This window comes from Stenotrophomonas hibiscicola ATCC 19867 (assembly GCF_000382065.1).
Classification (GTDB): Bacteria; Pseudomonadota; Gammaproteobacteria; order Xanthomonadales; family Xanthomonadaceae; genus Stenotrophomonas; species Stenotrophomonas hibiscicola.
In genome coordinates this window covers 1-115,343 of record NZ_KB907498.1, presented here as the reverse complement: position 1 = coordinate 115,343, position 115,343 = coordinate 1, and the positions used below count along the sequence as shown (strand labels likewise).

96 protein-coding genes and 4 pseudogenes (1 of these 100 running past the window's edge) are annotated in these 115,343 nt (G+C 66.4%); 40 read left to right on the top strand and 60 right to left on the bottom strand.

Features of this window, described 5'->3' with window-relative positions:
* A protein-coding gene (locus G370_RS0100505) for a hypothetical protein (protein ID WP_019658834.1) crosses the window boundary here: on the bottom strand, window positions 1-147 show its 5' end (the start). The gene continues 1,851 nt to the left of window position 1, outside the view; 147 of the gene's 1,998 nt are visible here — the first part of the coding sequence; it begins with the start codon at window positions 145-147; its stop codon lies beyond the left edge, outside the window.
* Window positions 148-232: 85 nt separating this feature from the next.
* Entirely contained in the window at window positions 233-715 is a 483-nt protein-coding gene (locus G370_RS0100500) for an Lrp/AsnC family transcriptional regulator (protein WP_004153377.1), read from the bottom strand.
* Between the two features lie 125 nt (window positions 716-840).
* On the opposite strand from G370_RS0100500, the gene phhA reads away from it, so the two are divergent.
* Complete coding sequence (gene phhA, locus G370_RS0100495; RefSeq protein ID WP_019658833.1) at window positions 841-1,734, top strand: phenylalanine 4-monooxygenase; 894 nt, start codon at window positions 841-843, stop codon at window positions 1,732-1,734.
* Window positions 1,703-2,095 (top strand): DMP19 family protein, encoded by a 393-nt coding sequence (locus G370_RS0100490; protein WP_019337385.1) that lies wholly within the window; start codon window positions 1,703-1,705, stop codon window positions 2,093-2,095. The genes phhA and G370_RS0100490 overlap by 32 nt, the downstream gene beginning before the upstream one ends.
* Before the next feature lie 55 nt (window positions 2,096-2,150).
* On the opposite strand, the gene G370_RS0100485 is transcribed toward G370_RS0100490, so the two are convergent.
* From G370_RS0100485 to G370_RS0100445, 9 genes are all read right to left on the bottom strand, one after another.
* Window positions 2,151-3,251: a GDSL-type esterase/lipase family protein gene (locus tag G370_RS0100485; protein ID WP_019658832.1), complete on the bottom strand. Its 1,101-nt coding sequence runs from the start codon at window positions 3,249-3,251 to the stop codon at window positions 2,151-2,153.
* Between the two features lie 101 nt (window positions 3,252-3,352).
* Window positions 3,353-4,108 (bottom strand): 2-dehydro-3-deoxy-D-gluconate 5-dehydrogenase KduD, encoded by a 756-nt coding sequence (gene kduD / locus G370_RS0100480; protein ID WP_005421125.1) that lies wholly within the window; start codon window positions 4,106-4,108, stop codon window positions 3,353-3,355.
* Window positions 4,109-4,179: 71 nt separating this feature from the next.
* A complete protein-coding gene (gene kduI / locus G370_RS0100475) occupies window positions 4,180-5,028 on the bottom strand; it encodes a 5-dehydro-4-deoxy-D-glucuronate isomerase (RefSeq protein ID WP_019337387.1) in 849 nt (282 codons plus the stop codon).
* 197 nt (window positions 5,029-5,225) lie between these two features.
* Window positions 5,226-6,284, bottom strand: coding sequence for a LacI family DNA-binding transcriptional regulator (locus G370_RS0100470; protein WP_019337388.1), 1,059 nt, complete (start codon window positions 6,282-6,284; stop codon window positions 5,226-5,228).
* Window positions 6,285-6,323: 39 nt separating this feature from the next.
* Window positions 6,324-7,913, bottom strand: a complete 1,590-nt coding sequence (locus G370_RS0100465; protein ID WP_019337389.1) for a family 43 glycosylhydrolase — start codon at window positions 7,911-7,913, stop codon at window positions 6,324-6,326.
* Window positions 7,914-7,930: 17 nt separating this feature from the next.
* Window positions 7,931-9,214, bottom strand: coding sequence for a TRAP transporter large permease (locus G370_RS0100460; protein WP_005421133.1), 1,284 nt, complete (start codon window positions 9,212-9,214; stop codon window positions 7,931-7,933).
* 3 nt (window positions 9,215-9,217) lie between these two features.
* Entirely contained in the window at window positions 9,218-9,748 is a 531-nt protein-coding gene (locus G370_RS0100455; RefSeq protein WP_019658831.1) for a TRAP transporter small permease, read from the bottom strand.
* 10 nt (window positions 9,749-9,758) lie between these two features.
* Complete coding sequence (locus tag G370_RS0100450) at window positions 9,759-10,760, bottom strand: TRAP transporter substrate-binding protein (protein WP_019658830.1); 1,002 nt, start codon at window positions 10,758-10,760, stop codon at window positions 9,759-9,761.
* Between the two features lie 40 nt (window positions 10,761-10,800).
* Window positions 10,801-11,628: a 2-keto-4-pentenoate hydratase gene (locus G370_RS0100445; RefSeq protein WP_019658829.1), complete on the bottom strand. Its 828-nt coding sequence runs from the start codon at window positions 11,626-11,628 to the stop codon at window positions 10,801-10,803.
* Window positions 11,629-11,802: 174 nt separating this feature from the next.
* Between G370_RS0100445 and G370_RS0100440 the strand changes: the two genes are divergently transcribed.
* From G370_RS0100440 to G370_RS0100430, 3 genes are read left to right on the top strand one after another with little or no spacing between them, the layout of a single operon-like run.
* On the top strand, window positions 11,803-12,777 hold the full coding sequence (locus tag G370_RS0100440; protein WP_019658828.1) for an alpha/beta hydrolase: 975 nt from the start codon (window positions 11,803-11,805) through the stop codon (window positions 12,775-12,777).
* Window positions 12,774-14,396: a carboxylesterase/lipase family protein gene (locus tag G370_RS0100435; RefSeq protein ID WP_019658827.1), complete on the top strand. Its 1,623-nt coding sequence runs from the start codon at window positions 12,774-12,776 to the stop codon at window positions 14,394-14,396. The genes G370_RS0100440 and G370_RS0100435 overlap by 4 nt, the downstream gene beginning before the upstream one ends.
* Before the next feature lie 51 nt (window positions 14,397-14,447).
* A complete protein-coding gene (locus tag G370_RS0100430) occupies window positions 14,448-15,035 on the top strand; it encodes a cysteine dioxygenase family protein (RefSeq protein ID WP_019658826.1) in 588 nt (195 codons plus the stop codon).
* A 34-nt stretch (window positions 15,036-15,069) separates the two neighbouring features.
* On the opposite strand, the gene G370_RS0100425 is transcribed toward G370_RS0100430, so the two are convergent.
* The gene (locus G370_RS0100425; protein ID WP_019658825.1) at window positions 15,070-18,873 is read right to left on the bottom strand and encodes a LamG-like jellyroll fold domain-containing protein; all 3,804 of its coding nucleotides are present in this window, start codon (window positions 18,871-18,873) and stop codon (window positions 15,070-15,072) included.
* 138 nt (window positions 18,874-19,011) lie between these two features.
* On the bottom strand, window positions 19,012-21,762 hold the full coding sequence (locus G370_RS0100420) for a TonB-dependent receptor (protein WP_026346898.1): 2,751 nt from the start codon (window positions 21,760-21,762) through the stop codon (window positions 19,012-19,014).
* 285 nt (window positions 21,763-22,047) lie between these two features.
* Between G370_RS0100420 and G370_RS0100415 the strand changes: the two genes are divergently transcribed.
* From G370_RS0100415 to G370_RS0100400, 4 genes are all read left to right on the top strand, one after another.
* Window positions 22,048-23,067 (top strand): sugar kinase, encoded by a 1,020-nt coding sequence (locus G370_RS0100415; protein WP_026346897.1) that lies wholly within the window; start codon window positions 22,048-22,050, stop codon window positions 23,065-23,067.
* The gene (gene eda / locus G370_RS0100410) at window positions 23,054-23,692 is read left to right on the top strand and encodes a bifunctional 4-hydroxy-2-oxoglutarate aldolase/2-dehydro-3-deoxy-phosphogluconate aldolase (RefSeq protein WP_019658823.1); all 639 of its coding nucleotides are present in this window, start codon (window positions 23,054-23,056) and stop codon (window positions 23,690-23,692) included. Before G370_RS0100415 ends, eda begins: the two co-directional genes overlap by 14 nt.
* A gap of 96 nt (window positions 23,693-23,788) precedes the next feature.
* A complete protein-coding gene (gene adhP / locus G370_RS0100405; RefSeq protein ID WP_019658822.1) occupies window positions 23,789-24,817 on the top strand; it encodes an alcohol dehydrogenase AdhP in 1,029 nt (342 codons plus the stop codon).
* 103 nt (window positions 24,818-24,920) lie between these two features.
* Window positions 24,921-25,313 carry a hypothetical protein gene (locus tag G370_RS0100400; protein WP_026346896.1) on the top strand — a complete coding sequence of 131 codons (393 nt, stop codon included), beginning with the start codon at window positions 24,921-24,923 and terminating at the stop codon, window positions 25,311-25,313.
* 75 nt (window positions 25,314-25,388) lie between these two features.
* Here the strand turns inward: G370_RS0100400 and ligD are convergent.
* From ligD to G370_RS0100385, 3 genes and pseudogenes are all read right to left on the bottom strand, one after another.
* Window positions 25,389-26,336: pseudogene (gene ligD / locus G370_RS0100395) on the bottom strand (non-homologous end-joining DNA ligase); the annotation flags it as partial.
* A gap of 109 nt (window positions 26,337-26,445) precedes the next feature.
* A complete protein-coding gene (gene ku, locus G370_RS0100390; RefSeq protein WP_019658819.1) occupies window positions 26,446-27,366 on the bottom strand; it encodes a non-homologous end joining protein Ku in 921 nt (306 codons plus the stop codon).
* A 163-nt stretch (window positions 27,367-27,529) separates the two neighbouring features.
* Window positions 27,530-27,928 (bottom strand): hypothetical protein, encoded by a 399-nt coding sequence (locus tag G370_RS0100385; RefSeq protein WP_019658818.1) that lies wholly within the window; start codon window positions 27,926-27,928, stop codon window positions 27,530-27,532.
* A gap of 147 nt (window positions 27,929-28,075) precedes the next feature.
* Here G370_RS0100385 and G370_RS0100380 point away from each other — a divergent pair, with 147 nt between their 5' ends.
* Entirely contained in the window at window positions 28,076-28,414 is a 339-nt protein-coding gene (locus G370_RS0100380; RefSeq protein ID WP_005411772.1) for a hypothetical protein, read from the top strand.
* A gap of 80 nt (window positions 28,415-28,494) precedes the next feature.
* Here the strand turns inward: G370_RS0100380 and G370_RS0100375 are convergent, their stop codons facing one another.
* Window positions 28,495-30,585: a TonB-dependent receptor family protein gene (locus tag G370_RS0100375; protein WP_019658817.1), complete on the bottom strand. Its 2,091-nt coding sequence runs from the start codon at window positions 30,583-30,585 to the stop codon at window positions 28,495-28,497.
* A 172-nt stretch (window positions 30,586-30,757) separates the two neighbouring features.
* Between G370_RS0100375 and G370_RS0100370 the strand changes: the two genes are divergently transcribed.
* The 3 genes from G370_RS0100370 to G370_RS0100355 all read left to right on the top strand — a co-directional run bounded on the left by G370_RS0100370 (window position 30,758) and on the right by G370_RS0100355 (window position 34,055).
* On the top strand, window positions 30,758-31,960 hold the full coding sequence (locus G370_RS0100370) for an amino acid aminotransferase (protein ID WP_019658816.1): 1,203 nt from the start codon (window positions 30,758-30,760) through the stop codon (window positions 31,958-31,960).
* Window positions 31,961-32,219: 259 nt separating this feature from the next.
* The gene (locus tag G370_RS0100360; protein ID WP_014035428.1) at window positions 32,220-33,236 is read left to right on the top strand and encodes a class 1 fructose-bisphosphatase; all 1,017 of its coding nucleotides are present in this window, start codon (window positions 32,220-32,222) and stop codon (window positions 33,234-33,236) included.
* Between the two features lie 108 nt (window positions 33,237-33,344).
* Complete coding sequence (locus G370_RS0100355; protein WP_019658815.1) at window positions 33,345-34,055, top strand: 2OG-Fe(II) oxygenase; 711 nt, start codon at window positions 33,345-33,347, stop codon at window positions 34,053-34,055.
* A gap of 62 nt (window positions 34,056-34,117) precedes the next feature.
* On the opposite strand, the gene G370_RS0100350 is transcribed toward G370_RS0100355, so the two are convergent.
* The 4 genes and pseudogenes from G370_RS0100350 to G370_RS1000000121125 form a co-directional block, all read right to left on the bottom strand.
* Complete coding sequence (locus G370_RS0100350; protein WP_227844176.1) at window positions 34,118-34,588, bottom strand: hypothetical protein; 471 nt, start codon at window positions 34,586-34,588, stop codon at window positions 34,118-34,120.
* The gene (locus G370_RS0100345) at window positions 34,585-34,875 is read right to left on the bottom strand and encodes a hypothetical protein (RefSeq protein ID WP_019658813.1); all 291 of its coding nucleotides are present in this window, start codon (window positions 34,873-34,875) and stop codon (window positions 34,585-34,587) included. Before G370_RS0100345 ends, G370_RS0100350 begins: the two co-directional genes overlap by 4 nt.
* Window positions 34,876-35,016: 141 nt before the next feature.
* Window positions 35,017-35,871, bottom strand: a pseudogene (locus G370_RS01000000120565) (PA0069 family radical SAM protein); the annotation flags it as partial.
* Between the two features lie 339 nt (window positions 35,872-36,210).
* Window positions 36,211-36,990: pseudogene (locus tag G370_RS1000000121125) on the bottom strand (IS5 family transposase).
* 202 nt (window positions 36,991-37,192) lie between these two features.
* Between G370_RS1000000121125 and G370_RS1000000121500 the strand changes: the two are divergent.
* Complete coding sequence (locus G370_RS1000000121500) at window positions 37,193-37,579, top strand: hypothetical protein (protein WP_154081295.1); 387 nt, start codon at window positions 37,193-37,195, stop codon at window positions 37,577-37,579.
* Between the two features lie 128 nt (window positions 37,580-37,707).
* On the opposite strand, the gene G370_RS01000000120555 is transcribed toward G370_RS1000000121500, so the two are convergent.
* The 18 genes and pseudogenes from G370_RS01000000120555 to dnaA all read right to left on the bottom strand — a co-directional run bounded on the left by G370_RS01000000120555 (window position 37,708) and on the right by dnaA (window position 57,915).
* On the bottom strand, window positions 37,708-38,079 hold the full coding sequence (locus tag G370_RS01000000120555; protein ID WP_019658810.1) for a hypothetical protein: 372 nt from the start codon (window positions 38,077-38,079) through the stop codon (window positions 37,708-37,710).
* A 49-nt stretch (window positions 38,080-38,128) separates the two neighbouring features.
* Window positions 38,129-39,019, bottom strand: a complete 891-nt coding sequence (locus G370_RS01000000120550; protein ID WP_019658809.1) for a hypothetical protein — start codon at window positions 39,017-39,019, stop codon at window positions 38,129-38,131.
* A 1,441-nt stretch (window positions 39,020-40,460) separates the two neighbouring features.
* A complete protein-coding gene (locus G370_RS0100315; protein WP_019658807.1) occupies window positions 40,461-41,552 on the bottom strand; it encodes a PA0069 family radical SAM protein in 1,092 nt (363 codons plus the stop codon).
* Window positions 41,553-41,867: 315 nt separating this feature from the next.
* A pseudogene (locus G370_RS1000000121120) lies at window positions 41,868-42,109 on the bottom strand (radical SAM protein); the annotation flags it as partial.
* Window positions 42,110-42,253: 144 nt separating this feature from the next.
* A complete protein-coding gene (locus tag G370_RS0100305; RefSeq protein ID WP_019658805.1) occupies window positions 42,254-42,997 on the bottom strand; it encodes a pyridoxine 5'-phosphate synthase in 744 nt (247 codons plus the stop codon).
* A gap of 9 nt (window positions 42,998-43,006) precedes the next feature.
* Window positions 43,007-43,276, bottom strand: coding sequence for a hypothetical protein (locus tag G370_RS0100300; RefSeq protein ID WP_019658804.1), 270 nt, complete (start codon window positions 43,274-43,276; stop codon window positions 43,007-43,009).
* A 40-nt stretch (window positions 43,277-43,316) separates the two neighbouring features.
* Window positions 43,317-44,777, bottom strand: a complete 1,461-nt coding sequence (cls, locus tag G370_RS0100295) for a cardiolipin synthase (protein WP_026346894.1) — start codon at window positions 44,775-44,777, stop codon at window positions 43,317-43,319.
* A gap of 101 nt (window positions 44,778-44,878) precedes the next feature.
* Window positions 44,879-45,292, bottom strand: a complete 414-nt coding sequence (locus G370_RS0100290; protein WP_005411740.1) for an ExbD/TolR family protein — start codon at window positions 45,290-45,292, stop codon at window positions 44,879-44,881.
* A 3-nt stretch (window positions 45,293-45,295) separates the two neighbouring features.
* Window positions 45,296-45,721, bottom strand: a complete 426-nt coding sequence (locus G370_RS0100285) for an ExbD/TolR family protein (RefSeq protein WP_005411739.1) — start codon at window positions 45,719-45,721, stop codon at window positions 45,296-45,298.
* Between the two features lie 62 nt (window positions 45,722-45,783).
* Window positions 45,784-46,545, bottom strand: a complete 762-nt coding sequence (gene exbB, locus G370_RS0100280) for a TonB-system energizer ExbB (RefSeq protein ID WP_004132614.1) — start codon at window positions 46,543-46,545, stop codon at window positions 45,784-45,786.
* A 93-nt stretch (window positions 46,546-46,638) separates the two neighbouring features.
* Window positions 46,639-47,307 carry an energy transducer TonB gene (locus tag G370_RS0100275; protein ID WP_010487418.1) on the bottom strand — a complete coding sequence of 223 codons (669 nt, stop codon included), beginning with the start codon at window positions 47,305-47,307 and terminating at the stop codon, window positions 46,639-46,641.
* A gap of 143 nt (window positions 47,308-47,450) precedes the next feature.
* Window positions 47,451-48,638, bottom strand: coding sequence for a tetratricopeptide repeat protein (locus G370_RS0100270; RefSeq protein ID WP_019658802.1), 1,188 nt, complete (start codon window positions 48,636-48,638; stop codon window positions 47,451-47,453).
* A gap of 132 nt (window positions 48,639-48,770) precedes the next feature.
* Window positions 48,771-49,577: a M48 family metallopeptidase gene (locus tag G370_RS0100265; protein WP_019658801.1), complete on the bottom strand. Its 807-nt coding sequence runs from the start codon at window positions 49,575-49,577 to the stop codon at window positions 48,771-48,773.
* A 71-nt stretch (window positions 49,578-49,648) separates the two neighbouring features.
* Entirely contained in the window at window positions 49,649-50,494 is an 846-nt protein-coding gene (locus G370_RS0100260; protein ID WP_019658800.1) for a CPBP family intramembrane glutamic endopeptidase, read from the bottom strand.
* Window positions 50,495-50,561: 67 nt separating this feature from the next.
* On the bottom strand, window positions 50,562-53,021 hold the full coding sequence (gene gyrB / locus G370_RS0100255; RefSeq protein WP_019658799.1) for a DNA topoisomerase (ATP-hydrolyzing) subunit B: 2,460 nt from the start codon (window positions 53,019-53,021) through the stop codon (window positions 50,562-50,564).
* A 112-nt stretch (window positions 53,022-53,133) separates the two neighbouring features.
* Window positions 53,134-54,228, bottom strand: a complete 1,095-nt coding sequence (recF, locus tag G370_RS0100250; RefSeq protein WP_019658798.1) for a DNA replication/repair protein RecF — start codon at window positions 54,226-54,228, stop codon at window positions 53,134-53,136.
* A 979-nt stretch (window positions 54,229-55,207) separates the two neighbouring features.
* A complete protein-coding gene (gene dnaN / locus G370_RS0100245; protein WP_005411731.1) occupies window positions 55,208-56,308 on the bottom strand; it encodes a DNA polymerase III subunit beta in 1,101 nt (366 codons plus the stop codon).
* A gap of 275 nt (window positions 56,309-56,583) precedes the next feature.
* Window positions 56,584-57,915, bottom strand: a complete 1,332-nt coding sequence (dnaA, locus tag G370_RS0100240) for a chromosomal replication initiator protein DnaA (RefSeq protein ID WP_019658797.1) — start codon at window positions 57,913-57,915, stop codon at window positions 56,584-56,586.
* A 255-nt stretch (window positions 57,916-58,170) separates the two neighbouring features.
* Between dnaA and rpmH the strand changes: the two genes are divergently transcribed.
* The 6 genes from rpmH (at window position 58,171) to G370_RS0100210 (ending at window position 65,911) form a co-directional block, all read left to right on the top strand.
* Window positions 58,171-58,311 carry a 50S ribosomal protein L34 gene (rpmH, locus tag G370_RS0100235; RefSeq protein ID WP_005411729.1) on the top strand — a complete coding sequence of 47 codons (141 nt, stop codon included), beginning with the start codon at window positions 58,171-58,173 and terminating at the stop codon, window positions 58,309-58,311.
* A gap of 5 nt (window positions 58,312-58,316) precedes the next feature.
* Window positions 58,317-58,811, top strand: coding sequence for a ribonuclease P protein component (gene rnpA, locus G370_RS01000000120545; RefSeq protein WP_019658796.1), 495 nt, complete (start codon window positions 58,317-58,319; stop codon window positions 58,809-58,811).
* Window positions 58,811-60,526: a membrane protein insertase YidC gene (gene yidC / locus G370_RS0100225; RefSeq protein WP_019658795.1), complete on the top strand. Its 1,716-nt coding sequence runs from the start codon at window positions 58,811-58,813 to the stop codon at window positions 60,524-60,526. The genes rnpA and yidC overlap by 1 nt, the downstream gene beginning before the upstream one ends.
* A 115-nt stretch (window positions 60,527-60,641) precedes the next feature.
* The gene (locus tag G370_RS0100220) at window positions 60,642-63,314 is read left to right on the top strand and encodes a polysaccharide deacetylase family protein (protein WP_019658794.1); all 2,673 of its coding nucleotides are present in this window, start codon (window positions 60,642-60,644) and stop codon (window positions 63,312-63,314) included.
* Window positions 63,315-63,317: 3 nt separating this feature from the next.
* A complete protein-coding gene (gene mnmE, locus G370_RS0100215) occupies window positions 63,318-64,667 on the top strand; it encodes a tRNA uridine-5-carboxymethylaminomethyl(34) synthesis GTPase MnmE (RefSeq protein WP_019658793.1) in 1,350 nt (449 codons plus the stop codon).
* A gap of 137 nt (window positions 64,668-64,804) precedes the next feature.
* Complete coding sequence (locus G370_RS0100210; protein WP_019658792.1) at window positions 64,805-65,911, top strand: glycerophosphodiester phosphodiesterase; 1,107 nt, start codon at window positions 64,805-64,807, stop codon at window positions 65,909-65,911.
* A gap of 87 nt (window positions 65,912-65,998) precedes the next feature.
* Here G370_RS0100210 and G370_RS0100205 read toward each other — a convergent pair whose 3' ends face one another.
* On the bottom strand, window positions 65,999-66,769 hold the full coding sequence (locus G370_RS0100205; protein WP_019658791.1) for a rhomboid family intramembrane serine protease: 771 nt from the start codon (window positions 66,767-66,769) through the stop codon (window positions 65,999-66,001).
* A 93-nt stretch (window positions 66,770-66,862) separates the two neighbouring features.
* The gene (locus G370_RS0100200; RefSeq protein ID WP_019658790.1) at window positions 66,863-67,825 is read right to left on the bottom strand and encodes a TerC family protein; all 963 of its coding nucleotides are present in this window, start codon (window positions 67,823-67,825) and stop codon (window positions 66,863-66,865) included.
* Window positions 67,826-68,118: 293 nt separating this feature from the next.
* On the opposite strand from G370_RS0100200, the gene G370_RS0100195 reads away from it, so the two are divergent.
* Together G370_RS0100195 and G370_RS0100190 are read left to right on the top strand one after the other, a co-directional pair.
* Entirely contained in the window at window positions 68,119-69,288 is a 1,170-nt protein-coding gene (locus G370_RS0100195; protein ID WP_019658789.1) for a class I SAM-dependent rRNA methyltransferase, read from the top strand.
* A gap of 135 nt (window positions 69,289-69,423) precedes the next feature.
* Complete coding sequence (locus G370_RS0100190) at window positions 69,424-70,665, top strand: dipeptidase (protein WP_019658788.1); 1,242 nt, start codon at window positions 69,424-69,426, stop codon at window positions 70,663-70,665.
* Window positions 70,666-70,714: 49 nt separating this feature from the next.
* Here the strand turns inward: G370_RS0100190 and G370_RS0100185 are convergent, their stop codons facing one another.
* From G370_RS0100185 to G370_RS0100170, 3 genes are all read right to left on the bottom strand, one after another.
* Window positions 70,715-72,142, bottom strand: coding sequence for an amino acid permease (locus G370_RS0100185; RefSeq protein ID WP_019658787.1), 1,428 nt, complete (start codon window positions 72,140-72,142; stop codon window positions 70,715-70,717).
* Window positions 72,143-72,346: 204 nt separating this feature from the next.
* Window positions 72,347-72,976, bottom strand: a complete 630-nt coding sequence (gene leuE / locus G370_RS0100175) for a leucine efflux protein LeuE (protein ID WP_019658785.1) — start codon at window positions 72,974-72,976, stop codon at window positions 72,347-72,349.
* Between the two features lie 14 nt (window positions 72,977-72,990).
* Window positions 72,991-73,962, bottom strand: a complete 972-nt coding sequence (locus G370_RS0100170; protein WP_019658784.1) for a LysR family transcriptional regulator — start codon at window positions 73,960-73,962, stop codon at window positions 72,991-72,993.
* 91 nt (window positions 73,963-74,053) lie between these two features.
* Between G370_RS0100170 and G370_RS0100165 the strand changes: the two genes are divergently transcribed.
* On the top strand, window positions 74,054-75,061 hold the full coding sequence (locus G370_RS0100165) for a zinc-binding alcohol dehydrogenase family protein (RefSeq protein ID WP_019658783.1): 1,008 nt from the start codon (window positions 74,054-74,056) through the stop codon (window positions 75,059-75,061).
* A 153-nt stretch (window positions 75,062-75,214) separates the two neighbouring features.
* On the opposite strand, the gene G370_RS0100160 is transcribed toward G370_RS0100165, so the two are convergent.
* The gene (locus G370_RS0100160) at window positions 75,215-75,820 is read right to left on the bottom strand and encodes a glutathione S-transferase family protein (protein WP_019658782.1); all 606 of its coding nucleotides are present in this window, start codon (window positions 75,818-75,820) and stop codon (window positions 75,215-75,217) included.
* Window positions 75,821-75,865: 45 nt separating this feature from the next.
* Here G370_RS0100160 and G370_RS0100155 point away from each other — a divergent pair, with 45 nt between their 5' ends.
* The 3 genes from G370_RS0100155 (at window position 75,866) to G370_RS0100145 (ending at window position 78,560) form a co-directional block, all read left to right on the top strand.
* Window positions 75,866-77,422, top strand: coding sequence for a DNA recombination protein RmuC (locus G370_RS0100155; RefSeq protein WP_019658781.1), 1,557 nt, complete (start codon window positions 75,866-75,868; stop codon window positions 77,420-77,422).
* Window positions 77,423-77,493: 71 nt separating this feature from the next.
* Window positions 77,494-77,889, top strand: coding sequence for a hypothetical protein (locus tag G370_RS0100150; protein WP_019658780.1), 396 nt, complete (start codon window positions 77,494-77,496; stop codon window positions 77,887-77,889).
* Window positions 77,890-78,014: 125 nt separating this feature from the next.
* Window positions 78,015-78,560: a glutathione peroxidase gene (locus G370_RS0100145; RefSeq protein WP_010487473.1), complete on the top strand. Its 546-nt coding sequence runs from the start codon at window positions 78,015-78,017 to the stop codon at window positions 78,558-78,560.
* Between the two features lie 85 nt (window positions 78,561-78,645).
* Here G370_RS0100145 and G370_RS0100140 read toward each other — a convergent pair whose 3' ends face one another.
* Genes G370_RS0100140 through G370_RS0100115 form a run of 6 tightly spaced genes read right to left on the bottom strand, consistent with a single transcriptional unit; the run spans window position 78,646 to window position 82,742 of the window.
* Entirely contained in the window at window positions 78,646-79,659 is a 1,014-nt protein-coding gene (locus G370_RS0100140; RefSeq protein WP_019658778.1) for an MlaA family lipoprotein, read from the bottom strand.
* A gap of 1 nt (window position 79,660) precedes the next feature.
* Window positions 79,661-79,972: an STAS domain-containing protein gene (locus G370_RS0100135; RefSeq protein WP_019658777.1), complete on the bottom strand. Its 312-nt coding sequence runs from the start codon at window positions 79,970-79,972 to the stop codon at window positions 79,661-79,663.
* Window positions 79,962-80,624 (bottom strand): MlaC/ttg2D family ABC transporter substrate-binding protein, encoded by a 663-nt coding sequence (locus tag G370_RS0100130; protein ID WP_019658776.1) that lies wholly within the window; start codon window positions 80,622-80,624, stop codon window positions 79,962-79,964. Before G370_RS0100130 ends, G370_RS0100135 begins: the two co-directional genes overlap by 11 nt.
* Complete coding sequence (mlaD, locus tag G370_RS0100125) at window positions 80,621-81,145, bottom strand: outer membrane lipid asymmetry maintenance protein MlaD (protein WP_019658775.1); 525 nt, start codon at window positions 81,143-81,145, stop codon at window positions 80,621-80,623. The genes G370_RS0100130 and mlaD overlap by 4 nt, the downstream gene beginning before the upstream one ends.
* Window positions 81,146-81,204: 59 nt before the next feature.
* Window positions 81,205-81,954 carry an MlaE family lipid ABC transporter permease subunit gene (locus tag G370_RS0100120; RefSeq protein ID WP_005414955.1) on the bottom strand — a complete coding sequence of 250 codons (750 nt, stop codon included), beginning with the start codon at window positions 81,952-81,954 and terminating at the stop codon, window positions 81,205-81,207.
* The gene (locus tag G370_RS0100115; protein WP_010487485.1) at window positions 81,954-82,742 is read right to left on the bottom strand and encodes an ABC transporter ATP-binding protein; all 789 of its coding nucleotides are present in this window, start codon (window positions 82,740-82,742) and stop codon (window positions 81,954-81,956) included. Before G370_RS0100115 ends, G370_RS0100120 begins: the two co-directional genes overlap by 1 nt.
* Before the next feature lie 189 nt (window positions 82,743-82,931).
* Here G370_RS0100115 and recC point away from each other — a divergent pair, with 189 nt between their 5' ends.
* The 4 genes from recC to G370_RS0100095 all read left to right on the top strand — a co-directional run bounded on the left by recC (window position 82,932) and on the right by G370_RS0100095 (window position 92,492).
* Complete coding sequence (recC, locus tag G370_RS0100110) at window positions 82,932-86,279, top strand: exodeoxyribonuclease V subunit gamma (protein ID WP_019658774.1); 3,348 nt, start codon at window positions 82,932-82,934, stop codon at window positions 86,277-86,279.
* Window positions 86,276-89,956, top strand: a complete 3,681-nt coding sequence (gene recB, locus G370_RS0100105; RefSeq protein WP_019658773.1) for an exodeoxyribonuclease V subunit beta — start codon at window positions 86,276-86,278, stop codon at window positions 89,954-89,956. Before recC ends, recB begins: the two co-directional genes overlap by 4 nt.
* Window positions 89,953-91,833 (top strand): exodeoxyribonuclease V subunit alpha, encoded by a 1,881-nt coding sequence (gene recD, locus G370_RS0100100; protein WP_019658772.1) that lies wholly within the window; start codon window positions 89,953-89,955, stop codon window positions 91,831-91,833. The genes recB and recD overlap by 4 nt, the downstream gene beginning before the upstream one ends.
* 131 nt (window positions 91,834-91,964) lie before the next feature.
* On the top strand, window positions 91,965-92,492 hold the full coding sequence (locus tag G370_RS0100095; protein WP_019658771.1) for a hypothetical protein: 528 nt from the start codon (window positions 91,965-91,967) through the stop codon (window positions 92,490-92,492).
* 280 nt (window positions 92,493-92,772) lie between these two features.
* Here G370_RS0100095 and G370_RS0100090 read toward each other — a convergent pair whose 3' ends face one another.
* From G370_RS0100090 to G370_RS0100065, 6 genes are all read right to left on the bottom strand, one after another.
* A complete protein-coding gene (locus G370_RS0100090; protein ID WP_019658770.1) occupies window positions 92,773-93,171 on the bottom strand; it encodes a hypothetical protein in 399 nt (132 codons plus the stop codon).
* Window positions 93,172-93,265: 94 nt separating this feature from the next.
* Complete coding sequence (locus tag G370_RS0100085; RefSeq protein WP_019658769.1) at window positions 93,266-95,305, bottom strand: FUSC family protein; 2,040 nt, start codon at window positions 95,303-95,305, stop codon at window positions 93,266-93,268.
* 3 nt (window positions 95,306-95,308) lie between these two features.
* Window positions 95,309-96,769: an efflux transporter outer membrane subunit gene (locus G370_RS0100080; RefSeq protein ID WP_019658768.1), complete on the bottom strand. Its 1,461-nt coding sequence runs from the start codon at window positions 96,767-96,769 to the stop codon at window positions 95,309-95,311.
* Window positions 96,766-97,683: an efflux RND transporter periplasmic adaptor subunit gene (locus G370_RS0100075; RefSeq protein WP_026346892.1), complete on the bottom strand. Its 918-nt coding sequence runs from the start codon at window positions 97,681-97,683 to the stop codon at window positions 96,766-96,768. The genes G370_RS0100080 and G370_RS0100075 overlap by 4 nt, the downstream gene beginning before the upstream one ends.
* The gene (locus G370_RS0100070; protein ID WP_010487502.1) at window positions 97,680-97,889 is read right to left on the bottom strand and encodes a DUF1656 domain-containing protein; all 210 of its coding nucleotides are present in this window, start codon (window positions 97,887-97,889) and stop codon (window positions 97,680-97,682) included. The genes G370_RS0100075 and G370_RS0100070 overlap by 4 nt, the downstream gene beginning before the upstream one ends.
* Before the next feature lie 108 nt (window positions 97,890-97,997).
* Entirely contained in the window at window positions 97,998-98,453 is a 456-nt protein-coding gene (locus G370_RS0100065; protein WP_012481667.1) for a MarR family winged helix-turn-helix transcriptional regulator, read from the bottom strand.
* Window positions 98,454-99,141: 688 nt separating this feature from the next.
* Between G370_RS0100065 and folE the strand changes: the two genes are divergently transcribed.
* The 4 genes from folE (at window position 99,142) to G370_RS0100045 (ending at window position 105,420) form a co-directional block, all read left to right on the top strand.
* A complete protein-coding gene (gene folE / locus G370_RS0100060; RefSeq protein WP_004141296.1) occupies window positions 99,142-99,753 on the top strand; it encodes a GTP cyclohydrolase I FolE in 612 nt (203 codons plus the stop codon).
* A gap of 112 nt (window positions 99,754-99,865) precedes the next feature.
* Complete coding sequence (locus G370_RS0100055; protein WP_019658766.1) at window positions 99,866-101,335, top strand: DUF3375 domain-containing protein; 1,470 nt, start codon at window positions 99,866-99,868, stop codon at window positions 101,333-101,335.
* Window positions 101,322-102,023 (top strand): DUF4194 domain-containing protein, encoded by a 702-nt coding sequence (locus G370_RS0100050; protein ID WP_019658765.1) that lies wholly within the window; start codon window positions 101,322-101,324, stop codon window positions 102,021-102,023. Before G370_RS0100055 ends, G370_RS0100050 begins: the two co-directional genes overlap by 14 nt.
* A 16-nt stretch (window positions 102,024-102,039) precedes the next feature.
* On the top strand, window positions 102,040-105,420 hold the full coding sequence (locus G370_RS0100045) for an ATP-binding protein (protein WP_019658764.1): 3,381 nt from the start codon (window positions 102,040-102,042) through the stop codon (window positions 105,418-105,420).
* 97 nt (window positions 105,421-105,517) lie between these two features.
* On the opposite strand, the gene G370_RS0100040 is transcribed toward G370_RS0100045, so the two are convergent.
* Window positions 105,518-106,297, bottom strand: a complete 780-nt coding sequence (locus G370_RS0100040; protein ID WP_019658763.1) for a sulfite exporter TauE/SafE family protein — start codon at window positions 106,295-106,297, stop codon at window positions 105,518-105,520.
* Between the two features lie 81 nt (window positions 106,298-106,378).
* Between G370_RS0100040 and G370_RS0100035 the strand changes: the two genes are divergently transcribed.
* A complete protein-coding gene (locus G370_RS0100035; RefSeq protein WP_026346891.1) occupies window positions 106,379-106,771 on the top strand; it encodes a YchJ family protein in 393 nt (130 codons plus the stop codon).
* On the opposite strand, the gene G370_RS01000000120540 is transcribed toward G370_RS0100035, so the two are convergent.
* Entirely contained in the window at window positions 106,753-107,823 is a 1,071-nt protein-coding gene (locus G370_RS01000000120540; RefSeq protein ID WP_245541191.1) for a GGDEF domain-containing protein, read from the bottom strand. The two genes, G370_RS0100035 and G370_RS01000000120540, sit on opposite strands and share 19 nt — an antisense overlap.
* A gap of 363 nt (window positions 107,824-108,186) precedes the next feature.
* On the opposite strand from G370_RS01000000120540, the gene egtB reads away from it, so the two are divergent.
* From egtB to G370_RS0100010, 4 genes are all read left to right on the top strand, one after another.
* Entirely contained in the window at window positions 108,187-109,458 is a 1,272-nt protein-coding gene (gene egtB / locus G370_RS0100025; RefSeq protein WP_019658761.1) for an ergothioneine biosynthesis protein EgtB, read from the top strand.
* Complete coding sequence (gene egtD / locus G370_RS0100020; RefSeq protein ID WP_019658760.1) at window positions 109,455-110,429, top strand: L-histidine N(alpha)-methyltransferase; 975 nt, start codon at window positions 109,455-109,457, stop codon at window positions 110,427-110,429. The genes egtB and egtD overlap by 4 nt, the downstream gene beginning before the upstream one ends.
* A 78-nt stretch (window positions 110,430-110,507) precedes the next feature.
* Window positions 110,508-112,694 carry a lytic murein transglycosylase gene (locus G370_RS01000000120535; RefSeq protein ID WP_227852623.1) on the top strand — a complete coding sequence of 729 codons (2,187 nt, stop codon included), beginning with the start codon at window positions 110,508-110,510 and terminating at the stop codon, window positions 112,692-112,694.
* Between the two features lie 26 nt (window positions 112,695-112,720).
* Entirely contained in the window at window positions 112,721-113,494 is a 774-nt protein-coding gene (locus G370_RS0100010) for a DUF2628 domain-containing protein (protein ID WP_019658759.1), read from the top strand.
* Window positions 113,495-113,500: 6 nt separating this feature from the next.
* Here the strand turns inward: G370_RS0100010 and G370_RS0100005 are convergent, their stop codons facing one another.
* Window positions 113,501-114,688 carry a benzoate/H(+) symporter BenE family transporter gene (locus G370_RS0100005; RefSeq protein ID WP_019658758.1) on the bottom strand — a complete coding sequence of 396 codons (1,188 nt, stop codon included), beginning with the start codon at window positions 114,686-114,688 and terminating at the stop codon, window positions 113,501-113,503.
* On the opposite strand from G370_RS0100005, the gene G370_RS1000000121495 reads away from it, so the two are divergent.
* Window positions 114,681-114,935: a hypothetical protein gene (locus tag G370_RS1000000121495; RefSeq protein ID WP_125437961.1), complete on the top strand. Its 255-nt coding sequence runs from the start codon at window positions 114,681-114,683 to the stop codon at window positions 114,933-114,935. The two genes, G370_RS0100005 and G370_RS1000000121495, sit on opposite strands and share 8 nt — an antisense overlap.
* Window positions 114,936-115,343: the final 408 nt, after the last annotated feature.

The window sequence follows — 115,343 nt, the reverse complement described above, 5'->3', positions numbered from 1 at the left end:
GCGCGTCCGGCACAACTGCGCGGCCATCAGCCCGGCCTGCTCCACTGCCGTCTGCGGCGGCGTGCCGTGAGCGATGTAACGTGCCAGCGACTTGCGCTGCAGCGGCAGGAAGATGGTGGTGGGCACCGGGTGCTGGAGTTCGGACATGCGTGGAACCGGAAAGGAGCGCTGCGGCGCGCGCAGGGCGGTGATGCTCGGCTACCCGCCCGGCCGCGTCAAATCGCCGCTGCGCTCATTCCAGCTGCGACAACGGCAATGCCTGGAAACCCTTCACCGTGCGCAGCACGAAGCTGGAATTGGCGTCGGCCACGCCGCCGGCGTTGAGCAGGCGGTCCAGCAGGAAGTGCGAAAAGTGCTCCAGGTCGCGCACGTAGACGTGCAGCAGGTAGTCCATGTCGCCGGTCAGCGCATGGCAGGCCACCACCTCGTCCCAGCCCTGCACGCTGTCCACGAAGTGGCCGATGGCGGCCTGGTCGTGCTTTTCCAACTGCACGCGCACGAAGGCCTGCAGGCCCAGGCGCAGCTGCCGCGGCTCCAGCCGCGCGCCGTAGCCGACGATCACGCCCTCGCTTTCCAGCCGCTGCAGGCGGCGCAGGCAGGCCGAGGGCGACAGGTTCACCCGAGTCGCCAGCTCCGCGTTGGTGGCGCGCCCATCCCGCTGGATTTCAGCCAGCAGGCGTATATCCGTGCGATCAAACTGGACTTCTCCGGCCATTGCTGCTCCGCAACATGGTGACTGCGCAAGGATATTGCGCCAACAATGCCAATCGGCGCAACTTTTGCAACCCTGTTGCGCGCGCCCTGCCCTAGCATCGTGGCTATCCCTTCAAGGAGTGCCCCATGGACCTCGCCCAGCCCCGCCGCGTCGAACACCAGCAGACCGACAAGGGCTACGTGCCGGTGTACACCACCGCGCTCGTCGAGCAGCCGTGGGACACCTACAGCGCCGACGACCACGCCACCTGGAGCACGCTGTACCAGCGCCAGCGCGAGCTGCTGGTCGGCCGTGCCTGCCAGGAATTCCTGGACGCGCAGGACGAGATGGGCATGAACGCGCACATGATTCCGCGCTTCGACCAGCTCAACGAAGTGCTGGGCGCGGCCACCGGCTGGACCCTGGTCGGCGTCGAAGGCCTGCTGCCGGAACTGGATTTCTTCGACCACCTGGCCAACCGCCGCTTTCCCGTGACCTGGTGGATCCGTCGCCCGGACCAGATCGACTACATCGCCGAGCCGGACCTGTTCCACGACCTGTTCGGCCACGTGCCGCTGCTGATGAACCCGGTGTTCGCCGACTACATGGAGGCCTATGGCCGTGGCGGCGTCAAAGCCCACGCGATCGGCCCGGACGCGCTGCAGAACCTCACCCGCCTGTACTGGTACACGGTGGAGTTCGGCCTGATCGACACGCCCGACGGCCTGCGCATCTACGGTGCCGGCATCGTGTCGTCCAAGGGCGAGTCGCTGTACTCGCTGGAATCGGCCGCACCCAACCGCATCGGTTTCGACCTGCAGCGGATCATGCGAACGAAGTACCGCATCGACACCTTCCAGAAGACCTACTTCGTCATCGACAGCTTTGAACAGCTGATGCAGGCGACGTCGCCGGACTTCACCCCAATCTACGCGGCACTGGCCGACCAGGCGCACCTGCCTGCCGGTGACGTGCAGGCTGACGATCACGTGTTCCAGGCCGGCACGGGTGAAGGCTGGGCGGACGGCGGCGACGTGTGATGCGCTGTCCGACGAAGACCAGCAGCTGGTGGCGCTGTGGCGCATGGAGGCCGACATCAACAACGGCGGCTTCATGCAGTTCCTGTGCAACTGGGGCGACCCGACCTGCCAGCTGGCGTTACGTGCGCTGCAGGCGATGGGCGCGGCGAAGACCCACGCGATCCTGGCCGGCATGCGCGGGCTGGTCGACCGGCTGGAAGATGACCCGGCGGTCAAGCAACTGACCGACCTGTACGGCGCGATGACCGAACAGGAGCAGGAGGCGCTGCACGCCTTCGACGAAGCCTATTTCGAGCGACCGGAAGACCTGGCCAGGTTGGGGCTGAAGCACTTCGGCCCGGAGCCTGTCGAACGACGATGACCATGCACGCCGGCGCTGTTCTGTAGAGCCGAGCCCATGCTCGGCTACGTTTCAATCAGCGCGGGTACACCAGCAGCACCACCAGATCCTCCTCACCCACCTGCTGCAGCGCATGGTGGCTGCCCTTGCGGGTCAGCAGCGCGTGCCCGGCGTGCACGTCGTACTGCCTGCCATCCAGCACATAACTGCCCTGCCCACTGACGATGTAATAGATCTCGTCCTTGTGCTGCGGATGCAGGCCGATGCCCGCGCCTCTGTGCAGCACACGCTTGCGCAGCACGAACGGCAGCCCTTCGGCATCGGCGAAGAACGGATACGCCGTGGTCGGGCCGGCACCGCCGTGCGGGCCTGCTTGCGTGCGCACAACACTGTCTTCGTGCACCACCTGCGAGGGCAGGGCTGGGTCGCTACCCTGCCCTTCCGCCACCACGTCGCAGTCGATATCCCGCACCAGCGCCGGCTGCAGCGCGGGTAGCAGCGGCACCGCCTCGCGCAATACCAGGCAGGCCACCGCATGTGCGCCGGCCACGCTGAAATGGGTGCCGTCGGCCTTGTTCTGTTCGGGCACGAACAGGAAGTAGGGTCGCGCGCCCTCCTCACCCAGCGCGCGGATCCAGCGCATGCTGCGGTCATTCAGATCAATCAGCGCAATCTGCTCGCGCGCGGCCAACGCCTTCATCGACTGCGTGTAGCGGCCATGCGTATCCAGCAGTGAACCGAAGTCGTACAGCAGCCGCGCCACCGGCGTGACCAGCACCGGCGTGGCGCCCTTTGCGCGGGCCACCTGTACGTAACGCATCAGCAGGCGTGGGTAGTCGCTGTCCGGATCGGTGTAGCGCGTGCGGTCTTCGAACTTCGCATCGTTGTGGCCGAACTGGATCAGCAGCACGTCGCCTTGGCGCAGCTCGGCGGCGATGGCCTCCAGGCGCCCTTCCTCGATGAAACTGCGCGTGCTGCGCCCGCCCTTGGCGTGGTTGTGCACCTCCAAGCGCGCCGGGTCCAGGTAGCTCTGCAGCGCCTGGCCCCAGCCGGCCTGCGGCGCGCGCTCGGGGCCGTATGCGGCCGCAGTGGAGTCACCGGCAATGAAGACCCGCACGGGCGCCGCCTGCGCGGTGGTGCACGACAGCAGCAACAACAAAGGCAACAGGGTGCGCATGTCCGGTCTCCGGTAGTGCCGGCCGCTGCCCGGCAACCTCATGAACGGCGGAAGCATTGCCAGGACGCCGGCCAGCGGCCGGCACTACCGCGGATCACGCGTCAGCGCGCCAGCCAGCCACCATCGACCGGCAGCACGGCGCCGTTGATGTAATCCGACGCCGACGAGGCCAGGAACACCGCCGCACCGGCCAGGTCATCCGGCGTGCCCCAGCGACCGGCCGGGATGCGCTCCAGGATCGCCTTGTTGCGCGCTTCGTCGGCGCGCAGCTGGGCGGTGTTGTCGGTCGCCATGTAGCCCGGGGCGATGGCATTGATGTTGATGCCCTTGCCCGCCCACTCGTTGGCCAGCAGCCGGGTGATGCCGGCGATGCCGCTCTTGCTGGCGGTGTACGACGGCACGCGGATACCGCCCTGGAAGGACAGCATCGAAGCGATGTTGATGATCTTGCCGTGGCCCTGTTCGATGAAGTGGCGGCCGGCGGCCTGCGAAATGAAGAACGCGGACTTGAGATTGACGTTCATCACGTCGTCCCAGTCCTGCTCGCTGAAGTCCACCGCATCGGCGCGGCGGATCAGGCCGGCGTTGTTGACCAGGATGTCCAACCCGCCCAGGCCTTCGATGGTCTCGCGGACCACGCGCGCCACCGGCTCGATGCTGATCAGGTTGGCTTCGATGGCCAGGCAGCGGCGGCCCAGCGCGGTGATCTTTTCGATGGTATCGGTGGGCGGGGCGATGCCGGCCACGGCGACGTCGGCACCAGCGGCGGCCAGTGCCACGGCGATGCCCTGGCCCAGACCGGTATTGCCACCGGTTACCAGAGCGACCTTGCCTTCCAGGCTGAAGGGATTAGCCATTGCGTATGCGTTCCTTGATAGAGACGAGCGGTGTCGACGGCCGGCACACGGTGCGCGGCGGCCAGGCGGGCTTACTTGAGCTGGCAGATGTCCAGCACGTGCATGTCGGTGTAGTCCAGGTTCTCGCCACCCATCGCCCAGATGAAGGCGTAGTTGCTGGTGCCGGCGCCCATGTGGATCGACCACGGCGGCGACACTACCGCTTCGTTGTTCTGGATCACGATGTGACGCTGCGCGGCCGGCTCGCCCATGAAGTGGTAGACGCGGTCGCTGTCACCCAGGTCGAAGTAGAAGTAGACCTCGCTGCGACGGTCGTGCAGGTGCGGCGGCATGGTGTTCCACACGCTGCCCGGCTTGAGCACGGTCAGGCCCAGCAGCAGCTGCGAGGACTGGCAGGTGGCCGGCACGATGTACTGGTAGATGGTGCGCTCGTTGCTGGTTTCCAGCGCGCCGCGGTCCAGTGCAACGGCGTCCTTGATGGACAGCTGCCTGGTTTCGAAGCGGGCATGGGCCGGGGTCGAGGCCAGATAGAACTGGGCGGGGTTGGCGGCGTCCTGCGAGGCGAACACGACCTCCTTGCTGCCCATGGCCACGTACAGACCGTCCTTCGGACCCAGCGTGTAGCCGGTGCCATCCACGGTGACCGTACCAGTGCCGCTGCCGACGTTGATCACGCCCAGTTCCCGGCGCTCCAGGAACGGGTGGCCTGCGGCCGAAGCGGGTTCGGTCTGGGTCGGCAGCGCAAGCGGTGCGTCCACCGGGGCGGCGCCACCAATCACGAAGCGCTCGTAGTGGGTGTACTTGAGGGTCACCGCACCGGCGTTGAACAGGCCATCGAGCAGGTACAGGTCACGCAGCTGGTCGTTGCTGGCACCGTGGATGGCATCGGGATGGGTGGCGTAATGGGTCTTGCTGTACATGGCGTCTCCAGAGCGGGGGGCGGGCCGACGGGTCGGCCCCGGCGCGGTTCACGGTCGATTCTAGCCAGACAGGAAACCGGTGTCATTTTGCGTCGCACGATGCCGGGATGGCCCGGGCAGGGCGCGGTGGATCGGGTGGATGGGGCAGGGGCGTGTCACGACCAGAGGTCGTGACCTGCAGGATTGATCCTTGGGGATCAATCCTCCGGCGGCTGGCAGGAATCGCGGACGATCAGGTGCGGCCGCACGCTGGCAATGGGCAGCGCGGCCTGGCCTTCGGGCTGGATCAGCATCGCCGCGGCGGTGCGTCCGGTATCGCGCGTGTGCCGGCGCACCGAGGTCAGCGAGGGCCACAGGCGCGAGGCAAGCGGGCTGTCGTCATAGCCGACAATGGACAGCTGGCGCGGAATGTTGATGCCCGCGCGCAGCGCCACCTTGTAGATACCGGCGGCCATTTCATCGTTGCCGGTGAAGATGGCGGTCGGGCGGCGCTTGCCCAGCAGCAGTTTCTCGGCAGCGGCGACACCGGATTCGAAGGTGTAGCCGGCCTCGATGATGCGGTCCTTCGGCAGCTCGATACCGCGTTGCGACAGTGCGTCGATGAAGCCGGCGGTACGTTCATGGGCCGAACGGTAGGCGCTGGGACCGGTCACCAGGGCAATGTCACGGTGGCCGAGCGAGAGCAGGTAGTCGGCGGCTTCGGCCGCACCATCGCGGTCATGGGTAACCACCATCTGCGAGCTTTCGTCCAGCGGCAGCGCTGCCACGCGGGTAAACCGGCAGCCGATCTCATCGAGCATGTCCGCCAGCGCCTGGTCTTCCGAGGCACGCGGCACTAGGATGACGCCGTGCAGCTTCTGCTGCTGCACGAAGCGACGCACGCCTTCGATGTAGCCGGGGCTGCGGCTGTCACAGGGATGCACCACCAGCTCGAAACTGGATCCACGCAATGCATCCAGCGCGCCGTACTGCATGTCCACGATGTACTGCGCGGTGGGGTTGTCGTAGACCATGCCGATCAGGAAGGAGCGGCGGAACGCCAGCCCGCGGGCCAGTGGATCGGGCGTGTAGCCCACTTCACGCATCAACGCTTCCACCTTGTCGCGCGTGTCCTTGCGCACCAGTGGCGAGTTGTTGATGATTCTTGAAACCGTTTTCTTGGATACACCCGACAGTCGCGCGATGTCGTTGATGGTGGCTGCCTTGCCCTTCGCCAATGCCGGCGTAGCGGCATCGTTCTTGTTGCGCACTGACATGTTTTGAACCCGGTAAGTCTGGGGATTCCGGCTCCGCGCTCAGTCCAGCGCGCGGTAGCGGAAGTTGCGGAAGGTTACCGCACCGTCGCCGGCCGCATACAGCGCCGGCTTCAACGCCAGGAACCTGCCCGCGACATTGTGATGGTAACCGGACACTTCCATCTGAACCGGATACTTCTGCCAAGTGTGCCCGTCGGTGCTGGAGTGGAAGGTGACGATGTGGCGGTTGTTGGTCACCCGCAACCACAGCCGGCCGCCGCGGCCCGGGGCCGGTCGGGCAGGGCGCTCCTCGCCGTAGCGATGCATGATGAACGACTCGCCGTTGCTGCCCACGCCCGCGTACAGCCGGTCGCTGTAGAACAGCAGCGCGCCGCCCACGGCACCGGGGGCGATCTCCATCTCCACCTCGAACTGATAGGCCCGGTCGCCGGCGATGGTGGTCAGCGGCGAGGCGTCGCGCGGCGTGCTGCCCTTGCCCTGCAGGACAAGGCCGTTGCCACTGAAACCCAGCCGGCGGTACTCATCCTGCGCCGGGTTGAAGAACGCCCACTGCGGGCCAAGCGTGCTGCCGCGGAAATCATCCGACAGCGCCATGCCATGCGGCGACAGCGCCTGTCCGGCCGGCTTGCGCAGTGGCTGACCAAGGTCTCCGCCCGTGGCCCGGAACCAGCCGTCAGCGGTCCATTCGATCGGTTCGAGCAGGGCCTGCCGACCCAGCGTCCAGAAGCCGTTCTCGTACCCGTGGTACATCATCCACCAGCGTCCATCGGTCCCTTCGATCACCGTCGCGTGGCCGCGTGACCACCAGGGCTCGGCCGCCGACTGCGTGCGCGTGATCGGGTTGTTGGGCGCGTTCTCCCATGGTCCGTGGATCGAACGCGAGCGCGCGGTGATCACCATGTGCCCGGTCGGCGGACCGGCGGTGCCGCCCACTGCCGTGGTCATGTAGTACCAGCCGTCGCGGACGTGGATCTTCGGGCCTTCCTGCGCGTAGGCCTCAACGTCCCAGTCCTGCGGGTAGCGCCAGCCGTCATAGACGTGTTTCGGCGTGCCGACCACGCTCAACCCGTCGTCGGCCAGCTGCACGTAATCACCGCCACTGAGGAACAGGTAGCGCTTGCCGTCTTCACCCACTGCATGGCCGGGATCGATGTAGCCACCCAGGCCGATGTCGATCGGCGCGCTCCACGGGCCCTTGATGTCATCGGCCCAGACCACGAAGTTGCTGCGGCGCTCGCCGGTGCGGGCCGGGAAGTAGATGAAGTAGCGCCCCCGATGCTTGACGATGTCCGGCGCCCAGATCGCCCCCACGTTGCGGGTGACCGCATGTCCCAGCGGCTGCCAGTTCACCAGGTCGCGCGAGTGCCAGATCGGGAGGCCGGGGTAGGCGTCGAACGACGACAGCGTGAGGTAGTAATCGTCCCCGTCCTTGAGCACCGAGGGATCCGGATGGTCACCGGCCAGCACCGGATTGAGGAACGTGCCATCGCCCCGGTCCGCCTGGCGCTGGTGTTCCAGCCCCCGCGCCCACTGCGCCGGGGCGCGCGCGGGCTCCGCCGCGGGTGCAGGCCGTGCCGGCAGCAACAGCACGAGCAGAGTGATGGTGGCGGCGATACACAGTGCACGCATGGCAGTCTCCTTGTGGCTCAGCCGCGCAGCGCGGCGGGCAGCCACAACGACAGTGAGGGGAAGAAGGCCACGACCAGCAGCACGGCGAGCGCGGCGAACCAGAACGGCCAGATCGTGCGCATGCTCTGGCCCACGCTGATCTTGCCGATGGCCGTGCCGATGAACAGCACCGAGCCCACCGGGGGCGTGACCAGACCCAGGCCACCGGTGAGCACCAGCACCAGGCCGAAGTGGATCGGATCGATGCCGTAGGCGCGGGCCACCGGCAGGAAGATCGGCGTGCAGATCAGGATCATCGGTGCCAGGTCCATGAAGGTGCCCAGCAGCAGCAGCATCACCACGATCATCAGCAGCACCATGAACTGGCTGTGCGCGAACGACTGCAGGAACTCGACGGCGGCCGCGGGCACCTGCAGGTAGGCCAGCAGCCAGCCAAACACGGCGGCGGTGGCGATCACGAACAGGATCACGCCCGTGCTGCGCGCAGCGTGGATGACGGTGTCGAAGAACTCGCGCCAGCGCAGTTGCCGGTACAGCACGGTGGTCACCAGCAAGGCGTAGACCACGGCGATGGCTGCGCTTTCCACTGCGGTGAAGATGCCGGCACGGATACCGATGAAGATCAGCGCGACCAGGCCCAGGCCGGGCAGGGCGGAGACGATGCGCAGGGCCACGGCGCGCCAGCCGGGAAAGACCTCCACGCCATAGCCGCGGCGGCGCGCCACCGCATAGCCGGTGACCATCAGCGCCAACGTCATCAGCAGCGCGGGGACAATGCCGGCGGCGAACAGATCGGCGATGGACAGGCCCCCACCGGCAGCGGCCGAGAACAGGATCAGGTTGTGCGACGGCGGCACCAGCAGCGCCACCAGCGCGGCGGTGATGCTGACGTTGACGGCGAAATCGCGGTCGTAGCCGCGCTTGACCATCTGCGGGATCATCGTGCCGCCGACCGCCGAAACGTCGGCGATGGCCGAGCCGGACACGCCGCCGAAGAACAGCGAGGACAGGATCGAGACCTGGCCGAGGCCACCGCGCAAGCGCCCCACCAGCGACGAGGCCAGGGCGATCAGGCGCTCGGAGATGCCGCCGCGCATCATGATCTCGCCCGCGAAGATGAACAACGGAATGGCGATCAGCGAGGCCGAGCCGGTACCGGCCGAGATCTGCTGCACCAGCACGATGCTGGGGATATCCAGGTAGAGCAGGGTGGCCAGCGCGGCAGCGGCCAGCGCGTAGGCCACCGGCACGCCGAGCAGCAGCAGCACGGCAAACACGGAGAACAGGATGGTGATACCCATGGATCAACGATCTCCTTCAGCGTCTTCGGCGCCGGTGGCGCGGGCCTGCAGCGCGTTCCACGCACGGTTCAGCGCGAACAGCAGCATCAGCCCGCCGCCCACCGCCAGTGGCAGGTAGTTGATGCTCTGCGGCAGATCGGCGCCGGCGGTCTTGATGTCCAGGCCGTCGAGCAGCAGATCACCCGACCAGAAGGCGATGAAGCCTCCCAGCACCGCCACCACCAGCTGCACCAGCACGTCCACCGCACGGCGCAGGCCGGGGCCCAGGTAGGCATGCAGCAGGAAGAAGCCGAAGTGGCGGTTGGTGTGCACACCGCAGGCGGCACCCAGGCTCATCGCCGTGGCCAGCAGCAGCAGCGTGACCGGCTCGGTCCAGCTGGGCGAATCGTTGATCACGTAGCGCGCGAACACCTGCCAGCCCTGCACCACCACCAGCCCCAGCAGGGCAGCAACGGCGCCGTAGATGGCGATGTCGGCGATGCGGTCCAGCAGGCGCTGGCCAGGCCCGGTGGCGGGCGTCGTCGTCTCGATCATGGCAGTGTCCTCAGGCGGCGCGGATGCGGTCGACCAGCGCGGCGATCTCCGGCTGCTGTAGGTACTGCTGCAGCAGCGGCTGGGCGGCGGTGCGGAAGGCGGGCATGTCCACCTCGTTGGCTTTCACCCCGTAGGCCAGCACGGCGCGGCGTGCGGCGTCCTCCGACGCATCCCACTGCTCGCGCATCACCTTCACCGACGCGCGCGCGGTCTGCAGCAGCAGCTGGCGGTCGTCAGGCGACAGGCGTTCGAAACTGGCGCGCGACATCAGCAACACATCCGGCGCGTACGAATGGTCGCTCTGCGACCAGTAGTGCGCCGCTTCGAAGTGGCGGCTGGAATGGAAGCTGCGCATGTTGTTCTCGGCGCCGTCGATCATGTGGGTTTCCATCCCGGAGAACGTGTCGCCCAGCGACATCGGCGTCGGGTTGGCGCCGAGCAGGCGCATCAGCTGGATGAAGATGTCCGATGAGGCGACGCGCAGCTTCAGGCCGTGCAGGTCCTTGGGCGAAACGATGGGGTGCTTGGTGTTGTAGAAGCAGCGTGCACCGGAATCGTAGATCGCCAGGCCGACCAGGCCGCGGCCCTGGAAGCCGCGCAGCACGGCTTCGGCCAGGCCGTCATCCAGCGCGGCACGCTGGTGCGCCACCGACGTGAACACGTAGGGCAGGCACAGCGCCTGGGTCAGCGGAAAGGCATTGTTCAGCGCACCGGCATACACGCGGGTGATATCGATGGCACCGAAGCGCGCCATGTCGATCGCCTCGGATTCGCGGCCCAGCTGGCCGGAGTGGTACTGGCGCAGGCGCAGGCGACCGTTGGTTTCGCGCTGCAGCGTTTCGCCGATCCACTTCACCGCGGTGACGGTAGGGTAGTCGGCCACATGCACGTCGGTGGCGGTCAACAGCGCGCCACCGGCCATATCGCCGCCCGGCCCGCGGCCACAGGCGGCGAGCATCGGGGTGGCCAGGGCAGCAGCGCCACCGGCCAGGAAGTTACGTCGTGTGATCATCTGCGCCCTCCCGCGCGTGTTCACCAGGGCAGCCCCGCGGTCATCCCGCGGGCACGGCCCGGCAGGCAATGTCACCGAAGCCGGCAAAGCGCACCAGCGCCGTTTGTCCTGCCTCGATATCGTGGATGCCGGTGGCATTGCCGGTGGCGATCAGGTCGCCCTTGCGCAGCGGCCGGCCACGCAGGGCCGAACGGGACAGCGCAAAGGCATAGGCCGCGCGCAGGCCACCGGGCAGGCGGGTGGCGCCACCGGTGCCGACCACCTCACCTTCGATCAGTGTCTCGGCACGCAGCGAGTTTTCGTCGCGTGCGGACCAGTCGACGATCTCCGGGCCCAGCACCAGGCCGTTGTTGTTGCCAAAGTCGGACACCACCACGCGCGGACCAAGTTCGTTGATGGTGGCCAGCGGGCTGCTGGCCACTTCCACGCCGATATAGAGGCGCGCAGGCAGCGCTTCGGCCTGTTCCGGGGACCAGTCCAGCTGTCCGGCCGGCGCGTCCTCCAACAGCTCCAGCACGTACTCTGCTTCGACTGCGCCGAAGCCCCCGACGAAGACCGGGATGTCGGTTGTTCCACCGGTATCATTCCAGAGCTGACGTTTGAAGATCGGCCCCAGCAGGCGCTCATCGCCGGAGCCGTCGCGGCGCTCGGCAGCGATGTAACCCACCTTCCAGCCGACCACCGTATCGCTCCACAGGCCAATGGCCTGGTCCTGCACGTGGTAGGCAGCCACCAGATCGACGGGGATCTCTCCGGGGAACGCGGGCAGGGCCTTGCCTGCGCGGCGTGCATCGGTGAAGGCGCGGGCGATGGCGGCTGCACCGTCCGGCGCCGGCCTCTGCCCCTGTGTGCCGTGTTCGTTGCTCAAGAACGGTCTCCCTCTGCGTTGTTGCACTGCCCATCGACAGCGTCTGCAGGAGGTGTATATGGTAAACCGGTGTCATCACGCAAGCCGCAGCGCATCACACCCGCTTCCGGGGCGCCTGCGGCACGCTGCCCACCCTTCGCTGGAGCCCGGTCCGCCATGCGTCTGCCCCCTCTTGTGCTGTTCTTGTGCGTTCTGTTGACGCTTGCCCCGGCACGTGCCAGCGACGTCCCGCTGCGCGACGGCCAGCGGCTTGCCGGGGAGGTGGCGGGCGAACGCCTGCCGCTGTGGCCGGACGGCCAGGTACCTGGCCAGAGCGCTCCGGCACGGAAGGCGCGGGTGGTTGAGCGCAGCCCCGATCCGGCCCATCCGGACCGGTTCGTGGACGGGATCGATGCGCCATACATGATCGTGCACGCGCCGCCACGTCCGAACGGGCAGGCGGTGCTGGTCATTCCGGGCGGCGGCTACCAGCGGGTGGTAATCGACAAGGAGGGCAGCGCGCTGGTGCCGGACTGGGTGCAGCGGGCAGGCTTCACCCTGTTCGTGCTTCGCTACCGCCTGCCGCAGCCGGGCAGGGACCGCCAGGCGGCGCTGGCCGATGCCCAGCGTGCGCTGCGGGTCGTGCGCGACCAGGCCGCGCGTCGCGGCCTGGAGGCGGACAATGTGGCGGTCATGGGCTTTTCCGCCGGCGGCCACGTGGCTGCGCGGCTGGCCACCGGCTTCGATGCGCCGGTCTATCCCGCACGCGATGCGATCGATCAGCTGAGCGCGCGCCCGGCACGGGCGGTGCTGGTCTACCCGGTCATCGACATGGGCGCGCATGCGCACAGTGGTTCGCGCGGGCGATTGCTGGGCGAGCGCCCTGACCCCGCATTGGCGACGCAGTACTCGGTGCAGGAGCACGTGCGTGCGGACATGCCGCCGACGATGCTGATCCATGCCAACGACGATCGCGTGGTCAGCGTGCACAACAGCGAGGTGATGGCGCAGGCGCTGGCCAGGGCGGGCGTCGAGCACGAACTGCATGTGTTCGCCCATGGTGGCCACGGCTTCGGCATGCGCCTGCCGCCCGGCTCCACCCTGGCGCAGTGGCCAGCGCTGGCGCAGGCATGGCTGACAGCAGGAAAGGATGCGGAGCGCAGCCGATGACGGGAGCACCCGACGATCTGCAGCGCCGCCGTTTCCTGCGCGACAGCGCGCGCTGGGCGCTGGCCACGGCCACGCTGGTGGCACTGCCGGCAGCGGCGATGCCCGGTGCACGCGACGAACGCCTGCCGATCGTCCGCGTGCGCGGGGGGCGCCTGCGCGGCCAGCATGAACAAGGCGTGCTGGTATTCCGCGGCGTGCGCTACGGCGCCGATACCGGCACCCATCGCTTCCAGCCACCACGCCGGGAAGCGGCATGGAACGGGATCGCCGATGCACTGGACTATGGCGCGGCCGCACCGCAGGGCGGCGCGGAAGGCCCCGGCAGCGAAGACTGCCTGTTCCTCAACGTCTGGACCCCCGCACTGGGGGATGGCGGCCGCCGCCCGGTGCTGGTCTACATACACGGGGGTGGGTTCAACAACGGCTCCGGCAGCGATCCGCTGTACGACGGCAGTGCGCTGTGCCGCCGCGGCGATGTGGTGGTGGTGACCCTCAATCATCGGCTGAACACCTTCGGTTACCTGTACCTGGGCGCACTTGGCGACGCACGCTACGCCGCGTCGGGGAATGTCGGCCAGCTCGACCTGGTACAGGCGCTGCAGTGGGTGCGCGAGCACGCGGCGATCTTCGGCGGTGACGCTGGAAACATCACCGTGTTCGGCCAGTCCGGGGGCGGCGCCAAGATCGCCACGCTGATGGCGATGCCGGCGGCACGCGGCCTGTTCCAGCGCGCGTGGACGATGAGCGGGCAGCAGGTCACCGCGGCCGGCCCGCGTGCCGCCGCGCAGCGCGCTGCCATCGCAATGGAGGCAGTGGGTGCAAAGGACCTGTCTGCCCTGCTGCGGCTCCCGGCCACGGATCTGCTTGCAGCCACCCGTGCCCGCGATCCATCGCGGGTGGAAAGCACGTCGCTGTACTTCGGGCCGGTACTGGACGAAGTCTCCCTTCCGGTGCATCCGTTCTGGCCGCAGGCGCCGCGGCAGTCGGCCAGCATTCCGATGGTCATCGGCAATACGCGCGACGAGACCCGTGCCTTCCTCGGCGACGATCCGGCCAACTTCACCTTGACCTGGGAGACGCTGCCGGCACAGCTGCAACGCCAGCAGTTCGTGGATCTGCTGCCGCAGACGGTGATCGCCGAGTACCGGCGCCTGTACCCGCATTACACGCCTTCGGAGGTGTTCTTCGCGGCCACTACCGCAGGACGTTCCTGGCGCGGCGCAGTGGAGGAGCTGGAAGCGCGTGCGCGCCAGCCCAGCGGGGCCGCGCCCACCTGGGCCTACCAGCTGGACTGGGGCTCACCGGTGGAGCAAGGCCGGCTGCGCGCCTTCCACACGCTGGACATCCCGCTGGTGTTCGACAACGCCGGCCTGCCCGGCGCACGCACCGGTGGCGGCGCGGACGCGCATACGCTGGCGGCGACAATGAGCGACGCACTGATCGCCTTCGCGCGCAACGGCGACCCCAATCATCGCGGAATGCCGCAATGGCCCGCCTACGCGCTGCCCCGGCGGCAGACCATGCTGTTTGATCGCCAGAGCGGCGTGGTGGACGATCCTCGTGCCGGCGAACGTGCGCTGTATGCAAAAGTACCGTTCGTGCAGCGCGGCACGCAGTGATGACACCGCGGTGCAAACATTCTGTTAACCCCTCTCGGCTAGAGTCGGGGCATGGGAACGATGTCCTTGCCACCGTCATTCACCGGCCGGGAGCGGCTGTTCGCTGCGATCGATGCCGCGGTGATGCTGGGCACGCCGGAGGCCATCACCGGTGCGCTGCAGCAGGTGCTGCGCGAGGCCATCGTCGATCCGTCCATCCAGCTGCCCCCCTGCGTGCGGCGCCCGGTCGAAGGGCATTACGCACGCCGTGAACTGCACCGCAGCCCGACCCTGGGCTACAGCGTCATCGCCATGTGCTGGGGCCCGGGCCAGGGCACGCCGCTGCACGACCACGATGCGATGTGGTGCGTGGAAGGCGTCTGGCAGGGCGAACTGATCGTCACTCCCTATGCGCTGATTGAACAGGATGGCGAACGTCATCGCTTTGCCGCCCAGCCCACGCTGTACGGGCACCGCGGTAGTGCCGGCAGCCTGATTCCGCCGCACGAGTACCACACGCTGTGCAACGCCAGCGACGCGGACGTGGCCGTGTCGCTGCATGTCTACGAGGGCGTGATGGAACGCAGCGCGGTGTTCGAGCCGTTGGATGATGGCTGGTACCAGCGCCGGATGAAACGGCTGGAGACCGAGGCGTCCTGACCCACGCCGGATCACGCCCGGCGTAATGCAGGCATCATCGCGGCACGCCGACCACGTTGTTGAGCCGGGTCACTTCCTCGCCACCGTCGGCCAGCGCCACGCGCACGCGCAGGCCGCTGCGGTCACCGGCCGGCAACGGCAGCCAGACCTGCACGGTCTTCGGCTGCAGGTCACTGGGTGCCCCCAGCGCCGGCACGTCCGTGCGGGCGATCTCGCGACCGCGCGCGTCTTCCAGCATTGCTACGGCCACGCCGGTGCCGACATGGCCCAGGCTGTGCACGGTCACCTGCAGCTGGCTGCCGTCGATGCGTACGTCGCCGCGACCCACGCCCAGGTCCGGCCGTGTTTCCACCGGTGTTCCCTCGGACACGCGTTCGAACTCGAACACCTCGGTACGCCCGGGACGGAACTGCAGCGCCACCGAAGCGCTGGTTTCCAGCTGTACGCGGCGTTCGGCGGGCGTGCCGTCGATGTGGCCATCGCCATCGGCATCCACGCCGCTGCGTATCCGCCAGGTCCCGCTGGCCACGTTCCAGCCGGTCATGTCGGCGCCGATGGTGCGCGTGCCCAGGTTGTAGCTGGTAACGGTGAAACGTTCACGCGACGGCGCATGCACCAGCAGGGCGACCTGTTCGGCCGCTCCATCGCGGTCGAAGCGCCAGCTGACGGTGTGGCCGGGCCAACTCTGGTTGCGCTTCAGCGCGATCCCACCCAGGCGTGCGCGCTGGAGGAATTCACTGGGCGCTTCCACGCGGTCGGACCACCAGTGGCCCTCGGTGTTCATGTACGCGCGCTGCACTTTCGCCTGCAGGCCGTCGGCATGCAGGGCGGCGATGTATGACCTGTCGCCGCTGGCCTGCCAGGCCATCAGGCTGGCGAAGCCGGTTTTTCCCGCGTCGGCCTCGGCGCGCAGCAGCGGATACCAGTCCTGTTGCCGGCCCAGTACGTCCACGACGTTCTCGCCCAGGTTGGCCAGTGCGCCCGGGCCGCCACGGGCCACGCGGTAGTCCAGTGCCTGCAGGTACTTCGCATCGCCGCTCCAGCGCCACGCCGCCCAGAAGGTGTGCATCGTGTCGCCACTGCCGGAGCCGTTGTTCAACTCGCCGCCGCGGGTGGCACCGCTGGCCCAGTTGATCTCGTTGGGCAGGGTGAAGCGTCCCTTGTCGTCCTTGCCTGCGTGGGCCAGATAGCCATCGGCCAGGCCGATCACCAGCCCGCGGCCGGTGGGATCGGCGTTGTACTGGCCCAGCAGGAACGCCGGGTGCAGCACCGGGAACGAATACGGCTTCTGCCACTGCCAGTTCGGTTCGCGGTAGACCTTGTTGCCACCGAACCAGTTGCTGGAGAACAGCAGGTGGCCCTGCGGGTTGCGCAGGATGATGCGCTCGTCGAAGGCCTTCACCGTTTCCATCAGGCGTTCCAGCGTCAGCGGATCGCCCCAGTTGAGGTAGAGCATGGCGCTGTTGGTGTTGATGCCTTCCTCATAGGAATGCAGCTCGTCGGTCTCGATGGTACTCAAGCCGTTGCTGAACATGCCGTTGCGGTACACCGCGTCGGACAGCGCGGTCAGCGAGGCGTTCAATCGATCCGGCTGCACGCCCATCAGGGCCAGCCCCGGCCACTGCTGGGTCAGGTCGGAATCGTCCGAAATGCCACCACCGAAGTCACCGTAGGCCACCTGCCGTTCGTCGATCCACCAGTCGACGAACTGCCGCACCTGCGCCAGGTCCTGCACCTGGTTGAATGCCCACGCCGGCACGCCCCTGGGCACGGCAGGCGCCGTGTAGGGCGGGCGGCCCTGGCTGTTGTAGCTGATGTAGTTCCAGTACAGGCGGCCGAGTTCATGGTCCGGGTCCACCCGCAGCAGGTCGCTCAGGTCCGCGTACACGCGCGCGTACAGGCGCTGGCGCTTGGACGTGGTGTGCTCTTCCACCAGGAAGCTCCAGTTGTCGCGGACCTGGTTGAAGCGGTCGGCCACGTGCTCCTTCAGCGCGTCGGCACGCGGCTTGAACACCAGCCGGACCTGCGCACCGTCGAGGGCATCGGCATCGAAGCCTGGTGCGGCCGAGGCGATGCTCAGCCACAGGCTGTCCGGGGTGAGGATGCGATCGCGCAGGTCCAGCCACAGCGTGCGCGCCTGCCGTGGCGGCACCGACACCGATACATCGATCATGTCGCGCGCCGGCCAGATCGGATCCTTGATGCGGATGTTCAGCGGGATCAGTCCATCGTGGGTGGGCGGCAGGTCCAGCGCGGGAAGGTCGATGGCCACGCCGTCCAGGCCGTCGTGCATGTTCTCCCAGCTGTAGGCCCAGCTGCGGATCAGCGGCTGGTTGGCCGGCGCGTCACCCACCCCGGAAGGAATCAGCACGTGCACGATCGGCTGCGGATGTGCGGGCAGGGTGCCGGCATCCCGGCGGCGGGAACCGGCGCCCTTCGGCAGCGCCATCACCGTGCTGCGTTCGGCGGTCGGGAAACGTCCGTCGATGTAGCGGCGCAATGCGTCCAGGTTGGTGTAGTCGGGCAGCGCCCGGCTGTCGATGATGTAGGTCTGCTTCACCGTGCCTTCCGGCTCGGTGCCCTTGCTCACGTGGTAGGCCCAGATTTCCTGGATCGGTGTTTCCTGCTCGACGTTGCTGAAACGCAGCACGCCGCCGCGCTGCGCGGCAATGTCGTCGACGCTGCGCACCACGCCGCGCGGGCGCGTGACCAGCACGTCGGTGGCATGTTCGGCGTCGGGCCCGTGGGAAAGGGTGCCGAAGGCCGCACCACGGATCTCCACCCGGTTCACCGTTTCGGTGGCCGGCAGGGTCAGGTCCAGGTGCTGGCCGCCTTCCACATAGGTGTTCCAGTCCGGAAGCTGGAAGTAGTCATTGCGGCCGGGCAGGCGCGAGCGGTTGTACACGCCCGGCCAGGTGGTTTCGGCGATGCCATCGGTGGCCTTCCACATCCACGCCTTCAGGTCGCGGGTGTCGGCGAATTCGATCTTGCGGATGCGGGTGCCGCCGGCCGCCAACGCTGGGGGTGCAGCCCCTTCCCAGCCGAAGCGGTGGCGCCAGGCGCGCGTGCCATCGCCGATCGCCACGGCGCTGGCTGGCTCGCGCCCGCGCGCCAGCGTTGCCACCGCCGGCGCATCCAGCATGCGGTCGTAGACCCGGATGTGCTGGAAATCGCTCCCACGCAGGAAGTTGTAGCGACTCTGCACCTGGTACGGTGCCATTACCCGCCCGGCAAGGCCGAGCTGGTCCAGCGCGGCATCGTAATTGCCGGTGGCCTGCGCGCGCGCCACTTCGCGGCCATCGATGAACAGGCGCGCGCCGTGGTCCTCATCCCAGGCGAAGGCCAGGTGCAACCACTGGTCGGGACGCGGCAGTGCATCCATGCGGAACGACACGCGTGTGCGTGCCAGGTTGGCATCGGTGACGAAGGCATCGAAGCCGTGCCCGTTCCAGTCGATGCGCAGCCAGGCCATGTCCCAGCTGCTGTGGTCGGCGTAGCCGACGCGGAAGATCACAAACGGCGCTTCACCCACCGCGTAGCGTGAACGCCAGTCGAAGGCCAGCGTGCCGCGCTGGGCCAGGATGTTGCCCGGCGCGTCCCAAGCAAGCACGCCGTCGTCTTCCCATTGGATGGCCTTGCCATGCTCGCCGTCGTCGACCACCGCGACCTTGTCGCGAAAGTTCGCTACGGCCTCACCGTGAGCGGTCACGGCCTGCAGGCCGTGATTGGCATCCACATGGAAGAGCAGGGTGGGGACATCGGCGGCGGCCGTCGCGGGGCCTGCAGCCAGGGCCACTGCCAGCAGCAGGCAGCGGGACACGGTCGTGCGGTGCGGCATGGAGACATTTCCTTTCAACGGGCGACGGCCGGCGGCGGGCCGCCGGACCGTAGCAAGGCCACGCCGCAGCGGCACCTTGCGGCGCAGCAGCGGTCATGGCGAACCGCAGCGCGTATCGGCACGCGCCGCCGGCGTTGCTCAGAACTTGTAGCGCACGCCCAGCAGGAACTGGCGGCCGGTTTCGGTGTACTGGAGTGGCAGGCGGCCGGTGGCGGGCGAGTACACCCATTCATCCGAGGCTTCGTTGGTCAGGTTGATGCCTTCCAGGCTCAGTTCCAGCTGGTCGCTGATCTTGTAGCGGATGGACGCATCAATGACCGTGGTGCCGGTCATGCCGTGGTAGCCGTCCAGGTTGAAGCCGGTTTCCTGACCGGGCACCTGGGTGAGGTAGTCATCGCGGTTGGTGGCGGAGACGCGGCCAGCGAAGGTCTCGCCTTCGTAGAACAGCGTTGCGTTCCATGACGATTTGGACAGGCCCAGCAGATCGTTCTTCATCACCGGCTGGCCAGCCGAGTTGATGTACTGGATCTTCGATTCGACCCAGGTGTAGTTCAGCTGCACGCCCAGGTTCGACCACTTGCCCGGCAGGAAAGTGAAGGGCTGGGTGTAGTTCGCCTCGGCGCCGTACAGCTCACCGCCGGGGGTATTGACTGGCCGGGTGAAGGTGAAGTCGTCGGTGGGCGAGGCGCCGGTACCGGTCAGCAGTTCGGCAGGCAGGCCGCTGTCGGTGTACGGGCGGTTCTCGCGCAGGGTCTGGACCGAGGTCTCGATGTCCTTGTAGAACAGGCCCAGGCCCGCCATCGCGCCTTCGGCGAAGTACCACTCGAAGCCCAGGTCGACATTGGTGGCGCGCGTCGGGTCCAGGTTGGGATTGCCGCTGGAGATGGTGCGCGCACCACCGGCCACGGCCACGGTTGCACCTGGCGTCAGGCTGCCCAGGCCCGGGCGGGTCATGACCTTGGCCGCACCCAGGCGGATCAGGAAATCGGGCGTGACCTCGGCCACCAGGTTGAACGAGGGCAGGGTGTCATCGTAGGTGCGGGTGGCGGTGGTGGAGGTGGTACCACTGGCCAGCGTCGACAGCCCGGTGGAGGTCTGCCTGGTGCGCACGTAGCGCACGCCGAAGTTGCCCGACAGCGGCAGCGAGCCGATTTCGGTGCTGAACTCGCCCATCAGGTAGGCACCACGGTCCTTCTCTTCCACGCTGCGCACGTTGTTGGCGCGCGGCGCGACGGCATAGATGCCGCTGTTGCTGTAGATGTCGAACTGGTCGGCGATTGCTTCCAGGTTCGGCACCACCCAGTTGGACGGATTGCCATTGATGCCCTTCAGGCCGGCCTGGTTGATCATGTCCACGGGCACGATCCTGCTGCCGCTGGCGAAGGTCGGCACGGCCAGTTCGCTGGCACGGCGCAGTTCGGTGGTCTTGAACGTGTAGTCCTTGGCAAGCACGCCGCCCTTCAGGCGGAAGCCGGGGCTGATGTTCCAGTTGAAGTCGATCTGGCCGGTATCGAAGTCGTTGTCCACGTACTGCGGGCGCAGGCGGATTTCCGCCAGTTCCCAACCGTTGGGGTCGGTCGGGTCGATGCCGTAGTTGAGGATCGGGAAGCGGCTGTTGCCACGGTAGTCGTAGCTGTAGCCCTTGACGTCGTACTTGTCCATGATGACGGTGGTCTGCACTGGATTCTCGTGCCTGGAGCGCGAGATGCCCAGCTTGCCGGACACGGTGAAGTCGTCGCCGAAACGGTGCTGGCCGTTCAGGCTGATCTGCTTGAACTCGGTGCTCCACTCGTCGTGGCGGTTCTCGGTACGGATGTCGACGTTGTCGAATTCACCGTACAGCAGCGCGCCGTTGCGGATCTCGCCGTTCCTGACGATGGTGCTCGGCTTGCCGACCAGGCGCGGGGTGCTGCTGCTGCCACGGCTGAAGGAAATCGCTTCGATGTACTGCTCGTCGCGGGTGGCATCGATCTTCGAGTACAGCATGTCCAGCGATACTTCACTGGCATCGCTGGGCTTCCACTGCAGCGAGCCGGTCACGCCCAGGCGCTTCTGCTCGTGTTCCATCTGCACGTAGCGCGGGAAGCGCGGGTGGAATACATCAGCGGCGCGTGCGGCGGCGAACGGCGATGACGCAGCGAAGTTGCCATTGCTCGGGCCGTTGGCCCAGCGGCCGGTGTTGGAGCCTTCCTCCAGTGCCTGGCGCTCGGAGTAGGCCACCGACAGGAGGGCGCCGAAGGTACCATCGGCGAAGGTGTTGGAGACCAGCGCGGCCAGCCGCGGGTCGGCCTTTTCGGCCATCTGGTTGTAGCCGGCCTGGCCGCTTGCGGCGAAGGTGAAGCCGTCGTAGTCGAACGGCCGCGCGGTGCGCAGGTCGACAGTGGCACCCAGCGAGCCTTCCTCGACGTCGGCCGAGGCGGTCTTGCGCACCACCAGCTGCGAGAACAGGTCCGAGGCAAACACGTTGAAGTCGAAACCGCGGCCGCGGTTGGTACCACCGCTCTGGTCACCGGCGCCGACGGTGGTCAGCGCTTCCATCCCATTGATGCGCACGCGGGTGAAATCCGGGCCCAGGCCGCGCACCGAGATGTTGCGGCCTTCGCCGGCTTCGCGTGTGATCACCACGCCCGGAATGCGCTGCAGCGATTCAGCCAGATTGAGGTCGGGAAACTTGCCGATGTCTTCGGCGACGATGGCATCGACCACGCCGGCCTCGCCGCGCTTGATGTCCAGCGCCTTTTCGACACTGGCGCGATAGCCTGTGACGTTCACCGTGTCCAGGTCGGTAGCGGTCTGCTGCTGGGCGGCCGCGCTGGTGGACAGGGCGAGTCCCACCCCCAGGGCCAGCAAGGTAACCGGTGTCTTTTTTCCATGGATCCGAGATTGCATGCCTTTCCCCTCTCCCAAAGGTCTGGTATCGCAGCTGCGCGGCGAAATGACACCGCTAGTCAAAACCGACGTTAGCAGCACCACCGGGATCGGGCATCTTGCACCGCAACAGATTTGCAATGTCTCCAAGACGCTTGCAGGACAAAGGTTTCGACATATAGCCCAAGCGCTCTCAAGGCGTCTTCGGTCTAGAATGACACCGCTAGCCAATCGCCACGCCCCTCGCGTGGTCCACTTACACGCCATGCAGTGTCCCATGCTGGTGGCACGCGTGAAGGAGCTGAGATGGGTCGTATCGTGTGTTTTGGAGAGTTGTTGCTGCGCCTGGGTGCCCCCGGCAACGAACTGCTGCTGCAGTCGCCGCAACTCCAGGTCCATGTGGGAGGGGCCGAAGCCAACGTGGGTGTCTCGCTGTCCCGGCTTGGACATCAGGTGGCCATGGTCAGCACCGTGGCCGGCAATGCGCTGGGGGCGCATGTACTGGGTGAACTGCGGCGGCACGGCGTGGATACGCGCGGTGTGCGCGAGGACGCCGAGGGCCGCATGGGCCTGTACTTCCTCACCACCGGCGCGGTACAGCGCGCGAGCGAAGTGGTCTACGACCGCGCGGATTCGGCGTTCGCGCGCAGCACTGCAGCCGACTACGACTGGCCAGCGCTGCTGCAGGACGCGCAGTGGCTGCACGTCTCCGGGGTCAGCCCGGCGTTGGGCCCGCACGTGGCGGCGGCCACGCTGGCGGCGGCGCGCGCGGCAAGACAGGCCGGTGTCCGCGTCTCCTTCGACGGCAATTTCCGGCCCCGCCTCTGGCAGCGCTGGGGAGGCGATGCGCAGGCGGTATTGCGCGAACTGTTCGCGCAGGCCGACATCGTGTTCGCCGACTACCGCGACATGGAGGTCGTACTGGGCACCCGCTTCACCCAGCCGGACCTGATGGAGCGGATCGACGCGGCCGCTGCCGCCGCGTTCGGTGCCTTTCCGCAACTGCAGTGGATGGCCTGCACGCAGCGGCAGGTGCTGAGCGTGGACCACCATGTGCTGGGCGCTGTGTTGCTGGGTTGCGACGGAACCCGCGCACAGGCCCCACTGCGTCATCTGCAGGGCATCGTCGACCGCATCGGTGGCGGTGATGCCTTCGCGGCCGGCATCCTGCATGGCATCCTGTCCGGCCTTGATGCCGACGCCACCGTGCGGTTCGGCCTGGCCGCCGGGGCGCTGAAGCACTCCATCCCCGGCGATTTCAATCCTGTCAGCGAAGCTGACGTGCTGGCCCTGATGGGCGAGGAGCGATTCGATGTCCGCCGCTGATCCGCGCGTACGCGCGGTCCTGAAACTGGCACCGGTGATTCCGGTGTACACCCCCGAAGACGTGAATGACGCGGTCGAAGTGGCCCAGGCCCTGTTCCGCGGCGGCCTGCCGGTGATCGAAGTGACCCTGCGCACGCCGCAGGCGCTGGACGCGATCACGGCCATGGTCGAGGCCGTACCGGACGCGGTGATCGGTGCCGGCACCGTGCTTACCCCGGCGCAGATGCAGGCGGCGAAGCAGGCCGGAGCGCGTTTCGCGGTGTCCCCCGGCGCCACGCCGGCACTGTACGCGGCCGCGCGCGATGCCGACCTGCCGTACCTGCCCGGTGCGGCCACGGCCTCGGACCTGATCCTGGGCCTGGAGCACGGCCAAGACACGTTCAAGTTCTTTCCCGCCGTGCAGGCCGGCGGTGCCGCGCTGCTGGCGGCCTGGCACGGTCCATTCGCCGACGTGCGCTTCTGCCCGACCGGTGGCATCAGCGCGCAGACCGCGCCGCAGTTCCTGCACCTGCCCAACGTGCTGTGCGTGGGTGGCTCGTGGTTGACCACGCCGGCACTGCTGCAGACCCGCGACTGGGAGGCCATCGAGCGCCTCGCCCGCGAGGCCTCGGTGCTGGCCAGCTGAACCCGGCGCACGGATCTTCAAAGGTTTGATCGTGATCAAAGCGCCGGCCTCGTGCCGGCGTCATTCTGAGGGCAAGCGCACTACGGAGATCCGAACATGAATTCCACCATGAAGGCCGCTGTCGTGCGTGAGTTCGGCAAGCCACTGGTCATCGAGGAAGTCTCGGTACCACGCCCGGGGGCGGGCGAGGTACTGGTCAGGATCGAGGCCTGTGGTGTCTGCCACACCGACCTGCACGCCGCCGAGGGCGACTGGCCGGTCAAACCGAACCCGCCGTTCATCCCCGGTCACGAGGGCGTGGGGCACGTCGTGGCCGTGGGTGGCGGGGTCGGGCACGTCAGGGAAGGCGACAGGGTCGGCATCCCCTGGTTGTACTCGGCGTGTGGCCATTGCGAACACTGCCTGGGGGGCTGGGAAACGCTGTGCGAAACGCAGCGCAACACCGGTTACTCGGTCAACGGCGGCTTCGCCGAGTACGCACTGGCCGATGCCAACTATGTCGGCCTGCTTCCAAAGCACGTGGGCTTCGTGGAGATCGCGCCGGTGCTGTGCGCCGGCGTGACCGTCTACAAGGGCCTGAAGGTCACCGACACCAGGCCCGGTGACTGGGTGGCGATCTCCGGCATCGGTGGCCTGGGCCACATGGCCGTGCAGTACGCCCGCGCAATGGGCCTGAACGTGGCGGCGGTGGACGTGGATGACAACAAGCTGGCGCTGGCGCGGCAGCTCGGCGCGCAGGTCACCGTCAACGCGCGTACCACCGACCCGGCCGCCTTCCTGAAGAAGGAGATCGGTGGCGCACACGGTGCACTGGTCACCGCGGTGTCGCCGAAGGCGTTCGAGCAGGCACTGGGCATGGTCCGCCGCGGCGGCACTGTCTCGCTCAATGGCCTGCCGCCCGGCAACTTCCCGCTGGATATCTTCGGCATGGTGCTCAACGGCATCACCGTGCGCGGCTCGATCGTCGGCACCCGCCTGGACCTGCAGGAATCGCTGCAGTTCGCTGCCGAGGGCAAGGTCGCCGCCACCGTCAGCACCGATCGCCTGGAAAACATCAACGACGTGTTCGCACGCATGCACGCGGGCACCATCGAAGGCCGCGTCGTACTGGACTTCGCCGCCTGACCCTCCGTGCATGGCCGCCGCCGCTCCGTCCCCCTCTCCCACGGACGCGGCGGCCATGCCGATTCATCGCCAGCGGGCACCCGCGCGGCCGTACAATGCGCGCATGCCCGGCGCGCTCAAGATCCTGTTCCTGTCCATCGTTGCCCTGCTCGGCGGTGTACTTTCACTTGCGCTGGTGAGCAGCGTCGCCAGCTGGCTGCCGCCGCTGCTGGGCATGCCGCCGGACAACAACAGCGCGCAGCTGGGCTGGGACCTGGCCTTCAGCGTGCTCGGTGGCATCGCGGGTATCGCCTTTGCCACCTACTACGCGCCCTGCTGGCCGCGTTCGCACGGCTTCTCGATCTGGTCGCTGATCGCGCTGGGCTGCGGCTACGCCATGTGGACCACGGGCGCGGATTTCCCGTTCTGGTTCGTCATTTCGCTGCTGGCGTCGCTGCCGCTGCAATTGCTGGCCGGCTGGTGGTTTGGCCGTCGTCCCTCGCGCGATGCAAGGTGATGCCGCCCCTGTAGAGCCGAGCCCGTGCTCGGCTTTCATGCACATTTACACAGGCAGCCGAGCATAGGCTCGGCTCTACAGGTCCATCCGCGGCAGCGTCTGCTTCAACGCATCGATGCCCTGCCACGGATCCGCTTTCAGCCGCTTCGCGCGCGCCAGCGCCTTGGCCATCGAAAACGCATCGGCCGCACCGACGCGTGCCAGTTCCTCCCAGCGCAGCGGTACCGCCACACCGGCACTTTCACGCGCACGCAGCGACCACGAGCACACGCTGGTGGCGCCCCGCGTATTGCGCAGCCAGTCGATGAAGATGACGCCGCCACGCTTGGCCTTGCTCATGGTCGCCACGTAGTGGTCCGGCGCGCGCTCCGCCATCGCCCGGGCAAATGCCTCGCAGAACACCCTGGCCTGTTCCCAGTCGGCCCTGGGCTTCAGCGGCACCACAACGTGCACGCCCTTGCCACCGGACAACCGCACGAAGCTCTTCAGGCCGGCCTCCTGCAGGCGGTCACGGACGTCACGCGCAGCGGCCTTCACCTGTGCCCAGCTGACGCCTTCTCCAGGGTCAAGATCGAACACCAGCCGATCCGGATGCTCGGGGTCGGCGACGGTTGCACCCCAGGGATGCAACTCCAGGGTGTTCATCTGCACCAGCTGCAGCAGGCCCCGTGCGTCGTCGATGTAAACGTAATCCTCGCGCCCGCTCTTCTGCTGCAGCGGCACCGCATGTACCGCATCGCCCAGGCCGGCACCATGGTGCTTCTGGAAGAAGCAGGCCTTGCCGACGCCGTCCGGGCAGCGCAGTAGTGACAGCGGACGCGCGCTGATTTCCGGCAGGATCCAGCGCGCCATGCGCTGGTAGTAGTCGGCCACGGCGCCCTTGGTCAGCTTCTGCTTTGGAAAAACCACCCGCTCCGGATGAGTAATCTGGACCTCGCCTCCAGCTTCGGTATCTGCGATGTTCATTCCAAGGTCCTCCTTCGGCGTGTCGCTGCGCAGCCGCTTGAAACCAGCCTGGCGCAGGTAGGCCGCCGCGTCGGATCACCCTGCGCGGGCGTGTCGTCAGGCGCCGGCGTCTGCCCTGCGCCGCCGCCAGGTCGGCGCTTTCGCCGGTACTGCTCCAACGACATGCTCAACCTGCCTTGCGGCGTGCAGCGGTCTTCTTTGCAGCCTTCTTCGCAGCCTTCTTGGCTGCCTTCTTTACCGTGGATTTGGTGGCTGCTTTCCGCGTTGCCGTCTTTTTCGCTGGCGTGCGCTTGTTGGCATCCAGGCTCTTCTGCAGCAGCGCCATGAAATCGACCACATTGGTGCTGGCGTCGTCGCGCGGTGCAGGCTCATCGTCGACCCGCGTGGTACCCCCCTTGGACTTGATGCGCTTGTTCAACACCTGCTGCAGGCGCTCGCGAAATTCATCGTGATACTGCGACGGATCCCAGTCGCCGGCCATCGACTCGATCAGCTGTTCGGCCATCGCCGTTTCCTTGCTGGTGATGCGGTAGTCGGACAGCTTGCCGGTGGGCAGCTTGTACTCCTCCGGATCCACCAGTTCCTGTGGATAGCGCAGGATCATCAGCACCAGTGCGTCCTCATGCGGCATCACTGCGCACAGGTACTCGCGTGTGCGCACGACCACCCGCGCGATACCGACCTTGCCGGTGCTGCGCAGGGTCTCGCGCAGCAGCACATAGCCTTTCTCGGCCTTCTTGCCGGGCACCAGCAGATACGGTTTCTCGTAGTAGCGCGGATCGATCTGCGATGCATCCACGAACGATTCCACTTCTACGGCCTCGTGGCTTTCTGGTGCCGCCGAACGGATATCGCCTTCCTCCAGCACGACATAGCTGCCCTTGTCGTACTCGTAGGCCTTGACGATGTCCTTCCAGGGAACTTCCTCGCCCGTATCGGCGTTGACCCTCTCAAAGCGGATCGGCTTGCGATCGCGGGAGTCGAGCATGCGGAACTGCAGATCGACCTTGCGCTCTCCGGACATCAGTGACACCGGCACATTGAGCAGGCCGAACGAGAGCGTGCCAGTCCAGATCGGGCGGGCCATGGGCTTACCTTTGGCGGATCAGGGCATCCAGCTTCGGATGGGCGGTGTAAACCACCCGTGTCGATACCGTGCACGCGGGTTCTACGGAAAACGGTAGTGCCGGGCACTGGCCGGCGGAACTCGCGGCCTGAAGTTTCCCGGGGTTGCCGGCCAGCGGCCGGCATTACTGCAGCAACGGCCTCACCGCCGCCGCCGGGATATGGTCCAGCGCGCGCCAGGCGTCCTCCACGACCGGGCGTGCCTGCGACCAGCCCAGCCGCGACTGCCCGCGCATCTGTTCCCAATGCTCGGCCAGTTCCTCGCAGGTATCGGCAGCATCACCGCGTGGCCAATCCGCGGCATGGGTCGTCAGCGCGAAGGCATATACCGGGCACAGATCGCGCCAGTTGCGGTGGCTTTGGCCACGCCTCTCCTCGTAGTCGCTGATCATGTACTGCAGGTAGTCCTGCGCCACCGCCTGCGGATCTTCCTGGCGGCGCGTGCGGCGCTGGGCAGTGCGCTGGGCGAGTGGATCGAGCAGGGCGTTGAACACGGACGGTGCGGGTCGTTCAAGACGGGGCATGGCCGGCTCCTGCAGCGGGGGCGGGTGGGCAGGAATACGCGCGGTGCCGTTACCGGGGGGTGAGCGAGATGTTCATGACGCCAGGTTCGCAACGGCTTTACCTGCGGGGCGGTGTAGTGGAATCCCCCCAAGGGCAGGTACCAGACCATGAGCCGAGAGACCTCGCGAGACCCGCTGCGGGAGAACCACCCGCCCATTCCCGGCGAGCAGCGCGGCAAGCGCGATGCCGACAACGCCGACTACCGCGGCACCGGCGCGCCGTTCTTCGATGCCGAGCACGACCACCTGCCGGTGAAGCACGAGGCTGAACAGGCGGCCCAGGACCGCAAGGATGGCGGTGACCGCCACCGTGGTGGCCAGGAGAGCCCGCTCAAGCGCCGCGAGCGCAAGCAGCGCGCCAGCGACAACCAGGACGAGGCGCTGGAGGAGACGTTCCCGGCCAGCGACCCGACCTCGCCGTTCGTGCCGGCCAAGGCCCCCGACTGACCGGTAGTGCCGGCCGCTGGCCGGCAACGTCTGGGCTGCCCTACACAAAGCGATGCCGGCCAGCGGCCGGCACTACCAACTCAGCGCCACGACCACTGCAGGCCGACGTTGGCTCGCCGTCCCGGTCCCGGCTCATAGAAGCGCCCGTTGCCGTCATTGACGATCACCGAGCCGATGTAGGCTTGGTCCAGCACGTTCTCCAGCCGGGCGAAGGCGCGCAGCTCACCGCCCGGCAGCGTCCATCGACGGCCGGCTTCCAGGTGCAGCAGGGCGTAGCCCGGCGCGCGCTCGGTGGCCACGTCATTTACCACGGTATCGCTGCTGGCCGAGGCCTCCAGCGCCCACTGCCACTCAGCCGGGCTCCACTGCAGGCGTGCGAAGGCCTGTTGGCGGGGCACGCCGGGCAGGCGGCTGCCTGCGGCGACCAAGGTGTTCGAGGTCAGGTAGGGCGAGCGCACCTGAGCCTGCAGCCAGGTCCATGCCAGCTGCAGTTCCAGCTGTTCGCCCAGCGGCTGCCGGTACTGCAGTTCCATGCCCTGGCGGCGGGTGCGGCCGATGTTGCGATAGGTGCTGCGCCCGCCGATATTGCTGGCAACTGCCAGCTCATCGTTGGTATCTGCGCGGAATACGCTGACATCGAGCTGGGCTCCGCCTTGCGCGTGCCACTTGCTTCCAATCTCCAGATTGCGGCTGCGGGCGGCCGCCAGATCCAGCGCCAATCCCGCCTGGCCGTCGGCGCGATAGCCCAGTTCGTTGAAGGTAGGCGTTTCGAAGCCACGTCCCACCGCCGCGTGCAGCCGCCACTGCGGGCTCGCTTCGAAGCTGATCCCGGCCGCCGGCGTGGTCGCCTGGTAGCGCCGGTGACCACTGTCATCCGGGTTGCGGGCGGTCAAGTAGCGATCGTCCGAGTTGAAACGCACGGTGCTGTGGCGCAGGCCGGCCAGCAACGACCAGCGCGGGCTCCATTGCCACCAGGCCTGGGCGAACTGGTCCACGTTCTGCACGACGTCGATCTGGTCACGACGCAGCCGTCCACGCACGCCCAGGGCGCTGCCGAGGAAGTTCTCATGGCCGGTGCGATGCTGGCGCTGGCGGTCGGCGCTGAGCCCGGCCACCAGGTCCAGCGGCCGGCCGGCAAGGTCACCCTGCCAGCCCCAGCGCGCGTCCAGCCCGCCGTAGCCGCCCTCCAGATCGATCACCCCGCCGGCATGCAGGGGGTTGGCCTGGGCGGTCGGTGGGATCGGCAGGTACTGGCGTACCGCGCGCTGGCCGGCATAGCCCATCAGCTGCCAGCGCTGCGGCCCGGTTTCACGTGTCCAGCGCAGGCCGGCCTGCTGCTGGCGCACCGATTTGCGGGTGTTGTACTGGTGCGCGACTGCCGTGGCCTGGCGCGGATCAGCCGCCACCTGGGCACGGGTCAGGCCCAGCGGGTCCTGCGCATCCGGTGCATCAAGCGCATTGAGCAACAGCTCCAGCCGCCCGCCGCCCAGCTCGCCCCCGATGCGCGCGTTGAGCGATTCACGGCGTGCCTGGCTGTGATCGCGCCAGCCATCGGTGCGGAAGTGATTGGCGGCGATGTTGTAGTCCAGTACTTGGCCGGCCCCCTTCAGCTGTGCACCGACGCTCAGCGTGTTGTCGGCACCGGCGCTGAGCCGCAACCGCCACGGGTCGCCGGCCTGGCCCTGTTCGCTCCAGACCTGCAGCACGCCACCGGAGGAATTGCCGTAGAGCGCGGAAAACGGCCCACGCAGCACCTCGATGCGTTCAGCACCAAGCAGGCTGGCATGTGACAGCTGGCCTTGGCCATCGGGCATGGTTGCAGGGACCCCGTCGATCAACACCCGTACCCCGCGCACCCCGAAGGTCGAACGCGCGCCGAAGCCACGGATCGACAGCTGGGTGTCCTGGGCGAAGTTCTGCCGGTCGCGCGCCAGCAGACCGGGTACCCCAGCCAGCGCTTCGGACAGCTGCGCGCCGGTGCCAGCGCGGCTGGCATCGATCCAGACCGTGTCCTGGCTGGCCGGCAGCGCGAACGGGTCGATGCCCGGCACCCGTGCAGCCTGTACCTGCACCGCCGGCAGGGCGGTGGGCACAGGCGCGGCCATCACCGCCCAGGGCGACAGCAGCAGGGCGGAAAGCGGCAGGCTACGGCGGCGTGCGGCAGTTTTCATGATTCAGGTTGATAGGTCGGGCGGCAACGCACGCCATGGTACGGGGCCGTGGATGACGATGGCGGCGGCCAGCCCCCGGCAGGCTTTGTTACGATGGGCTGTTTCCGGCCGAAACGCCGCAGACCGCGTAGCGCACTTCCTCCCCCTTTCCGTCTACCGAACGAGTACCGCCGTGTCCTTCTTTGCAAACGTGGAACTGGTCCCAGGCGACCCGATCCTGGGCCTGACCGAGGCGTACAACGCCGACAGCCGCCCGACCAAGGTCAACCTGGGTGTGGGCATCTACTACGACGAGAGCGGCCGCATTCCGCTGCTGCGCGCCGTCAAGCAGATCGAGCAGCAGCTCGCCGCTGAAGCCAAACCGCGCGGCTACCTGCCGATCGATGGCCTGCCGGCGTACACGCAGGCCACGCGTGAGCTGGTGTTCGGCAAGGACTCGCCGCTGCTGGCCGCCGGCCGCGTCACCACCGCACAGACCGTTGGTGGCAGCGGTGCGCTGCGCGTCGGCGCCGACGTGCTGAAGAAGCTGCTGCCGCACGCCACCGTTGCGCTGAGCAACCCGAGCTGGGAGAACCACCGCGCCGTGTTCAGCGCGGCCGGCTTCGAGGTGCTGGATTACACCTACTTCGATCCGACCACCCACGGCGTCAACTTCGACGGCCTGCTGGCGGACCTGGGCAAGCTGGAAGCCGGCACCGTGGTGCTGCTGCACGCCTGCTGCCACAACCCCACCGGTGCCGACCTCACGGTCACCCAGTGGAAGCAGGTCGCACAGCTGCTGAAGGACAAGCAGCTGTTCCCCTTCATCGACATGGCCTACCAGGGCTTCGACAAGGGCATCGAGCAGGACGGCGCCGCGGTGCGCATCATCGCCGAAGCCGGCATCGACAGCTTCATCGTCGCCAACTCGTACTCCAAGTCGTTCTCGCTGTATGGCGAGCGCGTGGGTGCGCTGTCGATGGTGGCGCCGACCGCCGCTGACGCCAAGGCCGTGCAGTCGCAGGTCAAGCGCGTGATCCGCACCATCTACTCCAGCCCATCCACCCACGGTGCTGCGCTGGTGGCCGGCGTGCTGACCAACCCGGAACTGCGCGCGATGTGGGGGCAGGAGCTGACCGAGATGCGCGAGCGCATCCATGCCCTGCGCCAAGGCCTGGTCGAGAAGCTGGCCGCTGCAGGTGCCCCGCAGTTCGGCTTCATCAACGAGCAGGCCGGCATGTTCTCCTACTCCGGCTTGAGCCGTGAGCAGGTCGAGCGCCTGCGCGACGAGTTCGGCATCTACGCCGTCGGCACCGGTCGCATCTGCGTGGCCGCGCTGAACCAGAACAACCTGGAATACGTCGCCAAGGCCGTGGCCACCGTCGCCAAGGGCTGAAGCAACGCTCCAGTAGCTTGAGGACAAAGGCGCCGAAAGGCGCCTTTGTTTTTTGCGCCCTGGTCTCTGTAGAGCCGAGCCTACGCTCGGCTTGTGCGGCATGAAGGACGAAGAGCAGCCGAGCGCGGGCTCGGCTCTACAGAAGGAAGGCGCCACGAGCGCAACGCATCTGGAAACGATTACGCCTTCCCGCGCTCACGCACGCCCCCGCCATACGGGCGACAATAGGCGTTTTCCCGCTGCCGAGACCTGCCCGCCCATGTCCCGTACTTCGTTGACCCGCTTCCTGATCCAGGAACAGCACGCCGGCCGCATCAATGCCGACCTGCGCCAGCTGATCGCCGTGGTGGCCCGCGCCTGCACCAGCATCTCCATCGCCGTCAGCAAGGGCGCCCTCGGTGGCGTGCTCGGCGATGCCGGTACCGGCAACGTGCAGGGTGAAGCGCAGAAGAAGCTGGACGTCATCAGCAACGAGATCCTGCTTGAAGCCAACGCCTGGGGTGGCCACCTCGCCGCCTGCGCCTCGGAGGAAATGGACCACAGCCAGCCGGTGCCGGACATCTATCCGCGCGGTGATTTCCTGCTGCTGTTCGACCCCCTCGATGGCAGCTCCAACATCGACGTCAACGTCTCCGTCGGCACCATCTTCTCGGTGCTGCGTTGCCCGACCAATGTCGAACTGCCGGGCGATGACGCCTTCCTGCAGCCGGGCAGCAAGCAGATCGCCGCTGGCTACTGCATCTACGGGCCCAGCACCCAGCTGGTGCTGACCGTCGGCCATGGCACCCACGCCTTCACTCTGGACCGCGAGAAGGGCGAGTTCGTGCTGACCACCGAGAACATGCAGATTCCGGCGGCCACCCAGGAATTCGCCATCAACATGTCCAACCAGCGTCACTGGGAAGCGCCGATGCAGGCCTACGTGGGCGACCTGCTGGCGGGCAAGGAAGGCGCGCGCGGCAAGAACTTCAACATGCGCTGGATCGCCAGCATGGTGGCCGACGTGCATCGCATCCTGACCCGCGGCGGCATCTTCATCTACCCGTGGGACAAGAAGGATCCGTCCAAGGCCGGCAAGCTGCGGCTGATGTACGAAGCCAACCCGATGGGCCTGTTGGTCGAACAGGCCGGCGGCGCCGCCTGGACCGGCCGCGAACGCATCCTCGACATCCAGCCCGACCAGCTGCACCAGCGCGTGCCGGTGTTCCTGGGTTCGCGCGAGGAAGTGGCCGAAGCCGTGCGCTACCACCACGCGCACGACGACGCACAGGGCTGACGGCCTATCGCCTGACAGACGTCATGGCAGTTCGATGACATGACCGCAGGGTGACACCGGGGGCGGCAAACGGCACCATCAAGCCGTTGCCGCCGAAGGAATGCATGCATGCACGAGCAGGGCCCGGTCGATTTCATCGAAGTCATCCACAACGCGGTCCCCAGCGAGGTCTGCGCTGCGATCGTCGAGCGGATGCGCGCCGCACAGGGGCTGCGGCCAGGTGCGGTAGGCAGTGGTGTGTTCCCGGAACTCAAGCACAGCAAGGATCTGCGCATCAGCGGACTTGATGGCTGGCAGGATGTGGACCATCAGCTGCAGCATGCGGTGTTCAATGGCCTGCTGACTTATCTACGCCGTTATCCACAGGCGTTGATTGCGCCGCTGATGTTGCAGGTCCAGGACAGCAACGGCCAACCGCGACGCCTGTCTGCCGAGGACTTCCCCGACATGCCGCCACAACAACTGGCGGATCTTGCGCGCACCTGCCTGCGCCCCGGCGCCATCAACCTGCAGTGGTATGCGGCGGGCGAGGGCGGGTACCCCTACTGGCACTGCGAGCTGTACCCGAAGGATGTGCAGGCCGAGACCCTGCATCGGCACGTGTTGTGGACGCTGTACCTCAACGACGAGTTCGAAGAGGGCGAAACCGAGTTCCTGTTCCAGGAGCGGAAGATCGCACCACGCACCGGTAGCCTGCTGATTGCGCCGACTGCGTTCACCCACACCCATCGTGGCAACCGGCCACAGGGTGGGGACAAGTTCATCGCGACGAGTTGGATCCTGTTCCAGAGCGCGCAGAAGTTGTTTGGGGGAGGGTGAGGGCATCGCGCCCCTCCCGATTGAGGCCGGTATCCAGGCAAGTTCGTTATGCCGTCGGTGGATTACCGGGCCTCAGGAGAGCAGTAGTAGTCGCCGCCCCTGTCCGAGTCCCAGTAGGTTCCTCCATAGAGCTTCACCGTACTGCCCCTTGTCGTCAGCTCTACCGAGCGCGCCAGTCGATCCTCGCAGAAGACCATCAATCTGTAATCGCGCTGCCGTTTGTCTTTCTGCAGTCGCCACCGCTTCTCTGCGGCTTGTTTGATGAAGAAAGCGGCGATCTGCTCTGGATCAGATTCGAGTTCGGCGTCGAAGACGGCCCCCAGGAACGTGACCTTCGGTAAGAACGTAACGTTCGTGGGATGGACCCCTGAAGGGAGTTCAAAGGTATCGGTGGCAGCGCGCAGTTCTGCTTCTGTAGGCTTTCCGGTCCAATCGCCACGTCCGATGGATCCAAACATTGAAAGATAAGTACCGCTTGTCAGGGCCGCAATGACAGTGCACAGGAGCAGATGGCGCAACGGTACCTTTTTCAAGGCCCATTCCCCGACTGTCGTTGTTCGTCGCAACTTGAATCCCGCAAGGCTTCAGTCGTCTTTGCCCCGTGCACCGGATCATGGATGCTCGACGGAGCGAGGGGCTTGCGAGGACGACGGCGATACAGGATCCCTCCCGCTGCCCCACCAAATATGGCAGTGCCGAGGCCGATCAGCTCTTCGCTGCCTAGCGGATCCGCTGACAGCAATTTGGCCACCGTCAGTAGAAGAAAGTTCCATGGGAGCATCCACAGGAACGCGATGCCCAGCCAGTAGATGAACTTCATTTCATGCGCTCAAGGATCCGGAAGCGTCGACTCGACCCGGTAGGCGGAGCTGTTCTGCATCCATGATGCTGAACTCCCCTCTCCCCAGTCCCCGCCTTTGCTGCGGATTGTTACCGTTGCGTGGCGCTGCGGTCCAGAGTTCTAGAACAGACTGCCCTGCGGTGACTCTTTCTTTGGCGGCAACGGCTTCTGGAACCGGCTGCAATCCAGCTTCGGCCAATGGCTGTTCTGCGCATTGAAGCCCAGCCGCTTGCGTGCCAGCTTGAAGCGGTTGCTCAACAATTCCGCATACACACCCTGGCCACGCATGCGGGTACCGAACTGGCTGTCGTAGTCCTTGCCGCCGCGCAGCTGCTGGATGGTGCTCATCACGTGCGCGGCGCGATCGGGATGATGGGTGTCCAACCAATCGCGGAACAGCGGGGCCACTTCCAGTGGCAGGCGCAGCAGCACGTAGCCTGCGGTGCTCGCACCTGCGTCGCGTGCGGCTTCCAGCACGGCTTCCAGCTCGCTGTCGTTGATCCACGGAATCACCGGCGCCACCATCACCCCGACCGGAATGCCGGCTTCATGCAGCCGCTTCATCGCACGCAGCCGTGCGTGCGGTGCCGATGCGCGCGGTTCCAGCTTCGCGGAGAGATGCGGGTCCAGCGAGGTCACCGAGAAATGCACGCTGACCAGGTTCTCCGCCGCCAGCGGTGCGAGCAGATCGATGTCACGCTCGACCAGCGCGTTCTTGGTGATCAACGAGAACGGATGCCTGGTTTCCAGCATCACTTCGATCAGCTGGCGGGTGAGCTTGAACTTGCGTTCGATCGGCTGGTACGCATCGGTGTTGATGCCCAGTGCGATCGGCTGCGGTACGTAGCCCGGCTTCGACAGTTCCTTGCGCAGCAATTGTGGTGCATTGGTCTTGGCGAACAGTTTGGTTTCGAAGTCCAGGCCCGGCGACAGGTTCAGATAGGCATGAGAGGGTCGCGCGAAGCAGTAGGAACACCAACACTATATGTGTTCGAGGAAAAGTGCTCATACGTCACTCTTGAGTATCGAAGTCCTCTAGAGACTAGTCGCTGGAGGCTTTCACTTTGCCTCCTAACCTAGGCCAGTGCGGGGCGGGTTACGGTCCCTGGTGGCGTCCGGGGGCCCTTGCTGGAAGTCCTTCGACTTCTATGCGCTCAACCGAGGCTCGCGGGTGGACGAGGCAGCCGAAAGCGAGCAGACAATGACTGCGTTACATGGAAGCCACCCATCAGCGGAGACTGCAGCCCCTTGAAGGGACGATGTTTCACTCAGGTCCAATTGCTTAGGGATTGTCCTGTCGGCCGTTTAAACCGGCTAACAAATCCCATCAACGAGGCGCAGGTAGCTGATGGTGCCGGCGAGCTTGACCAGTCCCGAATGGGTGTCGACTTGATGCTCGAAACTGATGAGCAGCTTACCGAATCCCGCGAATCACACGTGCGGGCGCTCGTCCACCCAGCGATGACGCCCAAGGCGTTCACTGCTCTGGACACCTCGCCGTGTGATGCGGCCCTCGATGCCAGGCTGGCGTAGCGCCTGGCGGCACTTGTCGTAGTCGTAGCCCTTGTCTGCATGAACTTTGTCGGCCCGCTTCCTCGGTCTGCCTTGCAGACCTGCGACCGGCTGTACTGCGTCGATCAGGTCCTTGAAGAACATCGAATCATGCCGATTGGCACCACTCACCAAGATCGCCAACGGCAGTCCCGTCCATCGGTCAGGATGTGGCGTTTGCTACCGAGCTTGCCCCGGCCGGTCGGGTGGGGCCAGTGTCCAGGCCCCCCGGAGGCTCGAGATGCTCGTGCCGTCAATGCTGGCCCGGCTCCATTCGGTCTTATCGTACTGGCGCAGGCGGTGCAGCGTTGTCTGGTGCAGACGATCTCAAACACCCTATCGTTGCCACTGACGCAAGCGCCGCCAGCAGGTCATGCCGCTGCCAATGCCAAGCTCCTGCGGGACGTCTTCTCATGCGATGCCGGTCATCAGCACGTCACTGCACCGCGGCCTGCCTCCCGTGCGAGAAGGCTTGGACGTTGGGACAGAGGTCCCAGGTCCTGCTAGAGTTTCTGGCTGATCAGGCCCGTTTCGTCCTCCAATTGACAATGTTTCGTCGGGCAAGTCCCTGGTTTTGTTAGTCGCTCTTGGATGGATCGCTCAAAGCCTCCATGAAGTCCGGCGGAACCACTAGGCACTGCCCAATGCTGCAGAAGACGGGTTCCAAGCCGCGGTCGGCCTATGAATCGTGCCATCTGCCGTCTTTTCCAACTAAGCCAGAAGGGTCTCGACTAGCGCTTCTGGCATGAACCTGTGTTCCAAGCTCCCAGTATCCCTCCATGATGCAGAGCGAGAACGGCTCTTGGTCGCCCGTAGCGTACTGATTCAACGCTCTCAGGAAGCTTTTCCTGAGAGGTCGAACTTTGAAAGGGAGTCGGACACCAATGCTGTAAAGAAGTGCCATTCGTTCGATGCGGTGAATATCTGCATCGTTCCCAGGGCGCGCGGCACTGTCACCGACATCGGCCACCATGATCTCTGCAACGAATGGGTTCTCAACGCGTATTCGTGCCTGCAACTGGCCCACTTGACGCTGCAGCCGCATACGGCGCCCCCACCAACAACTGCAGCGCTAGAGATAACCATTCCTGCCGAATCCACCTGCTCCGGAGACATCGACATATCGTATTGATCTGTTCCCCCACGCAACGACACCGGCTACAGGAATCATGCCGTCTATGGCAACATCACGAGTGACTCAAACAACAAGCCCGTCGAATGGCGGGCTCGTTCTTACTCAATCTTGCCTGACCCTTCTGATCACTGTTCCGCCACAAAGATCACGATCTGATCAGGCTCAGAAGGGTCATTAGCGAAAATCCTGACCCTCGTACAAGCCTGTTGAATCCTCAGAGTAATCAACTTCTCGTTCCTGGCATCACATACTGATAGCTCGTGATTCGGCGTGGACAACACACCATCGAAGACCATACCGCCCGTTTCCAGCCCACCCAGATCATCGGTCAATGTGACTGTGGTCTCTCCGTCCGAGGAGGCTAACGTGCCAACTGCAATACAGGAACCGGTAGCCGCTACAAGACCTGCGGTTATCTGATCCGGCAACACTCCGGCTTCATGGTCCATGACAAAGATCAGCGAATTGGGAGGTGACAAAGTTATGGATTCCTTCATTTCTTCCTCAGTTCTTTAGCGGCCTCAAGCCCTTGTTGCCTACTACAGGTCAAGCACTGGCGCGGTAGAAGTACCTATAGTTCAGGGTATAGGTGGCCGTCGCCCCGGCCGGGTGGGTCACGGTGTAGATATAGGGTCCCAGCACATCAGGCATGCGGGGATCGCATTCAGAGCCCTCTGGCGTGGGGCCGAAGATCGGTGGGCGCAAGGTTCCATTGGGTGAATAGGTCCATCGGGAGCCATCCGGCAAAATGACGGCGGCTAGACCCCCATCAAGGCGCGACCCCAGCGCTCCTGGCTCACGATACTGGTATGTCCAAGTCCGGCCATTGGCCGTCGCACTGGTAATTCGCCCTCCAGTATAAGTGATGCTGATACTGCGGCCGTCGCTGCTACTGATAGAAGTCAGCTTGTCGCCCGTGTAGCCGTAGTTCACCCAGTTGCCGAAGCGGTCCTCGGCCCGGGTGGCCATGAAGAACACATGGCTGCGCGACAAATAGCGTGTGGGTGCTAGCGGGTTGTCCTTGTAGTTGCTGAGGGGCATCTCGCGGCTGACGACCCAGTTCAAGGAGTACGTGATTCCCTGCGGGGTGACGACCTGAAAAGCCTCGCCAGGAACGCCGTTCTGAGTCTGCGGTAAACAACGCACGCGTATGTCGCCAACGGTCACCCAAGGATAACTTTTCCCATCGCGTGGCATTGGAATGTTGGCCGAAGCAACCAGCAACTGCGCGTCACTCTCCCCCGGCAGATGCAGGTTGTAGCCGTTCCAGATCAGGTCTTCCGGGTAGGGCGTGCTTTCCCCGATGAAGGGCTTCTTCTGCAGTGAGCAGCGCTGGTAGCGGGTGGCATCATCGTCTGCCCCAACCACCCAGCCACGGGAACTGAAGATGCCTCCCAGGTAGGGAACGTCCAGATCCCAATCATAGAAGCCGGCCAAGTCGCCAGGTCTGGCGTCCTGATGGAGGTAACGCTCACTGATTGTCCGCTTGCGACGGAGCGCTACAGACAGAGCGTTGTTGCCCGGGATGGTGATATCCGTTATCGAAAAGTCGAGTTGCCCGTTGAAAAGGGATACGTTTTTACCAAAGGAACCTTCATCCAGCTGCCCAGTGTGCTGAGCCTTGCCAACCTTGTTCGCATATTGCGACTCAGGTTCGACCCGATCCTGTGCCCCTGCAGTACCACAGACGAGGCATGCGATTGCTGATACTACGCACTATTTTCTGGAAACCATTCCTGTCCCCTGGCAGTAGATGAACGATTCGTTCATGAACCGCTGAGAGTTTGCACCGGATCGCGAGCGTCGTGGCCATAGGGATTCCCCGCATCGTGCTGCAGGAAATCTCCGACACGCGCCCAGTGCATAAGCTATGGGATGGCAAGAAGAACGTAACAGTGGCTAGCGCAGGACTAGCATCAATCATTATCTGTGAGAAGGAGGAGACTGGGGCTTCTTGTCGCTACCTATCAGCATTAAGCCCAATATTCACTCCGAGCGAGTGCCGCCTAGCCTAGATGTCGCGGGGCCGAATGGTGGCGCGTACCCGGAACCGCTATGGTCAGAGTTCGGGGGCAAGAGTCCTGCTGACGCCTTCGTATTGCTTCGAGAGAGGGCGAAGACCGCAACTTCCCTAGGTGGCTGGGTGACCACTGAGTGCTTTTCAGGATTGCCATCCAGCCAAGGGCGAGTGCCATCATCCCAACTTACTTCCTCGCGTCGACTCTGAATCGATCCGAGCGGCCCGAGCGAAGTAACTCGGGAGCTTCGGGAGCACTTTATTGTTGAATTATCATGAACTTCATAGTATGCGTTCCTCAGGGTATGGCTGCGAACGCCCCTGGCTCGATCGCATTGCAGGGGTCCGTGCTTCTCCGATAGGGATACCCTTCAACTTTTTTGCCTGTAGGCAACCATGTCCGAGGTCCTTTGACCTCTACCTACCGTTAGTGGTAGTGGCGCTCATTTGCATGCTTGCCGCAAGCCATACATGTCCGATGCAAGCTGTATCGGCCTTGCTTCTCGGGACCAAGGGGGCCGCCACAGTAGGGGCAGATAGGACCAAGCCCGAGCTCAGCTTGCCTGCAGCGATAGGTTGTCCAAGCCCCGAGAATAACGGCACAAATCACTCCGGCCACTGGGAGCCAGATCATCGCCTGATAGAACCCTCTGGTCATGCTGTTGCCGCTTAGCGAGGACACTATGAGCGCGCAGATCAAGGACAAGAAAGCGGCCAGCAGCGCAGGGAAGTACAAGCGCAGTAGCTTCAGCCAGTTCATAGGTTTGCTCTCCGTCGTCGTGGGAAGGCTAGGCTCAGCCAGTCTCACGGCGTGAGACCGCTTCGTTCCTAGTTTCCTGCAGCAATCGCTCTTTTTCGGCGTTAGAAGAGTTGGCCTTGTGGGGAGTACTCCCTAGGAGGCTGGAACAGTTCTGTGTTTAGAGGCGGCAGCTTTGTGAAGCCAAGCTGTCGGTGTGCCTTCTTAAAACGCTGCGCCAGGAGATCTGCGAAGGGCCCGGTACCACGCATGCGAGTTCCGAAGGTAGAGTCGTATTCCTTCCCACCATGCAGTTGGCGCATCAGGCTCAGCACATGTTCCGCCCGATCCGGATAGTGCAGCTCCAGCCATTCTTTCCAGATTTCCTTGATCTCGTTGGGTAGACGCAGCAACACGTATCCTGCAGCCCGCGCTCCATGGGCATGAGCTGCTTCGAGGATCGCCTCGAGCTCGTTGTCAGTGATGCGGGGAATTACTGGGGCAACCAGTACTCCTACCGGAACGCCGGCTCTATGCAATGCATCCATCGCCCTCAGTCTCGCATGCGGTGCCGCTGCCCTGGGCTCGAGCTTGGCTGACAGCTTTCGATCAAGTGTGGTCACGGAGAAGTAGACCGTGACCAGACGATCCTTCGCCATCGCTGCGAGCAGGTTGATGTCGCGGGTGATCAGCGCACTCTTGGTGACGAAGCTCACAGGGTGGCGCGTCTCGGCCAGGAGCTCAAGGCATTGGCGGGTAATCTGATAACTCCTTTCGATAGGCTGGTAACCATCTGTGTTGATGCCTAGCGCGATTGCTGCACATTTGTAGCTCGGACGGCTTAGCTCACTACGCAATCGCTCTGCGGCGTTCGTCTTGGCAAAGAGCTTCGTCTCAAAGTCCAAACCCGGCGATAGGCTCAGGTAAGCGTGCGAGGGTCTGGCGAAGCAGTAGACGCATCCATGTTCACATCCCCTGTAGGGATTGACCGATGCGCTGAAGCCAACATCAGGTGAAGTGTTCCGGCTGATCACACTCCTCGCCCGCTCTTCAGTTACCTCGGTCCTCAGCGGGGGCATCTCGCGAAGATCTTCATAGACTGATTCCCAGCCATCATCGATTCCGACTGTCGCTGTCGTATCGAACCTGCTCGGTACGCGTGAGGCGGAGCCTCGGCCTTTGATTGGCGCTTGGACCTTGCGGGCGTCTTGTTCCATATCTCCCCCAAGCCCTTCAGTGAGCAATTAGTATTATTGCTAACCACAGGCAGTGCAACTGACGGGGATTCATGTAGCCGTAGGGACTGAGCTGAATTCGACGTCCCACTGCCCCCAGAGTTATCCACACCTTCAATGGTAGGCGCCGTTGCGCCTGGCGGCTCGGTTGGGTTCTTCGAAGTACGGGCACGAACCAGAAGTCGTTTCATTGGCCTTGGCAGAGAGGCGCGGGCTGCATTCCGTGTGCAAAGCGCTCATCAGAACACGCATATGTAATTGTTTTATATAAATAATTGCCGTGAGCACTTACGGCACGTTCGCACCATGCTCGCAACCGCGGTACGGGTTCACCGACTGGCTGAAACCGACATCCGGCGAGGTGTTGCGGGTGATGATGCTGCGTGCGGTTTCGGCGCGCACTTCGTGCGCAGGCGCGGCGTGAGGAATTCCTCGCTCTCGTCCACCGCCCAGCCGTCGTCCACCGCCTCGCTGACGGTGCTTTCAAAGCGCCCGGCAAGGTGGGACGTGGAACCTCGGCCCTTGATCGCGATACCCATTGCGGCAGATTACGCCGCAGCCGTCTCAATGGCTGCGACGGCTGCCTGAAGGGTTCAGGGCAAGTCTGAGCCGAGCGTGGGCTCGGCTCTACAGTGGATACGGATAACTTTTGTAGAGCCGAGCCTACGCTCGGCTGCAATACATCAAAGCAGCGCCAAGTACCCGCGCACGGTTGCATCCAGCCCGTCATACAGCGCCTCGCCGATCAGCGCATGGCCGATCGACACCTCCAGCACGCCCGGCACGTGGGCCAGGAAATCGCGCAGGTTGTCCTGCGACAGGTCGTGGCCGGCGTTGACGCCCAGTCCCACCGCCTGCGCGCGGCGTGCCGCGGTGGCGAACAGCGCCAGCATCGCCTCGGCATGGCCGGCGCCGTGTGCTTCGGCGTAGGGGCCGGTGTAGAGCTCGACGCGGTCGGCACCCACCTCGGCGGCCTGCTCCAACAGTGGATTGCCGGCGTCGACAAACAGGCTGACCCGGCAGCCCATTGCTTTCAGTTCGGCAACCAGCGGGCGCAGGCGCTCGCCGTCACGCTCGAAGTCGAAGCCATGGTCGGAGGTGATCTGTCCATCGCCATCCGGCACCAGCGTCGCCTGCGCCGGGCAGGTCTGCGCGCACAGCGGCAGCAGGCCTGGGTAGCCCTCGCGCGGCGGCGCGAATGGATTGCCTTCGATGTTGAATTCCACGCCACGCGCACGGGTCAACGTGGACAGCGCCAGCACGTCCTCGGCGGTGATATGGCGGCGGTCCGGTCGCGGGTGCACGGTGATGCCATGTGCACCGGCATCCAAGCAGGCCTGGGCGGCACGCACCACGTCCGGTTCGGCACCACCGCGCGAATTGCGCAGGACGGCGATCTTGTTGACGTTGACGCTGAGCTGGGTCATGGAACGGGACTACTTGGAAAGAGGGGATGGATCGTGGTCGATGGGGTCTTCATCACGGCGGGCCTGGGCCTGCTCACGCAGGCGGCGCAGTTCTTCGGCATCGACCAGCGTGGACGGATCGCGCTGCAGATCACCGAAGCGGGCCACGTAGCGGCCACGTACCCAGGCCAGCAGGAAGGCGAGGGCGGCCAGCAGGCACAGGCTCATCAGCCCGGCGCTGGGAGTCTTCAGCGCGAAGGCGAAACAGCCCAGCGCCAGCAGCAGGTACAACCAGTACATAATCGGGCTCCCCGAGTGATCGGCGCAGTGTAGCGCTGCGTCAGAGCAGCGGCGAGGCCAGCCGGGCGAAGGCTTCCGGCAGGCGGTGCAGCCACAGCGAGCGGCCGGCCTGGTCGTGCACCCGCGTGGAACGGTCGAATTCGCCCTGCAGCAGTTCGGCCAGGGCAGCCACCCGGTCACGGTCGCTGATCATCATCGACAGCTCGAAGTTGAGCCGGAAGCTGCGGTGATCGAAGTTGGCGCTGCCGACGATGCAGACATCATCATCGGCGATGAAGGCCTTGGTATGCAGCATGCGTGGGCCGTACTCGTAGATCTTCACCCCTGCGTGCAACAGTTCATCGAAGTAGGAGCGGGCGGCCTGGGTCACGAACCAGGAATCGCTCATCTTCGGTACCAGCAAGCGCACATCCAGGCCGCCGAGTGCAGCCGAGGTCAGCGCCATCCGCGCCGCTTCACCCGGCACGAAATACGGTGTGACCAGCCACACGCGCTCGTGCGCTTCCTGGATCGCCGCCACATGCAGGCGATGGATCGTTTCCCAGCCCGAGTCCGGGCCGGAGACCAGCACCTGGGCGTTGATCGCACCGTCACCGCGCAGCGGCATGTCGGCTGGCCACAGGCGGGCGATGTCCATGCGCGAGGGATCCTGCCCGCTGGCGTAGAGCCAGTCCTCGGCAAATACCAGCTGCAGGCTGCGCACTACATGGCCGCGGATGCGCATGTGCAGGTCGCGGTAGGCATCCGCCCTGCGGCTTTCATCCTCGTCGTCGGTGATGTTGATGCCACCGGTGAACGCCAGCCGGCCGTCGACGATCACCAGCTTGCGATGGGTACGCAGGTTCAACCAGGGGCGCTTGAACGGCTTCAGCAGCTGCCGTGGGTGGAACCAGATCGCTTCACCACCGGCGTCGAGCAGCGGCTGCAGGAAGCGGCGGGGCAGGGCGGAAGAGCCCACGGCGTCGAGCAGCAGGCGAACCTGCACGCCGGCCTGTGCGCGTTCCACCAGCGCGTCACGCAGGGCGGTGCCGGCATGGTCCGGGTTGAAGATGTAGTACTCCAGATGCACGTGGTCGCGTGCCTGTGCGACGGCCTCAAGCAGCGCCGCGTAGGTCGCCGCGCCGTCCACCAGCCATGTCACTTCGGTGGCGCTGCTCGGCGCAAGCCCGGTCGTGGCCTGGGCGATCTTGGCCAGCTCGGTGCAGTCGGCGTCGGGTGGGCAGACGTCGCTGTAGTGCTCCATGCCCGACCGCGCGCGGCCACGGCGCAGACGCTGCCGCTTCACCTTCTGCGGGCCCAGCAGGTAGTAGATGAACAAGCCGAGGTAGGGCAGCAGCGCCAACGACAGGATCCAGCTCAGCGTGGCGACCGGCTCACGCTTCTGCAGCATGATCCAGCCGGTCAGCGCGAGCAGGTACAGCAGGTAGGCCACCGCCAGGATCGAGCCAAGGTGGGCGATGCCGTCGAGCCAGTGGCGCAGGGAGTCGAAGAGGGCGAGCATCCGCCGATCATAGCGGTCCAGGCCGGCAGGCATAAAAAAAACGCCCCTGTCTCCAGGGGCGTCTGCAGTCGCGTCATGACTGTTGTGTTGCGGTGTAGCGATTACTGCTGCACAAAACCGATCTTCTTCATCTGAGCGTTCTTCGCAGCGGCCAGAACCTTGGCCATCACGTCGTACTCGGAATCCGGGCTGGCGTCGATGCGCAGTTCCGGCTGGTTGGTCGGGTCACGCTGGACCTCCTGCTCCATCCGCTGCTGCAGCTCACTGGTATTGATCGGGCTGTTGTTCCACGAGACCTGGTTGCTGGCGTCGATCTTCAGTTCGATCGGCGGCGGCGGTTCGACCAGCTGCGGCGGTGGGTTGAGCACGCGCTGCGGCAGGTCCACGGCGATCGGGTACGTCATGATCGGCGCGGTCACGATGAAGATGATCAGCAGAACCAGCATCACGTCCACGAGGGGCGTGACGTTGATGTCTGCCATGGGGCCCTTGCCACCACCACTACTGAATGCCATGGCTTATTGCCCCTTTTCTTTGGTCGCGACGAAGCCGACGTCAAGCATGCCCTGCTCCTGCGCGACCTTGGTCAGGTCGTTGATGACACGCATCTTGGTGGTGCGGTCACCACGCAGGTTCAGCGGCGGCTGCGGGGTCTGCTGGGCGGCGGTCGCCAAGCGCGACTCGAGAGTCTGCTTGTTGATTTCTTCGTCGTTCCAGTAGATCGAGCCGTCTTCCTTGACTGCCAGGGTGATCGGTCCGGAACGCTTTTCAGCGTCTTCCGGCTTCTGGATCAGGTTGGCTTCCGGCAGATCCACCTTGACCTTGTGGGACATCAGGGGCGCCGTGATGATGAAGATGATCAGCAGCACCAGCATCACGTCCACGAGGGGCGTAACGTTGATGTCGGCCATGGGGCCGCCGCTGTTACCACTACTGAAAGCCATAACGGGCTCCGTCTAGATCTTGGTGACTACTTACGTTCGTCGCTGGGTGACGCGCGCCGCAATCAGCGGACGCGCGAGCCGGTGGCGAAGAAGTCGTGCAGGTCGTGCGCGAAGGTATCGAACTTGCTGATGGTCGCGCTGTTGATCTTGCTGAAGAAGTTGAAGGCGAACACGGCCGGGATCGCGACGAACAGACCGATCGCGGTCATGATCAGCGCTTCACCCACCGGGCCGGCAACGGCGTCGATCGAAGCGGAGCCGGTGGCACCGATCTTGATCAGCGCGCCGTAGATGCCCCACACGGTACCCAGCAGACCGACGAACGGAGCGGTTGCACCGACGGTGGCCAGCAGGGTCATGCCCGACTGCAGCTTGTTGCTTTCGCGGGTCACGGCCTGACGCAGGGCGCGGTCGACGAACTCCGAACGGCTCAGGTTCTCACCCACGCCGCCGGTGGCGCCGCCTTCAGCGCGCTGGTGGTGGGCAGCCGCCTGGGCAGCGTCCAGGGCGATCTTCGAGAACGGCTCGGAAGCCGGCTGTTCTTCCATCGCACGGATGGCGTCCTGCGCGTTCGGGGTGTCCCAGAACAGGCTGACGACGCGATCGGCGGCGCTCTTCAGGCGGGTAGCACGGAAGATGTTGATGACGGTCCAGTACCAGGACATGGCCGACATGACGACCAGGGTCAGCAGCACGACCCAGGAAACCGCGAAATCACCCGGCTTGGTGGTCATTTCGTGGATCAGGTGCTCGAAGCCCATCTGCGACAGGGCGTTGGACGGATTGCCCCCGGCAGCAGCGGCGATGAAAATTTCCTGCAGCATGACGCTTACCTTTGTTGTGTGTGGTGATAAAGGGTGTAGCTAAGCTAAACAATCGAACCGGGAGCGGGGGTGGCCGGCGGCCACCCGGGCGCATCAGTTCAGCGCAAAGTTGACCGGAACGCGAACGCGACCTGCCGTCTTCTTACCGCCTGCTTCAGCGGCGTTGAAGCGCCACTTGCGAGCCGCTTCCATCGCAGCACGGTCCAGGTCGCGGTTACGGCTGGACTTTTCCACCGTGACATTGGTGACGTTGCCGCTGGCATCGACATCAATGATCAGGATCACTTCGCCCTGGATACCCGCGCGGAAGGCTGCCGGCGGGTAGCGCGGCGGATTCATGGCCTTCGACGAGATGTCCACGCTGGCCTCGATCGAGGTCGGCGGTGCCGGCGGTGCCGGCGGCGACGGCGGGGTGACGATGTCGTTCGGGCGCGGCTCCGGCACGTCCACGACCGGCGCCTGCGGCGGCGGCGGGACCGGCGACGGCTTCGGCGGCGACAGATTCTTCACCGGCGGCGGTGGAGTATCCGTCGGCGGCGGCGGCGGCGGCGGCGGGGGCGGCGGCGGCGGTGCGTCGACGATGGTCACCATGACGTTGCGCTCCTTCTCCGCAACGGCCTTGGGAGCCACGGCGGGAATGAGGAGCATCATGAAGGCGGCCAGATGCAGGGCAATTACAAACGCGATGCCGACGATGCGAGGCCAGCTCAGCCCCTTGTCATCGGGTTGTTCGTACCGGTGAACGACTAGTTGTTCCGTCATGCGCCAAGAGCTCAATAGTGGGGCCGGGATGCCGGGGGCGGAATCCCTGATCAGCGGTGCATGACACCGCAGGAACCTCCAAACTTATACCAATCCTGAGCGCCTGCGCATCAACTGTGCAGGCATTCAGGCGTTATTCCTACTTACTTCAGGTTGATGATTTTCTTGGCATCAGCCTGGTTCTTCACACCCTTCGCCAGCGCCTGCTGGGCGGCCTGCTTGGCCTCCGGGATACGACCTTCGGCATGCAGGACGCGTGCCAGGTTCAGGTAGGTCTCACCGTCCTTGGACAGCGGGGCAGCCTTCTGCCACGCATCGATCGCCTGCGGCACCTGGTCGGAGTAGTAGTAGGACTGGGCCAGCGCCAGGTAGACCTGGTAATCCGGCTTCAGGATGCCCTTCTGCAACCCTTCGTTGATGACCGCGATGACGTCCTTTTCCTTGTGTTCGGTGTTGGCATAGATCGAGTACAGCTGCTTGTACTCGCGCTCTTCGGTGAGCTGGCCGCTGCTGCGCAGCTTGTCCATCACCGCGGCGGCCTTTTCCATCTGGTCGGCCTGCATGTACATGCTGGCCAGATTCAGCTGGGCCTTCTTGTCGTTCGGGTTCTTGGCGGCCAGAGCCTCGGCTTCCTTCACCGCTTCGCCGGACTGGCCGGCTTCGGCGAGGGCCGCCATCAGCAGCTGGTTCCAGTTGTCCTTCGGTTCGGTGGCACCGGCGATGGCCTGCTTCAGCACCGGGATCGCTTCCTGGTAGCGCTCCAGCTGGTACAGCGCCTGGCCCTTGGCGATCAGCTCTTCCGGCTTGGTCGACTTGCTCTCGGCGAAGTACTTGTCCAGGGTCGCCAGGCCTTCGGCGGTCTGGTCTTCCTGCAGCTGCAACTGGCCCAGCATCAGCATGGACTGGAAGTGGCCGTTGTTGTCCAGTCCGTTGAACTGCAGGACCTGCTTCAGGTAGGCAATGGCAGCCGGGGTATCGTCGGTCTGGTAGGCAGCCTGCGACGCCAGCTGCGCGGCCAGCGACTTGTCATACTCGTTCGCGGCGCTGTCAGCCAGGATCGCGTCGGCCTGCGCGCGCGTCTCCGGGAACTTTTCCTTGTTGTAGCTGTCAATCATTTTCTGAAGCTTGCTGCCCAGCTTGGCCGATGCCTTGACAGTCGGCTCCTGGCGGGTCGCGTTGGGGTACAGCGCTTCGGCCTTGGCCTGCTTGCCGCCGCGGTTGCCACGCTCGGAGGAACGCGAGGATTGCGCGAAGGCATCAGTGACCACGGCGCCGGTCAGGGCGGTCGCGACGAGGACGGAAAGCACAGCTTTGTGGTTACGGAAAATCATCGTTCACCTCGATCGAACCGCCGGATAGCGGCAAAGTCGGACTGTCAGAAAAATCTGAGCCGCCAAACGTATCAGAAACAGATGGCGTGAGAAATCGTTTTATGTGCTGCAATACAGCATAGAACTGCGCACTCATCCGCACTTTGGCCGCAGCCCGGCGGCCTGCGCCTGCTGGTAGACCGGCGTCAGCCCCGGCGCATCGCGCCGCAGTTCCTGGATGCGGTTGGCCGGATCAGGGTGGGTGGACAGCCACTGCGGGCTGCGGCCACCACTGGCAGCCATCATGTTCTGCCACAAATCGACCGCCTGCGCCGGGTTGAAGCCGGCCTGGGCCATCAGTCGCTGGCCGATTACGTCGGCCTCGCTCTCCTGGGTGCGCGAGCCGGGCAGCAGGAAGGCCGCCTGCGCGCCCATTCCGCCAAGCTGGTTGACCGTGCTGGCGGCACCTTCACCGTACGCCGCACCGGCCAACGCACCGAGCACCGCCAGTCCGGTCTGTGCGCCCATCTGGCGGGTGATGCGCTCTTCGTGGTGACGGGCAATGACATGCCCGATTTCATGGCCGATTACGGCGGCCAGCTGATCCTGATTCTTGGCGACGGTGAAGATGCCGGTGTTCACGCCAACCTTGCCACCGGGCAGGGCAAAGGCGTTGGGCTCCTTGTCGACGAACACGGCCGTCTCCCACCGTACGCCACGGTATTGAGGCGGCAGCTGCGCGACCAGAGCGTTGACCACGCACTGCACATAACCGTTCTGGCGGCCGTCGGTGCTGATCTTTTCCTTCTGCTTGGTTTCGGCGAACGCCTGTGCGCCGAGCTGGTCCAGCTGTGCCTGCGACACACCGCCCACCATCTGCCGGCGGCCGGTAGGGGAGGTCGTGGTCGCGCAGGCGCTGACCAGGGTGGTGATGACAAGGGCCAGCAGCAGTTGTTTCATGGGTCCACCCCCGTGTTCATATGCGCAGTGTGTAGCGTAGCGGCTTAATCTTTCGTCAAGCGGACACGGCGTTACGTTGCCCCGAAAAACACAAGCGCGGCAAGCGCCACGCCGTTGTTCAGGGCGTGCGCGGTGATCGCGGCCCAGAGCGTGCCGGTGCGCTGGTACAACCAGCAGAACGCGGCGCCCATGCCGCCATAGACCAGCCACAGCTGTGCGATTTCGGCCGGGCCGTTTGCACTGGTGCCAGGGATTTCATGGATCAGGGCGAAAGCAAGGCTGCTCAGTACAATACCCAGCCACGGGCGCCCCGCCTTCCACAGGCGTCCAAACAGCACGCGGCGGAACAGCAGTTCCTCGTAGGCCGGTGCCAGTACCACCGCGAACAGCATCAGGAACAAGGGGAAGCGCGCGATCGCGCTCTGCATCAGCGCCAGGTTGGTGGGGACCGGTTCGATGCCGAACTGCTTGGCCAGGAAGGCGATACCGTTGCTGCCCAGCACGATCAGGGTCGCCACCAGCAGGGTCCAGCCCCAGGTGGAGGGGCGGCGCAGTGCCTGGCGCGACGCATGACGTTCGGCGGCGTTGGCCGGCCGTCGCCAGAAGTACAGCAGCAGCGCGGCGCCGCCGGTGGCAAACAGCGCCATGAGAATCTGCGCAAGTGCGCCGGGCTGGCCCAATGACGCCGCCACCGAACTGGCGTCGGGTGCGCCAGCGCCGGCCTGCGCGGTCGCGTAACCGACCACCACGCCACGGTACAGGCCCCACAGCACGCCGCTGACCAGGCTCAGGCCGAACAACGTGACAGCGGCGATGCCCAGGTCGATGAAGAACCCCGCCAACGGCGAAACCGCACGCGGCGCGACAGAAGACGGCGGAACCGGGGGCGGAGCGGAAACCGGGGCGGATGCGGACATCAGGTACCTGCGTTCAAGAGTCGAAAGCCGGCGCGCCTCCCCGCGCGCCGGCCGTGTCCGGATTGTGTCAGATATCCAGGTTTGCGACCTTCAGCGCATTGTCTTCGATGAAGTCGCGACGCGGTTCGACGACATCGCCCATCAGCGTGCTGAAGATCTGGTCGGCAGCGACAGCGTCTTCGATGCGCACCTGCAGCAGTCGGCGGGTCTCCGGATTCACCGTGGTGTCCCACAGCTGCTCCGGATTCATTTCACCCAGGCCCTTGAATCGCTGGATCTGGCGGCCGCGCTTGGCCTCCTCGAGCAGCCAGTTCTGTGCCTTGGCAAAGCTGTCCACTTCGATCGACTTGGCGCCGCGGGAAATGGTGGCGCCTTCGCGGATCAGGCCGTGCAGCAGCTTCGAGGCCTGATGGATCGCGCGCAGTTCGCCGCTTTCAAACGCCGACATCGGCAGCACCTGGACGTGCTGTTCGCCCATGTGGCGACGGGTCACCAGCACAGCGGCCGGGCGCTCGTCGTTGGCTTCCTGCAGTTCCAGCGTAAAACGCGGGCTGCCCAGGCTGCCCTGGTTGAGCCGCTTGGCAAGTGCATCCAGCCCTTCGCCTTCACCCGCACTGCGCAGGCTCTCCAGGTCCATCGGCACGAAATCGACCAGCGCTTCAAGCAGGTTGCGGTCGTAACGATGTGCGTTGCGCTCGATCGAATCCAGCGCGGCCGCGTAGGCCAGAAGCAGCTTCTCCAGCGCAAGGCCTTCGATGCCCGGTTCGCCGGTGGCCGGCACCAGCGTGGCGTTTTCCACCGCGCTGCTGGCCAGGTAGCTGTCCAGCGCCGGGTCGTCCTTCAGGTACAGCTCCTGCTTGCCCTGCTTGATCTTGTACAGCGGCGGCAGGCCGATGTAGACGTAACCGCGCTCGATCAGTTCCGGCATCTGACGGTAGAAGAACGTCAGCAGCAGGGTGCGGATGTGAGCGCCGTCGACGTCGGCGTCGGTCATGATGATGATCTTGTGGTAACGCAGCTTGTCCGGGTTGTACTCGTCGCGGCCGATGCCGGTGCCCAGCGCGGTGATCAGCGTACCGACCTGGTCGGAGGACAGCATGCGGTCGAAACGCGCGCGTTCCACGTTGAGGATCTTGCCGCGCAGCGGCAGCACTGCCTGGTTCTTGCGGTTGCGGCCCTGCTTGGCCGAACCACCTGCCGAGTCACCCTCGACGATGAACAGTTCGGACAGCGCCGGATCCTTTTCCTGGCAGTCGGCCAGCTTGCCCGGCAGGCCGGCGATATCCAGCGCGCCCTTGCGGCGGGTCAGGTCGCGGGCCTTGCGCGCGGCTTCACGCGCGCGCGCGGCGTCGACGATCTTGCCGGCGATCGCCTTGGCTTCGTTGGGGTTTTCCTGCAGGAACTCTTCCAGGCGCGCACCAAAGGCGTTTTCCACCGCCGGACGCACATCGGAACTGACCAGTTTTTCCTTGGTCTGGCTGGAGAAGCTCGGGTCCGGCACCTTCACCGACAGCACCGCGATCATGCCTTCGCGCATGTCGTCGCCGGTCAGGTTGATCTTGGCCTGCTTGGCGATGCCGTTCTGCTCGATGTAGTTGTTGAGCACGCGGGTCAACGCACCGCGGAAACCGGCCAGGTGGGTACCACCGTCCTTCTGCGGAATGTTGTTGGTGAAGCAGTACATCGTCTCCTGGTAGGAGTCGGTCCACTGCAGCGCCACCTCCACGACGATGCCGTTGTGCTCGCCAGTGACCGAGATGACGTTCGGATGCAGCGGGGTCTTCAGCTGGGCCAGATGCTCCACGAAGCTGCGGATGCCGCCTTCGTAGTGGAAATCATCGCGACGGCCATCACCACGCTCGTCGGCAAGGACGATCTTGACGCCGGAGTTCAGGAACGACAGCTCGCGCAGGCGACGGGCCAGGATGTCGTAGTGGAATTCCACGTTGTCGTGGAAGGCGACGGTCGACGGCCAGAAGCGCACCGTGGTGCCGCGCTTGGTGGTGGTTTCCAGCTTGGCCAGCGCGGTCACGGCGGCGCCGTTGCTGAACTCCTGCTGGTAGTGGAAGCCGTTCTGGAACACATCCACCACCAGCTTCTGCGACAGCGCGTTGACCACGCTGACGCCGACGCCGTGCAGGCCGCCGGAAACCTTGTAGCTGTTGTCGTCGAACTTGCCGCCTGCGTGCAGGACCGTCATCACCACTTCGGCAGCGGACACTTCGCGACCAAGCTTGGCGCTCATCTGCTCGTGCTTGCCGGTCGGAATGCCGCGGCCGTTGTCGGACACGGAGACCGAGCCATCGGCGTGGATGGTCACTGCAACGTGGTCGGCGTGGCCGGCCAGCGCCTCGTCGATCGAGTTGTCGACCACCTCGAACACCATGTGGTGCAGACCGGTACCGTCATGCACGTCACCGATGTACATGCCGGGACGCTTGCGGACAGCCTCCAGGCCTTCCAGGGCCGTAATGCTGTTGGCGTCGTAGTTGCCGTTGTTTGCCGGGGTGTTCTGTTCGTCGCTCATTGCGCTTGCCGTAGGCTCCGCAGGTCGGCCACCGCGTGGAGCGGTGTGCCGAGAATGAAAGGATTCCAACCCGAATTATACCAGCCGGGGTTGTGCGGCCCTGGTGTGCCCACTATGGCACAGCCATGATCTGTGCATGTTCCACGTGGAACCGGGCGATGTCGGTCAGCGCCTGCAATGCCGCCGGGGTTTCGGTGGCGGTGATGAAGATCTGTGCCGGGCCATTGAGCAGGCGCTCCAATACCCGCGCCTGGTGAGTGCGATCCAGTTCCGACGCCAGATCATCCAGCGCGATCACCGGCCATTCCCCGCGCTGTTCCGCATAGTCCTCGGCCTGCGCCAGCAGGCATGCCAATGCCGTCAGCTTGGCTTGGCCTCGGGACAGCGCATCGCGACCAGGAATGCTCTGGAAATCCACGCTCCAGTCTGCCCGGTGTGGGCCGACCGAGGTATACCCGGCCTGCCGGTCCCGTTCCCGGGCCAGAAGCAGGGCGTCGGCCAACGGAAGTTCATGCCGCCGCCAGCCAGGGCTCAGGTCCAATCCCTGGATGCCCAGTTGCGGCGCCAGGCTGGCGGCCAAAGCTACAGTGCGCCGCTGTAGACGCTCCAGGTAGTGCTGGCGGCGGCTGGTCAGCGGTTCTCCGGCCTCGGCCAGCTCGTGATCCCAGGTATCGAGCATCCGCGACGGCCCGCCCTGCTTGAGCAGGGCGTTGCGCTGCTTCAGCGCCCGGGAGTAGCGGCGCCACAAGGCCAGAAAATCCGGTTCCACGTGGAACAAGCCCCAATCGAGGAAGCGGCGGCGGGGTTCGCCACCACCACTGACCAGTGCGTGGCTTCCGGGCTCGAACGTCACCACGGCCAGTGCTGCGCAGAGATTGCCCAGCTGCGCGACATCTTCCCCGTCCAATCGGCCCTTCCAGTCCTGGCCACTGTGGCGCAACCCGGCTTTTCGGCGGCGGGGCGGGTGATTGGCACGCTGTTCGTCCCATTCAACGAAGATTTCCAGCGCTTCCTGGCCCTGCCGCACCAGACCGTCGCGCACTCGACCACGGAAGCTGCGCCCATACGCCATCAGATGCAGGGCTTCGAGCACGCTGGTCTTGCCGGCACCGTTGTCACCGGTCAGCAGGTTCAATCCCGGCTGGGGCGACAGGTCCACCGCACTGAAGCGACGCAGTTGATGCAAGGCGAGGCGGCGGATCTGCATGGGGCGCGAAAGACCATCCGCACGAGGCGGTAGAGGGGCAGGGAATCCATCAGCTTACTGCATCGGTCAAGCCGGGCGCGGTGGCAGGCCGGTCGAGCCGAAGGTGCAGCTTCTGCACCATCGATGGACGCGTTCCACGTGGAATGCGGATGACGCGCTCGCACGTTCCGGGCTGCAAAGGCCCGAAATTTCTTCAAATCTGCGCGAGGTTCCAGCGTCCAGGCCCTCGGATTTCGCCGATTTCGCGAGCACTGCAGGGCCACCCGCTGGACACCTCGCGGGTGGCTCCGACGGATGACCCCGCCGATTCCTTCAAATCTGCGATCCGATGCCTTGGAGGGTTCCACAGATTTCAAGAAATTCAGGACGCTCGTTCCACGCTGTCCACAGCAGGGATGTATGACTTATACACAAGGTATGGGCAATCTGTGGATAAAAAAGCCCTTTTGTTAAGCGCTCAAAACTATCCACAGGTTCCCCCCCAGCCCGAGTACCCTCTATACAGGGGGTTTCAGGCTCATAAATCCCTTTAAAAACAAATAGATAATACATTTTTCCACGAAATCTGGCTCTACCATCACCACCACGCTTTAGATTTATACCCAGATTTAGAAGCTAGGATTTCCCCAAATTGCCCCCGAGCCGGTCTGTGGACAGTGCCGTTTGCAGAAGCGGAGGACCTCCTCCAGGAAGAGGATCTGCTGCTTCCAGCAGTGAAGATCAGGACAGCGAAGTGGGATATGCGAAGAACTCGCTGCCAGAACCCCAAAAACATGGACCCCGACGAGCACTGCAAGGCGACCCCCCCAGAGTCCTGGATCCTGAGTTGCTTCGAGCAAGCGAGATCGAGTTGGTCTGGAGCCAAGCAGGGCGCGTCCGGACTTTCTCCGATCTGTTTCGACAATGCTCCACGTGGAACATAAAAAAACGCCCGGGAGGTCCCGGGCGCTTCTGGGTTCCACGTGAAACAGCGTTTCCGTCAGAGACGCAGCGGCATCACCACGTGGCGCGACTTCTCGCTGCTGGATTCACGCACCAGCGCCGAGGAGTTGGAGTCGCGCAGCTGGATGATCACTTCCTCGTCGCGCAGGGCAGAGAGGGCATCCAGCAGGTAGTTCACGTTGAAGCCGATGGCCAGATCACTGACCGTGGTGTCAGCTTCGATCTCTTCCTGGGCTTCTTCCTGTTCCGGATTGTGCGCGCTGATCTTCAGGTTCCCCGGCGAGACTTCCACGCGAATGCCGCGGTACTTCTCGTTGGACAGGATCGCGGCGCGCTGCAGCGAGGCGCGCAGGGCTTCGCGGTCCACCTTCACTTCACGGTCGGCACCGATCGGAATCACGGCTTCATAATCCGGGAAGCGGCCGTCGATCAGCTTCGAGGTGAAGGTGACATCGTCGCGCTTGACGCGGACATGGCTACGGCCAACTTCCAGCTCGATCTCGCGATCGCCGCTTTCCAGCAGGCGCTGCAGCTCGGTCACGCCCTTGCGCGGCACGATGATCTGGCGCTTGGAACCGCTGGGCTTGGCCAGGTCGGTTTCGCAAAGGGCCAGGCGATGACCGTCGGTGGCGACGGTGCGCAGCGCATCGCCGCGCAGGTCGAACAGCAGGCCGTTGAGGTAGTAGCGCACGTCCTGCTGGGCCATCGCGAACGCGGTGCGCTCGATCAGCTCCTTCAGGGTTGCTTCGCCGATGGCCACGCGCTCGGTGGCTTCCACCTCGTCCACCGACGGGAAGTCATTGGACGGCAGGGTGGCCAGGGTGAAGCGGCTGCGACCGGCCTGCACGGTGATCTTGTCACCGGTCTGCGAGACGGTGATCCGGCTGCCGTCGGGCAGGGCGCGGATGATCTCGAACAGTTTGCGGGCGGGAATGGTGGTTTCGCCGTCCTGGGCATCTTCAACCGCGATCCGCGACACCATCTCCACTTCCAGGTCGGTACCGGTCAGCGACAGCTGGCCGTTCTGCACCTGGACCAGGAAATTGGCCAGAACCGGAAGGGTCTGGCGGCGTTCGACCACGTTGACGACCTGTGCCAACGGCTTGAGAAAGGCTTCGCGCTGCAGTGTGAAACGCATGTGGTTCCGTGCCCCTATGCTTTAAAAAATGTGGAATAAATCAAAAGCTTGGTGGTGCTGGTAGAGACAGAATCGCTGGAAAACAACGCTAAGTCTTTGTAAATAAAAGAGTTTCTGGCCTCGAAACCCTCTGTATTACCGACCCCCAGAGGGTGGGGAAAGCTGTGGGTAACTCCAGCGCGATTTCAAACGCCATTTTTATCCACAACGTGTCCCGCGCTTGCTACCGGATTCTGCACCGTTTTGTGCGATGACGCCTCATCGGCATCCGTGCATCATTCGCTCAGCTTCCGGATCAGCTTGTCCCAGTCCTCGCGAAGCTTGCCGTCGGTTTCCATCAGGGTCCGGATCTGGCGGCAGGCATGCAGCACCGTGGTGTGATCGCGACCGGCAAAGGCGTCGCCGATCTCGGGCAGGCTGTGCTCGGTCAGTTCCTTGGTCAGGGCCATGGCGACCTGGCGCGGGCGGGCCAGCGAGCGGGTCCGACGCTTCGACAGCAGATCCTTGATCTGCAGGCCGTAGTAGTCGGCAACGGTTTTCTGGATGTTGGGAATGCTGATCGCCTGCTGCTGGGCGCGCAGCAGGTCGCGCAGGGTTTCCTGGGCGAATTCGGTGGTGATCGCGCGGCCGGTGAAGTTGGCGCGGGCGGTCAGGGTATTGAGCGCACCTTCGAGGTCGCGCACGTTGGAGCGCATCTTCTTGGCGATCAGGAACGCAACATCATCGGGAATCTCGGCGCCACGTTCGCGCGCCTTGGCCAGCACGATCGCGGCGCGGGTCTCGAAGTCCGGCGGTTCGATCGCGACCGACAGACCCCAGGCAAGCCGCGACTTCAGGCGCGCTTCCAGGCCTTCGACCTCGCGCGGATAGCGGTCGCAGGTCAGGATGATCTGCTGCTTGCCATCGAACAACGCGTTGAAGGTGTGGAAGAACTCTTCCTGGGTGCGGTCCTTGCCGGCGAAGAACTGGATGTCATCGATCAGCAGCGCGTCGACCTGCTGGAACTGGCGCTTGAACTGATCCATGGTCTTTTCCTGCAGGGCCCGGATCATCGCGCTGAAGAACTGTTCCGAACGCAGGTACAGCACCTTCGCGCCCGGATTGGCCTGGCGCATGGCGTTGCCGGCGGCGAACATCAGGTGGGTCTTGCCCAGGCCGGTGCCTCCGTACAGCAGCAGCGGGTTGTGCGCGCGGTCGCCCGGCTTCTGCGCTGCCTGGAAGGCGGCGGCCAGGCCCAGCTGGTTGCTGCGGCCTTCGACGAAGTTGGCGAAGGTGTAGTGATTGTCCAGATTGCCGGCAAACGGCACCTGCGGTTCGCTGGACACAGGCGCCGACGACGTGGAAACCGGCGCGTTCTGCGTCTCCACAGGGCGCGGGCGCGAGCCGATTTCAAGAAAAACGTCGCTGAAACCGGCGAAGTGAGCCAGCAGTTCGCGGATCCGGGCCAGGTACAGCTCGCGGACCTGGTCGACGATGAAGGCATTTGGTGCATACAGCACCAGGCTGTCCACGCGCAGATCGGCCTGCAGCGGCTTCAACCAGGTATGAACGTCTTCCGGCGGGAACTCCGCTTCGAGGCGCTCGAGACTACGGGACCAGGCATCCATCAGCAATAATCGTCCGGTGGCCGGTGCATGGACGCGACAAGGCGCCCAGACACAGGCCGGAAAGGGGGGAAATGGATGGCTCAGACTACCACCGAGCGCCCGCCTTCGGAATGCTTGTCCCCTACTTATTCACAAAAACATCCACAGCTATTGCACAGCCCGGTGAATTCGCGTAGTCCCCAGGGGTTGACGTGAGGGGGGGGGCCTCTCTAGAATTTCCGGTTCTTTCCGTCCCATTCATACGAGAGGCCCCCAATGGCCACGAAGCGCACCTACCAGCCCAGCAACCTCAAGCGTAAGCGCGACCACGGCTTCCGTGCCCGTATGAAGACCGCTGACGGCCGCAAGATCCTGTCGCGTCGCCGCGCCAAGGGCCGCAAAGTCCTGAGCGCCTGATTGCCATGCCGCACATCGCGGCAGACGCAATCCCTTCGACAGTGAATACTGCAGACCCGCGCAAGCGATTCCCTCGCTCTGCGCGGGTTCGCACGCGTGCCGAATATTCAACGGTCTTCAACGGCGCCCGCCGTGTGTCCGATCCGCTGATGACCCTGCACTGGCTGCCGGCTGACCGGCCGGCCAGGCTGGGTCTGGCGGTTTCCCGCAAGGTCGATCCGAACGCCGTCGGGCGTAACCGGATCAAGCGCGTCCTGCGCGACATCCTGCGTCAGACACGTACCGACATCCAGCCAGGCGACTTTGTCGTCGTGGCTCGTAGTACTGCGCGTTCCGCCAGCAACGACGAGATCCGCCAGGCCTTCCTGCGCCTGCTGCGTCGCCTGCGTGCATTGCCCACGCCGGGCGTGGACGGCACAATGCCGCCGCCTGATGGCATCGCAACTCCTTCTTTGACCGAGCCGGCATCGCGTCCCGGCCCCGCCGAGCCTGTCCGCTGATGAACCAGACCCGCGTATTCCTCATTTTTGCCTGGCTGATGGTGGCCGTGCTGCTGTGGATGGAGTGGAGCCGTGAAAACGCTGCTCCGACCCCGGCACCAACCACCACGTCGGCCCCGGCCGCCGCACAGAGTGTTCCGGGCGCGAACCCCGGCGCCATCCCCAGCGCCCAGGTGCCGGGCGCCCCCGGCCAGGCCGCCGCACAGGCCCAGGCCAGCGCTACCCCGGCCAGCCAGCGCGTGACGGTCACCACCGACGTGCTGCGCCTGGTGCTCGACGGCGGCCGCGTGCTCGACGCCGAGCTGCTGCAGTTCCCGCAGACCAAGGACGAAGGCAGTCCGCCGGTCCGCCTGCTGACCGAAGACCCCGCCCACCCGTACAGCGCGATCAGTGGCTGGGCCAGCGAAGACAAGAACACCCCGGTTCCCGGCGCCGACGGCTTCAAGCTGGTGGGTGACACCACCGACTTCGTGCTGGCCAAGGGCCAGAACGAGCTGCAGATCCCGTTCGTGTGGACCGCCGACAACGGCGTGACCATCAAGCGCACCCTGACCGTCTCGCGCAACGAGTACGCCGTGCGCTTCAAGGACGAAGTCAGCAACGCCGGCACCGCGCCGTGGAACGGCTACGTCTACCGCACCCTGGACCGCACCCCGACCATTCTGTCGCGGAGCATGACCAACCCGGATTCCTTCAGCTTCAACGGTGCCACCTGGTACGACAATGACAAGAAGTACCAGCGTCGTGCGTTCAAGGACTACCTGGAAGACGGCACGCTGAACCAGAACATCACCGGCGGCTGGCTGGCGATGCTGCAGCACCACTTCTTCACCGCCTGGATCCCGCAGAAGGACCAGACCGCACACTACGTGCTGTCGCAGGTGGCCGGTCGTGACCTGATCGAAGCGCGTGGCCCGGCCTTCACCGTGGCGCCGGGCCAGTCGACCAGCACCGAAGCCCGCCTGTGGGTCGGCCCGAAGCTGGTCAACCTGATCGCCAAGGAAGATGTGCCGGGCCTGGACCGCGTGGTCGACTACAGCCGCTTCTCGATGATGGCGGTGATCGGCCAGGGCCTGTTCTGGGTGTTGAACCAGGTGCACAAGCTGGTCGGCAACTGGGGCTGGGCGATCGTCGGGCTGGTGGTGCTGCTGAAGCTGGTGCTGTACCCGCTGTCGGCAACCCAGTACAAGAGCGGCGCCAAGATGCGCCGCTTCCAGCCGCGCATCGCGCAGCTGAAGGAACGCTATGGCGATGACCGCCAGAAGTTCCAGACCGCGATGATGGAGCTGTACAAGAAGGAAAAGATCAATCCGATGGGCGGCTGCCTGCCGATCCTCATCCAGATGCCGATCTTCTTCGCCCTGTACTGGGTGCTGGTGGAATCGGTCGAACTGCGCCAGGCGCCCTGGTTCGGCTGGATCCAGGACCTGACCGCACGCGACCCGTACTTCATCCTGCCGGTCATCAACGTGGCAGTGATGTGGTTCACCCAGAAGCTGACCCCGGCACCGGGCATGGACCCGATGCAGCAGAAGATGATGCAGTTCATGCCGCTGGTGTTCGGCGTCATGATGGCCTTCATGCCGTCCGGCCTGGTCCTGTACTGGGTGGTCAACGGCGGCCTGGGCCTGCTGCAGCAGTGGTGGATGACCAAGCGCCATGGCGGCGAGCCGGTCCCGGCCACCACCGCTCCGGCCCCGGTCAAGAAGAAGTAATCGGTAGAGCCGGCCGCTGGCCGGCTGACCCCAGCAAAAGCCCGCCGCAAGGCGGGCTTTTCGCATGCGGCGTTAGAATCGCCGGCACACCGTTCCTCCCACCTTCGAGTCCGCCATGCCGCGTGCGTCGTCGTTCCGCCTGTTCCTGCCCTCGCTGTTGTTGACCCTGGTTGTTGCCGGCTGCGGCGACAAGGACGCGAAGGCGCCGGCGACCACCGTCACCCAGGCGAGCGCGCAGGCCGCGGCCGCCGCCGATCCCGCGGCCGCACCGTTGTTGGCGGCCCTGCAGAAACAGCTCGACGGCTACCGCCGGATCATCGTGCTGCTGGCCGACGAGGAACATCAGTCGGCCGCCGACCGCGGTACCTCCACGCGCGTGGGCCAGCAGCTGTTCCACGATGGCCTGGAACAGCGCACGGCGATCGCCGCGCAGTTCGACACCCTGCTGCGCGGCTCCAGCCCGCAGCGCTTCGCCACCCTCGGCACCGTGCTGGACTACATCGAGTCGGCGCCGGAACTGTTCGACGCCGACCGCCTGGCCTTCCGCGAAGTACTGCGTGATCTGCATGAGCGCGTCGGCACCGATTCGTCGCTGCCGGCGGTGAAGCTGCACCAGCGCATCGGTGAGGATCTGGAAGCGCTCGATGAGATCGAGCGCAACTACAACCAGGAACTGACCCGCATCTTCAGCCGCTTCGAGCGCACCCGCGCCATCGAGCTGAAGCGCGAGAAGTGGGAGGACTACATCGCCCACCTGCACAAGGACTACAGCCGCGAAGCGATCCTGCGCGACTACGGCGTGATCGAGCCGTACCCGATGTCGATGAAGGACAGCGACCGCGAGATCTTCGGCCGCGACCTGCCGGCCAAGACCGTGGTGCTGACTTTCGACGACGGTCCGCACAAGGCCTATACCGATGAAGTGGTGGCCATCCTCAAGCGCTATGACGTGCCGGGTGTCTTCTTCGAAGTGGGCCGCAACCTGGGCAAGGTCGAGGCCGACGGCAAGGTCAGCCTCGGCCCGATGGCGAAGATCAGCCGCAACCTGATGGAAGAAGGCTATGCGGTCGGCAACCACAGCCTGACCCACGCCCAACTGTCGCGCACCACCGGTGACGCGCTGCGCCAGCAGGTGCTCGACACCGACACGCTGCTGAAGGATGTCGACAGCAAGCGCGCGCCGCTGTTCCGCTTCCCGTACGGCGCGCGCAACGCCGAAGGCCTGCAGCTGCTCAACGAGGCCGGACTGAAGTCGATCATGTGGAACATCGATTCGATGGACTGGGCCGACCCGGTGCCGGAATCGATCGTGCAGCGCGTGCTGGACCAGGTGAACAAGGAACAGCGCGGCATCATCCTGTTCCACGACATCCACGATCGTGCAGTGAAGGCACTGCCGCAGATCCTCGACCGGCTGATCGCCGATGGCTACCAGTTCGCCGGCTGGAACGGCCGCGACTTCACCGTCGCCCGTGCGCGCAAGGGCGATACCGGTGCCGCGACCGTCACCACCGGCTACGAGAAGTCGTGGGCGATCGTGGTCGGCATCGACAACTACGCCAAGTGGCCGAAGCTGGAATACGCCAGCCACGACGCGCAGGCGGTGGCCGGTACCCTGACCGGGCAGTTCGGCTTCCCGTCCTCGCAGGTGATCGTGCTGAAGAACGAGCAGGCCACCCGCAACAACATCCTGGCCGCCTTCCACGACCGCCTGGCCGATGACCGCACTGGCAGGAACGACCGCGTGTTCGTGTTCTTCGCCGGCCACGGCGCGACCCGCCAGCTCGCCTCAGGGCGCGACCTCGGCTACATCATCCCGGTTGATTCGGACCCGAAGGAATTCGCTACCGATGCCATCGCGATGACCGATATCCAGAACATCGCCGAGAGCATGCAGGCCAAGCACGTGATGTTCGTGATGGATGCCTGCTACAGCGGCCTGGGCCTGACCCGTGGTGGCCCGTCGTCGTCGTCGTTCCTGCGCGAGAATGCCCGCCGCAGCGCGCGGCAGATGCTGACCGCCGGCGGCGCCGACCAGCAGGTGGCCGACGCCGGCCCGAACGGTCACTCGGTGTTTACCTGGGTGCTGCTGCAGGCGCTGGCCGGCAAGGGTGACCTCAACGGCGACGGCCTGATCACCGGTACTGAACTGGCCGCCTACGTGGCGCCGGCCGTCTCGGCCGTTTCGCACCAGACGCCGGCCTTCGGCAGCCTGCCCGGTTCGCAGGGCGGCGAGTTCGTGTTCCAGGTGCCGGACAGCCAGGAATTCCTCAATGCCGATACGCGCCAGCTGACCGCCGATGCAATCGCACTGAACAACAAGGTGGATGCCGCCAGCGAGGCCAAGGGCAGCCAGGCGCCGGTGACGGTGGCTGACCTGCAGGGCGGCAAGGCCAAGCTGGTAGTGCCCTCCGCCGGCCCGGCGTCCGACCGCCAGCGCGCGCAGCAGGCCAACGACCGTGGCCTGCAGCTGTACCGCGAGAAGCAGTACGACGAGGCAGTCGCGCAGTTCACCGAAGCACTGAAGCTGCGTCCGGACTTTGCCCAGGCCGCCAACAACCTCGGTTTCGTCTACTACCGCCAGCAGCGCTATGCCGAAGCGGCGCGCTGGCTGGAGAACACGCTGAAGATCGACCCATCGCGCGCCGTGGCCTATCTCAACCTGGGTGATGCCTACTTCAACGCCGGCGACAAGGCCAAGGCGAAGCAGGCCTACACCACCTACCTGGCGCTGCAGCCGCAGGGCAGCGGTGCCGCGCAGGCACGCACGCAGCTGGAGAAGCTCTGAGCCATGAACGACGCGATCCGCACCGACACCATTGTGGCCATCGCCAGTGCCCCCGGCGCCGGCGGTGTCGGCCTGTTGCGCCTGTCCGGTCCGCGCGCTGCGGCGATTGCCAATGCGCTGGGGGCGCCCGCGCTGCGGCCGCGCCACGCGCACTACGCGCGCCTGCGTGATGCCGACGGCGAGGTCATCGACGATGGCATCGTGCTGTGGTTCCCGGCACCGAACAGCTTCACCGGCGAAGAGGTGGTGGAACTGCAGGGCCATGGCAGCCCGGTGCTGCTGCAGCAGCTGGTCGCGCGCTGCATCGCGCTCGGTGCGCGCCAGGCGCGGCCGGGTGAGTTCAGCGAACGCGCGTTCCTCAACGGCAAGCTCGACCTGGCCCAGGCTGAGGCCATCGCTGACCTGATCGCCGCCGGCGACAACCGTGCCGCACGCGCTGCACGACGCTCGCTGGATGGCGTGTTCTCGCGCCGCATCGAGGCCGTGTTCGAGCAGCTGGTCACGCTGCGCATCCACGTGGAAGCGGCCATCGACTTCGCCGACGAACCGCTGGATACGCTCGGTGGCGCACAGGTGCGGCGCGGGCTGGAACAGGCGCGCAGCGACTTGGCCCTGCTGCGCCGCGATGCCGAACGCGGTCGCCGCCTGCGCGATGGCCTGCACGCGGTGCTGATCGGTCCGCCCAATGCCGGAAAGAGCTCATTGCTCAATGCGCTGGCCGGCAGTGAACGCGCCATCGTCACCGACATCGCCGGCACCACCCGCGACACGCTTCGCGAGACCATCCGCCTGGACGGGCTGGAACTGACCCTGGTCGATACCGCTGGCCTGCGCGACGGCGGCGACGCCATCGAACGCGAAGGCATGCGCCGCGCCCATGTGGAGATCGAGCGAACCGACCTGGCCCTGATCGTCTTGGACGCGCGCGATCCGGCGGCGGGTGAAGCGGCGCTGGGCGAGGCCGTGGCAGCGGTGCCACACAAGGTCTACATCCACAACAAGTCGGACCTGCTGGATGCGCTGCCGATGCTGGACGACCCGGACCGTGTGTTCGTCTCGGCTGCGACCGGTGCCGGCCTGGAGGATCTGCACGCGCGCCTGCGTTTGATCGCTTCGGCCGGGGCAGGGGAGCAGGCGGATGGCGAGTTCTCCGCGCGCGCGCGGCATGTGGATGCAATCGAGCGTGCGCAGGAGCACGCGCAGCGCGCCGATGGCGAGCTGGCGCAGGAGCACCTGGAACTGGCTGCTGAGGAACTACGGCTGGCGCATGACGCGCTGGGCGAGATCACCGGGCAGATGAGTGCCGATGACCTGCTGGGAAGGATCTTCTCCAGTTTCTGCATCGGCAAGTAACTGTAGAGCCGAGCCCATGCTCGGCTGCTCTACCCGTCAGCCGAGCATGGGCTCGGCTCTACAGGTGCGGGCTTCCCCCACCTGTCACATTGCCGCCGCATACTGGCGCCCATCACATACCGCTTGGGGAAGTCGCAGTGAAGTCGTGGGGTTGTGCGTTGCTGTTGTCGCTGGCCGTGGCACCATCGGTGGCCATGAGTGCTGAATCCTCCACCCCGGCCACGCCCAAGGTGTCGGTCTATGGCCATCGCGGGGCGAGCGCGTTGCTGCCCGAGCACACCCTGGCCGCCTATGCGCAGGCGATCGCCGATGGCGCCGACTACATCGAGCCGGACCTGGTGATGACCAGGGACGGAATGATGGTGGCCCGCCACGAGAACGAGATCAGCGGCACCACTGATGTGGCCTCGCATCCGGAGTTCGCCAGCCGCCGCACCAGCAAGGTCATCGACGGGCAGAAGGTCGACGGCTGGTTCACCGAAGACTTCACCCTGGCCGAGCTGAAGACCCTGTACGCGCGCGAGCGCCTGCCGGAACTGCGCAGCACCGCCTATGACGGCCAGTTCCGCATCGCCAGCCTGGACGAGATCCTCGCATTCCTTGTCCAGCAGGCCGGGCGTGCCAACCGTGGCATCGGCCTGGTGCCGGAGATCAAGCACCCGACCTACTTCCAGTCGATCGGCCTGCCGATGGAAGACAAGCTCCTGACCGCGCTGCGTGGCAATGCCTATACCAACGTCGGCCCGGTCACCATCCAGTCGTTCGAGACCGCCAACCTGCGCTACCTGCGCGGCAAGATCCCGCGCGGCAGCAACATCCGCCTGCTGCAACTGCTGTGGAAGGGCGGCACCCAGCCGGCCGACATCGCCAAGGCCGGTGGCACGCTCACCTACGCGCAGATGATGACCCCGGCCGGACTGAAGGACATCGCCAGCTACGCCGACGGCATCGGCCCGGAACTGCGCTCGATCATTCCGCTGGATGCCAAGGGCGCGCTGAGCACTCCGACCACGCTGGTACAGGACGCACATGCAGTGGGGCTGATGGTGATTCCGTACACCTTCCGTCCGGAGAACCACTTCCAGGCCAGCAACCTGCGCAAGGGCGCCGACACCGCGCGCAATCCCGAAGGTTCGATTGCCGAGATGCACGCCTATCTGGCGACCGGCATCGATGCGTTCTTCACCGATGATCCGGCGCTGGGCCGGCAGGCGGTGGATGGCATGGGTGCGGCCGGGAACTGACGCTGCAACGCGTCGCCGGGCATGGCCCGGCGCTACCCCGGACGCCCACACACGGTAGCGCCGGGCCATGCCCGGCGGCCCCTCGCTTCAACCGCGCGGTTCGTCCGGCCGGCGGAAAGGAATCACCACGTAGTCCTGGCCCTCGCGCGGCTGCCACAGCACCGGCACGCGCTGTGGCGACGGCGGCTCCAGCTCGTCGTCGGCCAGCGGTTCTGCCTCGTCTTCTTCGTCTTCCCAGCTGTAGCGCGGGCGCGGCGGCAGCGGGTCGGCGTTGCGGAACAGCAGCGCGGCGATGATGCCGGCGAAGGCGCCGCCCATGTGCGACTGCCAGGACACGCCATCGGCGTGTGGCAGGATGGTCATCAGCATGCCGCCGTAGAACAGCATGCCGATCAGGCCGGTGGCGATGGCCGTGCGGTCGCGGCGCAGCAGGCCCAGGCTGGCCAGCAGGAACATCAGGCCGTGGGTCACGCCGCTGGCGCCCAGGTGCACGCTGCCCGGATTGCCCAGCATCCACGCGCCGATGCCCGAGCCCAGCCACAGCAGGGGCAGGGCGCGTACGGTTGCTTTCGGGTAGACACTTCCAGCCAGCGTGCCCAGGATCAGGAGCGCGATGCTGTTGGCGGCGATATGCTCGACCGAGGCATGCAGCATCGGCCCACCGATCAGGCCAAGCAGGCCCTTGGCTTCCAGCGGTGCGACCGCCCACGGCCGCCAGTCGAAGGTGCCCTGCAGGGCGAACACGGCCACCAGCACCAGCACAGCGGCAAGGCTGAGATTGAACGCCCGCAGGATGCGCGAGCGGTCATCGCGAGGGGCCGGCACGTCGCCGGCGGGCAGGGGCGCGTTGTTGTCCATACCTCAGCAATGGCGGTGACTGGCGCGAAACCAAGGCCACCGCTGCGGGAGAGTGGGTGCGGCCGGCGGGACAATCCCGCCGGCCGGCCATGATCAGGCGTGGCCGGAGCCTTCCTTCGGCGGGTACTTCAGGCTCAGTACCACGGTGGCGGCGATGATGACCGCGACCACGCCCAGCGACACCGGGGTCGGGATCTTGAACAGGTCGATGATCATCATCTTGATGCCGATGAAGCCCAGCACCAGCGCCAGGCCATACGGCAGCAGGTGGAAGCGGTCGGCCATGCCGGCCAGCAGGAAGAACATCGCGCGCAGGCCCAGCACCGCGAACACGTTGGAGGTGAGCACGATGAACGGGTCGGTGGTGATCGCGAAGATCGCCGGGATGCTGTCCACCGCGAAGATCACGTCGGTGACCGCGATCAGGATCAGCACCGCGAACAGCGGGGTGAACCAGCGCACGCCGTCGCGCTTCACGCTCAGCGCGTTGCCGGCGTAGTCGGGCAGCAGGCGCAGGTGCTTGCGCATCCAGCGCAGGGCCGGGTTGGTCTCCAGGTCCGGCTCCTGGCCGGCGGCAAACCACATCTTCCAACCGGTGAAGAGCAGGAAAGCACCGAATACGTAGAGCAGCCAATGGAACTGGCTGATCAGCACGCTGCCGGCGAAGATCATGATCGTACGCAGCACGATCGCACCCAGGATGCCGATGATCAGCACCTTCTGGCGCTGCTCATCCGGCACCGCGAAGTAGCTCATGATCATCAGGAACACGAAGATGTTGTCGACCGCGAGCGCCTTCTCGACCAAGTAGCCGGTCAGGAATTCGAGGCCGACCTTGTTCGCTACCACCTGGCCGGCGGTCTCATTCAGGTAGTACCAGAGGCCGGCATTGAACAGCAGGGCCAGCGCGACCCAGCCGATGGACCACCACAGGGCCTCCTTGAAGGTGACCTTGTGCGGTCCACCATGGCGCATCAACACGAGGTCGACCAGCAGGGCGATGACCACCACCGCTGCGAAGCCGCCCCACAACCACACGTTACCGATCGTCTGCATTGGGAATGTCCGTTGGAAAGATGAATGCCAAGCCGGACGGCGAGGATCTGCAACGGAGGATCGGGAGGGGGATCCAGGGACAGAGCTTCGCCAGTACGGCGAAGGTCTCGCTCGCAGTTCCAGTCGGCTGGAACTGCCGTTGCACCGGAGCCTGCGGGCTCGAAATGACGGCGACAACGTCTGGGAGCTACTCCCCTTCTGCTGCCGATTCTGCGGCCTGGCCGGGCCGCCGTCAAATGCCGCGCCGGGCCCTGGATTTCCGGCCCCCGGTGCCCCCCGGCTACAATGACCGGATGAATACCCCCCTTCCGATTGTCCGCCTCAAGAATGCGTGGCGTTCCAGCCACCCGTGGATCTTCCAGAAACTGGTCGAGAAGCCGACCGTCCGGCCCAAGCCCGGTTCCATCGTCGACGTGGTCGGCATCGATGGCGAGTTCATTGGCCGCGGGTTCTACAACGGGCACTCGCGCATTGCCGTGCGCATCCTTGAGACCGACCAGAACGTGCCGGTCGATGCCGGCTGGTTCTCGCGCAAGATCGCCCAGGCGGTGTCGCTGCGCCGTGAGGTGCTGAAGCTCGACGCGGTCTCCGACGCCTGGCGCGTGGTGCACAGCGAAGGCGACGGCCTGTCCGGCCTGGTGGTGGATCGCTACGGCGACCTGGTGGTGGTCGAGTTCTTCGCCGCCGGCATGTTCCGCCACCGCGAATGGATCTACGACGCCCTGCGCGAGCAGTTCCCGGGCTGCCGTTTCCACAGCTTCGCCGACGAACACGTGCAGAAGCAGGAGAGCTTCGACTTCCACGGCAACACCACCACCGAAGCGGCGGTGATCACCGAGTACGGCATCAAGTTCCGCGCCGACCCGGCCGGTGCACACAAGACCGGCTTCTTCGCCGACCAGCGCGAGAACCGCGAGTGGCTGAGCCAGCAGGTGGAAGGCAAGAGCGTTCTGGACCTGTGCTGCAACACCGGTGGCTTCGCCGTGTACGCAGCAGCGCGTGGCGCCTCGGAAGTGGTCGGCATCGACATTGATGAGGACGTCATCCAGATCGCCAAGGGCAATTCGCGCCTGAACAACGTGCGCCCGAAGTTCATCCAGTCCGATATCTTCCCGTGGCTGCGCGACGCCGCCAACCGCGGGGAGCAGTACGACGTGGTGATCCTGGACCCGGCGAAGATGACCCGCGACCGCGACCAGGTCATCACCGCACTGAAGAAGTACCTGGACATGAACAAGCTGGCGCTTGGCGTGGTGAAGCCGGGCGGCCTGTTCGCCACGTTTTCCTGCACCGGCCTGGTGGCCGAGGACCAGTTCCTCGACATGCTGCGCCGCGCGGCCTATTTCTCCGGCCGCACGATCCAGATCCTGAAGGTCGCCGGCGCCGGCCCGGACCATCCGTTCATGGCCCACGTGCAGGAATCGCGTTACCTCAAGGCCGTGTTCTGCCGCGTGGTGGATTGACCGCGTGACTGCCGATCTCTGTAGAGCCGAGCCCACGCTCGGCTGATCTGTCTGGCAGCCGAGCCCATGCCCGGCGCTACAAAACGGCGGGCCACAGCGCTATGGTCGGGCTCTTCCCAACACCGGTGAGAGCCCATGCCATCGTTGCGCCACCTGTCCTTCGTGCTTGCCGTGGCGCTGTGCGCGCCACTGTCCGCCCACGCCATCGAGTTCAGCACGCAGGAGCTGGCCCGCGCCAAGGCCCTGCAGCAGCGCCTGGTCACCCTCGACAGCCATCTGGATACGCCGGCCAATTTCGGCCGCACCGGCTTCGACATCGAACAGCGCCACGACCGCAACGCACTCTCGCAGGTGGACTACCCGCGCATGGTCGAAGGCGCGCTGGACGGCGGGTTCTGGGCGATCTACACCGACCAGGGCGACCGCAGCCCCGCCGCTCACCTGGCCGAACGTGACCACGGGTTGCAGCGGTTGCTGGAAATACGCGAGATGCTGGCCGCCAACCCCGAGCGGTTCGCGCTGGCACTGACCGCCGATGACGCGGCGCGGATCAAGGCGGCCGGCAAGCGTGTGGTCTACATCAGCATGGAAAACGCCAGCCCGCTGGTGGCCGATCCCAGCCTGCTCTCGTTCTACCACCGCGCCGGCCTGCGCCTGCTCAGCACCGTGCACTTTGCCAACAACGAGTTCGCCGATTCGGCCACCGATCCCAAGGGTGCGGAATGGAAAGGACTTAGCCCGGCCGGCAAGGAGCTGGTGCGGCAGGCGGTGAAGCTGGGCATCGTGATCGACCAGTCACATGCATCGGATGCGGTGTTCGACGATCTGCTGGCAATGATGCCGGTACCATTCGTGCTGTCGCACAGCTCGGCCAAGGCGGTCTACGACCACCCGCGCAATCTTGACGACGCGCGCCTGCGCAAGCTGGCCAAAGCCGGCGGCGTGATCCAGGTGAACGCCTATGGCGGCTACCTGATCGACACCGCGAAGACGCCCGAGCGCAAACAGGCCGAGGAAGCGCTGAGCAAGCAGCTGGGCGGCTGGGAAGGCATGGGCATCGAACAAGGCGTTGCCCTGCTGAAGGCCGAACAGGCACTGGACCACGAGCACCCGGTGCGGCACGCCAGCCTGGACGACTTCTTCGCCCACTTCGACCACATCCTCACGGTGGTCGGCCCTGAGCACGCGGGCATCGGCCTGGACTGGGATGGTGGTGGCGGACTGAGTGACCTGCCCGATGTCAGCCAGCTGCCGAAGATCACCGCGTGGCTGCTGCGCAAGGGCTATACCGAGAAGCAGATCGCCGGCATCTGGGGCGGCAACCTGCTGCGGGTGATGCGCCAGGCGCAGGACTACGCCGCAAAGCAGGGCGGTTGAAACGCCCTGCGGTGGTGCCGGCCAGCGGCCGGCACTACCGGTGATCGGTCTATTTCGCGATCAGCGCATGGCGTCGGCTGTACAGCAGGTACAGCACCAGGCCGGCCACGTTCCACAACAGGAAGTACAGCTGGGTGGTGTGCGGCAGGCTGATGAACAGGTAGATGCAACCCAGCGCGGCCAGCGGGCCAACCACGAAGGCCAGCGGCGTCCGGAACGTGCGCGCGCGGTCCGGCTCGCGCAGCCGCAGCACCACCAGGCAGATGCCTACCGCAGTGAACGCGGCCAGGGTACCGGCGTTGGCCAGTGCGGCAATCTCGTCCAGGCGCGCCACGCCGGCCAGCGCGGAAACCACGACCGCAGTGAACAGCGTGGTTGCCACCGGCGTGCCGGTACGTGCGTTCACCTTGGACAGGCGACGCGGCAGCAGGCCGTCGCGGCTCATCACGAAGAAGATGCGGCTCTGGCCGTACAGGAAGGCCAACAGCACGGTCGGCAGGGCGATGATCGCGATCACGCCGATCACCATCGCCGCGGTCGGATGGCCCAGCTGGCGCATGATCAGGGCCAGCGGCTCGGCGCTGTGGCCGAACACCGCGTAGCTCATCGCACCCACGGCGGCCAGCGCCACCAGCACGTAGACGATGGTGCAGCCGATCATCGAACCGATGATGCCGATCGACAGGTCGCGGCCCGGGTTCTTGGTTTCCTCGGCGGCGGTGGAGATCGCATCGAAGCCGTAGAAGGCGAAGAAGATGATCGCCGCTGCCGCCATCACGCCGTGCTCGACGCCATCGGGGCCCATCGACTTGGCGAAGCCGTACGGCATGAACGGCTGCAGGTTGGCGCTGTCGAACGCGGGCAGGGCCACGGCCACGAAGATGGCCAGCGCGATCAGCTTGAACACCACCAGGATCGCGTTGAGTGTGGCGCTTTCCTTGGTGCCGGCCATCAGCATGCCGGCCACCAGCCAGGTGATGATGATCGCCGGCAGGTTGATCATGCCGCCTTCCACGTGCGGGCCGGCCGCCAGCCAGGCCGGCAGGTGCACGTTCCAGCCGAACTGGGTGTGGACCCATTCGAGGAAGCCGACGAAGTAGCCGGACCAGCCCACCGCCACCGTACTCACCACCAGCGAGTACTCCAGGATCAGGCTCCAGCCCACCACCCAGGCGAACACCTCGCCCAGCGCACTGTAGCTGTAGGTGTAGGCACTGCCGGCGGCCGGCATCATCGTCGACAGCTCGGCGTAGGACAGCGCCGCACAGGCGCAGACCGCACCGGCGATGGCGAAGGAGATCAGCACGGCCGGGCCGGCCAGGTTGGCACCCACGCCGATCAGCGTATAGATGCCGGTACCGACGATGGCGCCGATGCCCAGCGCGATCAGGTGCGGCCAGCTGAGCGTCGGGATCAGGCGCCTGCCGGCTTCGTGGACGGTGACGGAATCTAGGGACTTGCGCCGGAACAGGGACATGCAGGCCTCGGAAGGGGTGACTTAGAACGACAAGTTCCCGAGTGTGACCGAACGCAGCGCAGCATTACCACTGACGGGGGTCATGATTGCCGGCGCGCGCGCTGCACCGCGACCAGACTGCCGGAATCGGCATAAAGCAGGCCGGGGCGCCAGAGGCGGTGCCGGCGAACAGCAGGGCCAGGCCGAGCAGCGGCAGCCGCCCGTTCATCCGTTCAACCCCAGCCGGATGCCGAACCCCACCAGGAACAGGCCGGCCACGCGGCGCAGCGCATCGCTGATCCGCGGGTGCTGGATCAACCGGCGACGGGCCAGGTTGCCCACGCCGATCAGCATCGAGCAGTAGGCGATACTTAGCACCAGGATGATGCCGGCCAGCGCGGCGAAGGTGGCGATGCCCTGCTGTGCCTTCGGATCGATGAACAACGGCAGGAAGGCCATGTAGAACAGGATCGCCTTCGGATTGAGCAGGCTGACCAGGATCGCCTGCTGGAAATAGCGGCCGGGCTGCATGCGGATCGGGCCAGCGTCGCCACCCTCGTGCTTGGGCGTGCGCAGCAGGCTGATGCCCACCCACACCAGGTAGGCCGCACCCAGGTACTGCACGGCGTGGAACACCAGCGGGTTCGCCTTGAGCAGTGCGGCCACGCCGGCCAGCGCCAGCCACATCAGGATCTGGTCGCCGACCAGCAGGCCGGCCAATGCGGTGTAGCCGCCACGCACGCCGCCACGGCCAGTGGCGGTCAGCAGGGTGAAGGTGCCGGGGCCGGGCAGGGCGAGAAACACCAGCACGGCGACCAGAAACGTCCACAGGTCCTGGATGCCCATCCACGGCATGGCGGTGTTCTCTCTTACGCGGGGCCGCCATTGTCGGCCAGCACCACGGCGGAGGACAGGGGGCCGGTGGGGCCAACCGGCATGCCAGACAGCAGCGGTTGCAGGTGCTGGCGCAGCTGCGCGTGCAGCTGCCGCACCGCGGGTGAGAACTGCTTGCGGTGCGGGCACACCAGCTGCAACGGGATGTCGCTGCCAACACCGCCCAGCAGCAGCTGCAGGCGCCCGGCCAGAACGTCCTCGCGAAGGTCCAGCCAGGACTTGTAGGTGATGCCTTCGCCGGCCACGGCCCAGCGCCTTACAACATCGGCGTCGTCGCAGACCAGGGGGCCGCGCACGGCAACCACGGTACGACGCCCATCGACGTCGAAAGACCAGCGATCGTAGGCACGACCGCTGAGCTGGTAGACCAGGCAATCGTGCTCACGCAGATCTTCCAGGCGCGTGGGCGTGCCACGCCGCTGCAGGTAATCGGGCGAGGCGGCCAACACGCGGCGGTTGCCTTCCAGCAGGGGCAGGGCGACGTAGTTGGCGTCGTCGAAGTGGCCGATGCGGATGGCCACGTCGACCGGGTCGCGGAACACATCGGCCACTTCATCGGACAGGCGCAGGTGCAGGCGCAGCCGGGGATGGGCCGCGCGGAACGCGCTCAGCCAGGGCAGCAGCAGGTTGCGGCCCAAGTCCGACGGCGCCGACAGCTGCAGGGTGCCGTGCAGTTCGGCGTCCTCGGCCTGCACGCGCGCCTGGCCCTCGCGCAGGGTGGCCAGCACGTCCTGTGCGTAGGGCAGGTACAGCGCGCCCTCGCCGGTCAGGCGCAGGCTGCGGGTGGTGCGCACGAACAGGCGCAGGTCCAGCTCGCGTTCCAGCCGCGCCACTGCCGCGGCGACCTGCCCCGGCAGCAGGTCGGCCTCGCGGGCCGCTTGCGAAAAGCTGCCCAGCGCAGCAGTGCGGACGAACAGCTGCAGATCGTCGAAGCGGATCATCTTCATCGCCAGAGTGAAAGTGCTGCCCGATTCTGCGCCTTTCTGCGAGACCGCGTGCGGCGCAACCTGTCGCCTCCTCCCCCACTGGACCGCTGCCATGCGCGCCATTGCCTACACCCAAGCCGGCCTGCCGATCGATGATCCCCAGGCCCTGATCGACCTCGAACTGGAGTTGCCGCAGCCCGGCCCGCGCGACCTGCGCGTGGCGGTGCGCGCGGTGGCGGTGAACCCCGTCGACACCAAGGTCCGCCGAGGCGTGGCCACCGACGGCCCGCGCGTGCTGGGCTGGGATGCGGTCGGCATCGTCGATGCGGTGGGCAGCGAGGTGACCCTGTTCCAGCCCGGCGATGCGGTCTACTACGCTGGCGTCATTGATCGCCCGGGCAGCAATGCCCAGTACCAGTTGGTGGACGAACGCAGCGTCGGCCGCAAGCCGGCCAGCCTCGATGACGCCGCTGCCGCCGCACTGCCGCTGACCGCGATCACCGCCTGGGAGCTGCTGTTCGACCGCCTGCGCATTCCCGAGGACGGGGGCGAAGGCCAGACCCTGCTGGTGATCGGCGCTGCCGGTGGTGTCGGCTCGATCCTGGTGCAGTTGGCGCGGAAGCTCACCAGGCTGACCGTGATCGGCACCGCTTCGCGTCCGGATACCCAGGACTGGGTCTACGCGATGGGCGCGCACCACGTGATCGACCACAGCCTGCCGCTGGCCGAGGGCCTGGCACGGCTCGGCATCAGCGAGGTGCAGCACGTGGCCAGCCTGACCCATTCCGACCAGCACTACGCGCAGATCGTGGAGCTGCTGGCGCCGCAAGGGCAGTTCGGCCTGATCGATGACCCGGGCCAGGTGGATGTGATGGCGCTCAAGCGCAAGGCGTTGTCACTGCACTGGGAATCGATGTTCACCCGCCCGCTGTACCGGACGGCGGACATGCAGCGCCAGCACGACCTGTTGAACCGGGTGGCCGAGCTGGTCGACACCGGCGTGCTGCAGACCACCCTGGGCGAGCACTTCGGGCGCATCGACGCGGCCAACCTGCGCCGCGCCCACGCGCTGCTGGAAAGCCACCGCGCCAAGGGCAAGATCGTGCTGGAAGGCTGGTAAGGCTCCTGTAGAGCCGAGCCCACGCTCGGCTGCCGTTCGCGCGTGGGCGTCAGCCGAGCATAGGCTCGGCTCTACGGAGCTTCATCCACACATGGCGTGGATCAGCCGTGTCGACCAGGGTCGGCACCTACCTACAGCTGCGGAAACCACCGCTCACGCCACGCCGTTGTCGACGTGTTCGGCGAAACCGGGCTGCTCTCGCAGGCGCTCGAACCATGCGACGAGGTGGGGCAGCGCGGGCTTGCTGCCCGGCGTGCTGCGCCAGCGTTGGGTCGACAGCCCCAGCACGATATCTGCAAGGGTGAAGGTGCTGCCCGCCACATAGGCATCGGTGGCGGCCAGCTGGGCTTCAAGCACACCCATCAGCCGGTTCCACTGCGCCAGGCTGGCCTCGGCGCGGGCATCGTCCGGATGGTCCGGATGCTGGCGCACGCGCGCCATGAACACGTGGCGCCAGGCACTGTTGAGATCGCTGGCCTGCCAGTCCATCCACTGCTCCACCCGCGCACGGGCCTGCGCCGCACGTGGCAGCAGATCCTCGCGTCCAGCGCGCGCGGCAAGGTAGCGGCAGATGCTGTTGGATTCCCACAGCACGAAGTCGCCATCGCGCAGCACCGGCACCTGCCGGTTGGGGTTCAGCGTGGCCAGCAGATCAGGTGGGGGGACCGGCTCGTGATGCAGGGGCAGATCCAGCCCCGCGCACAGCCACAGTACCTTGCGCACGTTGATGGAAGTGGGCTTTCCGTATAGAGCGGGCATGGTCCTGACGCAGCAGCTGAGACTCGGCCAGCCTACACTTGCCCCATGCAAACCGAATACCTGCTCATTGCCGGCCTTCTATTGGCCGTGCTCATCCTGCAACTGGTCGCCCTGCTGCGCCGTCCGCCGCATGACCGCCTGGAACAGGCCGTGCGCGAGGAGGCCCGCGCCGGGCGCAGCGAACTGCGCGAACAGCTCGATGGCTTCGCCCGCGCGCTGACCGATCTGTCCACCCGCACCGATCAGCGCCTGGACCTGCTGCGCGAAGCGCTGGGCGAAGATGCCCGCAAAGCCCGCGCTGAAGTGGCCGACAGCCAGCAGCGCGGCGCAGCGTTGATGGGGCAGCGGCTGCAGGAACTGCGCGGCCAGCTGGAGACCTTCGGCCAGCAGCAGGAGGCACGCATCCATGCGTTTGGCCAGCAGCTGCAGGAGCTCACTGCGCGCACCGATACCCAGCTCGGGGCACTGCGCCAGACCCTGGTGGACGATGCACGCAAGGGCCGCGAGGAGGGCGCGCAGTCGCAGCAGCGCCTGACCGACAGTCTGGGCCTGCGCCTGCAGGAACTGACCCAGCGCAACGAGCAGCGCATCGCCGAGATGCGTGCCACGCTGGAGGAACAGCTGCGCGCGCTGCAGAACGACAACGCCCAGAAGCTGGAGCAGATGCGCCACACCGTGGACGAGAAGCTGCAGTCGACGCTGGAAACGCGGCTGGGCAACTCCTTCAAGCTGGTCTCCGAGCGCCTGGAACAGGTGCAGCGTGGCCTCGGCGAGATGCAGCAGCTGGCCACCGGCGTGGGCGACCTCAAGCGCGTGCTGACCAACGTCAAGAACCGCGGCAGCTGGGGCGAAGTGCAGCTGGAGAACATCCTCGAGCAGACACTCACCCAGGAGCAGTACGCGCGTGCGGTGAGGGTGCGCCCGGATAGTGGCGAGATGGTCGATATCGCCGTGCGCCTGCCGGGCCGCAGCAGCGACGACACGCCGGTGTGGCTGCCGATCGACTCCAAGTTCCCGCGCGAGGATTACGAGCGCCTGCTGGACGCACAGGAACAGGGCGATGCCGAGGGCGTGCGCCTGCAGGGCATCCAGCTGGAGCGCGCGGTGCGCGTGCAGGCCAAGTCGATCTGCGACAAGTACATCGTGCCACCGCACACCACGGACTTCGCGGTGATGTTCCTGCCCACCGAAGGCCTGTATGCCGAGGTGATCCGGCGCCCGGGCCTGGTCGACCTGCTGCAGCGCGAGCACCGTGTGGTGGTGGCCGGACCGACCACGGTCACCGCGTTGCTCAACAGCCTGCAGATGGGCTTCCGCACCCTGGCCATTGAAAAGCGATCCAGCGAAGTGTGGGGCCTGCTGGGTGCGGTCAAGAGCGAGTTCGGGAAGTTCGCCGGCATCCTGGAAAAGGCTGAGAAGCAGATCACTACCGTTGGCCGCAGCATCGGGGAGGCCAGCCGCAAGACCCGTACCATCGAACGCCGCCTGCGTGGCGTGGAGTCGCTGGCGTCCGAACAGGCGCAGTCGCTGCTCGGCGACCTGGCCGAGGGTGATGCGGTGGCCGAGGAGGAAGGCAGTGACGGCGAGGGCGACGAGGCCTGAGCCACACTGACACGCCGCCTGCATCGCCGATGGGTATGCTGGCGGCCTGTCCGCTTCGACCAGGTACCGCCATGCGCCTGCCCCGCTTCACCAGCCTTGTCCTGACCGCGCTGCTCGCCGCCTGCAGCAGCACGCCAACGACCGTGGACACGACCACGCAGGCCGCCTCCAGCACCCCCGAAGCGGACGAGGCGTACCGCGAAGCGCGCGACGTGGACTGCCAGGCCGCCGGTGGCACCCTGCAGCGGCTCGGCCGGCTGCAGCGCGAGCAGTGCGTGATTCCCTATGCCGACGCCGGCAAGGCCTGCAGCCGCAAGAGCGACTGCAGCGGCCAGTGCCTGGCCACGGGCGACGTGGCCGCCGGCAGTGCCGTCACCGGTACCTGCCAGCGCGACGTGCGCCAGAACTTCGGTTGCCGCCAGCGCATTGATGACGGCAAGGCGCAGGGCACGATCTGCGTGGATTGAATCCTGCGTGTAGAGCCGAGCCCACGCTCGGCTGATGCCACAGCAGCCGAGCGTAGGCTCGGCTCTACAACCGCGCGCACAGCGCTATGCTGGTGGGCCATTTCCCGCTGTTGCCGGAGCCCCACGTGAGCACCCCGATCCAGGACATTTCCCTCACCACCATCGACGGCCAGCCGTCCTCGCTTGCCGACTACCAGGGCAAGGTGCTGCTGCTGGTCAACGTCGCCTCCAAGTGCGGCCTCACTCCGCAGTACGAAGGCCTGCAGGCGCTGTATGCGGAAAAGCACGCGCAGGGCCTGGAAGTGCTGGGCTTCCCAGCCAACAACTTCCTCGGCCAGGAGCCGGGCAGCGAGGCGGAGATCCAGCAGTTCTGCCAGCTCACCTACGACGTCAGTTTCCCGATGTTCTCCAAGATCAGCGTGGCCGGTGATGACACCCACCCGCTGTACCAGCAGCTGACCGCCGCCCAGCCGCAGTCGATCGGCGAAGGCCCGCTGCGTGAGCGCCTGGCGAGCAAGGAGATTCCGATCCACGCAGCACCGGCGGTGCTGTGGAACTTCGAGAAGTTCCTGGTTGGCCGCGACGGCAAGGTCATCGCGCGCTTCGCCCCGGACGTGGCTGCCGATGACGCGCGCCTGCGCGAAGCCATCGAGGCCGCGCTGGCGGCCTGAGGAAAGCGTGCCAACCAGGGTTGGCGCCTACCGGAAAAGAAAAACCCCGCCGAGGCGGGGTTTTTTCATGCACGGGCTGCAGCGATCAGTTGCTCCAGTTCGGCATCGGCATGGCATCGACCGGGATCGGCGAATTGGCATCGTCGTGGCCACGGTCGCGCTTGCTGCGCAGATCGTTCTCGATCTGGTAGTTGCGGCGCTGCATCCACGCATCGCGTACCAGCGAGTACTCGTCCACAGCGGTGTCACGCAGGTTGTCGACCGCCAGCAGCTGCGCGCGGGTATCGACCAGCTGCAGGCCCTGCAGGCCGATGCGGACCTTGTCCTCCTCGATGCGGCGGATCGGCGACAGCGGAATGTCACCGGCCAGGCCGAATACATCGCGTACGGTGCGCGGGCCGAAGAACGGCAGTTCCACGTAGCGCGAACGCCGCCAGCCCCACGCACCCAGGGTCTGGCCGAAGTCTTCATTGCGGCGCGGCACCATCGCCTTGCTGGCCGGATCGAACAGGCCACCGATGCCCAGCGTGCTGTTCATCAGAAAGCGGCCGAGGCTGTCCCAGGCATCGGCACCGCGGCCCTGCAGCAGCTGGTTGGTGATGGTCACCGGTGCCCGCAGGTTGCTGAAGAAGTTGCTGACGCCGGTGCGGGCGAAGCGCGGCACTACGTGGGTGTAGGCCGTGGCCAGCGGACGGGCAATGCCGCGGTCGACCGCGTTGTTGAACTTGTGCACCTTGCGGTTGAACGGTTCCCATGGGTCGTAGGCTGCCGCACTGCCGGTGTTGCCGCTGCCGCCATAGAGGGCATCGAAGTCGTCATCACCACCGGGGGCGGTCGCCGCTGCGGCCCTGGCCGCATCGGTGTCGGCGCCGCGGGCCGGTACGGAGGGTGGCGTGGCCGGTGCAGGGGCGGCAACCACGGCTGCGGCCGGCGCGGCATCAATCGTAGCGGTATCGGCGGTGGGGGCGGAGGCCTCGGCGACGGTGCTGGCCGGGACCACGGTACTGGCTGCCGGTGCATCGCTGCGTGCGGGCTTGCCGGCGCAGGCGGTCAGCGCGGCGGCCAGGACGATCAAGGGGAGAGTGCGTACGACGTTCATGTCAGCTCGCAGCAGAAGTAGCGTTGAAATCCAGATCGGGCGACAGCCGGTAGGCTGCGCTCAGCTCGTTGTAGCCGGCCGGCGCGCCGGAGACGACCAGTGGGTGACCGCTCCTGCGCGCGCGTGCGGCCAGCTCGGCCAGCAGCGCCAGGCCGGCGCTGTCCACGCGGTCCACCTCGCCCAGCTCCAGCCGTGACAGCGTTGCCGGCAGGGCCTGCAGCTGCGGCCACAGCGAGATCACCGCGGCACGGTCGAGCACCCCGCGCAGGCGCAGGGTGTCGCCTTCCAGCAGTGCCAGTGCGTTACTTGCCATTGCCCGCGGGCCCGGCCTGCATGCTGCCGCTGTGCAATTCGCTGGCCACCTGCTTGATGCCCTTCTGGCGCAGCGGGGTATCGAACTGGTTGCGGAAGGTCTGCACGTAGGAAATACCTTCAATGTTGACGTCGAAGATCTTCCACTGGCCGTTCACGTTGCGCATCCAGTACTCGACCGGAGTCGGCTCGTTGCCGGCGCGCACCAGTTCGGTGCTGACACGCACGCCACGATTGCCCGGCAGCGGGCTTTCACCCTTCAGGCGGAAGCTTGGCTTGCCTTGGATGTTGAGCAGGGTCGAGCCGTAGCGCTGCATCAGGCTGTCGGCCATCGCATCGGCAAACAGCTTGATGTCGGCGTCGGAAGCGCCGCGGGCGTGCGGGCCCAGCACCAGACGCGCGGCGTAGTCGCGGTCGAAGGTGCGGGTCAGTTCGCTGTCGATGTAGCTGCGCAGGCTGGCCGGGTTGCTGGTGAACTCGCTCTTTCGCTGCTGCAGCGTGGACAGGATGCGGCTGCTGGCATCGATCACCACCTTGCCGGCCTGGCTCTGCGTTGCGGCAGTGGCAGGTGCAGCGGCCTGGGCCTGGGCCAGGAACGGGGTGGCTGCCAGCAGCGCCGAGGCGAGCAGGGCCGGGATCAGTTTCATTTTCATGGTTGCGGTTCCGTTGCAGGCGCCTGCGCGCCATCGTTGGGCTTCTGAGCAGTGCCGCCACCGGCGCCGCCACTGAACATGTACTTGCCGACCAGCTGGATCAGGTCCACGGCCGGCTGGGTGAAGACGATCTCGTCGCCGGCCTTCAGCACGTCCGGGTCACCGCCCGGCTGCAGACCGACATAGCTCTCGCCGAGCAAACCACTGGTGAAGATGCCGGCCGAGGTGTCCGCCGGCAGGTCCTTGACCTTGCTGTCCATGCGCAGCGTCACGATGGATTCGAACTTCACCGGGTCCAGGTCGATCGAAGCGACCTGGCCGACGGTCACGCCGCCGATCTTCACCGGCGCCTGCTTGCGCAGCTGGCCGACCTGGGAGAAGCGCGCCTTCAGGTCATAGCCCTCACTGCCCCAGCTCCAGCGCTGGTTGGTCGAGGCCACGGCCAGCACCAGCAACGAGGCCAGAGCCAGCAGCAGGAAGGCGCCGACAGAGAATTCAAGTCTGGGACCGCGGATGGCCATGTGGATTACCTGATCGAGTCGTGGTGGCCGCGCGCGCCTGCGCACCGCCGGTGGAGGGGTTAGGTGAACAACATTGCCGACAGCACGAAGTTGAACATCAGCACCAGCAGCGAGGCGTTGACCACCGCACGGGTGGTCGCCACCGACGTGCCTTCAATGGTCGGCTCGGCGTGGAAACCAACATAGGCGGCCACCAGCGCGGCAGTGCCGCCGAAGATCGCCGACTTCAGCATTGCCACGCCGAAGTCGTCCCAGAAGTCCACGCTGTTGCGCAGCGCCGACCAGAACACGCCGTTGTCCAGGCCCAGCACGTGCACGGCTTCGAAGTAGCTGGCGCTGATCGCCAGCGAACAGAAGATGCCGGTCAGCAACGGCACAGTCAGCACCGCCGCCCAGAAGCGCGGCGCCACCGCCTTGGCTACCGGATCGATCGCCATCAGCTCCAGCGCCTTGATCTGGTCGGTGGCACGCATCAGGCCCAGTTCGGCGGCGATCGAACTGCCGGCGCGGCCGATGAACAGCAACGCGGTCAGCACCGGTGCCAGCTCGCGGTACAGCGAAAGGCCGAGCAGGGTCGACAGCGCGTCGGCCGCGCCGAAGGTGGTCAGCGTGCGGTAGCCCTGCAGGGTCAGCACCAGGCCGACGAAGGCACCGCCGACGGCGATGATCGGCAGCGAGCGTGCGCCGATCTTGTAGATCTCGCGGGTCAGCTCGGCCAGGAAATCACGCGTGGGCAGCGAACCGCGCAGCACGGTCAGCGAGAACAGGCCGGCGCGGCCAAGCGAGCGGGTGGCTTGGACGAACGGCATCAGGCAACCCTCGCGCGTGGCGCGGCATCGAACGGAATCGGGCCATCGGGCTGGCCGTGCAGGAACTGCCGCAGCAGCGGGTCCTGGCTGGACTGCAGTGCCTCGGGCGTGCCCTGGAACACGATGCCGCCATTGGCGATCGCGATCACCTGGTCGCAGATCGGCAGGGTCTCGTGCACGTGGTGGCTGACGATGATGCTGGTCAGGCCCAGGCTGTGGTTGAGGCGCTGGATCAGGCTCATGATCACCCCCGAGGCGATCGGGTCCAGCCCGGTCAGCGGCTCGTCGTAGATCATCAGCGGCGGGTCCAGCGCCAGTGCACGGGCCAGCGCCACACGGCGCGCCATGCCACCGGACAACTCGCGCGGCCAGGCATCGGCGGCGGCCAGCAGGCCCACCGCATGCAGCTTCATCTGCACCAGCCGGCGCAGCACGGCGGTCGGCAGGCGGGTGTGCGTACGCAGCGGCAGGGCGACGTTCTCGGCCACGGTGAGGTCGGTCAGCAGGCCGTTGCCCTGCAACAGCACGCCCACGCTCTTGCGCATTTCCAGCAGCGCGCCGCTGTCATGCGGGATCGGCTTGCCGAACAGGGTGACCTCGCCGGCGACCGGGCGCAGTTCGCCGGTCAGTGCCGCCAGCAGGGTCGACTTGCCGCTGCCGGACGGACCGAGCACGGCAGTGATGCTGCCCTTAGGCACCTGCAGCGACACGTCGCGCAGGATCGTGCGCCCGCTCCGGTCGATGCGGACGTTGGATAACTGCACCAGACTGGAGGTGGAAGCCGACATGGGCACCATTAACGTTTTTTAGACATCGAAGGATCGGGCCCGTCGGCTGAACATAAGCAGACTGGACGGTCCAGTATTGTTGCACGGCAAGGCCTCGCGTAGGCCGGGACAATCGGCCGGCGGGCCGGAACAATCCGTACCGCTGGCGGGCCAACCATTGAATACTGCCTGCCGTGCTGCACACTGTGCATGATGAGTGACCCGGGCAGCGATTTCCGCCTCTACCATTCCAATTCCCTGGACGTGCTGGCCGCGCTCCTGGCGCGCAACGTGCGTGCGCCGGTGCAGGGCCAGCCGCTGCTGGCGCCGGAAGTGGTGCTGATCCCGCAGGTGGCGATGCGGCGCTGGCTGCAGGCGACACTGGCCGCGGAATTCGGCGTCGCCGCCAACCTCCAGTTCCTGACCCCCGGCGAGTTCGTGGCGCGGGCGCTGAAGGCCAACGTCAGCGGCGAGCAGGACGATCTGGACGCGGCCGGCCTGCACTGGAAGCTGTATCAGGCACTGCGCGACCCGGCGCTGCTGGCGCAGCCGCCGATGCGCGCGCTGCAGTCCTATCTTGCCGGCGATGACGCATTGAAACCGTGGGCGCTGGCCGGCGAGCTGGCCTCGGTGTTCGAGAAGTACCAGGCCTGGCGCCGCGACTGGCTGCTGCGCTGGGCAGCCGGTGCCGATCCGGCCGACCCGCAGGCGATCCTGTGGCGCACCATCACCCGCGGTCACGACTACCGCGCCCGCCGCATCCAGGAGTACCTGGACCGCTTCGAAGGCGCCGGCCAGCCCCTGCCGCAGGGCCTGCCGCCGCGCATGTCCGCGTTCGCAACGCTCAACATCTCGCCTGACGTGCTGCGGGTGATGGCCACCCAGGCCCGGGTAGGCGAGCTGCACTTCTATATGCCCACCCCGGTGCAGTCGTACTGGGGAGATCTGCAGACGCTGGCCGAGCGCCTGCGCAGTGGCGCACCGGATCCCTTCGGTGAAGCAGCCGGCGAGAACCGGCTGCTAGAAGCGTGGGGTGCGGCCGGGCGCGACTTCATGGCGGTGCTGGGCAGTTACGAGGTGGTGCATCCGGCCGGCGAAATCGCCGCCTATTCCGATCCGGAGGAGGACACCGGGCCAAGCCTGGACGAAGGTGGCCTGTCCGACAGCCTGCTGCATCGCCTGCAGCGTGACCTGTTCCACCGTCGCGCGCTGCCCTCGGGTGAACTGCGCGACGGCCTGCGCAGCGACGACCCCAGCCTGCAGGTACACGCCTGCCACACCCGCCTGCGTGAGTTGCAGGTACTGCACGACCAGCTGCGCAGCCTGCTGCAGGACCCGCGCTTCGACCCGCCGCTGCAGGCACGTGAGATCGCGGTGCTGGCGCCGGACATCGATCCCTATGTGCCGTACCTGGAAGCGGTGTTCGGCGGTCGCGGCGGCGAGGAGGAACACATTCCTTATGCGCTGGCCGACAGCAGCCCGCTGGCGGGCGAGCCGCTGGCCGATGTGTTCGTGCATCTGCTGGGCCTGCCGGTCTCGCGCTTTGGCCTGAACGAAGTGCTGGACCTGTTGGCCAGCGCCCCGCTGGCCGAAGCGGCCGGGCTGGAAGCGGTGGACTTCGACCGCCTGCATGGCTGGCTGCAGCAGGCCGGTGCACGCTGGGGCCTGGATGCGAAACACCGCAACCAGCACAAGGCACCGGCCGACGACGCCTACACCTGGCAGTTCGCGCTGGATCGCCTGGTACTCGGCCATGCCACCGGCAGTGAGGCTGACCTGGCCGGTGTGGCGCCGTGGATCGAACTGGAAGGCGGCGCGCTGGACGCGCTGGACCGGCTGCTGCGCCTGTTGCGCGTGCTGGCGATCTATCAGCGTCGCCTCGGCGAGCTGCTGACCCCGGCGCAGTGGCGGCAGCGCCTGCTGTCGTTGCTGGACGCACTGCTGCCCACCGCGCCCAGCTCGCCCAACAGCCAGCGCGCGCTGGAGCGCCTGCGCAAGCTGCTCAACCAGTTCGCCGACGATGCCGCCAAGGCCGGTTTCGAAGACGGCGTGCCGCCGGAGGTGGTGCGTTCGCACTTCACCGGCGTACTGGGGGAGGCCGATACGCGCGCACCGCTGCTGACCGGTGGCATCAGTTTCGGCCGCATGGTGCCGATGCGGCTGCTGCCGTTCCGGGTGATCTGCGTGCTCGGTCTCAATGATGGCGATTTCCCCCGCCGTGACCCGGCCGCCGGTCTCAACCAGCTCACCGCCGAGCTGGATACGCCGCGCCGCCGTCCGGGCGACCGCTCCACCCGCGAGGATGACCGCTTCCTGTTCCTGCAGCTGTTCGCGGCCGCGCAGGAGGTGTTCTATCTCAGCTATCTCGGCGCCGATCCGCGCGATGGCAGCGTGCGTGAGCCGTCGGTACTGGTCAGCGAACTGATCGATGCCGCCGCCGCATATCACCTCGATCCGACTGCGGCGGTCCGCGACTTCACCGTGCGTCACGCCTTGCAGCCGTTCTCGCCAGCCGCGTTCGGTGATGGCGATCCACGCCGCTTCAGCTATCGCCGCCAGTGGCATCCGGCCGCCGGTCGCCTGACCGGCCAGCGCGGTGGCCTGCAGCCGTGGTTCGATGCACCGTTGCCGCCGCCGCTCGACGATGCGGTGGAAGAGGAGGTCGCGCTCGATACCCTGCGCCGCTTCCTGTGCGACCCGGCCGGGCAGTTCCTCGCACAGTCGCTGGGCCTGCGCCTGGCCGACGATGTCGAGGAGGTCGATGACCTGGAACCGCTGGTGCTTTCGTCGCGCGGGCCGGAAAAGCGCAGCGTGCAGGCGGCGGTGGTACGCGCCACGCTCAGCGGCGATGCCGAGCCGTTGTACCCGCGGTTGCGCGCGCGTGGCTTGCTGCCGTCGGGTCCATTGGGCGAGCGCCAGTTCGAGGTGGAGCAGTTGAAGACACGCCCGTATGCCAGTGCGCTGCTGGGCTGGATGCAGGGCGAACCACTGGAAAGCCGTCGCTACGAAGTGGACATCGATGGCGTGCGCCTGCATGGCCGCGTGGCCGATCGGCATCCCGAAGGGCTGGTGCGCCTGCGTGCCGGCACACTCAATGGCAATGCAGTGATCCGCCACGGCCTGGACTGGCTGCTGGCGAACGCTGCGGGCGATGCGCTGCCGCTTGTGCAGTTCCATGACGGCGGCGATGCCGGTCCCGGTCCGCACGTGCTGCCGGCATTGAGCGTTCCCGCTGCACGTGCTGCGCTGCGTGCGCTGCTGCAGCTGCGCCAGCGTGGCCTGCGCGAGCCGCTGCGCTTTGCCCCGTACACCGGCTGGGTGCTGTACAACGCGCCGGCAGAAAAGCAGCGCAGCGAAGGCTGGAAGCAGTGGCACGGCAGTGACCGCACCTGGGGGGAATCCAGAAGTGACGCGTGGCAGCTGCTGCTGCGCGGTGCCGACCCGTTCGCCACCGATGCCGGCTACGCCGACCTGCTGCGCAACAGCCAGGTGGTCTTCAGCGCGGTGCGCGAAGGTCGCGCTCTCGGCACCGAAGCACGCCAGGAGGGCAACGCATGAACACCGCCATGGCCGAAGACGGCATCGAATCCCTCAGCCGTGATCCCTACCTGGCCCTGCCGCTGGACGGCATCCGCCTCATCGAAGCCAGCGCCGGCACCGGTAAGACCTTCACCCTGGCCACGCTGTTCACCCGCCTGGTGGTGGAGCAGGGCCTGCGCATCGGCCAGATCCTGGCAGTGACTTTCACCGACGCCGCCACCCAGGAACTGCGCAAGCGCATACGCGAGCGCCTGGCGCTGGCCGCACGCCTGGTCGATCTGGAACGGGACGAGGGCGAAGCGCCAGACGTGCGCCTCACCCGCGCGGTGCTGCAGCGTCATCTGCACGAGGGCAGCGAAAGCGCCGGCGCATTGAAACGCCGCCTGCAGGTGGCCGCAGACGAGATCGACCTGGCGTCCATCTTCACCATCCACGGCTTCTGCACCCGCGTGCTGCGCGAGCATGCGCTGGAAAGCGGCCATACCTTCGACCCGCCGGAACTGCTGGCCAGTGACCGCGAGCTGCTGGAGGAACTGGCAGCGGATCTATGGCGCGTGCATGCCAATGACCCGGCCACGCTGGAGCCGCTGACCTGGCTGTGGTCCAACCCGGACGCGCTGGCCGCCGATCTGCGCGCGCTGCTGGCCGCGCCGCCACTGCATCCGTTGCCGCAGCCGGTGGCGTTGCCCGATCCGCATACGGCCCTGCAGGGAGCGGCGGAAGAGCTGTCTGCACGCGTGCGCGAACACGGCGAGCAGTTCTTCATCGACCTCTGCGATGCGGTCGACAACAAGTGGCTCAACGGCGTGTCCTACAAGCTGGGCTGGCTGCATCCGCTGGGCCGGCAGCTGTTGGCCTGGGCCGAGCGCGCCGACCCGCGCGAGCTGCTGATCAGCGAACGCCTGCCGGCGCTGCTGCCGGAGGCGTTGGCCACCAAGACCAACAAGAAATTCGCCGAGCGCACGCCGTCGTCGCCATTGCAGGCACCGTTGGCGCGCTATGTCGTGCTGCTGGCCGAACGCGATGCCTGGTTGCGTGCCACCGCATTGAATTTCCTGCACGCGCTTCGCGCCGACGCCACGCAGCGGCTGCAGGCACTGAAGCGCGTCCGCCGGGTGCAGACCTACGACGATCTGATCGATGGCGTAGCGCTCGCCCTGGAAGGCCCGCAGCGACTGACGCTGGTCAGGCAGCTGCGCGCGCAGTACCGCATCGCGCTGGTTGATGAGTTCCAGGATACCGACGATCGCCAGTGGGGCATCTTCCACACCGTGTTCGGTGATTCGCCGGAGGTGCGCGAGCTGGGCCTGGCACCGGCGTTGTTCCTGATCGGCGACCCCAAGCAGGCGATCTACGGTTTCCGCGGCGGTGATATCCACACTTACCTGAAGGCCAAGCAGGTGGCGCAGCAGGCGCCGGTACTGGACCAGAACTTCCGCTCGCGACCCGCTGTGCTGCGCGCGCTGCAGGCGCTGTACGACAACGCTGGCGAAGACGCCTTCCTCGAACGCGACATCCAGTTCGAGCCGGTGCGGCCCGGTGGTGTGCGCAGCGATGCGGACTACCAGCGCGACGGCCATGCCGCCGCGGCGCTCACCCTGCGCGTGCTGCGCAGTGGCGGTGACAAGGCGATGAGCGCCGATGCCTCGCGCGATGCGGCGACCCAGGCCTGCGTGGCCGCGATTCACCAGATCCTGGTCGAGGCGCGTGCGGGCAATGCCGTGTTGCGTGGGCGCCCGGTGCAGCCCGGTGACATCGCGGTGCTGGTGCGCTCGCATCGCGAGGCCACCCTGGTGCAGCGCGCACTGGCCGCGGTCGGCATTCCGGCAGTGGCAGCCGGCAAACAGAGCCTGTTTTCCACGCCTGAAGCGCGTGATCTGCGTGCGCTGCTGCTGGCACTGCTGCAACCGGCCGACGAGGGCCGCCTGCGCGCAGCGCTGGCCACGGTACTGCTCGGCCAGCGCGCAAGTGCGATTGCGGCGATGGAACGCGACGGCGACCTGCAACGCGGGTTCCAGGCGCAGCTGCTGCACTGGCGAGAGCGCTGGCAGCGCGGCGGGCCGTTCGCGGTGATCGCCGATGTCTGTGCCGCGCAGGGCGAGCGTCTGCTGGCGCTGATCGATGGCGAGCGCCGCCTCACCAATTACCTGCAGCTGGGTGAACTGCTGCAGGAAGCCTCCGCGCAGGCGCTGGGCATGCACGGGCTGCTGGACTGGTTGCAGGGGCAGATGGCCAGCGCCGACCAGGATGACGAGCAGCAGCTGCTGCGCCTGGAATCGGATGCGCGCCGCGTGCAGATCATCACCCTGCACAAGAGCAAGGGCCTGGAGTATCCGCTGGTGTTCCTGCCCTTCGTCGGCATCGACGGCGGCGCACCGAACACGGCCTCGCACTGCACGGTGCATGTGGGCGGCCAGCGCCAGCTGCACTGGAAGCTGGACAAGGACGAGGCCTGGGAAGCAGCTACGGCGCAGCGCGAACGCGAGCAGCGTGCCGAAGATGCACGCCTGCTGTATGTGGGACTGACCCGCGCCGAGCATGCGCTGTGGATCGCCGTGGGTGATCTGGCCGGGCTGGGCAAGACGCGTCTGGCGCCGCTGCTGGGCGACCTGCAGGCGCTGCGCGCACACGCCGATGTGCACATCGATGACAGTGATGCACCGGCCGCGCTGCCGCAGCTGGCGGCCGAAGTGGAAGGTGACCTTCCGGCGGTGCGTGCACTGACCCGGCGCGTGCCGCACGACTGGTGGGTGTACAGCTTCACCCAGCTGGCGCATGCCGATGCGGGCGCTGGCAGTGATATTGAAGCGGCCGCCACCGAGCTGCCGGCACCGGCGGCCGATGAACCGGCCGGCCCGGAGCTGCCACTGGAACCGGCCCTGCCCGAACCCACCGCGTCCGCCGAAGACAGTGCACCGCTTGATCCGCGTTTCATGGGCAGCCGCTTCGGTAACGTGCTGCATGAGGCAATGGAGAACGTCGACTTCGCCGCATGGGGTGACTGGCAGCCGGGCCTGGAAGCGCCCGAGGGGCAGGCCGAGGTACTGCGCAAGGCGCTGCACGACGAAGGCTATGCCGACGTCGACCTGGACGACGGCGTGGCGGTGCTGGTGCCGCTGGTTGGCCACACCCTGACCGTGCCGCTGCCCGAAGGCGGCGCGCTGCACAGCCTGGGAGAAGGCGAGCGCCGCGCCGAAATCGACTTCCATTTCGCCATCGAACCAACCACGGTGCCGGCCCTGCTGCAGGTGCTGCATGCGCACGGCATTTCCAGTGGTCGTCGAGGCTTCGGCCAGCGCCGCCGCCTGGAAGGGCTGATGACCGGCATGATCGACCTGACCTACGTGCGCGACGGTCGCTGGTATGTGCTCGACTACAAGTCCAACCGCCTGCCCGGCTACAGCCCGGACCTGCTGGCCATTGCCATGCGCCACAGCGAATACGATCTGCAGGCGCTGATCTACACCGTGGCCCTGCATCGCTGGCTGCGCTTCCGTCTGGGCGCGGCCTACGATTACGAGCGCGACATGGGGGGCATCCGCTACCTGTTCTGCCGCGGCCTGGATGCTACCGGCAACGGCGTGCATGTGGACCGCTTCCCGTTCGCGCTGGTGGATGCACTCGACGCGCTGTTCGCAGGTGGCGAACAGACCCAGGCCGAACTGGCCGCACGTGCCCGTGGAGCCAGCGCATGAGCCTGCTGAAGGAACTGCACCAGAAGGGCCAGCTGCGCACCCTTGATCACGCGTTGGCGACCAGCCTGCAGCGGCTGCGCGACGACACGCCCGAGAGTGTGGCGCTGGCGGCGGCGCTGGCCTCGCTGGCGGTATCGCAGGGCCACGCCGCGTTCGATCCGGCACAACCGCAGCGGCTGCTGGAAGGCGTGCCCGAGTGGCCTGCCGCGCACGACTGGCTGGCACAGCTGCGTGCATCGCCGTGGGTGGCGACACCCGAGCAGTCCGACACCATCGCCGAGGATGCGCCGCTGGTGCTGGAAAACGGCCTGCTCTACCTGCGCCGCTACCGCGAGTACGAGCGGCAGCTGGCGGCCGGGCTGCAGCGCATCGGCCGGCATCCGCTGCCGCCGCCGGACATGGCCGCGCTGGCACCGCTGTTCGCGCAGCTGTTCCCGCAGGCATTGGGCGGCGAGGACCACCAGGCACGCGCCGCCGGCGTGACCCTGCGCCATCCGCTGGCGCTGGTCACCGGCGGCCCCGGCACCGGCAAGACCACCACCATCGCACGCCTGTTGCTGCTGCTGACGGCGCAGGCCCGGCATGCTGGCCAACCGCTGCCCGAGGTGGCGTTGGCCGCGCCCACCGGTCGCGCAGCCGAGCGCATGGCCGAGAGCCTGCGCGTGGCCGTGCAACGGCTGCAGGAACAAGGACTGGACCCGGCGTTGTGTACGGCGCTGCCCGGTACCGGCACCACCCTGCATCGCCTGCTCGGCGTGATTCCCGATTCACCGCGCTTCCGTCACCACGCCGACAACCCGCTGCCGGTGGATGTGGTGGTGGTCGACGAAGCCTCGATGATCGATCTGCCGATGATGGCCAAGCTGGTCGATGCGATCGCCAGTGGCACCCGGCTGATCCTGCTCGGCGACCCGGACCAGCTGCCGTCGGTGGAAGCCGGCGACGTACTCAGCGCGATCCTGCGCGCCAGCGGCGATGGCATCGGCACCCGCGCCGACGACGCGCAGGCACTGCATGGTCTGCTGGCGCCGGCCACCTTGCAGCCGCAGGCGGCACCACGCGCCTTTGCTGGCCGCCGCGTGCAGCTGCAGCGCAGTTACCGTCAGAGTGATGCGCTGGACCTGGCGCCGCTGGCGCATGCCGTGCGCGAAGGCGACAGCAGCACCGCATTGCAGCTGCTGCGTGGCGGTTCACTGGCTGGCGTGCATTTCCATGAAGGCGAAGCCGATCCATTGCGTGGCCAACGCGAGCATCTGCTCGGCCACTGGCGCGCGCTGGCCGAGGCCGCTGATCCGGTAAGTGCCCTGCAGCAGGCCGGGCGCCTGCGCGTGCTGACCGCATTGCGCGAAGGCCCGCAGGGCGCGCGCGGGCTCAACAGCCGTATCGAACCGCTGCTGGCAGGCAACACCCCGGGCTACTTCCAGGGCCGCCTGCTGCTGGTCACGGAGAACAGCTACCGGCACCGCCTGTTCAACGGCGATATCGGCATCTGCCTGCGCGATGGCAGCGGCGCGATGGTGGCCTGGTTCCCCGGCGACAGCGTCGACCAGCCGCGCGCCTTCCACCCGGCCGCGCTGCCCGCGCACGAAAGCGCCTTTGCGATGACCGTGCACAAGGCACAGGGCTCGGAGTTCGATGAAGTGTGGTTGCAGCTGCCGCGCCAGGACAGCCGCGTGCTGTCGCGCGAGCTGGTCTACACCGGCCTGACCCGCGCCCGCCAGGTGCTGCATGTGGCCGGCAGCGCCGACGTGCTGCAGGCCGCATTGAAACGCCACGCCAGCCGGTTGGGTGGCCTGGCCTGGCGGCTGGGTGCGGAAGCAGTGGCCGAAGCACCGGCGCGCATCGAACAGCCCACGGTGCAGGGCCAGTTGTTCTGAACGGGGGGCGGATCCCGTTCCCACTGGGAATGGGCTCTGACCCCGGTCGCCCCGATGTCGAATTTGCCCTTTGATGACGCCGTCGGCGCTACCTATCCTGCGTTGCTACCCCACGACACAGGAACCGGCACATGGCCCTTATCGCTCTGGATGACCCACGATGGGCCGAACTGCAGCATGCCTACGGGGCTGCGGATGACATTCCGGAGTTGCTGGCCAATCTCAGTATCCCGAAAAACGAAAGATCCGAAGACGATCCGATCGAGGACACTTGGCACGAGTTGTGGAGCAGCCTGTGCCATCAAGGGGACGTCTACAGCGCTTCGTTCGCGGCGGTGCCGCATATTGTTGATGCGCTTCGGCGGCAGCCAGAGCTCCTGATGTTCGACTTCGTTGGGCTGCCGATCACAATCGAGATCGAGCGAAGGGAAGCTGATATCGAGCTCCCTGAATTTCTGGAGCCGCACTACTCAGAATCGCTTCAGTGCCTCGCGCGCTTTGCTGCCAGCGTGATCCTGGACACGCATGACAGAAGCATGAGTTCAGCGTTGCTGACAACGCTTGCGCTGGCCCACGGCAATACCGGCGTCGCACGCATGCTTGGGCAGATAACCGCTTACGAAGCGGATGAAGCGGTTGATCTGTTCCTCAATCGCTAGCCAGAAGCAGTCGAGCATGGCTCGACTCTACAACAGCGTACTTCGATCATTCCGACGTTCAACCACGCATGGCGTGGATCTACTGCAGACCGCAGGAAACTGTCGAAGGCGGGATGGGTCCGGTTGAGGGGGTGTGAGCGGCATGGATGCCGCGACCAAGCCCCCATGGATGGGTTGACGGCGTCCCCCTCAACCGGACCCACCCCGCCATCCCAAGGAATACCCGCTTTTGACGTTGACGTTGCCTCGGCAGGTGCAGGGCGTTGCCCTGCCGCCCCCATCATTCCGCGATCAGCACCAGCCCATCCGGGAACACGATCGCCGCTTCATCGGCACTCACATCGAAGAACCCCACGCCGTGCTTCTCGGCCAGGTCCTGCACGCGGCCGTGCGCGCGCTCGGCCACCGAATAGGCAAACGCGCCGTAGATCACCTCGCGGCCGATGCTGTACTCGGTCACCTCGGCGCGGTCGTCATCGTCGTTGCTCAATGGGCCGTTCAACGGCGGGAAGTCCTGCGCCATCTCCGCAAACCACGCCTGCAGCGCCGGGCTGCTGACCGCCGGGTCGTCGTACTCGTGGCGCTCGTTCCACTGCGTCTGCTTTTCGAACCAGGCGATGAAGGCCGCCGCCTCGCGTGGCGCGGCGCTGGCGTCGAACACCATCATGTCGTAACTCATTGAACCGTCCTGTGGGGATCGCGAGTGGCCGCCGGGCATGGCCCGGCGCTACCGGGCCACGATGGTAGCGCCGGGCCGCGCCTGGCGGATCGCATTACACGGACGGCGATTCGGCGCCTACCCATCCCGGCGCCAACGCCTTCGCCTCCGGGAACAGCGCGAAGCGCAGGCCGATCAGGCCCATCAGCGCCTCGTCGCGCGCCTTGCAGGCGGTCACGCTGCCGACCCGTCCCAGCGAGGTATCCAACCGCTCGCGCAATGCGTCGGCCGCCACAATCGGTTTGCGCGCAGCGATCTGCCGGCGGTAGTGCACGGCGATCTCTTCAAGAATGTGCTCGACCGCCTCACGGCTGCGCTCGGGCAGTTCCAGCCGTGCACGGCGCAGCTGCAGGATGTTCAGGCCGATGCGCGCCTCGTTGAGCATGTCCACCGAGGCGATGTCACTGCCCTCGGGCGTCGCCGCCAGGCGCGGGGCGAGCAGGCCCAGCAGGTCGAGCATGCGTGCGGCGAAGCGCTGCCGGTCCTGCTGGCCGCGTCCTTCGGCGGCTTCGGCCAGCGTGGTCCAGCCCTGCCGCACCAGCCGGCGTGCGGTCCACTCGGCACCTACCGAACGGAACAGGCGGGTCATCACCACTGCAAAGCCAATGCCGATGAACATCGCGATCGACGAGTTGAGGAAGGTCTGGATGTTGGCGCTGTAGGTGTTCTGCAGGCTCAACAGCGCGGCCAGGTTCACCGTCAGCGGCAGCGCGAACAGCGCGCTCTTGGGGTGATGCAACAGCAGCCCCAACGGCAGGAACGCCACCGCCAGCACCAGCGCCAGCAGGCCGAAGTCGTGCACGGCCGGGAACACGCCGAACAGGTACACGCCGGCCACCACCGAGGCGACCATCGCCCACACCAGGAACGACACCATGCTCGGTGCCGGATCGTCCTGTGCGGCGAAGAACGCGGCGGTCACCGCGGCCATCATCGCGCCGTTGCCGCCGCCTTCCCATCCCAGCGCGATCCACAGCACGCAGTAGCTCATCAGCGCCACGCCGGCACTGAGCGCGGAGAACAGCGCCATGCCGTAGTCGACGTGCTTGTCGGCCGCCACCCGTTCGGTGCGGATGCGGTAGTGCGCGCGGTCCAGCGGCGCGGTGCCGTGGTCGATGGCATGCTGCAGGGTGCGGCAGTCCTGCCACAGGTCCACCAGTTCTTCCAGGCGCAGCAGCAGGCTGGCCAGCTGCAGGTGCTGCAGGTCGCGGTCCACCTGCGGCTTCAGCGCACTGATGCGCGCGCGCAGGCGGGCGTACTCGCTGGCATTGGTCGGCCCGTCGAGCCAGTCGTGGATGTCGTCGATCAGCTCCGGCAGGCCTTCCGGCAACGCCTGGCCATCGCTGCGCAGCGCACTCAGGCGGTCGGCGATCGAGGACAGCACCGGCAACAGCAGCAGCATGCGCTCGCGCAGGCGCTCCATCGATACCGCCGACCCTGCATGGCGTGGATCATCGCGGCGCAGGAATTCGATCAATGCCTCGAACTGCACCAGATCGGCGGCCAACCGGTTGCGCGGCGCGTGTGCACGGCCACGTTCCAGGATCTGCCGGCACCACTGCGCGGCGTCCTCCATCCAGTTGCCGATGCGGGCGCGCAGCATCGGGCGCACCGAGGCCGGGAACAGCAGCGAGGCGAACAGCACCGCCACCACCGTGCCGAGGATGATCTCCTCGCTGCGCGCCACCACCGTGTCGAAGATGGTTTCCGGCGAGGTCACTGCGGGGAAGCCGATGAAGGCGGTGGTGTAGCCGGCCAACAGGAACGCGTAGCCGCGCGGCCCGCGGTTGAGCAGGGCCATGAACAGGCAGCCGGCCAGCCAGATCGACATCGCCGCGCTCAGCACCAGCGGCGTTTCCACCAGTGCCGGCAGCACCAGCAGGGTGGCCAGGCCGGCCACCAGGGTGCCGACGATGCGGTACACGCCCTTGGCACGGGTCGGGCCCAGCAGCGGCTGGCTGACGATGTACACCGTGCCCATCGCCCAGTACGGGCGCGACAGGTTGCCGGCCATGGCGATGTACAGCGCGGCCACCGCGGCCAGGTAGGTCTTGATCGAGAACAGCCAGGCCTGGCGGTCGGTCAGCGCGTTCATGGCTTACTTCGCTGCGGTCGGGGTGCCGGCCGCAGCGGTGCTGGCTTGCCAGCCGCCGCCCAGCACCAGGAACAGATGGATCTGGTCGCGTGAGACCTGCGCTTCGGCGGCGGCCAGGGTGGCATCGCTGGTGGCCAGGCTGCGGTCGGCATCCAGGCTGGACAGGTACGGCGTGCGGCCACCCTGGTACAGCCGGCGGTTCTGCTCGGCAGCCAGTGCGGCCTGTTCCTGCGCGATGCGCAGCGACTGCAGCCGGCGCAGGTCCTGCGCATAGCGGTCCAGCGCGGTCTGGGTCTCGCGCAGCGCCTGCAGGACCGTGTGGTCGAACTCGGCCAGCGCCGCGTCGGCACCGGCTTCGGCGGCGTGGATGCGCGCGTGCGTGCCCGACGACGGCAACGTCCACGAGATCAGCGGGCCGATCGACCATTGCTGGGTCATCGGCGTGCCGAAGTCTTCCAGCAGGCCGGCGGCACCCACCGAGGCACCCAGGCGGATGTCCGGATACAGCTCGGCGGTGGCCACGCCAATGCGCGCGGTGGCCGAGGCCAACTTGCGTTCGGCCTGGCGCACGTCCGGGCGGCGCTGCAGCAGCGCGCGGCCATCACCGACCGGCAGCGGCTGCGCCAGGCCGGGGGCGTGTGCACAGTCGATCACGCCAGCCGGCAGCTGGCCCGGGGTCTGCCCGAGCAGGGCGGCCAGCGAATAGGCGGCCGCCGAGCGCTGCGCATGCAGCGGCGGCAGTGCAGCTTCCAGCAGCGCCACCTGGGCATTGGCGCGGGCCAGCTCCGGCGGCGTGCCGCGGCCCGCGGCGATCAGGCGCTCGGTAACGTTGCGGCTGCGCTGCTGCAGCTGCAGCGAATGCTCGGCCACGTGCAGTTCGTGGTTGGCGTGGCAGATTTCCAGGTAGCTGTCGGCCACCTGCGCGACCACGCTGACCTGGGCCAGATCGCGCGCCGCAGCGACCGACTGCTCGTCGGCACGCGCCGCTTCGGCGCCGCGCTTGAGCTTGCCGAACAGGTCGAACTGGTAGCTGACCGCGAACTTGCCATCGGCCAGGTTGATCACCGGCAGCTCGTGCTCCTGCAGGAACGATTCGGCCGACAGCTGCGCGCGGCTGACGCCGGCCTCGGCCTCGTACTCGAAGCCGCCGGCGTCCAGCGCCTGTTCGTACACGGCGGCGGCGCGGCGCAGGTGCGCATCGGCGGCCTTCAGTTCCACGTTGTCACGCAGCGCCTGGGTGATCAGCCCGTCCAGCACCGGGTCGTTGTACAACGACCACCAGCGGTCGGGCAGCGCCTGGTTGGCGGCCACCTGCGGGTTCTGCGTATCGATGAAGGCCGCATTGGCCTCCGGGCGCTTGAACGCCGAGCCTTCCGGCAGCGCGTAGTCCGGGCCGACGGTCCTGCACGCGGCCAGGCTGGCCAGCGCGACGATCAGGCCGAGACGGGGCAGGGTGGCGTTCACAGGCCCGCCTGTGTCGGCGCGGTGCCGACCTTGTCTGCACGCTTCGTGCTGTTGGTCTGTACGGTCACCGTGGCGGTACGGCCGGCAATCAGCTCAACGCCCTTTGGCACTTCGTCGATGGCGATGCGCACCGGAATGCGCTGCGCCAGCCGCACCCAGTCGAAGGCCGGGGTCACGTTCGGCAGCAGGGTGCTGCCGTTGCTGCGGTAGCGGTCCTCGATGCCGGCGGCGATGCTTTCCACATGGCCACGCAGCGGGGTCGACTCGCCCATCAGGCGGATGTCCACGCGCTGCCCCGGCGCCACGCCGCGCAGGCGGGTTTCCTCGAAGTAGCCATCGATGCGGAACGAGCCGGTATCCAGCAGCGCCAGCACCGGCTTGCCGGCTACCACGTAGTCGCCCACGCGCATGGTGCGGTCGTTGACCCGGCCATCGGCCGGTGCGCGCACTTCGGTGCGGCCCAGGTTGAGCTCGGCCAGGTCGACCGCCGCCTGTGCGGTGGCCAGCGCAGCCTGTGCGGCCTGCAGCTTGGCGCGGCGCACTTCGGCGTCCTCGGCGGCAACCAGGTCCTGCAGGCTGCGGTCGCGGCCGATCTCGCGGCGCAGCTGTGCCACCGAGGCTTGGCGCTCGGCCAGGCTGGCCTTGGCCTGCTCCAGCGCGATGCGGTAACGGGCGCGGTCGACCACGAACAGCAGGTCGCCCTTCTTCACCGCCTGGTTGTCGGCCACGTTCACCGTTTCCACCAGGCCCGAAACATCCGGCGCCACCTGCACCACGTCGGCGCCGACATGGGCGTCGCGGGTCCACGGCTCATCCATGTAATAGACCCACAGCTGGCGCAGCACCAGCAGGGCGACGATCACGGCTGCGCTGGTCAGCAGTATGGGCAGGGTCTTCTTCACGATCTTGTTCACGATTGCATCCAACGCAGGAGGTGGAACAGCAGGCCCAGCACGATTCCGTACAGCGCCAGGTTGAACAGCGCCGGGTGCCAGACATGGCGGTAGGCGCCGGCACGCTGCAGCAGCGCGTGCAGGCCGCTGTTGACCAAGTAGGCCAACAACATCAACCCGAGCAGGGTCGGGACGAACACTCCATGGAGACTGAATTCACCGGGCATCGGTAGGGGCGGGGGCGAGGTGGGGAAGGGGAGGAACAACGAAACAACGGCAACGGGTAAAAGCCGCTGGCGTGTGCACGGCAGCGGCGGTGTTCGGGGGCAGCGGTCTTACGTGATGCGGTCGGCGGCCTCGGCCAGCAGGCGCCATGCCTTCAGCACGGCGTGCAGTTCATCCATGGAAAGCTCGCCGAACACGTCCTGGCGCAGGCCGATCAACTGGTCTTCCAGCTCGCTGACCAGCGCATGGCCCGCATCGGTCAGCCACAGCAGGTTGGCGCGGCGGTCGCTGGCGTCGCTCTCGCGGCGGACCAGGTCGCTGGCGCACAGCTTGTCCAGCAGGCGCACCAGGGAGGGCCCTTCCATGCCCAGCTGCTGGGCCAGTGCCACCTGGCGGATGCCACCGCCGGAGCGTCCGATCATCAGCAGGGGCATGGTGCAGGCGGTGGAGATGCCGTAGCTGCCGAGCCGACTGTCGGCCAGGCGCTGCCACTGCCGCCCTGCGTAAAGCAGGCCGGAGCTGAGCTGCATCTGCAGCACGGTGCGCTCGTCGAGAGGTCGGTCCATAAGAGATAGATAGGATACTACTAATTTCATTCCTATCAATGGTTTTTGCTGAATGGGTGGGTGGGTTGAGGAAAGCGTCGCGCCTGCTGGCTATCGGCTGGGGTGGCGGAGGGCCGGACGGGGCAGGGCACGCTGCAAGTACCCCTCCGGGGCCCGGCCCAGCCGCTGGCGGCTGGGCGTTCGGTCGCTTGCGAAGCGGTGCTTCGCAAGCAAAGCGCCCTCACCCATGTAAGCTCGATCGGCGCATCCATGCGCCTCACGGCCCCGTCCCGCCCGGCCCTCCGCCACCCACCCCACATCCCCCGAGCGCGGAGGGTTGGCTCTTAAAGGCAAGGGCAGAAGCAGTGCGGACCAACGGTCCGCACCCACCAGGGCAGTGGCCAAAGCGGCGGCGCGCCGCTTCCGAAGCCATGAACCCCCGCTTTTGCCTCCGCTTTCGGGCGGTCCGGCCTCGCCCGCGGGAAACCGTCAAGGAGGGGGAGAGGGGGCTGCGCAGGACCGTTGGCGCCATGGATGGCGCCATCGAGCCCCCAGGGACGGGTTCACGGCGTGTCCTGCGCAGCCCCCTCTCCCACTCCAAATCGATAGCAACGACGCGCCAACAAGACCCCCGATGAACCGTCCCAACAGGACGACCCACCCCCCGGTCGGGTACGATGCTCGCCCCCCGTTCGGGACGCTGTACGCAATGAGCAAGAACAACGAAAAGGCCGCCCCGCAGGGCGACGTGACCCAGGACCAGGCCGAGGATGCCGTGCGCACCCTGCTGCGCTGGGCCGGTGAGGACCCGTCCCGTGAAGGCCTGCTGGATACGCCCCGCCGTGTCGCCGAAGCCTATGGCGACTGGTTCAGCGGTTACCGCGACGACCCGCGCGCCTACATGGAGCGGACCTTCGAGGAAGTGGCCGGCTACGACGAACTGATCGTCCTGCGTGACATCGAGTACGAAAGCCACTGCGAACACCACATGGCGCCGATCATCGGCCGCGTGCATGTCGGCTACCTGCCGGCCGGCAAGGTGGTGGGCATCAGCAAGCTGGCCCGCGTCGTCGAAGCCTACGCCCGCCGTTTCCAGGTGCAGGAGAAGATGACCGCGCAGATCGCCCAGTGCATCCAGGACGTGCTGCAGCCGATCGGCGTCGGCGTGGTCGTCGAAGGCGCCCACGAATGCATGACCACCCGTGGCATCCACAAGCGCGGCGTCAGCATGGTCACCTCCAAGATGCTGGGCAGCTTCCGCGACGACGCGCGCACCCGCGCCGAGTTCCTGCGCTTCATCGAAGTGGGCGGCAAGCGCTGAGCCGCTTGCCCGCACCGCGCCGGCCCCTGGTGGCCGGCATGCCCACGGCTGCCCACGCAGCCGCCGTGGGTGGCTGCTTGTCCCCACCAGACCTCATGACTCTTTTCGCTGCATGAAGCATCGCGAACGCATTGCCCGTTACCGTCACCTGCGCGAACAGCCCCAGTGGAAGCTGCTTGCCGCCGACCATGCCCCGGAAATCATCGGCCTGTTGCAGGGCCTGCTGATGGACGGCGAGCGCACGTTGCCTTCGTCGGTGCTCAACGAGCGCCTGCAGCGCGCGCTGGACCAGCTGGCCGGCGATGAACTCTCGCGCGAGCTGCCGCGGACCGCGCAGGCCTACATCGCGCACTGGCTGGCCCAAGGCTGGTTGGAGCGCCGCCTGCCCGAAGGCGCCGACCAGGAACAGTACGAGCTGTCGACCGCAGCGCTACAGGCGATCCGCTTCGCCGACGGCCTCGAGCAGGCTCGCGTGGCCGCCACCGAGAGCCGCCTGGCACTGGTCATCGAACAGCTCTCGCAGCTGGCCGCGCAGACCGAGTCCGACCCCGATGCCCGCCTCTCGGCGCTGCGCGACGAGCGCGACCGCATCGACGCCGAGATCGCCCGCGTCGGCGCCGGCCGCGTCACCGCGCTGGATGGCAAGCGCGCCCTGGAACGTGCGCGCCAGATCATCGGCCTGGCCGACGAGCTGACCGAGGATTTCCGGCGCGTGCGCGATGACTTCGAGCAGCTCAACCGCGAGTTCCGCGAACGCATCATCGACGATGAAGGCGAGCGCGGCGACGTGCTGTCGCAGCTGTTCGAAGGCGTGGACGTGATCGGCGAGAGTGATGCAGGGCGCAGCTTCCAGGCCTTCTGGCGTCTGCTCAATGACGCCGAGCAGAGCGCCCAGCTCGATGCCGCGCTGGAAGCGGTGCTGGCGCGTGGCTTTGCCCGGCGCCTGGACCGCAACGAGCGCAACTTCCTGCGCGGCTTCACCAGCACCATGCTCGAGCGCGGTGGCCAGGTGCACGACGTGCTGCAGCACTTCGCGCGCAGCCTGCGCGGCTTCGTACAGAGCCGTGGCTATCTGGAGCAGCGCCGCCTCAACCAGCTGCTCAAGCAGGCGCAGTCCGAAGCGCTGGCGCTGCGTGACGAGTTCCCCGCACAACGCGGCATCGGCCGCGACCTGCAGCTGACCACCAGCCGCCTGCGTTCGTGGTCGCAATGGAAGCTGCACGATCCGCGCAGTGCCCAGGTCGATGGCAACGTCGAGTACAACGACGCGGCCGCGATCAGTCTGGAAAGCGTCGGCGATCTGGTCGCTTCGTCCGAAATCGACTTCCGCACCCTGCGCCGCGACCTGCACGACCTGCTCGATGCACAGCCGCGGCTCAGCATCGCCCAGGCCCTGTCGCAGCGCGAAGCGCCGCAGGGCCTCGGCAGCGTCATCGGCTACCTGTCGCTGGGCACGCGTTTCGGCAACGTGGTCGCCGGCGAGCAGGAGCTTGCGCAATGGCGCGGTGGCGACGGCCAGATCCGCCGCGCCCGCATCCCGCTGGTTTGGTTCACCCAGGAGAGACGCCATGAGCTGGCATGAAGATCCCATCGAAGCACCGCAGGCCGACGTGGCGGAAGACGCCTACGAGGCCGAGCCGGCGGCGACCATGGCGCAGCCCCGCCGTGGCAACGACGTGTACTACCTCGGCGACACCGGGCGCCTGCCGCTGGATGCGCGCCGCGCGCTGTGCCAGCTGCTGATCGGCCCCAGCATCGACCAGCTGCGCCACGCCAAGCTGTGGCCCGCGCTGATCCGCAGCGAAGCGGCCATCCGCTCATCGCTGGCGGACCTGTTCCTGGAACTGGTGCTCGACCGCGACAGCGGCGTGGCGTTCACCCGCCAGGCCGATACCGAAGACGTTGATGCGCCGGTGCTGCTGCGCACCTCGCCCCTGACCTTCATCGACTCGGTGCTGCTGCTGTACCTGCGCCAGCAGCTGGCCGAGGCCGATGCACGCGGCAACCGCGCGGTGGTCGCCGACGCCGAGATGGCCGAAGCGCTGGCCATCTATGAAAAGAACCTGTCCACCGACCGCGCCGGCTTCAACCGCCGCGTTGCCTCGGCGGTGCAGAAGATGAAGGACAACCACATCCTGACCCGCCTCAGCGGCCAGGATGACCGCCACGAAGTCTCGCCGGCGCTGAAGCTGCTGTTCTCCGCCGAAGACGTGTCCCAGCTTTCGGCGGTGTACCGCCAGCTGCGCGAAACCCCGGCCGCCGAGGCCTGAGAGACCCGACCATCGCATGGCTATCTCCAAGCACACTCCCGCACTGTTCAACGAAGGCCTGCCGGACCCGCGCCTGCAGCAGTTCCGCATGCGCCGCCTGCAGGTGCACAACTGGGGCACCTTCAACGGCCTGACCGAAGTGCCGATCGCCGAGCGCGGCTTCCTGTTTGTCGGCCGCTCCGGCTCGGGCAAGTCGACCCTGCTCGATGCCATGTCCGCGCTGCTGACGCCGCCGGCCATCGTCGACTTCAACGCCGCTGCGCGTGAAGCCGAGCGCAGCGGCCGCGACCGCAACCTGGTGTCCTACGTGCGTGGCGCGTGGGCTGACCAGCAGGACAGCGGCACCGGCGAAATCGCCACCCAGTACCTGCGCAAAGGCGCCACCTGGACCGCACTGGTGCTGGAATACCGCGCCGGCGATGGCCGCGTGGTCAGCCTGGTGCGCCTGCTCTGGATCTCCGGCAACGGCACCTCGGCCGGCGATGTGCGCAAGCACTACATGATCGCCGAGCGCCCGTTCGACATCGCCAAGGATCTCGGCGGCTTCGACCTGGACCTGCGCAAGCTCAAGCAGAAGCTGTCCGACCTGCACCACTTCGACACCTTCTCCGGCTACGCCGAGCGCTTCCGCGACCTGCTCGGCATCGACAACGAGATGGCGCTGCGCCTGCTGCACAAGACGCAGTCGGCGAAGAACCTGGGAGACCTCAACGTCTTCCTGCGCGACTTCATGCTCGACACGCCGAAGACCTTCGACGCCGCCGAGCGCCTGGTCAGCGATTTCGCCGAGCTTGATGGCGCACACCAGGCGGTGGTCACCGCCCGCCGCCAGGTGGAAACCCTGCTGCCGGCGCGCGCCTACTACAACGACCTGAAGGAAATGCACCGCCGGCGCGGTGACGACGAAGCCTTGAAACTTGGCGTCGACAGCTTCCGCGAGAGCCGCCGCCAGGCGCTGATCGAAGCGCGCCTGCGCGAGATGGACGTGCGTGACCGCGGCCTGCTTGGCGAAGAAGCCCAGCGCCGTGCCGCACTGGACAATCACACCGAGCGACTGGCCGAACTGGAGCTGCAGCGCCGCCAGCAGGGCGGTGAGCGCATCGAGGAACTGGAACGCGAGCAGGGTCGTGCCGAAGCTGAGCGCGACCGGCGCCAGGCCAAGCGCGAGCAGGCACGCCAGGCGGCACAGCAGCTGGGGGCCGAACTGCCGGACGACGCGCACGGTTTCGCCGAACTGGTCGAGCGCGCGCAGAACGAGCTGCAGGATCGCCAGCGTGCCTCCTCGGCACTGGACGATGCGATCAGTGATCGCCTCGGTGGCAAGCGCGATGACGAGCGCCGTTTCGGCGAGGTCCGTGCCGAACTCGAAGCGATGCAGCGCACACCGTCCAACATCCCGGCGCCGATGCAGAAGCTGCGTGCGCGCCTGGCCGAAGAGACCGGCATCGCCGAGGCAGCGTTGCCGTTCGTAGGTGAACTGATCCAGGTCCGCGCGGAAGAGCAGGGCTGGCAGGGTGCCATCGAGCGCGTGCTGGGCGGTTTCGCGCTGTCGCTGCTGGTCGACGACAAGCACTACAACGATGTTGCCGAGTGGGTGAACCGCACTCACCTGGGCATGCGCTTCACCTACTACCGCGTGCGCCGCAACGATGATGCGTTCGCGCGCGAACCCTCGGCGAAATCGCTGCTGCACAAGCTTGAACTGCGCGAGCATGTGTTCGAAAGCTGGCTGCGCCGGGAGCTGGGCAAGCGCTTCGACTACGAATGCGTGGATGCCAAGCAACTGCGCAACGTCGACCGCGGCATCACCCGCGAAGGCCAGGTCAAGCATCCAGGTGACCGTTTCGAGAAGGACGACCGCAGTGCAGTGGGCGACCGCCGCCGCTGGATCCTCGGCTTCAACAACCACGACAAGGTCGGTGCCTTCGAGCGCGAAGCCCAGGAACTGGCCAAGCGCATCGCCAGCTGCGAGACCGACATCGCGCGCCTGCGCGGGCAACGTGACCGCGACAACGAACGCCGCCTGGCCTGCCACGAGCTGGTCAGCATCAGCTGGAACGAGATCGACATCGCCGCTCCGCAGCAGCGCCTGAGCGATATCGAAGCCACCCTGCGCGACCTGCGCGAAGGCAACGCCGATCTCGCCAGGCTGGCCAAGCAGATCGACGCCGTGCGTGCGGATATCGAACAGGCACGCCGCACCTATGAGGACGTTCGCGTCGAACGCGGCCAGCTGGTCAAGGAGCGCGACCGTCTCGATCGCGCCCGCCAGCAGAGCCGTGCACTGGTGCTGCCGAGCCTGGCCCAGGAGCAGGAGGCCGGGCTTGCCGAGCGCCTGCAGGAGCAGGGTCCGCTCAGCCTGGAAACGCTCGAAGCGCACATGCGCCAGGTCAGCAACGCGCTGAACGAGCAGCTGTCGTCCTCGCAGCAGGACCTCAACCGCATCGAGAACCAGCTGATCGGCTGCTTCCGCCGCTTCATCCAGCAGTGGCCGGAGGAGTCGGGTGACTTCACCGTCTCGGTGGCCTCGGCCGAGGACTTCCTCGCCCGCCTCGAACGCCTGGAACGCGATGGCCTGCCGCAGCACGAAGAGCGCTTCTTCGATCTGCTGCAGAACCAGAGCAAGAACAACCTGCTGGCCCTGCAGCGCCACAGCGCCGAAGCCCGGAAGTCGATCGGACAGCGCCTGGATGAAGTGAATGCCAGCCTGGAGCAGGTGCCGTTCAACCGTGGCACGCTGCTGACCATCGAACTGAGCGACCGCCGCCTGCCGGAAGTCGCCGAGTTCCACCTGCAGCTGCGCGAGGTGCTGTCGCAGCAACAGACCGAGCAGCGTGAACTGGCCGAATCGCAGTTCACCGTGCTGCGCCAGCTGGTCAACCGACTGGGCTCGCAGGAAGGCGAGGACAAGCGCTGGCGCGAGCTGGTGCTGGACGTGCGCATGCACGTGGAGTTCATCGGCGTCGAGCTGGATGCGGAAACGCGCCAGCAGGTCGAGATCTACCGTAGTGGCGCGGGCAAGTCCGGTGGCCAGCGCCAGAAACTGGCCACCACCTGCCTGGCGGCAGCGCTGCGCTACCAGCTCGGCGGCGCCGACAGCCAGCTGCCCAGCTACGCGGCGGTCGTGCTCGACGAGGCCTTCGACAAGGCCGACAACGAGTTCACCGCGCTGGCGATGAACATCTTCGACAACTTCGGCTTCCAGATGGTGGTCGCCACCCCGCTGAAGTCGGTGATGACGCTTGAACCGTTCATCGGCGGCGCCTGCTTCGTCGAAATCAGCGGCCGACACGACTCCGGGGTGTTGCTGATCGAGTACGACGAAGAAGGCAAGCGCCTGAAGCTGCCCGAGCGCAGTCGCCAGCAGGCCAACGAACCGGAAGAAGCCGAGGCCTGACCCGGCCGATCGAATGGGGAATGCCGGCCAGCGGCCGGCACCACCCATGGGCGGGGTTCACGACCCGGCTGTGCCGGCCGCTGGCCGGCAACCGCATTCACGAACCGCGGAACGTGTCCCACGCCATCCGCGCGATCAGCACCACCACCAGCCCCACGAACAGCTTGCGGATGAACGGCGTGCCGCCCTTCAACGCCAGGCGCGTGCCCACCACCGAACCGATGATGTTGGCTGCGGCCATCGGCAGCGCGAACAGCCACAGGATGTTGCCTGTCGGCACGAAGAACGAGATCGCCGCCACGTTGGTGGCCAGGTTCACCACCTTCGACGCCGCCGACGCACGCAGGAAGTCCAGGCCGAAAAAGCGAACGAACAGGAAGATCAGGAAGCTGCCGGTGCCCGGCCCGAAGAAGCCATCGTAGAAGCCGATCGCCGCACCGATCGCCAGTGCGATCACCAGCTCGCGGCGGCCGATCTCCTGTGGCCGGTGCAACGCGCCGAAGTCCTTCTTCCACAGCGTGTAGGCCAGCATCGCGATCAGCAGGACCAGCACCAGCGGGCGCACCGCGTCCTTGGGCAGCAGGCTTACCGCAGTGGCCCCGGCGAAGGAGAAGATGAAGGCGGTACCAGCCGCGAACAGTACCGGCTTCCACGGGAAACGCACGTTGCGCGCGTAACGCCAGGCAGCCGCACCGGTACCGAACATCGAACTGAACTTGTTGGTGCCGAACAGCATCGCCGGTGTCTGCTGCGGCAGCACCGTGAACAGTCCCGGCAGCTGCACCAGGCCACCGCCACCGACGGCGGCATCCACAAGACCGGCGATGAAGGCGATCACCACCAGCCACCACAACTCGGGGGGAACCAGTTCCAGCACGGCGATCAATCAAGGTGGGGGCGCGACAGCATACGCCCTTCGCCGATGGATGCTGGCGGCGCCCCGCGCGACAATGCGCGCATGAGCCGAAAACCTGCCGATCCCTGTCCCTGCGGGCTACCCGCGGAGTACGCCGCCTGCTGTGGCCGTTTCCATGCCGGCGACACCGTCCCCGACGCCGAACGCCTCATGCGTTCGCGCTACAGCGCGTACGTGCGGGGCCTGGCAGGCTACCTGCGCCAGAGCTGGCATCCGGACACGCGTCCGGTCGAGTTGTCGCTGGATGACGCGCCCGGGCAGCGTACGCACTGGCTGGGCCTGACCGTCCATGAGCACACCGTCACCGGCGCTGACAGCGCCGAGGTGAGGTTCACCGCCCGCTACCGGGTAGGCGGCGGCAGCGCGGTGAAGATGACCGAACACAGCCGCTTCCTGCGCATCGACGGTCGCTGGTACTACCTCGACGCAGTCTGAGCCTCATCCCGCTGTCCGGCGTTCGCCCGGATCTGGTTGCGGCCGCCGTCCTTGGCTGCGTACAGCGCCCGGTCGGCGGCCTTGACCACCGCTGCCGGGCGCGGGTCCACAAGGCTGTCGGCCAGGCCGATGCTCACCGTCACCTGCACCACCGGGCCGCTGCCGCCGCGCCCGCGTTGCTGACGCCCGGCGTCATCGTCGCGGCTGCGGGTGCTGCGGTCGCGCAGCTGCATGCGGGTGTCCTCGATGCTCTGCCGCAAGGCTTCCACGGCATCCATGCAGGCGTCGGCCGGCTGGCCCAGGAACACCACCGCGAACTCCTCGCCGCCGTAGCGGAACGCACGTCCACCATCACCGACCCGCGCCAGCCGCGAGGCCACCAGGCGCAGCACGTCGTCGCCGGTGTCGTGGCCGTGGGTGTCGTTGAACGATTTGAAGTGGTCCACGTCCACCATCGCGATGCTGTAGGTGCCGCGCGCCCGTTGCAGGGTCTCATTGAAGGCGCGGCGCCCCGGCAAGCCGGTCAGTTCGTCGCGGAACGCCATGTGGAACGACTCCTGCAGCATCGCGCCCAGCATCAGCAGCAGGGCCGCACTGGCCAGCGCAGGCAGCAGCACCGGCTGCAGGAAGACCCTCGGCAGCATCCACCACAGGCACAGCAGCGCCAGCAGCATAGCCGTGTGCAGCGGCCGCGGATGCCGCCATGCCTGCCAACCCTGCGCCGCCGTGGCCAGCAGGAACAGCAGCGCCGGCAGCTGCGCCAGCGCGTTCCAGTCGGCCGGGATCCACGCCCAATGACGGTTCGACAGCAGATCATGCATGCCGCGCGGCTGCTGCGCGGCCAGCAGCAGGAAGATCAGCAATGCCGTACTGCTGGCGACGGAGCGCAACAGCAGGTCGTGCCTGCGCCGCCCACGCTCCGGCCACAACGACAGGCCGGCGAACAGCAACGGCAGCCACGCCGAGATGGCATGGAAGCGCAGCGGTGTCAGCGCGCTGACATGGCCGCTGCGCAGGTAGCCGCCGACATCCTGGTGCAGCATCGCGAACATGACTGCCACCACCAACAGCAGGCAGAGCGCACGCACCTGGTGGTAGAGAAGGGCCAGGCCGGCACCGAGGCAGGCCAGCAGCCAGGGCAGAACGCGTTAGGCCGGACTGGCCACGTCTTCGTTGCCCAACGCCGCCCACAGCACCACGGCAACCAGCACGGCGGGCAGCACGAACAGGTAGTGCGCAGGCTGGCGGAGCGGATGCAGGGGCAATCAGGAATTCCAGCGCGGTGACGACGCGGCCGCAGCATTGCCGTTAGCGGCGTTCGGGGCGGCTTCTTGAATGCGGCAGGCCCATCCATGTGAACGAAGTGACGCCGGACCATGACATCGCACTCACCCGCCGGCACCGATGCTGTCGGCATGGACAGCGTACCCGCCGCCGTCGCTGCCCCGCAGCACGATCTCGCCCACCAGTTCGCACGCGTGCGTGCGCGCAGCATGCAACTGGCCGGCCCGCTCAGCGCCGAGGACGCCATGCTGCAGAGCATGGCCGATGCCAGCCCCAGCAAGTGGCACCTGGCCCACACCACCTGGTTCTTCGAACGCTTCGTGCTGGCCGGCTTCCCGGCTGCGCCTGCACATGACCCTGCATGGGACTACCTGTTCAACAGCTACTACAAGAGTATCGGCCCCGCCCATGCCCGGCCGCAGCGCGGCCTCCTCTCACGGCCCTCGCTGCAGCAGGTGCATGACTATCGCCAGCAGGTCGATGCACAGGTGCAGTCGCGGCTATCGGCAGGTGACCTGGACCCACACGCGCTGCACAACCTGCAGCTGGGCCTGCAGCACGAACAACAGCATCAGGAGTTGTTGTTGACCGACATCAAGCACGCGTTCTGGTGCAATCCGCTGCAGCCGGCCTACCGCGAGGACCTGCCCACCCCCCCTGGCGCTGCCAGTGCACAGGGCTGGATCGAATCACCCGAGCGCATCGTTACCGTCGGCGCTGCAGCCTGGCCGCAGCACGCTGCGTTTGCCTACGACAACGAATCGCCGCCGCACCGCGTGCTGCTGCCGGCACATGCTCTGGCCGAACGTCCCGTCAGCAATGCCGAGTACCGTGCTTTCATCGATGCCGGCGGCTACCGCGAACCGCGCTGGTGGCTCAGTGAAGGCTGGGCGTTGCGTGAAGCCGAGGACTGGCAGCACCCGCTGTACTGGGATGACACCCTGCAGCGCGAATACACCCTGGGCGGTTGGCGCGAGCTGGATCCGCACGCGCCGGTCTGCCATCTCAGCTACTTCGAGGCCGATGCCTGTGCCCGCTGGGCCGGGGCACGCCTGCCCAGCGAGTTCGAGTGGGAGGCCGCCGCCGCGTCTCAGGCGGTGCGGGGCCACTTTGCCGATGACGATCACCTGCACCCGCAGGCGGGGCAGGGCAGCGGCCTGCGCCAGCTGTTCGGTGATGTCTGGGAGTGGACTCACAGCGCGTATGGCGCCTATCCCGGCTACCGCCCTTTCGCGGGCAACCTCGGTGAGTACAACGGCAAGTTCATGTGCGGCCAATGGGTGCTGCGCGGCGGCAGCTGCGTCACGCCACGGGGCCATGTGCGCGCCAGCTATCGCAATTTCTTCATGCCGCCGGCGCGCTGGCAGTTCTCCGGACTGCGCCTGGCCAGGGACCTCACATGAGCACCGTGCACGACGCGCTGCAGGCGTTGACCGACCTCACCCCCGGCCGCCAGCAGATCCTCACCGACGTGGTGGCCGGGTTGTCGCGCACACCGCGCCAGCTGCCATCCAAGTATTTCTACGATGCACGCGGCTCACGCCTGTTCGAGCAGATCACGCAGACCTGCGAGTACTACCCCACGCGTACCGAGCTGGCGCTGCTGGCGCGGGTGCTGCCGGACATCGCCCGCAGCGTCGGTCCTCATGCTCATGTGGTGGAGCTGGGCAGCGGCAGTGGCCGCAAGACCGCGCTGCTGCTGGCGGCACTGCAGGACCCCGTGGCCTACACCCCCATCGAGATCTCGCGCGCCGCGCTGCTGTCCAGCATCGACCATCTGGCCCCGGCGCTGCCGGACGTCGAGATGCTGCCGGTCTGTGCCGACTTCACCCGCGCGGTCGCCGTCCCGGCACCGGAACGCGAGCCTGCGCGGCGCCTGTTGTTCTTCCCGGGCTCCACGTTGGGCAATTTCGTCGAAGAGGATGCCGTCGCACTGCTGCGCGCGATGCGGCAGACCATGGGCCGCGATGGCCTGGCCCTGGTCGGCATCGATCTGCACAAGGACCCGGCATTGATCGAAGCCGCCTACAACGATGTGCAGGGCATCACTGCTGCATTCACCCTCAACCTGCTGGCGCGCCTGAACCGCGAGATCGGCAGCGACTTCGATCTGGACGGCTTCCGCCACCGCGCCCGCTACAGCATCGCGCGGCTGCGCATCGAAACCGATCTGGTCAGCCAGCGCGCACAGGACGTCCGTCTGGATGGCCGCACCTTCCACTTCCAGGCCGACGAGCCGATCCGCGTCGAATACAGCCACAAGTACACCGACGACAGCTTCGAAGCGTTGCTGCTGCCAGCGGGCCTGCAGGTCGTGCGGCGCTGGGATGCTGAAAGCCCGGCCTATGGCCTGCGCCTGCTTCGCGCCCTTTAGCCGCCGCCAGCCCGCGCTGCTTCAGGTTCGCCTACGCTGCGCCTAAGATGGCCCTGCAACGGCAACACGGAGGACGCCATGCCCATTCTGACCACGCTCGGCCTGGCGGCCGTGCTCGCCGCGGCACCCGCTTCGACAGCAGCGCCTGCGGCCAGCAGCGATGCCGCTTTCAGCCGCTGCCTGGCCGTCCTGCAATCGACAGCCGCCAGCCAGGGCATCAGTGCCGACCGCTTCAATGGGATTATCGCCGGGCTCACCCCCGATCCCAGCGTGCTCGGCCTGCTCGACGCGCAGCCGGAATTCACCACGCCGATCTGGGACTACCTGGCCGCGCTGGTCGATCGCCAGCGCGTGGACGATGGGCGCGTCCTGCTGCAGCAGCATCGGGCCCTGCTTGATCGGGTGTCGGCCCAGTACGGCGTCGATCCGGCCACCATCGTCGCGGTCTGGGGCGTGGAGAGCGACTACGGCCGTGTGTTCGGCAAGCGCCCGCTGCTGCAGTCGCTGGCCACGCTGTCCTGTGCCGGCCGCCGCCAGCCCTTCTTCCGTGGTGAGCTGCTGGCCCTGCTCAAGTTGATCGACCGCGGCGACCTGCAGGCACAGGGGCTCACCGGTTCCTGGGCCGGCGCCTTCGGGCATACGCAGTTCATGCCCAGCACCTATGCACGCATCGCCGTGGACGGTGATGGCGATGGCCGCCGCGATCTGGTCGGCAGCATTCCCGATGCGCTGGCCTCCACCGCCAATTACCTCAAGCGCGCCGGCTGGCGCAGCGGAGAGCCGTGGGGCATGGAAGTGCGTATCCCGCCCGGTTTCGACGCCAGCCAGGCCGGGCGCACCCAGCGTCGGGCGCTGGCCGACTGGCGTGCGCAAGGTGTGACCGCATTGGATGGCAGCGCGTTGGCCCCGGCCAACCTGCCTGCCGACGCGCGCGCGGCCCTGCTGCTGCCGGCGGGCGGCAAGGGCCCTGCGTTGCTGGTGTTCCGCAACTACGACGCGATCTACAGCTACAACGCTGCCGAAAGCTACGCGCTGGCGATCGCCACGCTGGCCGACCAGCTGCGTGGCGGCACGGGCCTGGCCACGGCCTGGCCGACCGATGATCCCGGTATCGGCCGCGATGAGCGCCGCCAGCTGCAGACCCTGCTGCTGGCCCGCGGCCACGACATCGGAAGCGCCGACGGCATGATCGGTACGGCCACGCGTCGCGCTATCCAGGTCGAGCAGCAGCGCCTGGGCTGGGCCAACGCAGATGGGCGCGCGGGACAGCGTATCCTTCGCACTCTGCAGAACGCGCCGCGCACTGCACCGGTGCCCACGCGTTTCATGCTTCCCAGCAACTACAGTGCCGTGCAATCGCCGGCCATACGGAGTCGATCCCACGTGCAGCAGATCCAGGGTGTACGCAGCGGGCAGTACCAGGGGCTCGATGCCTGGCTGGTGGAAACCGGCGACGCCAGCGCGGCCATCAGTGTGTTTGGCGGCCAGCTGCTTTCCTTCGTGCCCAAGGGCCAGCCGGATCTGATGTGGCTGTCCCCCCGGCGCGCCGAACTGCCCACGCCGATCCGCGGAGGCAGCCCCGTCTGCTGGCCGTACTTCGGCCGCCAAGGCCAGGGCAACGACGTGCCCGCCCACGGTTTCGTCCGTACCGTGCCGTGGGAACTGCAACAGGCCCGTCGCCTGGACGACGGCAGCATCGAGCTCACGCTGGCACCCCCGGTGCTGCAGAGCCTGGACCTGCGATTGAGGATGACTGTGCGTGTAGGCCGCCAGTTGACCCAGCGACTGATCACCGAGAACGTCGGCAGTTCCCCTGCCAGCATCACCCAGGCGCTGCACAACTATTTCCGCGTGGGTGATGCCAGCGCGGTGGATGTGGACGGCGTGGACGGACTGGACTATCTGGACAAGTTCGAGAACTATGCGACGCCGCGTCGGCAGCAGGGCGCCTGGACGTTGCGCGATCCCCGTGATCCCGGGCGCAGCGACCGCATCTACACGCAGGCCAAGGGTCACTATGTCCTGCGTGATCCGGTGCTGAAACGCCGCATCGACATCCGTACGGAAGGAAGCCGCTCGCTGGTGGCGTGGAATCCCGGTGCCGAGGCTGCAGCGAAGATGGCAGATGTGGGTGAGGGCTGGCGCGACTACGTCTGCCTGGAAGCGGCCAACGCCGGACCCGACGTGGTGACCCTGCCGCCGGGCGGCAGCCATGTGCTGTCACAGACATTGTCCGCGGCACCGTGGACACCGGTAACCCGGTAACGAATCAACGCAGCAAGGATGTTTTCATGCAGGACGCACAGTGGTGGTACGCCAACAGCAGGCAGAGCGAAGGACCGGTGGACCTGGCCGCCCTGCGTCGCCTGCAGCAGGATGGCACGGTGACGGCACGCACGCTGCTGTGGCGCGAAGGCATGCCCTCGTGGCGCCCCTTGGCGGAGCTGGAACAGGATTCAACGCCCATCGAGATGGCGCCGGCTCCGGATATCGACACAGCCCCACCGGTTGAGGTCGTTGCGCCAAGTGTCGGCGATCCGTCCGATCCGTATCGAGCCCCCGCCGCTGCACCGGATACGGCTGCCGCCGCGGGGCTGGAGGGCGAGATGGCCTTGTACGCCAGCGTGGTCGGCGGCAACTTCCCGATCTATCGCCAGCGCTGGCGGCTGGATCAGGGCATTGCCACCGCCAGTGGAACCTGGCACTGGCCGGCCTTCCTGCTCGGCCCGATCTGGATGATGTACCGCAGGATGTACCGCCTGGCGGCAATGTGGGTCGGCCTGCTGCTGCTGATCAGCGTGGTGGAGACCTTGCTGGATGTGCCCGAAGGCGTGTCGCTGGTCATCACCATCGCGCTCAGCGTCACCACCGGCACCTATGGCAACACCTGGTACCTGGCACACTGCCAACGCCTGATCGCCCAAGCCCGTGCCGTCAGCGGCGGCGATGACGCACGGCTGCGCAGCGAGCTGACCGCACGCGGCGGCACCAGCGTGGTCGCCACACTGGCCGCCATCGTCATCTCGGTGGTGTTGAGCACCGTCGGCGCCGCACTGGCGGGGTAGGACAGGTCAGCGGCCCTGACGCGGCCGCAGCACCAGCAGGCACAGCGCACCGGCCACCAGGCCCCAGAACGCCGAACCGATGCCGGCCAGTGAGACGCCGGAGGCGGTGACCAGGAAGGTGACCAGTGCCGCCTCGCGGTCCTGCTCTACTGCCAGCGCACTGGCCAGGCTGTTGGCGATGGTGCCGAACAACGCGATACCGGCCACGCAGGCCACCAGCTCCTTTGGGAAAGCCGCGAACAGGGCGGCCACGGTGGCACCGAACAGCCCGATGACAATATAGAAAGCCCCAGCGGCCATGGCGGCGGTGTAGCGCCGTGCCGGATCCTCGTGCGCATCACGGCCCATGCAGATCGCGGCCGTGATCGCGGCCAGGTTCAGTGCGTAGGCACCGAACGGTGCCAGCAATGTATTGACCACGCCGATCCAGCCGATCAGAGGCGACACCGGCGCGTCATAGCCGGAGGCACGCATCACTGCCACACCGGGGATGTTCTGCGAGGCCATGGTGACCACGAACAGGGGCAGGGCGATGCCGGCTACCGCAGTCCAGGACAGGGACGGGGTCACCCATTGCGGCACCGCCAGCTGCAGCTGCACCTGCTGTGCGTGCAGCAGGTCACGGCTGGCTGCGATCGCGATGCCGACCAGCAGTGTGGCGATGACCGCATAGCGCGGGAACAAGCGGCGTCCCGCCAGCCAGGTGGCGAACATTGCCAGTGCCAGTACCAGTTGGGAATTCATGGCCACGAACACGTCCAGCCCGAAGCGCAGCAGCACGCCGGCCAGCATGCCGGCGGCCAGCGCCATCGGCACCCGCTGCATCAATCGTGCGAACACCCCGGAGAAGCCTGCCAGCATGCCAAGCACCGCAGCGAGCAGGAATGCGCCGGTGGCTTCAGCGAGCGAGTCGCCACCAGCACCGACCACCAGCATCGCCGCGCCCGGTGTCGACCATGCGGTCACCACCGGCACGCGATAGCGCAGCGACAGCCCGATGCAGGTGACACCCATGCCCAGTCCCAGTGCCCACATCCATGAGGCGATCTGTGCCTGGTCGGCACCGACAGCCTGTGCGGCCTGGAACACGATCACTGCGGAACTGGCGAAGCCGACCAGCACGGTGATGAAGCCGGCGACCACGGCCGGCACTGAAAGGTCGCGCCACCATGCTTGCCGCACCTGCATGTTCATTGCCGTCTCTCCTTGTTGCATCCGTGCATTGATAGCCGTTGCGGCGTTGACCGCGCAACGCGCGGGCAACGCCGCAGTGATCTTCGAGCGTACGTCATGCCTGAAGTCGCGGCGCTTCTGTCATCACCATGAAAAGAAAGCCTTGACGAAATCTGCAGGATCTCTAGAATTCGCCCCCTTGCTGCAACGCATCGCTTCCTCGGAAACGGCACGCGATCAGCAACGCCATCACCGGCGAACGAGTTGATCGAACGAAGGTGTTGACGGACTCGGAAAGTCCGGCATAATAGGCGGCTCGCAACGACGAAAGGCCTTCGGGTCCAACGACGAAGCGGCATCGGCAACAACGTCCACTCCGGTGAGACGGCCTTGAAAAAAGGTGTTGACGAAGCGGAAAAGCCGGCTATAATGGGCGGCTCGCTACGAAGGAAACTTCGCAGCACACGGGAACGGCGCTGAGGCCACTTCCCCGGATCTTTGAAAGTATGCGCAGGTATCTTGTGAAGGCGCCTGCAGGAAGGATGATTGTCCATCTTGCAGACGTTTGATCAAGCAACTATTAATTGTTTTAAAGCAAGCGATACGTTGCCAGCATCAATCATCTGCAGCTTTAAATTTTGATCTTCGGATCATGTAGTTTTAAGTGAAGAGTTTG

Bases quoted from the DNA above. Each gene is read 5' to 3' on its own strand.
- G370_RS0100500 (WP_004153377.1), bottom strand. From the start codon at position 715: ATGGCCGGAGAAGTCCAGTTTGATCGCACGGATATACGCCTGCTGGCT.
- phhA (WP_019658833.1), top strand. From the start codon at position 841: ATGGACCTCGCCCAGCCCCGCCGCGTCGAACACCAGCAGACCGACAAG.
- G370_RS0100485 (WP_019658832.1), bottom strand. From the start codon at position 3,251: ATGCGCACCCTGTTGCCTTTGTTGTTGCTGCTGTCGTGCACCACCGCG.
- kduD (WP_005421125.1), bottom strand. From the start codon at position 4,108: ATGGCTAATCCCTTCAGCCTGGAAGGCAAGGTCGCTCTGGTAACCGGT.
- kduI (WP_019337387.1), bottom strand. From the start codon at position 5,028: ATGTACAGCAAGACCCATTACGCCACCCATCCCGATGCCATCCACGGT.
- G370_RS0100470 (WP_019337388.1), bottom strand. From the start codon at position 6,284: ATGTCAGTGCGCAACAAGAACGATGCCGCTACGCCGGCATTGGCGAAG.
- G370_RS0100465 (WP_019337389.1), bottom strand. From the start codon at position 7,913: ATGCGTGCACTGTGTATCGCCGCCACCATCACTCTGCTCGTGCTGTTG.
- G370_RS0100460 (WP_005421133.1), bottom strand. From the start codon at position 9,214: ATGGGTATCACCATCCTGTTCTCCGTGTTTGCCGTGCTGCTGCTGCTC.
- G370_RS0100455 (WP_019658831.1), bottom strand. From the start codon at position 9,748: ATGATCGAGACGACGACGCCCGCCACCGGGCCTGGCCAGCGCCTGCTG.
- G370_RS0100450 (WP_019658830.1), bottom strand. From the start codon at position 10,760: ATGATCACACGACGTAACTTCCTGGCCGGTGGCGCTGCTGCCCTGGCC.
- G370_RS0100435 (WP_019658827.1), top strand. From the start codon at position 12,774: ATGACGGGAGCACCCGACGATCTGCAGCGCCGCCGTTTCCTGCGCGAC.
- G370_RS0100430 (WP_019658826.1), top strand. From the start codon at position 14,448: ATGGGAACGATGTCCTTGCCACCGTCATTCACCGGCCGGGAGCGGCTG.
- G370_RS0100425 (WP_019658825.1), bottom strand. From the start codon at position 18,873: ATGCCGCACCGCACGACCGTGTCCCGCTGCCTGCTGCTGGCAGTGGCC.
- G370_RS0100420 (WP_026346898.1), bottom strand. From the start codon at position 21,762: ATGCAATCTCGGATCCATGGAAAAAAGACACCGGTTACCTTGCTGGCC.
- G370_RS0100415 (WP_026346897.1), top strand. From the start codon at position 22,048: ATGGGTCGTATCGTGTGTTTTGGAGAGTTGTTGCTGCGCCTGGGTGCC.
- eda (WP_019658823.1), top strand. From the start codon at position 23,054: ATGTCCGCCGCTGATCCGCGCGTACGCGCGGTCCTGAAACTGGCACCG.
- adhP (WP_019658822.1), top strand. From the start codon at position 23,789: ATGAATTCCACCATGAAGGCCGCTGTCGTGCGTGAGTTCGGCAAGCCA.
- G370_RS0100400 (WP_026346896.1), top strand. From the start codon at position 24,921: ATGCCCGGCGCGCTCAAGATCCTGTTCCTGTCCATCGTTGCCCTGCTC.
- ku (WP_019658819.1), bottom strand. From the start codon at position 27,366: ATGGCCCGCCCGATCTGGACTGGCACGCTCTCGTTCGGCCTGCTCAAT.
- G370_RS0100385 (WP_019658818.1), bottom strand. From the start codon at position 27,928: ATGCCCCGTCTTGAACGACCCGCACCGTCCGTGTTCAACGCCCTGCTC.
- G370_RS0100380 (WP_005411772.1), top strand. From the start codon at position 28,076: ATGAGCCGAGAGACCTCGCGAGACCCGCTGCGGGAGAACCACCCGCCC.
- G370_RS0100375 (WP_019658817.1), bottom strand. From the start codon at position 30,585: ATGAAAACTGCCGCACGCCGCCGTAGCCTGCCGCTTTCCGCCCTGCTG.
- G370_RS0100360 (WP_014035428.1), top strand. From the start codon at position 32,220: ATGTCCCGTACTTCGTTGACCCGCTTCCTGATCCAGGAACAGCACGCC.
- G370_RS0100355 (WP_019658815.1), top strand. From the start codon at position 33,345: ATGCACGAGCAGGGCCCGGTCGATTTCATCGAAGTCATCCACAACGCG.
- G370_RS0100345 (WP_019658813.1), bottom strand. From the start codon at position 34,875: ATGAAGTTCATCTACTGGCTGGGCATCGCGTTCCTGTGGATGCTCCCA.
- G370_RS1000000121500 (WP_154081295.1), top strand. From the start codon at position 37,193: ATGAACCTGTGTTCCAAGCTCCCAGTATCCCTCCATGATGCAGAGCGA.
- G370_RS01000000120555 (WP_019658810.1), bottom strand. From the start codon at position 38,079: ATGAAGGAATCCATAACTTTGTCACCTCCCAATTCGCTGATCTTTGTC.
- G370_RS0100315 (WP_019658807.1), bottom strand. From the start codon at position 41,552: ATGGAACAAGACGCCCGCAAGGTCCAAGCGCCAATCAAAGGCCGAGGC.
- G370_RS0100305 (WP_019658805.1), bottom strand. From the start codon at position 42,997: ATGACCCAGCTCAGCGTCAACGTCAACAAGATCGCCGTCCTGCGCAAT.
- G370_RS0100300 (WP_019658804.1), bottom strand. From the start codon at position 43,276: ATGTACTGGTTGTACCTGCTGCTGGCGCTGGGCTGTTTCGCCTTCGCG.
- cls (WP_026346894.1), bottom strand. From the start codon at position 44,777: ATGCTCGCCCTCTTCGACTCCCTGCGCCACTGGCTCGACGGCATCGCC.
- G370_RS0100290 (WP_005411740.1), bottom strand. From the start codon at position 45,292: ATGGCATTCAGTAGTGGTGGTGGCAAGGGCCCCATGGCAGACATCAAC.
- G370_RS0100285 (WP_005411739.1), bottom strand. From the start codon at position 45,721: ATGGCTTTCAGTAGTGGTAACAGCGGCGGCCCCATGGCCGACATCAAC.
- exbB (WP_004132614.1), bottom strand. From the start codon at position 46,545: ATGCTGCAGGAAATTTTCATCGCCGCTGCTGCCGGGGGCAATCCGTCC.
- G370_RS0100275 (WP_010487418.1), bottom strand. From the start codon at position 47,307: ATGACGGAACAACTAGTCGTTCACCGGTACGAACAACCCGATGACAAG.
- G370_RS0100270 (WP_019658802.1), bottom strand. From the start codon at position 48,638: ATGATTTTCCGTAACCACAAAGCTGTGCTTTCCGTCCTCGTCGCGACC.
- G370_RS0100265 (WP_019658801.1), bottom strand. From the start codon at position 49,577: ATGAAACAACTGCTGCTGGCCCTTGTCATCACCACCCTGGTCAGCGCC.
- G370_RS0100260 (WP_019658800.1), bottom strand. From the start codon at position 50,494: ATGTCCGCATCCGCCCCGGTTTCCGCTCCGCCCCCGGTTCCGCCGTCT.
- gyrB (WP_019658799.1), bottom strand. From the start codon at position 53,021: ATGAGCGACGAACAGAACACCCCGGCAAACAACGGCAACTACGACGCC.
- recF (WP_019658798.1), bottom strand. From the start codon at position 54,228: ATGCAGATCCGCCGCCTCGCCTTGCATCAACTGCGTCGCTTCAGTGCG.
- dnaN (WP_005411731.1), bottom strand. From the start codon at position 56,308: ATGCGTTTCACACTGCAGCGCGAAGCCTTTCTCAAGCCGTTGGCACAG.
- dnaA (WP_019658797.1), bottom strand. From the start codon at position 57,915: ATGGATGCCTGGTCCCGTAGTCTCGAGCGCCTCGAAGCGGAGTTCCCG.
- rpmH (WP_005411729.1), top strand. From the start codon at position 58,171: ATGGCCACGAAGCGCACCTACCAGCCCAGCAACCTCAAGCGTAAGCGC.
- rnpA (WP_019658796.1), top strand. From the start codon at position 58,317: ATGCCGCACATCGCGGCAGACGCAATCCCTTCGACAGTGAATACTGCA.
- yidC (WP_019658795.1), top strand. From the start codon at position 58,811: ATGAACCAGACCCGCGTATTCCTCATTTTTGCCTGGCTGATGGTGGCC.
- G370_RS0100220 (WP_019658794.1), top strand. From the start codon at position 60,642: ATGCCGCGTGCGTCGTCGTTCCGCCTGTTCCTGCCCTCGCTGTTGTTG.
- mnmE (WP_019658793.1), top strand. From the start codon at position 63,318: ATGAACGACGCGATCCGCACCGACACCATTGTGGCCATCGCCAGTGCC.
- G370_RS0100205 (WP_019658791.1), bottom strand. From the start codon at position 66,769: ATGGACAACAACGCGCCCCTGCCCGCCGGCGACGTGCCGGCCCCTCGC.
- G370_RS0100200 (WP_019658790.1), bottom strand. From the start codon at position 67,825: ATGCAGACGATCGGTAACGTGTGGTTGTGGGGCGGCTTCGCAGCGGTG.
- G370_RS0100195 (WP_019658789.1), top strand. From the start codon at position 68,119: ATGAATACCCCCCTTCCGATTGTCCGCCTCAAGAATGCGTGGCGTTCC.
- G370_RS0100190 (WP_019658788.1), top strand. From the start codon at position 69,424: ATGCCATCGTTGCGCCACCTGTCCTTCGTGCTTGCCGTGGCGCTGTGC.
- G370_RS0100185 (WP_019658787.1), bottom strand. From the start codon at position 72,142: ATGTCCCTGTTCCGGCGCAAGTCCCTAGATTCCGTCACCGTCCACGAA.
- leuE (WP_019658785.1), bottom strand. From the start codon at position 72,976: ATGCCGTGGATGGGCATCCAGGACCTGTGGACGTTTCTGGTCGCCGTG.
- G370_RS0100170 (WP_019658784.1), bottom strand. From the start codon at position 73,962: ATGAAGATGATCCGCTTCGACGATCTGCAGCTGTTCGTCCGCACTGCT.
- G370_RS0100165 (WP_019658783.1), top strand. From the start codon at position 74,054: ATGCGCGCCATTGCCTACACCCAAGCCGGCCTGCCGATCGATGATCCC.
- G370_RS0100160 (WP_019658782.1), bottom strand. From the start codon at position 75,820: ATGCCCGCTCTATACGGAAAGCCCACTTCCATCAACGTGCGCAAGGTA.
- G370_RS0100155 (WP_019658781.1), top strand. From the start codon at position 75,866: ATGCAAACCGAATACCTGCTCATTGCCGGCCTTCTATTGGCCGTGCTC.
- G370_RS0100150 (WP_019658780.1), top strand. From the start codon at position 77,494: ATGCGCCTGCCCCGCTTCACCAGCCTTGTCCTGACCGCGCTGCTCGCC.
- G370_RS0100140 (WP_019658778.1), bottom strand. From the start codon at position 79,659: ATGAACGTCGTACGCACTCTCCCCTTGATCGTCCTGGCCGCCGCGCTG.
- G370_RS0100135 (WP_019658777.1), bottom strand. From the start codon at position 79,972: ATGGCAAGTAACGCACTGGCACTGCTGGAAGGCGACACCCTGCGCCTG.
- G370_RS0100130 (WP_019658776.1), bottom strand. From the start codon at position 80,624: ATGAAAATGAAACTGATCCCGGCCCTGCTCGCCTCGGCGCTGCTGGCA.
- mlaD (WP_019658775.1), bottom strand. From the start codon at position 81,145: ATGGCCATCCGCGGTCCCAGACTTGAATTCTCTGTCGGCGCCTTCCTG.
- G370_RS0100120 (WP_005414955.1), bottom strand. From the start codon at position 81,954: ATGCCGTTCGTCCAAGCCACCCGCTCGCTTGGCCGCGCCGGCCTGTTC.
- G370_RS0100115 (WP_010487485.1), bottom strand. From the start codon at position 82,742: ATGTCGGCTTCCACCTCCAGTCTGGTGCAGTTATCCAACGTCCGCATC.
- recC (WP_019658774.1), top strand. From the start codon at position 82,932: ATGATGAGTGACCCGGGCAGCGATTTCCGCCTCTACCATTCCAATTCC.
- recB (WP_019658773.1), top strand. From the start codon at position 86,276: ATGAACACCGCCATGGCCGAAGACGGCATCGAATCCCTCAGCCGTGAT.
- recD (WP_019658772.1), top strand. From the start codon at position 89,953: ATGAGCCTGCTGAAGGAACTGCACCAGAAGGGCCAGCTGCGCACCCTT.
- G370_RS0100095 (WP_019658771.1), top strand. From the start codon at position 91,965: ATGGCCCTTATCGCTCTGGATGACCCACGATGGGCCGAACTGCAGCAT.
- G370_RS0100090 (WP_019658770.1), bottom strand. From the start codon at position 93,171: ATGAGTTACGACATGATGGTGTTCGACGCCAGCGCCGCGCCACGCGAG.
- G370_RS0100085 (WP_019658769.1), bottom strand. From the start codon at position 95,305: ATGAACGCGCTGACCGACCGCCAGGCCTGGCTGTTCTCGATCAAGACC.
- G370_RS0100070 (WP_010487502.1), bottom strand. From the start codon at position 97,889: ATGCCCGGTGAATTCAGTCTCCATGGAGTGTTCGTCCCGACCCTGCTC.
- G370_RS0100065 (WP_012481667.1), bottom strand. From the start codon at position 98,453: ATGGACCGACCTCTCGACGAGCGCACCGTGCTGCAGATGCAGCTCAGC.
- folE (WP_004141296.1), top strand. From the start codon at position 99,142: ATGAGCAAGAACAACGAAAAGGCCGCCCCGCAGGGCGACGTGACCCAG.
- G370_RS0100055 (WP_019658766.1), top strand. From the start codon at position 99,866: ATGAAGCATCGCGAACGCATTGCCCGTTACCGTCACCTGCGCGAACAG.
- G370_RS0100050 (WP_019658765.1), top strand. From the start codon at position 101,322: ATGAGCTGGCATGAAGATCCCATCGAAGCACCGCAGGCCGACGTGGCG.
- G370_RS0100045 (WP_019658764.1), top strand. From the start codon at position 102,040: ATGGCTATCTCCAAGCACACTCCCGCACTGTTCAACGAAGGCCTGCCG.
- G370_RS0100035 (WP_026346891.1), top strand. From the start codon at position 106,379: ATGAGCCGAAAACCTGCCGATCCCTGTCCCTGCGGGCTACCCGCGGAG.
- G370_RS01000000120540 (WP_245541191.1), bottom strand. From the start codon at position 107,823: ATGTTCGCGATGCTGCACCAGGATGTCGGCGGCTACCTGCGCAGCGGC.
- egtB (WP_019658761.1), top strand. From the start codon at position 108,187: ATGGACAGCGTACCCGCCGCCGTCGCTGCCCCGCAGCACGATCTCGCC.
- egtD (WP_019658760.1), top strand. From the start codon at position 109,455: ATGAGCACCGTGCACGACGCGCTGCAGGCGTTGACCGACCTCACCCCC.
- G370_RS01000000120535 (WP_227852623.1), top strand. From the start codon at position 110,508: ATGCCCATTCTGACCACGCTCGGCCTGGCGGCCGTGCTCGCCGCGGCA.
- G370_RS0100010 (WP_019658759.1), top strand. From the start codon at position 112,721: ATGCAGGACGCACAGTGGTGGTACGCCAACAGCAGGCAGAGCGAAGGA.
- G370_RS1000000121495 (WP_125437961.1), top strand. From the start codon at position 114,681: ATGTTCATTGCCGTCTCTCCTTGTTGCATCCGTGCATTGATAGCCGTT.
- G370_RS0100005 (WP_019658758.1), bottom strand. From the start codon at position 114,688: ATGAACATGCAGGTGCGGCAAGCATGGTGGCGCGACCTTTCAGTGCCG.